Here is an 86,466-nt window from a genome sequence, read left to right as displayed (position 1 = left end):
GGGTGAGGCCGGTGGTTCGAGTCCTCCCAGACCCACCACCCTGACGGAATGAGCGGTAAAACTCTGAATTGCGCACACACATAAAGATTTGAAGCATCGAAGGCGTTGAGGCCTGCGGTGCGTTCTTTGAAAAACTGGAATGTAGCGAGCGTTTTGAGACGGAATGTCCAGACGTGTCGTAGAGGCTAAGGCGAGTGTCGAGAGACACTTTATTAATTGAGTCGTTATATTCGAGTTCGGGCGTTGTACCCCCGAACCCTATGGCTCCGAGGCGACTTGGGGTTATATGGTCAAGCGAATAAGCGCACACGGTGGATGCCTTGGCGGTCAGAGGCGATGAAGGACGTGGCAGCCTGCGAAAAGCGTGGGGGAGCTGGCAACAAGCATTGATCCCGCGATGTCCGAATGGGGAAACCCACCTAGCAATAGGTATCCTGCAGTGAATACATAGCTGCTGGAAGCGAACCCGGAGAACTGAAATATCTAAGTACCCGGAGGAAAAGAAATCAACCGAGATTCCCTAAGTAGTGACGAGCGAACGGGGACTAGCCCTTAAGTTGCATGAGCTTCAGCAAAAGAACCTGGAAAGGTTCGCCGTAGAAGGTGACAGCCCTGTATGCGAAGGGGCTCATGCGATGAAATCGAGTAGGGCGGGGCACGAGAAACCCTGTCTGAACATGGGGGGACCATCCTCCAAGGCTAAATACTCCTGACCGACCGATAGTGAACCAGTACCGTGAGGGAAAGGCGAAAAGAACCCTGGTGAAGGGAGTGAAATAGATCCTGAAACCGTGTGCGTACAAGCAGTAGGAGCCCGCAAGGGTGACTGCGTACCTTTTGTATAATGGGTCAGCGACTTACTGTTCGTGGCAAGCTTAACCGTATAGGGGAGGCGAAGGGAAACCGAGTCTGATAAGGGCGCATAGTCGCGGGCAGTAGACCCGAAACCGGGTGATCTAGTCATGCCCAGGGTGAAGGTTGAGTAACATCAACTGGAGGCCCGAACCCACTCCCGTTGCAAAGGTAGGGGATGAGGTGTGATTAGGAGTGAAAAGCTAATCGAACCCGGAGATAGCTGGTTCTCCTCGAAAGCTATTTAGGTAGCGCCTCGGACGAATACTACTGGGGGTAGAGCACTGTTATGGCTAGGGGGTCATTGCGACTTACCAAACCATGGCAAACTCCGAATACCAGTACGTACTATCCGGGAGACACACGGCGGGTGCTAACGTCCGTCGTGAAAAGGGAAACAACCCAGACCCACAGCTAAGGTCCCAAATTCATCGCTAAGTGGTGAACGATGTGGAAAGGCACAGACAGCCAGGAGGTTGGCTTAGAAGCAGCCACCCTTTAAAGAAAGCGTAATAGCTCACTGGTCGAGTCGGTCTGCGCGGAAGATTTAACGGGGCTAAGCGATGAACCGAAGCTTGGGGTGCATACTTTGTATGCGCGGTAGAGGAGCGTTCCGTAAGCCGATGAAGGTGGATTGAGAAGTCTGCTGGAGGTATCGGAAGTGCGAATGCTGACATGAGTAACGATAATGCGGGTGAAAAGCCCGCACGCCGAAAGCCCAAGGTTTCCTTGCGCAACGTTAATCGACGCAGGGTGAGTCGGCCCCTAAGGCGAGGCAGAAATGCGTAGTCGATGGGAAGCAGGTTAATATTCCTGCACCTCGCGTAAGTGCGATGGAGGGACGGAGAAGGTTAGGCAGGCCAGGCGTTGGTTGTCCTGGTGAGAGAGTTGAGGCGGTCCCCTTAGGCAAATCCGGGGGGGCAACGTTGAGACTAAGGACCGGCCCATTAGGGCTAGGCTGCTGATATCACGCTTCCAGGAAAAGCTCCTAAGCTTCAGCTTACGCAGACCGTACCGTAAACCGACACAGGTGGGCAGGATGAGAATTCTCAGGCGCTTGAGAGAACTCGGGTGAAGGAACTAGGCAAAATAGCACCGTAACTTCGGGAGAAGGTGCGCCCTCCATGGTTAATAGCTGAGGGGGGCCGCAGTGACCAGGCCGCTGCGACTGTTTATCAAAAACACAGCACTCTGCAAACACGAAAGTGGACGTATAGGGTGTGACGCCTGCCCGGTGCTGGAAGGTTAATTGATGGGGTTAGCCGCAAGGCGAAGCTCTTGATCGAAGCCCCAGTAAACGGCGGCCGTAACTATAACGGTCCTAAGGTAGCGAAATTCCTTGTCGGGTAAGTTCCGACCTGCACGAATGGCGTAACGACAGCGGCGCTGTCTCCACCCGAGACTCAGTGAAATTGAAATCGCTGTGAAGATGCAGCGTTCCCGCGGCAAGACGGAAAGACCCCGTGAACCTTTACTATAGCTTTACATTGAACGTTGAGTTCGTCTGTGTAGGATAGGTGGGAGGCTATGAAACTGTGGCGCTAGCTGCAGTGGAGCCATCCTTGAAATACCACCCTGTCGTGCTTGACGTTCTAACCTGGGCCCGTTATCCGGGTCGGGGACCATGTATGGTGGGTAGTTTGACTGGGGCGGTCTCCTCCCAAAGTGTAACGGAGGAGCACGAAGGTACGCTCAGCGCGGTCGGACATCGCGCACTGTGTGCAAAGGCATAAGCGTGCTTGACTGCAAGATCGACGGATCAAGCAGGTACGAAAGTAGGTCTTAGTGATCCGGTGGTTCTGTATGGAAGGGCCATCGCTCAACGGATAAAAGGTACTCCGGGGATAACAGGCTGATACCGCCCAAGAGTTCATATCGACGGCGGTGTTTGGCACCTCGATGTCGGCTCATCACATCCTGGGGCTGTAGTCGGTCCCAAGGGTATGGCTGTTCGCCATTTAAAGTGGTACGCGAGCTGGGTTCAGAACGTCGTGAGACAGTTCGGTCCCTATCTGTCGTGGGCGTTGGAGATTTGAGAGGGGCTGCTCCTAGTACGAGAGGACCGGAGTGGACGAACCTCTGGTGTTCCGGTTGTCACGCCAGTGGCACTGCCGGGTAGCTATGTTCGGAAGCGATAACCGCTGAAAGCATCTAAGCGGGAAGCGCGCCTCAAGATGAGATCTCCCGGGAGCTCGACTCCCCTAAAGGAACCATCAAGACTAGGTGGTTGATAGGCAGGGTGTGTAAGTGCGGCAACGCATTGAGCTAACCTGTACTAATGATCCGTGTGGCTTGACCATATAACCTCAAGTGGCCTTGGACTCGACGACGCGTCGACACTCCAATCCAACACTGACTCGCTACATTCCAATCTATTCGCCGACAACGGGTACCATTCCGTTGAAAGCAAACCCACGTGAGCGTGAGCGCAACTCAATCCATCGAGACCTGCGACCCTCCACCCTCTCCCTGGTGATAATAGCTGTGTGGAACCACCCGATCCCATCCCGAACTCGGAAGTGAAACGCACATGCGCCGATGGTAGTGTGGCTTAAGCCATGCAAGAGTAGGTCATCGCCAGGGGCTTTTCCCAGAAGGCCGGATCCCAAGGATCCGGCCTTCTTCTTTTGCACCACGAAAACATCATCGACGGCTGCGCCCCGAGAGTTTCTGCAGCGCACGCGCCTGTATCGGGCCACGGGGCCGTAGACCGCGTCGCACGTCGACTGCTACCGCAAGCGCTCGATCGCTACAAAAAGAAACGCGGACATTCAGCCGTGCTGCACACTCGGGCCGCCGACTGCGGTTAAACTCGCCGGGCTGCAGGTCACCGGCATCGCGCCGGTCGCAGTTTGCCGGCCATATCGCCCCCGACGGGGCTTGGCCGCGCCGCCGACGCCCGCCGCGCGATGACGCTCCGGGATCGGCTCCGTCGAAAGGAGAGGCGAAAGATGAAGTTCACAATCACCGGCAAGGTCCGTCACCGTTAAGTCGGTGTACCCAGCCCGGGATCCGCTCGTTTCGGATCCGCGCCGGGCTGCGTTTGGCTGACCGCTGTTCGTTCCAGGCCGCTGTGGCCCTGGATCGCTCGCGCACGTCCGCCTCCCACTCCCGTTACTCGTCCGGCGCCCATCGGGCGCCTGTTCGCTCGCATGCGTCGCGCGTCCGCGCCGGTTCCGGCGCGTCGCGGGATCGGCGCTGCGGCGGGAGTCGTTCCAGTTCCAGCGCAGGCCGCGCCCGATCGGCCACGCCTCGCATGGACACGCTCAAACAAGGCACAACGCCATGATGATTTTTCGTTGGTTCGAATCGTTGATCGACCCGTTCCGTCCAGCGCCGGCGCAGATGCCGCCGCGTTCGGTCGCGGGGTTTTATTGGCACTTCATCCGTCAGGCCTGGCCGATCTTCGTGATCCTGACCGTAGTCGGTTTCTTCGTCGCCATCGTCGAGGTGGTGATGTTCGACTACCTCGGCAAAGTGGTCGACCTGGTCAACACCACGCCGGCTCCGGAGCTGTTCGCCCGCCACGGCGACGAGCTGCTGTGGATGGCGCTGGTGATGCTGGTCGCGCGGCCGGTCTGCCTGGGCCTGCACGACCTGTTGCTCAACCAGACCGTGCATCCGAACATGACCAATCTGGTGCGCTGGCAAACCCATCGCTACATGCTGCGGCAGAGCCTGAGTTTCTTCCAGAACGACTTCGCGGGCCGCGTCGCCAACCGGATCATGCAGACCGGTCCGTCGCTGCGCGAATCCACCACCCAGGCCTTCGATGCGATCTGGTACGTGGTCGTGTACTCGGCGTCGGCGATCTACCTGTTCGCCCAGGCCGACGTCTGGCTGGTGGCGCCGCTGGCGGTGTGGATCGTGTTGTTCATCGGTTTGATGCGCTACTTCGTGCCGCGGGTGAAGCTGCGTTCGTGGCGGGCCTCGGACGCGCGTTCCAAGCTGATGGGGCGCATCGTCGACGGCTACACCAATATCGCCACGCTGAAGCTGTTCGCGCACTCGCGGCGCGAGGAGGAATACGTGGCCGAAGCGATGGTCGAGCAGACCCAGCGCTCGCGCGACATGACCCGCATGACCACGTTGATGGGCGTCAGCATCACCACCCTCAACGGCTTGTTGATCGTCGGCACCACCGGCCTCGCGCTGTGGCTGTGGCACAAGGGCTCGATCACGGTCGGCGCGATCGCGCTGGCCACCGGCCTGGTGATCCGCATCCACAACATGTCGGGCTGGATCATGTGGACCGTGAACGGCATCTTCGAGGACATCGGCACGGTGCAGGACGGCATCGAGACGATCTCCAAGCCGTTGACCGTGGTCGATCGAGACGGCGCCAAGCCGCTGCAGGTGACCCAGGGCGAGGTGCGCTTCGAGAACGTGCACTTCCACTACGGCAAGGACGCCGGCCTGATCGCCGACCTCGACTTGCAGGTCAAGCCGGGCGAAAAGATCGGCCTGGTCGGTCCGTCGGGCGCGGGCAAGTCGACGTTGATGAACATCCTGCTGCGCCTGTACGACCTGGAGGGCGGCCGCATCGCGGTCGACGGCCAGGACATCGCCGGCGTCACTCAGGAAAGCCTGCGTTCGCAGATCGGCGTGGTCACTCAGGACACCTCGCTGTTGCACCGTTCGATCCGCGACAACCTGCTGTACGGGCGACCGGGCGCGAGCGACGAGGAGATGCTCGAGGCGGTGCGCAAGGCGCGTGCGGATGAGTTCATTCCGGAACTGGTCGACGGCGAGGGCCGCGTGGGCTACGAGGCCCTGGTGGGCGAGCGCGGGGTGAAACTGTCGGGTGGCCAGCGCCAGCGCGTGGCGATCGCGCGGGTGCTGTTGAAGAACGCGCCGATCCTGATCCTCGACGAGGCGACCTCGGCGCTGGACTCGGAGGCCGAGGCGGCGATCCAGGAAAGCCTGGAAACGCTGATGGCCGGCAAGACGGTGATCGCGATCGCGCATCGGCTCTCGACCATCGCGCGCATGGATCGGCTGGTGGTGATGGACAAAGGCCGCATCATCGAGACCGGGACGCACGAGCAGCTGATCGCGCGCGACGGACTGTATGCGCGACTGTGGAAGCGGCAGACCGGCGGGTTCGTGGGGGTGGAGGCGTAAGCCTCCACCGCGCCAGCGCGGAGTGGGCGCGCCGATCGATTGCAAGCCCTCCTCCCCTTGTGAGAGGAGGGCTTTTTGTTTTGAGCGAGGCGAGCCGCGAGCGCGGCCTCCGGCTTGCGTCGTATGTGCGAGGTCGCGGTCGCGGCTTGCGCCGCTCCTACAGGAGGGCGTCGGTCGGAACTTGGAGCCGGTTGAAACAAGGCTCGGGCGGAATTAAGCCATCGGTCAGGGCGCGGAGTCCGTCAGAGCGGCGAGCGTGTCAGAACGCGGAGCCCATCGGAGCAACCAGTCCATCGGAACCAGCGGCCCGTCAGAACAAGCGGCTCGTCAGAACAAGGAGCCGGTAGTACCGCGGCCGCCATCGTCGGGCGAGCCCTGGCGCTTGCGCACCCAACCGCCGACGCCGGAAGGCTGGTGCGCCGGCGCCGGCGCCGCCGGCCGCGCGGCGCTGCGTTCGCGTTCCTGCCGGTGCGCGTTTCGGCCATCGCCTTGAACTGGCGCTCGCGCTGCAGCCAGAGCTCGTCCAGGCTCGGATCGGCGACCAGGGCGGCGGCGCCGAGGTCGGCTTCGCTGGCTTCGTCGGGAATGTGCTGGAACGGGATGCGCATCGGCGCGGCGCCCTGCGCCAGCGCGTCCTGCATCGCGCCGAAGTACAGGCGGTTGTTGCCGTAGCGCCGGTTGACCTGGTCGAGCACGCGGGTGAGCGCATGGTTGCGCTCGCGTTCGGGAAACAGCGCGGCGCTGTCGCCGGCATTGGGCAGCAGGTCGATCAGCGACACCGCCACCGACAGCGGCGGGAACCGTTCCACCCGCCAGCGCCCGCGGGCGGCGGCGCGCAGCAGCGGTTCCAGCGCATCGGCCATGAGCTTGAGCAAGGTCGGCGAGTCGTCCAGCGGCGCGAACGACAGGTCGCGGCTGTAGCGCTGTTCGCGGCCGACGAAGCGCACGTGCAGGCTCAGCCCGCGCGCCTTGCAGCCCTCCTGGCGCAACCGCATCGCCGCTTTCGCCAGCAGCTTGAACAGCACCGAGCGCATGCCCTCGGCGCTGCGCATCTGCGGGTCGAGCACGTGCGAGTGGCCGACCGAGGCGACCGCGGCGCGTTGCCGCGTCGGCGGTTCGATGCCGCGCAACTGCGCCCAGAAGCGTTCGCCCTCGATACCGCCCCAGATCGCCTTGAGCCGTTCGCGCGGCGCGGCGGTGAGCTGGGCGACGGTGTCGATGCCGGCGCCGTTGAGCCGCTGCAGCATCGACGGGCCGATGCCGCACAGGTCCTGCAACTGCAGTCCATGCAGCGCCTGCGGCAGGTCGGTCGATTCGATCACGGTGAGGCCGTCGACCTTGTCGAGGTCGGACGCGGTCTTGGCCAGGAAGGTGTTCGGCGCGATGCCGACCGAACAGCGGATCGGGTCCAGCCCGCGCTCGATCAGCGTGCGCTTGATCCTGCGCGCGATCGCCACGGCGTTGTCGCGCTCGCGTTCGCGGCCGATCAGGCGGCAGGCGACTTCGTCGATCGACAGCGGCTTGCCGTCGATGGGGATGCAGTCCTGGATCGCGGCGATCAGGCGATGGTGCAGCTCGACGTAGCGCGCCGGCCGCGCCTGCACCAGGACGATGTCGGGACAGCGCTCCAGCGCCTCGCGCACCGGCGTGCCGGTCTTGACGCCGTGGACCTTGGCCTCGCGGCTGGCGGCGATGCAGCAAGTGGTGGCCGCCATCACCGGTACCACGCCGACCGGGCGCCCGCGCAACTCCTCGCGGTCGAACTGCTCGACCGAGGCGAAGTAGGAATTGAAGTCGACGAACAGGCAACGCAGGGTCACGGCGGCGGGGCCATGCTGGGGACGTCAGTATCGCGCTGTGCGGCGGATGGCGCAGCGCGGCGGTTGTTCATCTTCCGCAGCTTCAGTCTCAGGTGACGAGATTCGTTTCCATTTCAACGGGTTGCGGGTTGTACCGCGGTGGATGAATGGCGCGGCGTTGGGTACGGTGCCAGACGCGACCGCGACATCGCGCTTGCGTCGTATGTGCGGCTTCGCGGTCGCGGCTTGCGCCGCTCCTACACGCAGGAAATCGCGGTCAAGCCAGAGGCGGGCGGCCGCGCTGGGCCGCCCGCGAGGGGCTCACTTCAGTCGGTCGACGGCCTGATAGATCGCAGCGAGCGAGTGGCTGCGATTGCCGCTGCCGGCGATCGCGGCGATGGCGGCGTCGGCGTCCAGGCCGCGTTCGCCGGCCAGGCGCCGGATCAGCACCGCGGCTTCGTCGAGCCGCAGTTCGCGCACGTCGACGTGGGCGAAGCAACGGCCTGGCCGCACCAGCGCATCGTCGAGGTCGCCGACATTCGGCAGGTTGGTCGAGAAGACGATCTTGCGGCCCTGCGCGCGCACCACGCCGTCGGCGATGGCGAGGAAGCGGTGCAGGTGCTCGTTGCCTTCGGCGCGCGGGCGCAGCAGGTGGTCGGCGTCCTCGACGACGAAGGCGTGGTCGTCGCCGGTGATGAACTTGACGTAGATCTCGTCGCACTCCAGCGCTTTCTTGTCGCCGGTGTACAGCGCCTGCGCGCTGCCTTCGTTGCGGCGCGAGATCTCGCCGAGGATGGCGCGGATCAACCGGGTCTTGCCGGTGCCGGGCCGGCCCTGCAGCACCAGCACGGTTTCCTTGGCGCGCAGGTAGCGGTCGATGAAGCCGGCGACGTCGCCGATTTCGGGGTAGGCCTCGTCGAGCAGCACGTCGTCGGCGAGCTCTTCGATGCTGGCGCTTTGCAATTCGCCGTTGCCGCTGAGGAAGTTCCAGTCGATGGAGAACATCGGCTCGCGGATCCGCACCGGTTCGATGCGCGCCTGCACGGCTTGCAGGACCGCTTCGGCGCGTTCGACCGAGTCGGCCCAGATGCCGAAATAGAACGAACAATAGTCGGCCTTGCTGCCGGCGCGGGCATCGACGAACACGCCTTCGCCGTCGAGCAGCAGGTTGCGGCCGCTGGGGCGGTGCGCGCTCAGGCCGAGCTGGGTCGCGAGGTCGTCGAACATGGCGTCGACGTGGGTGCGCGCGGCCAGGCGCAGCGAGCGGTGGATCGGGTAGCGGGCGACGCCGCGGTCGAGCGCGGCGGCGAGGCGGGTGTTGAGGATCAGCGAGGACAGGTCCCAGAGCTGATGATTGAAGACAGCGCCGTAAGGCGAGTGGTCGGTACTCATGATGATGTGGGCGAGCCGCCCGGGTTGGGGGCGCGGCGTCCGTTGCCGCGACTGGAACGCGCCGGCCGGAGACGGCGGGCGCGCGCATTGTCCGGCCGCAGGGGGCCGGAGGGAACCGGGTGTCCGTTCGGAAGCGACGAACGGAGCGGGTCGTGCAGCCGGCGGGAGGCGTTCTATCGACGCCGCCTCGACGAGCGGCGCAACGCGCCCGTTTGTCCGGCGTAGGGCGGCGAAACCACACCGGCCATCCGGCCGCGAGCGATGAAACCCGATCGTCAGCCCGGCCGCAGGCGGCCGGGCGCGATCCGATCCGCGGCCGACAGCGGCCGCCGCGGAAACTTACAGCACCACCGGCGGCTCGCCGCCGACGATGACGACGTCCGCCTTGCGTCGCGCGAACAGGCCGACCGCGACCACGCCCGGGATCTGGTTGAGCGCGTTTTCCAGCTTGACCGGCTCGGTGATGGCCAGGTTGTGGATGTCGAGGATGACGTTGCCGTTGTCGGTGACCACGCCGTTGCCGGCCGCATCCTGGCGCCACACCGGCTGGCCGCCGGTGATCGCCACGATCTGGCGCGCGACCAGGCTGCGCGCCATCGGGATCACTTCCACCGGCAGCGGGAACTTGCCGAGCACCTTGACCTGCTTGGACGGGTCGACGATGCAGACGAACTTGGCGCTGGCCTCGGCGATGATTTTCTCGCGGGTCAGCGCGGCGCCGCCGCCCTTGATCAGGCACTTGTTCGGATCGCACTCGTCGGCGCCGTCGACGTACAGCGACAACTGGCCGGCGCTGTTGAGGTCGAGCACCTCGATGCCGAGTTCGCGCAGCAGCGCCGTGCTCTGTTCCGAGCTGGACACCGCGCCCTTGATGCGCTCCTTGATCCGGCCCAGGGCCTGGATGAAATAGGCGACGGTGGAGCCGGTGCCGACGCCGACGATCATGCCGTCTTCGATGTAGTCGATGGCTTTTTCGGCTGCCAGGCGCTTGGTTTCGCTCATGTTCGTCCAGGGTGTGGTGGTTGGGTACGGGAACAGGGAATGGGCAGCAGGGCATCGGGAAACGCGGGAGCCGCTGTCGCGAATCTCCGTTGCCGATGCCCCGCTCCCGGCGACATCACTCCATCGCCAGCAACAGCTTCCATTGCGCCGCCGACACCGGCAGCACCGAGAGTCGGTTGCCGCGGCGGGTCAGGGCGAAATCCTCGCCGAGTTCGTCGGCGCGGGCCTTGATCTCGTCGAGCGCGATGGTGCGCGAGAGCTTGCGTTCGAACGCCACGTCCACCAACAGCCAGCGCGGGTCCTCGCGGGTGCTCTTGGGATCGTGGTAGTCGGACTTGGGATCGAACTGGGTCGGATCCGGATACGCCTCGGCGGCGATGGTGGCGATGCCGACGATGCCGGGCACCGCGGTGTTGGAGTGATAGAACAGAACGCCGTCGCCCACCTTCATGCCGTCGCGCATGTAGTTGCGGGCCTGGTAGTTGCGCACGCCGTTCCATGGCTCGGTGCGTACGCGTTCAAGATCGTCGATGGAGAAGGTGTCCGGTTCGGACTTCATCAGCCAGTAGCGGCGTCGTGCGGTCATGCGGGGGGCTCGCAAGGTTCGGATGCGGGGGCAGTCGCATCGCGGTTGGGGGATATCAGACGTACAGCGCGGAGCGGCAGTCCACGGTGCCGGCTTCGGTGCACACGGCGTCCAGCGCGACATCCCAGTCGGCGGCGTCGAGGCGCTCGACGCGCTGCAGTTCGAAGCCGGCGCCGACCAGCCAGGGCGGGGCGGGGCGGCGTTGGCGGAAGGCGAGGCTGCGATCGTACCAGCCGCCGCCCATGCCGAGCCGGTGGCCGCGGCCGTCGAATCCGACCAGCGGCAGCACGATCAGGCTCATCTGCTCGGGTTCGAGCAGCGATTCGGGCGCCAGCGCCGGCTCGGGGATGCCGAACCGGTTGGCGACCAAGGCGTCGCCCGGGCGCCACGGCGCGAAACGCAGGCGCTGGTCGGCGTGCAGCACCGGCAGGCAGTAGACGCAATCGCGCGGCAGGCGCAGCTGCCAGGCGTGCAGGGCGATTTCGCCGTCCATGGCCCAGTAGCCGGCGACGTAGCCCGACGGCGGCGCGAACGGCAGCGCGAGCAGTTGCGCGGCGAGCGCCTCGGCGCCGCCGATGCGGGCGGCGGCGGGCAGGTTGCGGCGGCGCGCGCGCAGTTCGCGGCGCAGGGTGGTGCGGTCGTCCGTCATGCGGTCGGGGGGCTCGGCATGGTGGGTGCGGGGCGAGGGCGGGCCCGCGTACATAAGGAAACGGGCGCGAAATCACCTGGGGTGACGTCGCGCCCGTTCCGGGAAAAGTAGTCCTCCGCCAATGGCGATGCTTGCGAAACGACCTTGAACCCGGGGTTCAAGTGGGAACGCTTGGACGCCTTCGGGCTTCCCGCTGCGAGGCGGACCTGCACTCCAGGCTTCCGGCGCGTCCCCGGTGTCGTCATTAAGGGACAAGGCGAATGTTTGCGCACGCCGTCGCGCACAGCAGAGGACGTGCGCGCAGTATAGCGCGCGCATGCCGGCAGGCGAATCCGCTCGTCGGCGATGGTTCATGCGTTCGTCGTCGCGCGGCATGAACGGGGCGCGGCGTGACGCGCGTCGCGCCGCGTCGCAGCGTGCGCGCGCGGTTTCCGTTAACGAGAACGATGTCGCGATGTGCGCGTCGTACCGGTTCGCGGCGCGCGATCGGCCGGGCGTCGTCGCCGTCGCGTTGCCGAGACGATGCGGCGGCGGACCGCTTCAGCGCGAGGCCGCGTCGAACAGGCTGTCGAGCTTGCGGTGCAGGTCGTCGAGGGTGCGCGCCAGCTCGCGTTCGCGGCCGCCGCTTTCGCCGCGCAGCTGCTGCAGTTCGTGGGCGAAGTTGAGCGCGGCCAGCACCGCGACGCGGTCGAGCGCGGCCATGCGGTTGCCGCCGCGGATCTCGCGCATCTTGCCGTCGAGCATGCGCGCGGCGGCGAGCAGGTCTTCGCGTTCGTTGGGCTCGCAGCCGACCGTGTACTCGCGGTCGAGCAGGCGGATGCTGACGGCTTCGCTCGTCGTACTCATGCGGGCAGGCTCATGGGCGAGTTCGGGGGACTGCGTGTGCGGCGGGGACGTGCTCAGGTGTGCTGCTCCAGCGACTTGAGCCGGGCGATCATGGCTTCGACGCGGGTGCGCGCCTGTTCGTTCTTGGCCAGCAGGGCCGAACGTTCGCCGACCAGTTGCTCCTGCTGCTGGCGCAGGCTGCGGTTCTCGTCGCTGAGCCGGCGCACGCGGTCGCCGAGTTCATCGACCCGGGCGAGCACGGCTTGCAGTTCGGCGATCAGTTCGGCGCGATCCATCCCGGCACGATGGCAGGAGCGGGCGGGGGTGGTCAAGGCGGACGCGCGGCCGGTTGCGCCGCGGTTGCAGAAGCGGATATCCGGCGCGGCGTGGCGCGCGGCGCAGGGCAGGACCTGTCTGCCTGCCGTATTCAGCGACGATGCGGCTCGTCGCGAGCGGGTTGCGGGAGACGGCCCGCATCCGATCCGCCCCCGCGCCGCGGTTGGCGTAGGGGCGGACCACCGCGCAGCCGGCGTGGCGAGGCCGGCCGCGCGGCGGTCCTGTAACGCGAAGGCGCGTGCCGGGACCGGCCGTGGCCCGCGGCGTCGCGGCCGGGCAGGCTCGGGGCGAGCCCGGCGCAGACCTTACAGGCTCGGGACGGGCGCGCCCGTCCCCGCCCGGCTCAGGGCCGCAGTTCGAACAACGCCGGCAGCGGCGGCCGCTCCGACGGCACTTTGCGGAAACGGCCGAATCCGGCCTCGCTGGCCATGGCGCGGGCGCGCTTCTCGCCCATGAACGCGCCCAGCCCGGCGCCGTCGTGCGACAGCGAGCAGGTCATGCAGTACAGCGTGCTCTGCGGATACATGACCCGGCCGAACAGGTTCATGTTCTCGTGCAGTTCCTCCGACAGGTTGAGCTCGACCATCAGGTAGGTGCCGTCGTCGGCGGTCGCCGCGCGCAGGTCGCGCAGCATCTGCTGCGGGTCGGCGGCGTCGTGGATGACCACGAAGGTGGTCACGAAGTCGAACGTCTGCCCGACCAGGACGTCGGAATCGGCGACTTCGAAACTGACCCGGTCGGCGACGCCGGCCGCTACGGCATTCGCGCGCGCGCGTTCGATCGAAGGCAGGTGGAAGTCGCAGCCGACCACGCGCGACTTGGGATAGGCCAGGGCCATGGTGATCGCGGCCAGGCCGCTGCCGCAGCCGAAGTCCATGACCGTGCCGCCGGCGCGCAGCTTGTCCTCGACCCCGTCGAGCGAGGGAATCCAGCGCTGCACCAGATGGTGCTTGTACCAGGGCATGGTCATGCGCTCCATGCCTTGCCAGGTCTCCAGCGGGTAGGCCTCCTCCGGCGCGCCGCCGCCGTTGCGGAAGGCCTCGGCGATGCGCGGGGCCATGCTCACGAACGGCACGCTGAGCTGCAGGATGCCGCCGGCGAAGTAGGGCGAGTCCTCGTCGGCCAGCACCGGCGCGAACTCGTCGGGCAGGCGGTAGCGCCGCGTCTGCGGCTCGTAGTCGAGGTAGCCGCCGGTGACCATGCTGCCGAGCCACTCGCGCAGGTAGCGCGCGTTGAGGCCGGTGTCGCGCGCCAGTTCCTCCTGGGTCACCGCGCCCAGGCGCCACAGCGCCTTGAACAGGCCGACCTTGTCGCCGATGTAGAGCATCGCCCCGCGCAGGGTGTTGCCGTAGTCCTCCATGATCCGGGCCGAGAATTTCTCGACCTTGTCGGTGTCGATCGCGTTGCCGTCAGCCATTGCCGTGGTCCTCTCGAAGATGGGATCGCTTGAATGAAACGGAAGGCGCCGGCGCGCTCAGCGGCGGTGGCCGACTTCGGCGAGCACGCCGTCGACGATGGCCGCGGCCATGCCCAGGTGCGCCTGCGGTTCGAACAGCCGCGCCAGCCGGCCTTCGCCGACCGCGGCGAGCACGCGCGGATCGGCCTCGACCGCCTCGCGGATCGGCACGCGGTCGCGCTGGCAGGCCTGGGTCAGCTCGAAGATGATTTCGTAGGCGCTGCTCTTGCCGAGCTTGCCGGCCATCTCGAACACGAACGCTTCCATGCAGATCGAGTCGCTGAAGGCGCGCGCGTTGCGCTCCATCGCCGCGGCGTTGACGGTGAGGCCGGCGACGGTGTCGGTGAGCAGGCTGGTCGCCATCAGCGCGTAGTGCGAGACGTCGGCGACCGCGCACCATTCCAGGCGGGTGCCGCGGTAGTCGCGCTCGTGTTCCAGGATCATCGCGTCCAGCGCCAGCGCGACCTGGGCCTTGGCCAGCCGCGCCATCACCACCACCTGCTCGCAGCCCTCGGGATTGCGCTTGTGCGGCATGGTGCTGCTGCCGATCTGGTGCTCGTTCCAGCCGACCTCGACCTCGCCGATCTCCCAGCGGTTGAGGGTGCGGATCTCGTCGGCCGCGCGCGCCAGGGTCGCGGTCATCATCGCCAGGGTGCTGACGAATTCGGCGACGCGGTCGCGCGCCACGTGCCAGCCGGCCAGCGGCACGTCCAGGCCGAGCCGGCGCGCGAACGCTTCCAGCAGCGGCATCGCCTTGGGCCCGAACGCGGCCATGGTGCCGACGCCGCCGAACAGCTGCACCACCAGCACCCGCTGGCGCGCCTGGCGCAGGCGGTCGCGGTGGCGCAGCAGTTCGTCGATCCAGCCGGCGACCTTGAGCCCGAAGGTGGTCGGCAGCGCCGGGATCGAATGGGTGCGCGCGACCATCACCGAGTTGCGGTGGCGGTCGGCCAGCGCCGACAGCCGCAGCAGCAGGCCGTCGAGCGCTTCGTCGAGCGTGTCGAGCACGTCGCGCAGTTCCAGCGATTGCGCGGTGTCCTGGATGTCCTGGGTGGTGGCGCCGTAGTGGACGAACTCGCGCGCGTCGGGGCTGCAGGCGTCCTGCAGCGCGTGCAGCAAAGGCATCAGCGAGTGGCCGGTGCGGGCCACGCCTTCGGCGATGCGTTCCAGGTCCATCGCCGGCAGCACCGCGCGGCGCTGGATTTCCAGCGCGGCCGCGCGCGGGATCATGCCGACGTCGGCCTGGGCCATGGCCAGCGCGGCTTCCACGTCGAGCCAGCGCTGCAGGCGGCAACGGCTGCAGAAGATCGCGCGGGTGGCGGCGTGGGCGTAGCCGCCGCCGTGGGTCTTGGAATCGAGTACGTGGCTGTGCTCGTGCCGGCAATCGGCGAGCGCGTGGGTGTGGCCGTCGGCGCAATGGGCCGAGGCGGTGAACGCCGCGGGCGGCGGCAGCGGGATTTGGACCAGGGTCTGGGGTTCCATCGCATTCCTTCCGTTCTCGGTGGCGGGGTGGAAACGCTTGCGGTTGCGATGTTGCGTTCAGTGCCCGGACGCGGTTGCGCCCGATGTGTCGTGCGCGCCGTCGCCGGCGACCAGGTCGACCATGTCGGCGGCCAGTCCTACGTAGGTCACCGGATCGAGCAGGTCCTCCAGCGCCTGCGCGGCGAACGCGCCGCGGATGCGCGCGTCGCCGAGCAGCGCATCGCGGAACGGCAGGTCGCCGTGGCGCGCGTGCATGGAGGCTTCGTGGACCAGTTCGTGCGCGGTCTGCTTGCCGACCCGCTCGCCCAGCGCCAGCATCACCCGCTCCGACAGCAGCCGGCCGCCGAGCAGGTCGAGGTTGCTGCGCATGCGTTCGACCCGGATCTCCAGGCCGGCCGCGAGCACTTCGTCCATGCGCGCCAGCAGCGCGCCGGCGTAGACGAAGATTTCCGGCAGCGCCGCCCATTCGATCCGCCACGCGGTGCCGTCGCGTTCGTGCTGGTGGAACGCGGCGTCGGTGAGCGCCAGCATCTGCGCGCGGATCATCCGCGACAGCGCGCTGATCAGGTCGATGGTCGAGGGGTTCTGCTTGTGCGGCATGGTGCTGCTGCCGATCTTGCCGGCCGGCGCGCCCTCGCGGACTTCGTCGATCTCGGTGCGCTGCAGGTGGTAGACCTCGTTGGCGATGCGCCCGATCGTGACCGCGACCTGCACCAGCAGCCCGGCGACGTCGAGGATGCGGTCGCGCGCGCAGTGCCAGCTGGTGCGCGGCGCGCCCAGGCCGAGCCGGGCCAGGGTGCGCCGTTGCAGTTCGAAGCCGTGCGCGCCGAACGCGGCCATTGTGCCGACCGCGCCGGTGAGGTTGCCGACCATGACCCGTTCGTGCGTTTCGTCGAAGCGCTGCAGGTGGCGGTCGATCTCGTCGATCCACACCGCGACCTTGTAGCCGAACGTGGTCGGCAGCGCCTGCTGGCCGTGGGTGCGCGCGACCATCGGCGTGCTGCGGTGCGCGCGCGCCAGCGCCAGCAGGTGTTCGCGGATCGAACGCAGCCGCGCCAGGGTCAGCGCCCAGGCCTGCTTGATCTGCAGCATCAGGCCGGTGTCGAGGATGTCCTGGGTGGTCACGCCGTAATGCACGTACTCGCCCCAGCCGCCGCCGCAGCGTTCGGCCAGGGCGCGGATGGTCGGCACCAGGATGTGGCCGGTGCGGCGGTTTTCCTGGCCCAGCGCGACCAGGTCGAACTGTTCGGCGCAGGCGGCGCGGTCGATTTCCCGCGCCGCCTGCGCCGGGATCAGCCCCATCTCGGCCTGGGTCAGCGCCAGCGCGCGCTCGACTTCCAGCCACTGGCGCAGCTGGTTGCGGTCGCAGAACACCGCGGCGAACTCCGGCGCGGAGTAGACGCCGCCGTAGAGGCGCGATTCGGTGACGTGGCTGGGCATGGCGGCGGGCTCGGCTGGCTGGCTTGTAAGGGGCTGGCTCGTGAGAGGCTGGCGGGTGGCGGCGGGCTTACTGCACGGCGCGCATCTCGTCCCAGACCGCGTCGTAGTACGCGCGCTCGACCCGGAAGTGCTGTGCCAGCGAGGTCAGGAACGACTTCTGGAAGGCGTGGTCGGGCAGCCGCTTGGCGATCAGAGACCACTCGCGCTTGGCCCGCGGCGGCACCAGGCTGACGTGGATGCGGTAGTACTCGGCCTCGTCTTCGCTGAGGCCGGCCTTGAGCAGCGCCTTGTACAGCTTCTCGTGGTTGCCCGGCACGACGATCTCGGTGATGTAGAACACCGCCAGGCCCCAGCCCACGTCCGGGTTGCGGAAGCTGCGCACGCGGTTGTTGAGGTAGGCGATCTCTTCCGGCAGGGTGCTGACCGCCTGGAAATCGGCGTCCAGGCCGATCGCGCGCAGCAGCTTGGCGAGCAGGCGCGGGTGCGAGCCTTGTTCGCTCTCTTCGCCGAGTTCGCCGTAGAGATAGCGGCCCAGCGCGGCGGCTTCGTCGACGTCGACCAGGTTGACCAGCAAGTCGGCGGCGTCGCGGTACAGGCGGAAGGTGCGGAACCACTGCCGGCGCAGGAACACCTGCAGCTGCGCGCGGCTGGCGCGGCCTTCGAAGATGTATTCCGACATCGGGTGCTTCTCGCGCGAGCGCGCCGCGACTTCCCGCTCGATGCGGGCGAGGAACTCGGCTTCCGACAGCGCGTGCGGCACGTCGGCCGCGGGGATGTGGCGCTCCTCGACGCGGTAGCCCTCGTTGGACAGCCAGCGCCGGGTCAGCGCGGTGCCGGTGTCGTCGCTGAGCGAGAGGATGTACAGCAGCTTCTGGTATTCGTGGTGCGCGTCGCGGTCGCCCTTGAGCGCGCTTTCGGCCAGTTCCGACAAGGTCTTGCCGGCGGTCTGCAGGTGCGCGTACGGCGCCTCGGGATGCAGGGCGCGGGCCAGGATGCGGGCGCGGTTGCTCTGCAGCGAGTCGAGCTGGGGCAGCGAATGATTCGGGGCGACGCTGGCGGGCATGGTGGCGTTCATGACTGCGTTCATGGCGTGGGCTCAGTGGAAGGAGGGGCCTTGCATCTGGCGCCACAGCAGATCGAAGTAGGCGCGGTTGATGTCGAAGTGGCGGGCCAGCGACTGCATGAAGGTGCGCTGGAAGGTTTCGCTTTGCGCGTACTTGGCGATCAGCTCCCACATCTCCTCGGTGTCGATCTCGTCCTGGGTGCCGTGCAGGCGGTGGAACTCGCTCGGTCCCTCGGGCACGCCCATGCGCTGCAGCAGCTCGTAGATGCGCAGGTGGTTGACGCAGCTGACCGATTCGACCGCGTACAGCAGCGACAGGCCCCAGGCCACGTCGGTGTGGCGCACGCAGCGGATGCGGTTGTTGAGGTAGGCCTTTTCCAGCGGGTGCAGCGCGGCGAAGTCGATCCGCAGCGGGATATCGAAGTGGGTCATCAGGTGCGAGAGCAGCGCCGGATGCGAGCGATCGGGCGTTTCCGCGCCGGCTTCGCCGTAGAGGTTGCGGTAGAACACCGAGGCGTCGCGGATGTCCTCGAAGCGGAACGCCAGCTCGGCCAGCAGGCTGTAGAAGTTGTACGAGCGGATCCAGTGGTGCTCGAGGAAGAAGCGCACGTCCCGCTCGGAGGGTTGGCCCTGGAACAGGTATTGCGACATCGGGTGGCGCACGCGGGTGCGCGATTCGATTTCGGCGTCGATGGCGGCGCGGAACTGTTCCACCGGCACCGGCTGGAAGTCGGGCAGCGCGGGGGCGAATTCGTCTTCGACCCGATAGACCTGGCTGGCGAGCCAGCGCCGGGTCGGCTCGCTGGCCGGATCGGCCGGCAGGTGCAGGTCGAGCAGGATCGACTGGTACTGCGCGTAGGCCGCGGAGTCGCCGGCCAGGCCGCGGCGGGTCAGCGCCAGCAGTTCGTCGGCGGCGAGCGCGAGTTGCGCGTAGGACGCGTCCGGACGCAGTGCCTGGATGAGCGATTCGGGCGCCGCGGCCAGGGCCGAGTGCGGCGCGGACGGCGGTTGCGGTACGGCGGCGTGAGTGTCGTCGAGGATCATGCGGGTGGCGCTCATGTGTTCCCCTTTGGGCTGGCGGATGGATGGTTCGGCTGGCGGATGGAAGGCTGCGCGGCCTGTCGCGGAAACGCAGGCGGACGCGCAGGCGGACGCGCCGCGACCGATGCGGTCGCGACCTGGGCGAGTCTTTGCAACGTCGAAACGGTTGAAGCCCCGAACGGCGCGTCGGCCGCCGCGATGCGGCGCGGCCCCGGCGCTACGGCCGCCCGGCGTGGGCGAGCGGCCGTCCCCTTGTCGCCCGGAGTCTCAGCGCGCGGCCGGCGCGCCGGATTCCAGGAACTGCTGGCGGCATTGCGCCGAGCAGAAGTAGTAGCCCACGCCCGACTGCTCGGCGTGGTGTTGCGTGGTTTCGATGTTCACCTGCATGCCGCAGATCGGATCGACCGCGCTGGCGGCGTCCTGCGTCTCGCAGGTGCGCGCGGCCGAGCAACAGCTGCGCTGCGGGGCTGTGGTGCCATCGGACGGTTTCTCCAATGGATGCGGACCGCTCATGTGCTTCTCTCCCTCCAAGGCGTTGACTATCGGACAACATTCGACCGCACCGCGGCCGGGACACGAATCGAGCAGCATTTGCAGCAGGTCGCGGATGTGCACGAGCTCGGCGAGCTTGGCTTCGACGTCGGCGAGTTTCTGCGTGGTCGCCGCCTTGACCCCGGCCATGTCGCTGCCGCGGCTGCCGAGCAGGGCCAGCAGTTCGCGGATCTCGGCGAGGGTGAAGCCCAGGCTCTTGGCGCGGCGGACGAACTGCAGCCGCGCCACGTCCTTGGTTTCGAAGCGCCGATAGCCCGACAGCTGCCGCATCGGCAGCGGCAGCAGGCCCTGCCGTTCGTAGTAGCGCACGGTGTCGATGCCGACCCCGACGCGTTGCGCGAACTCCCCGATCTTCAACTCCCACCTCCGTGTCGTAAGGCGCCCGGTGCGTCGCCAGTGTTCGGTCTGGACCATAGTCCAGGGTCAAGCCTTTCCGCGGGTGTGAGGTCCGGATGAATATTGACCGGATTGGCTAATCCGAAATGTTCGGTCGATCTGCCGTTGCCGGACGCGAATCCATGGGGGTTGTGCGGCATTGCGCCGCGTTCGCGGCGTGACCGCGGTCGCGTTCGCACATAGACCCTCAGGGAAGGTCGCGGGACGCGCGGCGACGCGGCGCTTGCGGGAGCGCTGTCATGGCAGGGCTGTTGTGGGAGGGCCTTCAGGCCCGATGCCTTCCGGTCAGTTCGCCGCGATATGAAACGAGAGCATCGGGCCTGAAGGCCCTCCCACAAGAGCTAAGACATCGGGCCCGCAGGCCCGCCGCCGAAGGCGCTCAGAACGCGGCGCGCACGTTCTGCGGCGGCTGCCATTGCTTGATGAAGGCCAGGCAGGCGTCGGCTTCCAGCGGCTTGGCCAGCCAGTAGCCCTGGATCTCGTCGCAGCCGTGCGCGCGCAGGAATTCCATCTGCTCTTCGAGTTCGACGCCCTCGGCGACCACGTTCAGGCCCAGCGAGTGGGCCATGGTGATGACGGTGGTGGTGATGGCTTCGTCGTCGGGATCGCGGGTCAGGTCGCTGATGAACTCTTTGTCGATCTTCAATGTGTTGATCGGCAGGCGCTTGAGATACGCGAGCGACGAATAGCCGGTGCCGAAGTCGTCCACCGCCAGCGCCACGCCGAGTTCGCGCAGCGCCTGCATGGTGTTGGAGGTGTGCGCGGCGTTGGACATGACCACGCTTTCGGTCAGTTCCAGCTCCAGCCGCCACGGCGGGATGCCGCTCTCGCTGAGCGCGCGGGCGACCATCTTCGGCAGGTCGCCGCGCAGCAGCTGGATCGCCGAGACGTTGACCGACACCGACAGCTGGTCGAGCCCGTGCTGGCGCCACTGGCGCAGGCGGCTGCAGGCCTCGCGCATCGCCCACTCGCCGATCTCCAGGATCAGCCCGCTTTCCTCGGCCAGCGGGATGAACTGGGTCGGCGGGATGTTGCCGTATTCGGCGCTGTGCCAGCGCAGCAGCGCTTCCACGCCGGTGATGCGCGCTTCCGGCAGCGACAGCCGCGGCTGGAACACCAGCCGCAGTTCGTTGCGGTCGAGCACCTTGCGCAGCGCCGCGGAAATCGTCGCGCGCTGGCGGATCTCGATGTCCATCGCCTCGGTGTAGCGCATGAAGGTGCGCCGGCCGGCGGCCTTGGCCTGGTACATCGCGGTGTCGGCGTGCTTGAGCAGGTCGGTCGGCACCTGCGCATGGTCGGGATAGACGCTGATGCCGATCGACGGCGAGATCGCCACGTCGTGGCGTTCGTCGAAGTCCAGCGGCGCTTCGAACGCCTTGATGATGCGCCGGGCCACGTCCTCGGCCTGCTCGGGCGTGTCCAGGTTCTCCAGCACCACGGTGAACTCGTCGCCGCCCAGGCGCGCCACGGTGTGTTCGGCGCCGACGGTTTCCTGCAGCCGCACCGCGGCCGCGCGCAGGATGCGGTCGCCGGCGGCGTGGCCGAGCGAGTCGTTGATGTCCTTGAACCGGTCCAGGTCGAGGAACAGCAGGGCGATGCGGTGGCCGTGGCGGCGCGCGCGCACGATCGCCCGCGACAGCCGCTCCGACAGCAGCGTGCGGTTGGGCAGGCTGGTGAGGGTGTCGTAGTTGGCCAGGTAGCGCAGTTCCTGCTCGGCGCGTTTCTGGTCGGTGATGTCGGTCAGCACCGCGACGTAGTGGCCGCGCTGGCCGCTGCTGTCGAGCACGATGGACGCCTGCAGCCAGCACAGGAACTCGTTGCCGTCCTTGCGCTGCTGCCAGATCTCGCCGGACCAGCGGCCGCTGCGCTGCAGCTCGTCGCGCATGTCCGAATAGAACTCCGGATCGTGCTGGCGGCTGTCGAGCAGGCCGGTGGTCTGGCCGATGACCTCGCCCTCGGGATAGCCGGTCATGCGCGAGAACGCGGGGTTGATCGAGACGAACACGAAGTCGCGGTCGAACACCGCCACCGCCTCGGCCATCGAGCGCAGCACTTCGCTGGCGATGCGGCGTTCGCGCTCGGCGCTGCGCACCGCGGTGACGTCGCGGCCGGTGCCGGCCACGCGCACCGGATGGCCTTCGCCGTCGCGCTCGACCACCCGGCCGCGCGCCCGCACCCAGCCCCAGTCGCCCTTCGGCGTGCGCATGCGGTGCTCGGACAGGAACAGCGCGGCGTCGCCCTTGAGGTGCTTGCGCAGCAGCTCGGCGACCCGCGGCAGGTCGTCGGGGTGGATCTCGTGATCGTCGGCGATGTCGGCCTGCACGCCGATCTCGGGCGATTGCGCGTTGTGATCGTCCACGCGCATGCGGTGCAGCTCGCGGCGCTTGAGGTCGTAGTCCCAGAACTGTTCGCCGGACGCCCACAGCGCCAGTTTCAGGCGTTCTTCGCGTTCGCGGATCTGGGTGAAGTAGCCGCGTTCGCGCTGGCGCGCGCGGTGCCAGCGCCAGCCGAAGCTCAGCAGCAGGCCGAGCGCGGCCAGCGCCAGGGCGGCGATCGCCAGCGGGTGCCGCCACAGCGGCGGGTCGACGCCGACCGGGATGGTCAGTTCCTGGGTGTTCCAGACCCCGTCGCGGTTGGTCGACTGGGCGCGGAACAGATAGCGTCCCGGCGGCAGGCGGGTGTAGGTGATGTCCTGGCGCGGGCCGTTGTCGATCCAGTCGCGGTCGAACCCGTCCATGCGGTAGCGATAGCGGATGCCGCTGTTGGGGCCGAAGTCGAGCGCGCCGATGCGCAGGCGCAGGATGCCGGCGCCGTCGGGGATTTCGAGCTTGGACGATTGCCACAGCGCGCTGGAGCCGGCGCTGGTGTCCGAGCCGATCCAGGCGCCGAGCAGGCGCACCGGCGGGGTGTAGCGCGAGTCGGCGATGCGCGCCGGATCGAACAGGTTGAGCCCGCGCACGCCGCCGAAGGCCAGGCGCCCGTCGGCCAGCGCGGCGACCGCGCCGGCGTTGAATTCCAGGTCCTGCAGGCCGTCGGCCAGGCCGTAGCGGCGCACCAGCGAGGCGCCCGGGTCGAAGCGCAGGATGCCGGTGTCGGTGCCCAGCCACAGGCGGCCGTCGGGACGCTCGGCGATGGTGAACACCACCGGCACCGGATGGTCGCCGAGCACTTCGGCCAGCGGGTGCTCGAAGCGGATGCGGCCGTCGCCGAATTCCACCACCCGGCTCAGTCCGGCCGGAGTGCCGACCCAGATCGAGCCGTCGGCGGACTGGTGCAGCGCGCGCACCACGTTGCCGGGCAGGCTGTCGGCCTGGTCGGTGACGTGGCGGTAATGGCGCAGGTAGCCGGTCTTGGGATCGAGCAGGTCCAGGCCGTCGCCGGTGCCGAACCAGATGCGTCCGTTGCGGTCCTCCAGGATCGCGTTGACGCGCGGATGGCTCAGGCCCTTGGGATCGCCCTCGCGGTAGGCGTAGCGCACCAGCACGCCGCTGTCGGGCAGGTAATGCAGCGCGCCGATGTCGTCGCTGCCCAGCCACAGGCTGCCGTCGCGGGCGAAGCGCAGGCTGCGCAGGGCGGCGTCCTTGTAGCCGCGCAGGTCGACCGGCTCGATCCGGCCGGTGCCCGGGTCCAGCCGCAACAGGCCGCCGGAGGTGGCCAGCCACAGCCGGCCCGGCGGCACCGGTTTGGGCGCGTCACTGGCGGTCGCCGTGGCCGCGTCGGCATCGGCGGGCCCGGTTTCGGGCTGGCGCGCGATCGCGGTCACTTGGCGTGCGTTCGCCGGCAGCAGCGAGGTCATGTCCTGGAAGCGGTCGCCGGACAGGTCGTAGCGGCGCAGGTGGGCGTTGTCGGTGCCGATCCAGATCGCGCCGCTGTCGTCCTGGGCCAGGGCGCGGATGCTGGCGTCGGCGGCGGCGCGGTCCGGGCGCGCGTCCTCCAGGTCGAGCACATAGCTGAAACGGGTGCCGCGCGGATCGGCCACGGCCACGCCGCGGAAGATGCCGCCGGCCCACAGCAGGCCGCCGTGGTCGATCATCAGCGCATCGACGGTGTCTTCCGGCAGGCTGGCCTCGACTCCGGGCTCGGCGTGGACGCGCTGGCTGTGGCCGGTCTGCGGGTCGTAGCGGTACAGGCCGGTGCCGAAACCGGCGATCCACAGGCGGTGGTCGGGCGCCTCGGCCAGGGCGCGCGCGTCGCGCAGGCCGGCCAGGGCTTCGTCCTCGATCTTGACCAGCACGCCGGTGCGGCCGTCGAGCCGGTACAGGCCGTCGCCGCCGCCGGCCCAGAGCACGCCGCGGTGGTCGATCAGCACGCTGCGCAGCGCGATCGCCGCGCCGATGCGCTCGACCCGGCCGTCGACGCGGATGCGGTGCAGGCCGGCGGCGCTGGCGAACCAGGCGCTGCCGTCGCGGCCCTCGGCCAGGCCCTGCCACGGCGCCGGACGGGTGGCTTCGCCGGGCAGCGCCAACAACAACTCGCGCGTGCCGGTCTGCGGGTCGAGCCGTTCCAGCCCGGCGAGGGTGCCGATCAGCACCTGCTCGCGCCACGGCAGCAGCGACACCACCTGGCGTCCGGCCTGCGACTCGGGCGCGCCGTAGCGGTGGATGCTGCCGCTGGCCAGGTCCAGCCGCGCCAGGTACTCCGAGTGCGTACCGACCCACAGCGCGCGCTGGCCGTCGAGCGCCAGCGCGGTGACGTAGCTGTCGGGCAGGCTGGCCGGGTCGCGCGGATCGTGGCGGTAGGCGAGGTAGCGCTGGCCGTCGTAGCGGTGCAGGCCGCCCTGGGTGCCGACCCAGACGAAGCCGTGCGCGTCCTGGGCGAAGGCGGTGACCGAGTTCTGGCTCAGGCCCAGCTCGCTGCCCAGGCGCGAGAAGTAGAAATCGCGGGTCGCCGCCGCCACGCGCTGCGGCCACGCCGCCGCGCACGACAGCAGGGCGATCAGGACGGCGGTCAACAGGGCGGCGGGGGACGAGGGACGCACGGACACCGTGGCGCAGGCACGCAAGAGCCGCAGTGTAGGCAGGCGCCGATGGCGGCAACAAGCACTTGCGCGCCCCGGTCGCGCTGCGCCGGCGCAACCGCGCGCGAAACCGTGCGCTGGCGCGGCCGCGGCCGGGCCGGTGTGTAGGCCGCGTGAGGGCCGGCGCGGCAAGCCGCGCGCGCGCTAAACTGGCCGCAATCCCCCTGATGGCGTGCCCGTGCCCGCGAATTCTCTTCCCCTGTTGTCCGAGGTCGAGGCCGAAAGCCTGGCCCTGACCCTCAGCACTTCGGCCGCCGAACTGCACGGCGCGCTGTGCGGCTGGCTCGCCGGCGGCGGCGCCGACGTGCGCGAATGGCCGGCGCGCGTGCTCGCCGACCCGTCCGCCGCGACCCCGGCCGCCGGCGGCGCGCTCGACCGCCTGCGCGTGGCCACGGTCGCGCAGATCGGCGACGCCGAGTTCGGCTTCGAACTGCTGCTGCCCGACGCCCAGGCCTCGCTGAGCGAACGCAGCGGCGCGCTGTTCGACTGGTGCCGCGGCTTCCTCGGCGGCTTCGGCCTGGCCGCGGGCGCGGCGCCGAACCTGTCGGAGGAAAGCCGCGAGGCGCTCGGCGACCTGGCCAAGTTCGCCGCCACCGCGCCGCAGGAAGAGGGCGACGAGGAAGACGAGGAAGCGCTGGCGGAACTGGAGGAATTCGTCCGCGTCGCCGCGCTCGGCCTGCACGGCGACGTGGCCCTGGCCGCGCGCCACCGCCAGCGGCTGAACTGAAATGCTGGCGGCGCTGACCATGCCGGCCAAGGCGCACGCGCGCCGGCGCCGGCAGCTGATGGAAATGGCCGGCCCCGACGCGATCGTGATCGTGCCGTCCGCGCACGAACTGATCCGCAGCCGCGACACCCATTACCCGTTCCGCCAGGACTCCGACCTGAGCTACCTCAGCGGTTTCCCCGAGCCCGAGTCGGTGCTGGTGCTGGTGCCCGGCCGCGTCCACGGCGAGGTGCTGCTGTTCTGCCGCGAGCGCGACCGCGAGCGCGAGGCCTGGGACGGGCCGCGCTACGGCCCGGAAGACGCGGTCGAGGCGTTCGGCCTGGACGACGCGTACCCGATCACCGACCTCGACGACATCCTGCCCGGGCTGCTGGAAGGTCGCTCGCGCGTGTACTACCACTTCGGCCGCGACGCCGAGTTCGACCTCAAGCTGATCGGCTGGCTCAACCGGGTGCGGGCGATGGTGCGCCAGGGCGCGCAGCCGCCGCACGAATTCCTGGAGCTCGGGCACCTGCTCGACGAACTGCGGTTGTTCAAGGACCGCGACGAACTGCGCTTCATGCAGCGCGCCGCCGACATCAGCGTGCTCGCCCACGAGGCGGCGATGCGCGCGGCGCGGCCGGGCGTGCACGAGTACGAACTGCAGGCCGAGATCGAATGCGTGTTCCGCCGGCATGAGGCCGAATCCGCTTACGGCAGCATCGTCGGCGCCGGCGCCAACGCCTGCGTGCTGCATTACCGCGCCAACAACGCCCAGGCCCGCGACGGCGACCTGATCCTGATCGACGCCGGCGCCGAGTATCGCGGCTACGCGGCCGACATCACCCGCACCTTCCCGGTCAACGGCCGCTTCAGCGCCGAACAGCGCGCGCTGCACGACCTAGTCGGCGCGGCCCAGGCCGCGGCGCTGGCGCAGGCGCGGCCGGGCGTGGCGTACGAAACCGGGCACTTGGCCGCGGTCGAGACCTTGACCGAAGGCCTGCTGCGGCTGGGCCTGCTCAAGGGCAGCCTGGAGCGCAACCTCGCCGAGGGCGGCTACAAGCGTTTTTACCGGCACAAGACCGGGCATTGGCTGGGCATGGACGTGCACGACGTCGGCGAGTACCGCATCGACGGCGAGTCGCGCCTGCTCGAACCGGGCATGGTGTTCACCATCGAGCCGGGCCTGTACGTCTCGCCCGACGACAGCACCGTGGAGCCGCGCTGGCGCGGCATCGGCATCCGCACCGAGGACGACGTCGCGATCACCAAGGAAGGCCACGAAGTGCTGACCGCGCGGCTGGCGCGCAGCGCGGATGAGATCGAGGCGCTGATGGCGCAGCGGCGGGCGGCGTAGGCCCGAGGCGGCGCGGACGTTCAACGGTCCGCGCGCAGCCCGCCGTCGTCATGCCCGCGGATGCGGGCATCCAGGGCTTCATCGCGACATGGCTCCGAAGTCTTTAGATCCCCGTCTTCGCGGGGATCACCGCTTGAGAGAGCCGCAACGCAGCGACTGTAGGAGCGGCGCAAGCCGCGACCGCGACAACGCAACTGCGACGAAACCTTCGTCGTCAGCGAGGTGGCGCGGTCGCGGCTCGCGCCGCTCCTACCCTCGGACTTCGATCATTCCCGCGGGCCCAACGTCTCCATCACCAGCTCGATGAACCGGCTCAGCTTCGGCAGCGGCTGGCGATCGCGCGGGTACAGCAGGTGCACCGGCCGCGGCGGCGGCAGGTCGTCTTCGAACAGCGGCACCAGCCGGCCGGCGGCGATGTCGTCGGCCAGCAGCACTTCGGGTTGCAACACGATCCCGCAACCGTCCAGCGCCGCGCGCCGCAGCGCTTCGCCGTGGTTGGAAGCGAAACGTCCGTGCAGGCGCAGCGCTTCGCCGCCGAGGCTGGCGAAACGCCAGCCGGCGTTGGGATGCCACAGCAGGTGGTTGAGGCAGCTGTGCCCGATCAGTTCGGCCGGGCTCGCCGGGGTGCCGCGCTCGCGCAGGTAGGACGGCGCCGCGCACACCATCATCCGGTACGGCCGCAGCGGCCGCGCGACGAGGTGGTCGGAATCGGGCAGCGGGCCGATCCGGATCGCGGCGTCGTAGCCCTCGGCGATCAGGTCGGCGGCGCGGTCTTCCAGGGCGAGGTCGAGGCTGACGTCCGGATAAGCGCGCAGGTAGGCGGTCGCCAGCGGCGCGATCGCGACCGTGCCCAGGGTCAGCGGCGCGCTGACCCGCAGATGCCCGCGCGGGCGCGCGCCGTCGCCGAGGCGCTCGGTCACGGTCTCGGCGCGGCGCACCTGCTCCAGCACCTGCCGCGCCTCGGCCAGGAACGCGGCGCCGGCCTCGGTCAGGCGCTGCTTGCGGGTGTCGCGCTGCAGCAGCCGCGCGCCCAGGCGCTCTTCCAACTGGCGCACGTGCTTGCCGACCATCACCGCCGACAGCCGCTGCGCCTGCGCGGCGGCGGCGAAGCTGCCGGTGTCGGCGACCGAGACGAACACCGCCATCGCGCGCAGCAGGTCCATGGCTAACCCAGGGTTAGGGGAGCGCGAAATGCTAGCGCATTCACCGTGCACGCCACGGCGCGCAGACTGCACGCCGGTTTCCCACTCCTGGAACATCCCCATGAAGATCCTGCTCGTCGGCGCCAGCGGCACCCTCGGCCGCGCCATCGCCCAGACCCTGTCCCACCACGAGATCCTCGCCGCTGGCCGCAGCAGCGCGCAGTACCCGGTCGACATCACCGACGACGCCAGCGTCGAGGCGCTGCTGCGCAAGACCGGCAAGCTCGACGCCATCGTCTCCGCCGCCGGCGCGCTGCACTTCGGCCCGCTGAGCGAAATGAAGCCGGCCGACTTCGCCATCGGCCTCAACGACAAGCTGCTCGGCCAGGTGCGGCTGGCGCTGCTGGGCCAGCATCACCTCTCCGATGGCGGCTCGATCACCCTGACCACCGGCATCGTCTCGGCCGAGCCGATCCGCGCGGGCGCCAACGCCAGCGCGGTCAACCGCGCGATCGAGGGTTTCGTCGCCGGCGCCGCCTGCGAACTGCCGCGCGGCCTGCGCATCAACGCGGTCAGCCCGAGCGTGCTGAGCGAATCGATGGACGCCTACGGCGCGTTCTTCCCCGGCTTCGAGCCGGTGCCGGCCGCGCGCGCGGCGCTGGCCTACCGGCGCAGCGTCGAGGGCGTGCAGAGCGGGCGGACGTTCGAGGTCTGGTGAGGCCGGTGGAGGTAAGCAGCGCAGGAAGGCCGCGCGGCCTTCCTGCGCTCGCTCGAACCGAGGGCTCTGAGTCCCGATGCTTCAGCTTTTGTGGAAGGGCCTTCAGGCCCGATGCTTTTCGCTCAGGTCGCGGCGATCTGAAACAAGAGCATCGGGCCTGAAGGCCCTTCCACAAAAGCTGGAGCGTCGGGCCCGAAGGCCCTTCCACGCTCAGTCGGTCCCGTCGCGCTTCAGCATCGCCTTGCCGCTGGCATGGTCGACCGGCGCGGAGGTGTGCTCGTGCACGATCTTCCACCCCTCGCCGCGCCGCGCCAGCGCCGCGCTGATGCGGTTGTCGAGCGAGCGCAGGCGCGAGCCGTCGGCGGCGTACGCGGTGTAGGTCAGCAGGGCGTGGCCGTAGGCCAGTTCCGCGCCGGCCTGGGACTGCGCGTGGGCATGGGTCACCACGACGGTGTCCTCGCCGAGCGAGCCGAACCATTCCTGCGCCATCGCCCGCCACGCCGGCAGGCCGCGCAGTTCCCAGCGGCCCCACAGGTCGAACACGTGCACGTCTTCGTCGTACAGCGCGGCGAAGGCGTCGACATCCTTGGCCTTCACCGCCGCGGCGTAGGCGTCGAGCGCGGCGAGGAAGGGATCGTGGCGGTCGTGCATGGCGGCGCTCCGGTGCGGGCGGCGCTCAGGCCGCGGCGGCGAACTCTTCGCGGGTCAGGTTGACCGGCGCGTCGTCGGTGCAGACCACGTCGTCCTCGATGCGGATGCCGCCGAACGGACGGAACGCGTCGATGCGCGCCCAGTCCACCGCGGCGGCGTGCTCGCCGCGCTTGAGGCCGTCCAGCAGCAGGTCGACGAAGTACAGGCCCGGCTCGATCGTCACCGCCATGCCCGGCTCCAGGGTGCGGGTCAGGCGCAGGTACGGGTGCCCGGCCGGCTTGTCGATGCGGCCGCCGCGGTCGCTGGCGGCGAAGCCGGCGACCTCGTGCACCTGCAGGCCGATGCCGTGGCCGATGCCGTGCGGGAAGAACACGTTGCTGACGCCGTTGGCGACCGCCGCTTCGGGCGAGACCCTGAGCACGCCGAAATCCTTGAGGATGCCGGCCAGCGCCAGGTGCGCGTCCAGATGCAACTGCTTGTAGTCGAAGCCGGCGCGCACCTGCGCGCACATGCGCTGCTGGGCCGCGTCGACCGCGTCGATCAGCGCCTGGAATTCGCCGTTCGCGTCGGCGGCGTAAGTGCGGGTGATGTCGCAGGCGTAGCCGGCATGGCTGGCGCCGGCGTCGATCAGGAAGCTGCGCGACTGCGCCGGCGCTTCGCGGCCGAGTTCCATGTAGTGCAGCACCGCGCCGTTTTCGTTGAGCGCGACGATGTTGCCGTAGGGCAGCTCGTTGGCGTCCTGGCGCGCGGCGGCGCAGTAGGCCAGGTGGATGTCGAACTCGCTGGCGCCGGCGCGGAACGCGGCCTCGGCGGCGCGGTGCGCGCGCACGCCCTTGCGCGTGGCCTCGCGCATCATCGCCACTTCGTACGGCGTCTTGAACGCGCGGTGGTACTCCAGGTAATCGATCACCGGCGGCGGATTATTCGGCGCGAACCCGCCGAGCGCGCTTTGCGGCTCGCCGAGGATCGCGCAGCGTGCCGGGTCCTGGGGCAGGTGCGCCAGCGCGTCGGACGGCTCGCGGATCACGATCACCTCGAAGTGCTCGACCCACGGCCCGCTCGGCGCCTGCGGCACCACGTGCCAGTAATCGAAGGGCTGCAGGTAGACCAGCTTGGGCTTGGCGCCCGGAGTGAACACCAGCCAGCTGCCGGGGTTGCGCACCAGCGGCACCCAGGCCTTGAACTGCGGGTTGACCGCGTAGGGATAGTCGCGATCGTCGAAGACCTGATAGTGCAGGGTGCCGCTGGGCACGACCAGGTGATCGAAACCGCCGCGCTCCAACGCTTGCGCCGCGCGGCGCTGTTGCTCGGCGAAGTGCTGCGCGTAGAGGTCGGCGGGGGAGGCGGCGGGAGCGTTCATGGCGTCGGGCGGATGGCGGGCCACAGGGCCGGGGACCGCCATTTTGCCGCATCCGCGCGCGGCGGGGCTTGCGCGGGCGGGGGATTGGCCGGGGGCGTTCGCGGCGATCCGGCCGAAAAGCGTCGGGCCTGAAGGCCCTCCCACAAAAGCCGCGCCGGCCTCGAGCCAAGGCTTCTGCGGGAAGGGCTTCGGCCCCGATGCTTTGGCTGTTGCGGGAGGGGTTTCAACCCCGATGCTTTGGCTGTTGTGGGAGGGGCTTCAGCCCCGATGCTTTCCGCTCAGGTCGCCGTGCACTCGCCTACTCGAAGCTGCCGCCCGGCGAATCCAGCCACTGCCGCAGCTGCACCATCCCGTCCTCGGGCATGGCGATGAAGCGGAAGCCCGCCCAGGTCTGCCCGGGCATGCTGGCGCGGTCCTGCCACAGCAGGTGCGCGCCGACTTCGATCGGCGCCTGCCGCGGCGCGTCGCGCAGGTCGAAGCGCAGCTGATACAGCGCGTCGTCGGCCAGCGGCATGCTGGCGATCAGCATCATGCCGGTCTCCGACAGGTTGCCCAGGTGGCCGACCACTTGTTCGGTCATGGTGTCGATCACCTGCACGGTTTCGACGATGCGGCGCCGGCGCGCGCGGCGGAACTCGTCGTTCATGCCGGCCGCTCCGGCGGCTCGTCGCGGCCGCGGCCGCCGAAGCCGCGCAACGCGTCCAGCGCGGCGTGCCAGGCGCGGTCGACCAGGCGGTTGCGTTCCTGCTCGACGATCCGCGCCTGCCCGCGCGCCAGCATCCGCGCCAGCGCGTCGAGCGAGTGCTCGGCCACGCGCTGGCCGCGATGATTGACGAACAGGGCGTTGTCGGTGACCGGGCTGAACCACGACAGCCGCCGCCGCACCGCGTCGCCCTGCTGGTTCTGCACGAATTCGAACCAGGTGCCGAACGGCAGCGCGCGCAGGCGTTCGAAGCAGGCCTGCTCGCGTTCGTCGCGCGGCGGCAGCGGCGCGCGCGGCGCGGTCGCGGCGGCGGCCGCGCCGTCCTCGCCCAGGCGGCTGCGCTGGCGCAGTTTCATCGCCAGTTCGGTGCGCGAGGCCGCGTCCTCGCCGGTGGCCGGGCCGACGGTGAGCTGGCGCGCGATCGCGCGGGCGTCGTCGCCGTGGTAGCCGACCAGGGTCAGCGCGTGCTCGATGTCGCCGTCCAGGCCGTGCAGCCGCGCGCCACCGCCGCCCTGGTTGGCGGCCACGATCTGGCCGGTGATCTGCAACTGCCGTTGCCAGGCGTCGGAATCTTCGCCGTGGCGCAGCTGGGTCAGGGTCAGCACGTCGGTCCAGGCCTGGCTCAGCAGGGTCTGGACGAAGCGCGGCAGGCGCTGGCCGGCGCCGGTTCCCTGTTCGACCAGATCGGACAGCGCCTGTTGCGCGCGGCGCTTGGCCAGTTCGAGCTTTTCCTTGCCGCGCGCGGCCTCGACATGGCGGCGCTCGGCCACCTCGGCCTTGCGCGCCAGCGCATGCAGGTGCTCCTGCAGGCGCTGGTTGGCCGAATCGAACGCCTGCGCCGAGCCGCGCTGCTCGACCACGTGCTCGACCGCCTGGCGCAGCGGTTCGTGCAGCTGCGGGTCGGCCTCTTCGGCCGGGGTCCAGCGCGCGCCGGCCTCGGCCACGGTGTTGAGCAGTTGCAGCGCCGGGTGGCCGTCGGCCGCCAGCAGCGAGCGGTCGCGCAAGGCGGCGTGCAGCAACGGCGTCTGCAGGCGGTTGAGCAGGTTGGAGATCACCGCGTCGCCGCGCAGGCGCTGGTCGATCTCGTCGAACAGCAGGCCCAGCAGTTCGAACACGTCGCCGTCCTCGCGCGACAGCGCGGCTTCGGCGCCGGCGGCGCGGCGTTGGGCGAGCAGGGCCTGGCGCAGGTCGGCGATCTTGCGCAGCGGCTGGGCGCCGCGGCCGGCGGCCTCGTCCAGGCCGGCGATGAGTTCGATCAGTTCGCCGGTGGCCAGGGCCGGCGGCGCGGGCGGCGCGTCGGCCTGCGGCGGGCGCGGGCGCAGTTTCTCGACCAGGTCGCGGCGCTCGGACAGCCAGCGCTGCAGGGTGGCGAAGTCGAGCGCGTCGGCGGCCGGCGCGGCGGCCGCCGCGGTCCAGGCGGTGTGCGGACGCGGACCGGCGGCGGGGGCCGGCGCGGCGCCGGGTTCGCGCGCGGTCTCGGCCGCGGGGTCGGCTTCGGCGCGCGGCGCCGGCGCGGGCTTGTCCTGCGCGCTCGGCCGCGCGCGCAGCGGCACGAACGACAGGCTCGGCAGCACGTTGTCGCGCGCCAGCAGCAGGTTCATCGATTCGACCAGGGCGCTGTAGCCCAGCATCACTTGCTGGTCGAACACGCGGTACAGGTCCAGCCGCGATTCCAGCGGGATCTGCAGCGGCTGGCAGGCCTGGGCGAAGCGGCGGATCAGCCGGTGCGGACCGACCGGCAGGCGTTCGCTGTCGAACGCCGGCGCTCCGGCCAGCACGCCGAAGCGCTGGCCCAGCAGCAACAGGCCGAGCCCGGCGCGCGACTCGTGGCGGCTGGCGAGGCTGCGCAGGACGGTGGCTTCGTCGATCTCGCTGTCTTCGACCAACCGAAGCTCGCGAAACTCAGGCGCCGCAGACGCAGCCGGGCGCGACGTCCCTTCCGCCGCCGCCTCCCGCACCCGCGACAGCTCCGCCTCCAGCCCCACCAGATAGCGCGGAATCAGATCCGAGCGCCGCAACCGCACCAGCCGCAGCGTTTCCAGATAGCCCGACTGCAGCCCCGGATTGCGCGCCTGGTCGGCCTGGCGGAACAGTTGTTGCTCGAATTCGGCCAGCATCCGCTCCATCTGCGGCGCGATCTCGTCGCTGACCAGCGCGTAGAGCTGCTCCAACAGCCGGCGCACGCGGCGCGGCAAGGCGGCCGTGGCCAGGGTGGCCCGAGGCGAGGCGTCCAGGGGGTCGAACGTGGCGGGCATGTGCATTCGGTACTGACGACCGGGAAATATAACCACGCCTCCCCGGCGCCCGCCCAGCCCGGCGGAGCGGGCGCGGCGGACCGCCGACAGGAGGCGACCATTGGCACAAACGCGTAGTCCCCGACGCGGCGGCCAGCAGCGAGTCTCAGTGCCGCGATGTGTCTGGGCCGTGATGCCGGCGGCGCGGCTTGCGGCCGGCTCAGGCGGCGACCGTTTCTTCCACGGCCGACGCGTCCAGGGCGGGCGCGCTGAGCGTGGTCGCGCTTAGGGCAAGCCCGCTCAAGTGGGCCTGCTCAGAACCGCCGCGCTCAACGCAGTCGCACTTAAAGCAGCCGCACTCACAGCAATCGCGCCGCGCCCGTGTCGTCCGTGGCGGCATCCTCATCCAGGAACAGCGCCACCACGTCGTTGGTGAAACGCCGGCCCAGCTCGGTCGGCCGGACCCGGTCGCCGTCGCGCTCCAACCAGCCCGCGGCCATGGCCTCGGCCAACTGCGCGGCGATCGCGTCGCGGCCCAGGCCGGTGGAGGCCTCGAAGGAATCCAGCGAGAAGCCCTCGACCAGCCGCAGCGCATTGAGCATGTATTCGAACGGCCGCCGCGCCGGCGCGATCCGCTCGTCGCCGCCGATCGCCGCCGCGGTGCCGGCCTGGGCCAGGTAGGCGGTGGGATGCTTGAGCTTCCAGCGCCGCGCGATCGCCTGTTCGGCGCCGAGGCTGATCTTGCCGTGGGCGCCCGCGCCGATCCCGAGGTAGTCGCCGTAGCGCCAGTAGTTGAGGTTGTGCTTGCACTGCCGCCCGGGCCGGGCGTAGGCGCTGACCTCGTACTGGCCGTAGCCGCGCTGCGCGAGCAGGGCCTGGCAGCGTTCCTGGATGTCCCAGGCGTTGTCCTCGTCGGGAATGTCCTGCGGCGGGCGCGCCGCGAACACGGTGTTGGGCTCCAGGGTCAGCTGGTAATGCGAGATGTGCGCCGGTTCCAGCGCGAACGCGCGCTCCAGGTCGTACTCGGCCATCGCCAGGGTCTGGCCGGGCAGGGCGTACATCAGGTCGAGGTTGAAATTGTCGAAGCCGGCGTCGCGGGCCAGTTTCACCGCCGCCTCGGCCTCGGCGCTGCCGTGGATCCGGCCCAGCCGCTGCAGGCAGCCGTCGTCGAAGCTCTGGATGCCGAAGCTCAACCGGTTGACCCCGGCCGCCTTGTACAGCTCGAAGCGGCCGTGTTCGGCGGTGCCCGGGTTGGTCTCCAGGGTGATCTCGCAGCCCGGGGCGAAGCGCAGGCGCGCGCTGGCCGCCTGCAGGAAGCGGTCGATCGCCTCCGGCGGGAACAGGCTCGGGGTGCCGCCGCCGAAGAACACGCTGTGCACGGTGCGGCCCCAGACCAGCGGCAGGTCGTGCTCGAGGTCGGCGACCAGCGCATCGACATAGGCCGCGAACGGCGGCGCGCCGCGGGCTTCGTGCGAGTTGAAGTCGCAGTACGGGCATTTGCGCACGCACCAGGGCAGGTGCACGTACAGCGACAGCGGCGGGGGAACGAGGGCGACGCTCAAGAGGCGGGCACCGGGCGGCGAAGGCCCGGGAATCGGTCGGGGGAAGGCGCGCAGTTTAGCCCGCCCGGGCAGGGGCGGCGCGGGTAGGGCGGGAAGGCGGGGCGCGAAGGCTGGGCGAGCGCGGCGCGGCGAAGCGGCCGCTACCGGTTCCCTGGCGGTGTCCCCGGCCGGAGGCGGCTCCCCGGCCTCAGCGCTCCAGCGACGACGCCCCGTACCGCCGCGCCGCCAGCAGCGCGCGCAGATTGGTATCCAGGGCCACGTCGGGCCGCACCTGCACCACCTGGCGGATGATCGAAGCCAGCGGCTCGGCGCGGCCGTCGCCGGACATGTCGCCGTCGAACAAGGTCACCGTGGTCCAGCGCCGGTGCGCGGCCGGGGCCAGGCGCAGCTCCAGGGTCGAGGTCAGGCGCAGGCGCCCGTCCTTGGCCCGGTGCAGGGACATGGCCTGCACTTCCTCCGGCGCGAAGCTGCGGCTGCGGTGCAGGCTGGTGATGTTGGCATAGCGGATCGCGCCGTCGCCGGCGGCGCCCAGGCTGACCCGCTGCACCGCCGCCGCGGCGACCAGCCCGACCAGCGCGGCCAGCAGCCACAACGCGAACCGGAACTCGCTGGCGAAATCGGTGGCGCCGGTCTGCAGCCCGTCCTGGCGGATCCACACCGCGATCGGCAGGGCCAGCAGGTACAGCACCGCGACCGTGGCCACGGTGTGGCCGCCGGTGCGGAATGCGCGGCGATGCGGGGCGTCGGCGCGCAGCATCCGGTTCACCGGGCCAGCTCCGGCAAGCGTTCGCGCAGCGCGGCCAGGGCGCGGGCGCGGTGGCTGACCCGGTTCTTGAGCGCGTCGTCGATCTCGCCGGCGGAAATGTTGTGTTCGGTGTCGAGGAACACCGGCTGGTAGCCGAAGCCGCGGCTGCCCTGGCGCCGGTGCAGGATGCGCCCGTTCCAGACGCCCTCGGCGATGATCGGACGCGGGTCGCCGGCGTGGCGCAGGGCCACGATCACCGCATAGAAATGCGCGCCGCGGCGCTTGTCGGGCACGTCCTTGAGCGCGGCCAGCAGCTTGTCGATGTTGCCTTCGTTGTCGCCGTGGCGGCCGCTGTAGCGCGCCGAATACAGGCCCGGGGCGCCGCCGAGCGCGTCCACGCAGATGCCCGAATCGTCGGCCAGCGCCGGCAGGCCCGTGACCGCACTCGCGTGCCGGGCCTTCAGCAGCGCGTTCTCGACGAACGTGCTGCCGGTTTCCTCGATGTCCTCGACCCCCAGGTCCGATTGCGCCACCAGTTCGATGCCGGTGGCGCCGAGCAGGTCGCGCAGCTCCACCAGCTTTCCGGCGTTGCTGCTGGCCAGCACCAGTTTCATGCTTTCAATTCCAGCAAATCCCAGCGATTACCGTACAGATCTTCGAATACGGCGACCGTGCCGTAGGTCTCGACGCGCGGAGATTCCAGGAAGCGCACGCCCTGGGCGCGCATCGCGGCGTGGTCGCGATGGAAGTCGTCGGTGTGCAGGAAGAAGCCGACCCGGCCGCCGGTCTGGTCGCCGATGCGCGCGCGCTGGTTTTCGTCGGCGGCTTGCGCCAGCAGCAGCGCGGTCTGCGCGCCGGCGGCCGGCGCCACCCGCACCCAGCGCTTGCCGCCGCCGAGGTCGATGTCTTCGAGCAGGGCGAAGCCGAGCGCGCGGGTGTAGTAATCGATGGCGCGGTCGTAGTCGTCCACGACCAGGGTGATGCTGCCGATGCTGCGATTCATGCGTAAGCCTTGCGAACAGGGAAAAACGTTGCGGTCGTAGTCGAAGCCGCGCCGGGTCGGGCCGCCGCCCAGGCACACAACGCGCAGGCGGCGCGAACGGGGCTGCCGCGCGCGCGACCGCCGTGCCGATCGCGCCGCGCGCGGGCGCGACGCCGTCGGGGCGATTGAACGCGACCGGCGCCGGAAAGTTCAGCGCCCGACGCGCGAACTGCGATGCAGTGCGCGCAAGCCGGGCGGCGCGGATGCGGAGTTTTGCCGTGGTTGGCGCCAATGCGAACGGGCGGGAGGAAAGAAATAACGAGCGAAGAGGACCGATCCCCCATCGCCCGCCGCGTCTTTCCTGCCCGCCCGCGAGTGGCGCCGTCGATGTCGTTGCGGCGCGCGCGCGCCGCGGCTCAGCCAGTCAGCGCCTGGCGCTGCTTCTCCACCAGTTCGCCGATGCCGGCCTGGGCCAACGCCAGCAGCGCATCGAGTTCCTCGCGCCGGAACGCGTGGCCCTCGGCGGTGCCCTGCAGTTCGATGAAGCCGCCGCCGTCGTTCATGACCACGTTCATGTCGGTGTCGCAGTCGCTGTCCTCGGCGTAGTCCAGGTCCAGCACCGGGGTGCCGCGGTAGATGCCGACCGACACCGCCGCGACCGCGCCGAAGATCGGGTCGCGGTTGATCTCGCGCCGCGCCTGCAGCCAGCGCACCGCGTCGACCAGGGCCACGTAGGCGCCGGTGATCGCCGCGGTGCGGGTGCCGCCGTCGGCCTGCAGCACGTCGCAGTCCAGGGTGATGGTGCGTTCGCCGAGCGCCTTGCGGTCGATGCAGGCGCGCAGGGCGCGGCCGATCAGGCGCTGGATCTCCAGGGTCCGCCCGCCCTGCTTGCCGCGCGCGGCCTCGCGGTCGCTGCGGGTGTGGGTGGCGCGCGGCAGCATGCCGTACTCGGCGGTGACCCAGCCCTCGCCCTTGCCGCGCAGGAATGCCGGCACCTTGTTGTCGACGCTGGCGGTGCACAGCACCCGGGTCTGGCCGAAGCTGACCAGGACCGAGCCCTCGGCGTGGCGGGTGTAGCCGCGCTCGATGGTCACCTCGCGCAACTGGTCGGCCAGGCGGCCGCTGGGACGCGCGACCGGGCCGGATTGGGGGCCGGCCGAGGCCTGGGCGGGGGCGGCGATGGGACCGGTCATGGCGCGGCGTTACCGTTTTGAGGGCCGGCGAGTTTACCATTCACCCCCCGTAAGGCTCGGAAACCTGCGAATGATCCGCAGCATGACCGCCTTCGCCAGCGGCGAACGCGCGACACCCTGGGGCACGCTCGGCTGCGAGCTGCGCTCGGTCAACCACCGCTTCCTCGAGCTGGGCGTGCGCCTGGCCGACGAGCTGCGGGTGCTGGAACCGGCCCTGCGCGAACGCATCGCCGCCCGCGTCGGCCGCGGCAAGCTCGACCTGACCCTGCGCCTGCGCGCGCCGGAAGGCGGCGACGCGCTGCAGCTCAACCCGAGCCGCCTGCGCGAGCTCAGCGACCTGGCCATCGACCTGTCCGCGCGCTTCCCGGCGCTGCGCACCGAGTTCACCGAGCTGCTGCAGTTCCCCGGCGTGCTGCAGGCGCAGGCCACCGATCCCGCCGCGCTGCAGGCCGAAGCGCTGGCGCTGCTGGACGACGTGCTCGACGAATTCGTCGCCTCGCGCGAACGCGAGGGCGGCAAGCTCGCCGCGGCGATCGGCGAGCGCGTGGACGGCATCGAGCGCATCGCCGGCGAAGTCCGCGCGATGATGCCGGCGATCCGCGCCGGCCAGCGCGCCAAGCTGGAAACCCGCCTGGCCGACCTCGCCCAGCCGGCCGACAACGGCCGCCTGGAGCAGGAACTGGTGCTGTGGCTGCAGAAGCTCGACGTCGAGGAAGAGCTCGACCGCCTCAACGCCCACGTCGCCGAGGCCCGCCGCGTGCTCAAGCTGCGAGAAGCGGTCGGCCGCCGCCTGGACTTCCTGCTGCAGGAGTTCAACCGCGAGGCCAACACCCTGGGCTCCAAGTCGGTCGACGCGCGCAGCTCGGCCGCCGCGGTCGAGCTCAAGGTGCTGATCGACCAGGCGCGCGAGCAGATCCAGAACATCGAGTAAAGAGCGAAGAGGAGCGAGGAGCGAGCGCAAGCCGCTTTCGCTCACTTCTCATTCCCCTCTTCTCACTTCTCGCTCTTGCTACATCTCCAAGCGGACATTCCACCGACCCATGCGCGGAACCCTCTACATCGTCGCCGCTCCCTCCGGAGCCGGAAAATCCAGCATCGTCAACGCGGTGCTCGCGCGCGACCCGAACATCCGCCTGTCGATCTCGTTCACTTCGCGCAAGCCGCGTCCGGGCGAGCGCCATGCCGAGCACTACCACTTCGTCAGCGAGCAGGAGTTCGAGGCGATGGTCGCCGAGGGCGACTTCTTCGAGCACGCGCGCGTGCATGGCGACTGGAAAGGCTCGGCGCGGCAGTCGGTGGAACCGTTCCTGGCGGCCGGCAAGGACGTGCTGCTGGAGATCGACTGGCAGGGCGCGCGCCAGGTGCGCAAGAAGGTGCCCGACGCGGTCAGCGTGTTCATCCTGCCGCCGTCGCGGCAGGCGCTGGAATCGCGCATGCGCTCGCGCGGGCAGGACACCGAGGAAGTGATCGGCCAGCGCCTGGCCGCTGCGCGCGATGAGATGTCGCACTACGGCGAGTTCGACTACGTCATCGTCAACGAGATCTTCGACACCGCGGTGGACGAGATGTGCGCGATCTTCACCGCCAGCCGGCTGCGGCGCGAGGCGCAGGTGGCGCGGCATTCGCGCCTGATCACGGCGCTGCTGGTCGACGAGGGCTGAGGCCCGCCCGGTCGCGATGAGGCTGGAAGCCCGCCTGTAGGAGCGACGCGAGTCGCGACCGCGGGGTTCTGGTCTTGCGCCGAATGTGGGGTGTCGCGGTCGCGGCTTGCGCCGCTCCTACAGGGGGTATCGGGTTGATTCGTAAGGGTTAATTGCCCGAAACCTTGCGTTTCGGGGCGCTTGCGCCTAGACTTCCCGGTCCCCATCCGTTTGCAAGACGGCCGACCCGGCCGCAGGAGCCCCATGGCCCGCATCACCGTCGAAGATTGCCTGGAAGTGGTCCCCAACCGCTTCGAACTCGTCATGCTGGCCGCCAAGCGCGCCCGCCAGCTGGCCAACGGCGTCGAGCCGCAGCTCGACAACAGCGAAGCCAACGACAAGCCGACCGTGCTGGCGCTGCGCGAAATCGCCGCGCGCCAGGTCAACCCGGACTACATCGACGCGGTCGAGAAGGCCGAGCGCGAGCGCAAGGAACGCGAAGCCCTGGAATGGGCCGCGGCCGAAGTGGTGGCCGACGACGACCTGTCCAAGGGCGACGACTGAGTCCCCCGGCCCGCCGCCGCGCGGGCCGCCCGCAGCCTCGCCCCGCCGGGCGCAGGCCGCGACCGAGAAACGGCTCCGCTTCGCGGGGCCGTTTTCTTTTTGGGCCCGTCCGTTGTTGGCCCGCTTTCGAACCCGCCCGCCGTTGCCGGCTGCCGCCGGGCTGATGTGGGAGGGGCTTCAGCCCCGGCGCTCTGGTGTCCGATCTCGGCGATTTGAGCGGAAAGCATCGGGGCTGAAGCCCCTTCCACAACAGCGGGCGGCCCCTGCATCCAGCGCGGATCCGGCCGTCGAGCCCACGTTTTCCTGAACGCCGCCGTCGCCCGCCGTCGCGTCCCGCGCCCGATTGCTTGCGCCTCATCTCACCGCCGCCACATCCAGAACATGACGATGCGTTGCCACGTGCCGTACCGCGCGCGTAAATTTCCGTTATGACCCCTGCCGAGCCCGCGCTGAAGACCTATCCCGCCGCTCCCGAAGACACGGAGCTGCCGGACTACGTGCGCGAGCTGGAACTGGCCGCGCACTACCTGCCCGAGCCCCAGCGCCAGCAACTGCGCCGGGCCTGGGCGGTCGGCGCCGCCGCGCACGCCGGGCAGACCCGCAAGTCCGGCGAGCCCTACATCACCCATCCAGTGGCGGTGGCCAAGGTCCTGGCCGAGCAGGGCCTGGACATCGAGACCCTGGTCGCGGCGATCCTGCACGACACCATCGAGGACACCCCGGTCACGCGCGAGTGCCTGGCCACCGAGTTCGGCGCGACCGTGGCCGAACTGGTCGACGGCGTCACCAAGCTCGACAAGCTGCAGTTCCGCGACCGCCAGGAGGCCGCCGCCGAGAGCTTCCGCAAGATGCTGCTGGCGATGGCGCGCGACCTGCGGGTGATCCTGATCAAGCTCGCCGACCGCCTGCACAACATGCGCACCCTCGGCGCGCAGAGCGCCGAGGCGCGACAACGCATCGCCCTGGAAACGCTGGAGATCTACGCCCCGATCGCCCAGCGCCTGGGCATGAACCTGATCAAGGCCGAACTGCAGGACCTCGGCTTCCGCGCCATGCACCCCTGGCGCCACGCGGTGATCGAAAAGCGCATCCGCACCCAGCCGGTGGTGCGGCGCGAATCGCTGGTGCAGATCGAGGCGCACCTGGCCCAGCGGCTGGCGAAAGAGAAGCTGCCGCACCGGCTGATCAGCCGGGTGAAGTCGCCGTGGAGCATCTACACCAAGATGCACAACGAGCATAAGAGCTTCAACCAGGTCATGGACGTGTTCGGCTTCCGCGTCGTGGTCAAGAACGTGCCCGACTGCTACCACGCGCTGGGCGTGGTGCATTCGGCGTACAAGCCGCTGGACGGGCGCTTCCGCGACTTCATCGCGATCCCCAAGGCCAACGGCTACCAGTCGCTGCACACCGTGCTGTTCGGCCCCTACGGCTCGCCGGTGGAAGTGCAGATCCGCACCGAGGACATGGACCTGGTCGCCGAGCGCGGCATCGCCGCGCACTGGTCGTACAAGCACGGCGGCGAAGGCCCCAACAGCGCGCAGTCGCGCGCGCACAGCTGGATCGCCAACCTGGTCGAGTCGCAGCGCGCGACCGGCTCGTCGCTGGAGTTCCTGGAGAACGTCAAGGTCGACCTGTTCCCGGACGAGGTCTACCTGTTCACGCCGAAGGGCGACATTCTTTCGCTGCCGCGCAATTCCACCGCGCTGGACTTCGCCTACGCGGTCCACACCGACGTCGGCAACCGCGCGGTCGCCGCGCGCGTGGACGGCAAGCTGGTGCCGCTGCGGACCAAGCTGGCCAGCGGTCAGCGGGTCGAGATCATCACCGCCAAGTCGTCCTCGCCCAAGCCGCAGTGGCTGGAGTTCGTGGTCTCGGGCAAGGCCCGCACCTCGATCCGCCAGCAGCTCAAGCAGCTCGAACACGAGGACGCGGTGCAGCTCGGCCACCGCATGCTCGACCGCGCGCTGGAATCGTTGGAGACCTCGCTCGACCGCACTCCGGCGCTGCGCCTGGAGGCCTACCTCGGCGAGAACCGCTATCCGCGCCTGGAGGCGTTGCTGGCCGACATCGCGCTGGGCAACCGCATGCCCAACCAGGTCGCGCTGGCGCTGGCGCGCGAGGCGCCGGGCAAGTCGCGCGGGCGCGCCATCGACCGGCCGCGCCTGCCCGAGGACAAGATCCTCATCACCGGCTCCGAGCGCGGCGTGATCAGCTTCGCCAACTGCTGCCTGCCGTTGCCGGGCGACGAGATCATGGGCTACCACACCGCCGGCCGCGGCATCGTGGTGCACCGGCTGGATTGCCCGAACGTCGCCGACTACCGCAAGTCGCCCGACCGCTGGGTGGCGATCGGCTGGGACCGGCAGGTCTCCGGCGACTTCGCCGCCGCGCTGCGGATCGAAGTCGACAACCGCCCCGGCTCGCTGGCCCAGGTCGCGGCGGCGATCGCCGAAGCCGAATCCAATATCGACCGCGTCGAGTACCTGGAACGCGACGCCAATATCGCGGTGATGCGCTTCGCCATCGAAGTGCACGACCGCCGCCACCTCGCCGACGTGATGCGGCGGGTGCGGCGCCTGCCGGTGGTGTTGGGCGTGCAGCGGATGTGAGCCGCCGGCGGCGGCCGTCGGCCGTCGCGGGAATGAAGGACGCGCGCAAAAGCGGACTGGGAGGCGCGTGGGGTTCGCGGTCCCGGCGCGGCGGCATACTGGCGGGCATCGAGCGTCGGCAGGCGGCCTGCTTGCGCCGCGCAACGGTTTGCGGCGCGCGATCCAGCCGCTACGATGCTCGCGTTCCGTGTCGCTATATCCCCTTCATTTCCGGCTGCCAATCCATGTCCCGCGAAATCATCCAGACCGACAAAGCCCCTGCCGCCATCGGCCCGTACTCGCAAGCCGTGCGCGTGGGCGACACCGTCTACCTTTCCGGCCAGATCGCGCTCGACCCGTCGAGCGGGCTGGTGGTGGAGGGCGACATCGAAGCGCAGGCGCACCGCGCGTTCCAGAACCTCAAGGCGGTGTGCGAAGCCGCCGGCGGCTCGCTCGCCGACATCGCCCGACTGGGCCTGTACCTGACCGACCTGGGCGCGTTCGGCAAGGTCAACTCGGTGATGGGCGAGTACTTCAACCCGCCGTATCCGGCGCGTTCGACCGTGGAAGTCTCGGCGCTGCCGCGCGGGGTCGCGTTCGAAGTCGATGCGGTGATGGTGTTGCGCTGAGGTTGTCGCCCAGCCGCGATGCACGCGAAAGGCCGCCCGACCGGGCGGCCTTTCGCATTATTGAATGCGGTTGCACTTGCTTCGTGTAGGAGCGGCGCAAGCCGCGACCGCGACAATTGGACTGCGGTGGACGTTCGCTGCTGTCGAGCGAAAAGCCGAGAACGACACCGGCGCGGGTTGCGGCAGCGTCCGTCGTCATCGCCTGTCGCGGTCGCGGCTTGCGCCGCTCCTACAGGGGCTTCGGCCAGCAATACCGCAGCCGCCCACCGTCATTCCGGCGAAAGCCGGAATCCATTTTGATCTTGCTGTTGCTGTTGCTGTTGCCGGTCGCTCGGACGCAACCCCACGTGAAGCCCATGTTCCGCAGCCCCGGAGGGCGTGCGCATGGATGCGCACGCGCGCCATGGGGCAGGATGCCCCTTATGGCGCGGCCCCGCGCCCCTTTCGAGCCCTAGTGGCTCTTGATCCGAAAAAGAACAGGCCTTTTCTTTGGTTGCTGGTCTCTAACCTCAAGTGCATCACCTCAGTGAGGCACTGTGAATGGGTCAGCAGTATTCGCATCTGAGCGCAGAAGAGCGCGGGGCCATCATGGTCTTGATCGCCCAAGGGGCGAGCGGACGGCAAATCGCCCAGACGTTGGGTCGGGCGCAAAGCACAATTGCTCGCGAGTTGCGCCGTAATGGGTTTCGGTCCCATTCGGGGCCGCCGCTGCGCGGACGCCCTCGTTTCGACCCTGGCTACGATGCGACCCGGGCGGGCCGGCGGGCCCAGCGACTGCGGCGACGGGCGCGGGTGCGCCGCAAGCTGCGACGCGACACCGTGCTGTGGCGACGCGTGCGCTATTGGCTGGAACGGTGCTGGTCGCCGCAACAGATTGCCGACAAACTGCGGGATCTGTACCCGGACCGGCCCTGGCTGCGCGTGTCGCACGAAACGATCTATACCGCGATTTATGCGATGCCGCGCGGCGAATTGCGCCGCCAGGTGACCCGTCTGCTGCGGCAGGGGCGCAAGTCCGGCCGCCGCACGCGCCAGGGAAGCGACGCCCGCGGCCATCTGCCGGATCTGCCCAACATCCGCCTGCGGCCGCCGGCCGCGCATGAGCGCCTGATGCCGGGGCATTGGGAGGGCGACCTGATCGTGGGCGCGCACAACCGCTCGGCGATTGGGGTATTGGTCTGCCGCCGCACCTTGTACGTCAAGCTGGTCAAGCTCGCCGACGCGACCGCGCACACGGTGCTGGAGGCCTTCAGCTCGGCGTTCGAAGGCGTGCCGGAAAGTTTGAAGAAGACCTTGACCTACGACCAGGGCAAGGAAATGGCATCGCATCGGCAGTTGAGCGAACGCACCGGTTTAGCGATCTACTTCGCCGACCCCCATAGCCCGTGGCAACGCGGAACCTGCGAAAACACCAACGGCTTGTTGCGGCAATACTTTCCCAAGGGCACCGATCTGTCGGTGCATTCTGCGCAGCGCCTCAAAGAGGTGGCGTGGGAAATGAACAACCGCCCCCGCCGTAGCCTGGGCAGGCGCTCGCCCGTCGAGGTGCTCTATGAGGAACTCAAAAACCCGCGGGCGCAGGGTGATGCACTTGGACATTGACTCCGCCAACCAAAGAAAAACGCTTGTTTAAGGTCAAAAGCCACTAGGTCCAGCACCTTTCGCGGGGATGCGCCGTAAGGGGCATCCATGCCCCTACGGCGCACGCGCGCATCCATGCGCGCGCCCTCCGGGTCTGCGGGACATGGGCCTCAAGCGAAGTGGCGGGGGCAGCAAGGGCAACAACAACAGCAGCAACAGCAACAACAGCAACAGGTTTCAGATTCAGGCCTTCACCACCCCGGCTAAAAGCTGTGCTTGCGCCGCAGCCGGATTCGCGCGGCCGCAGCTTGCCCAGCGCCTACAGGAACGATGCGCGCCGCCGCGCACCCTACCTGCGCTCGCGCGCCATCTCCGTCCACAACCGCTCGCGCAACGCGCGCGGAGTCTCCCCGGTCAACCGCTTGAACGCGCGCCGGAAATCGCGCGGATCCTTGTAGCCGATCGCCGCGCCGACGCTGGCGATGCTCGGCCCGCGCTCGCGCAGCAGCGCGTAGGCGCGGTCGATGCGCAGGCGGTCGTGGATCTCGTGGAAGCTGGTGCCTTCGCCGGTCAACTGCCGCCGCAGCGTGCGTTCGCTGACGTGCATCTGCGTGGCGATGTCGGTGAGCTTGGGGTCCTGCGGCAACTGCGCGCGCAGCAGGCGCTCGACCGCGGCGGTGGCTTCGCCGGGCACCGCGCCGGACGGCATCTGCGCCTCGCACAGCGCCAGCACCTGTTTCGAGGCGATCGGGTTGTGGGTCGGCAACGGCGCGGCCAGCCAGTCCGCGTCCAGCACCAGCCGGTCCTGCGGCTGGTCGAAGGCCAGCGGGCAGCCGAACACGTCGTCGTACTTGGCCCGGTACTCCGGCTCGGGGTAGCTGAATTCCAGGCGCTGCGGCCGCAGCTTGTCGCCGACCAGGCCGCGCGCCAGGGCCAGGCAGCTGCTGAAGAATTCCTCGGCGACGAAGCGGTGGATCGACGGGAAGGCGATGGTCATCTGCCCGGCCAGCGCCAGGGTGCCGGATTCCGACGCGCTCTCGACGAAGCGCATCAGGCTGCCGACCACCGGAGTGAAGCGCAGGCCGATCTGCAGCGCTTCGCCGAAGGTCGCCGCGGTGGTCATCGCCAGCCCGAGCAGGCCGAAGTTGCCGACGTGCTGGGTCCGGCCGATGTCCAGGCCGATGCTCGGCGGCAGCACCTTGAGCGCGCGCTCGATCACCACCGCGGTCGGGCGGTCGGGCAGGCGCACGCCGGGGTCGCTGACCTGGGCCCGGCTCAGCCCGGTGCCGGCGAACCAGTCGTCGCTGGGCGCGCCGATCCGGTCCGCGGTTTCCAGCAGACCCCACAGCAGGTTCGGCGACATCAGCGCGACGTCGCCCTTGGCATCGCCCTTGTCGATGCCGTCTTGGTCGGATGGCTGGCGCATCGCCCCTCACGATACTCGGCCGCACGGTTGACCGCGAATGCCCCCCTAGTGTGCCGCAATCGCCCTCACGCGCGCTCGCGACTGCGTCGGAGACTCGTCACTTAGCCACCGTCGGCATGCCGCGCCGCAACACGCGCGACGCGGCGCCGCCACCGCCTCGGGGAACCTCATGAAGCCGTCGATGAACCCGCCTTGCCTGCCGCTGCGCGCCTGCCTTCTCGCCGCGGCCGTCGCCGCCGTCGCCGCCTGCGGCCCCGAGCAGGCGCAGCACACGCCGACCCCCGAGGTCGCCGCCGGCGACGCCGCGTTCGCCGAAACCCTGCGCACCAAGCTGATCGACGCCAAGCCCGGCGATGTGATCGAGGTCCCGCCCGGGCGCTACAGCTTCGACCGCAGCCTGACCCTGCGCGTGGACGGGGTGACCCTCCGCGGCGCCGGCCCGGACAAGTCTGTGCTCAGCTTCAAGGGCCAGAAGGCCGGCGCCGAAGGGCTGCTGGTTAACGCCAGCAACTTCTTGATCGAGAACATCGCCATCGAGGACAGCAAGGGCGACGGGCTCAAGGTCAACGAAGGCGAGCACATCACCATCCGCAACGTGCGGGTCGAGTGGACCGGCGGGCCGAGCACCAAGAACGGCGGCTACGGGCTGTACCCGGTCAAGACCCGCAACGTGCTGATCGAGAACTCGGTGGCGATCGGCGCGTCCGACGCCGGCATCTACGTCGGCCAGTCGCGCGACGTGATCGTGCGCAACAGCCGCGCCGAGTTCAACGTCGCCGGCATCGAGATCGAGAACACGGTCAACGCCGACGTCTACGACAACACCGCCACCAACAACACCGGCGGCATCCTGGTGTTCAACATGCCGGCGCTGTCGCAGCAGGGCGGGGCGATCCGGGTCTACAAGAACAAGGTGTTCAAGAACAACACCGCCAACTTCGGTGCCAAGGGCACGCCGGTGGCGAGCGTGCCGGCCGGCAGCGGCGTGGTGGTCAACTCCAACGACGACGTCGAGATCTTCGACAACGACATCAGCGACAACGCCACCACCAACATCATCGTCTCCAGCGTCTATTCCACCGGCTATAAGGACGACAAGGCCTCCAGCGAGTTCGACCCTTATCCCGAGCGCATCAACATCTACGGCAACCGCTTGAAGGGCGGCGGCGATTCGCCCGACGGCTTCGACCTGAAGGCGCTCAAGACCGCGCTGTTCGGCTTGAGCGGCCATCTGCCGGACGTGCTGTGGGACGGCTATGCCAACACTCAGCGCAAGGAAGGGCCGCAGATCTGCATCCGCGACGTGTCCGGCGTGGTCAACGCCGACGGCCCCGGCGGCTACAAGAACCCGAGCCAGGACACCAAACCCTACGCGTGCGAGCTGCCGAAGCTGCCGGCCATCGATCTCAAGCGCGGCTGACCGATGTCCGGATTGTCGATGCGTTGCGTCGTTGCCGTGCTGTTGTCGTTGCTGGTCGCAGGGTGCAGCAAACCGCAGGAGCCGGCGCCGGCCGCCCAAGGCGCAGTGCCCGCCGCGCCCGCGGCGCTCGCCGCCGACGCGCCGTGGGCGCCGGTGCGGTTCTTCGCCGACGGCCAGCCCGAGAACCTGGCCGACTGGAACCTGCTGCGCGTGGCCGGCGGCCGCCTGCAGCTCAACCGCGAGGTGTTGCCCTACGACCTCAACACCGCGCTGTTCTCCGACTACGCGCACAAGCTGCGCACGGTGTGGATGCCGAAGGGGCAAGCCGCGAACTACGCTGCGGACGAAGAGTTCGATTTCCCGGTCGGCACCGTCTTCAGCAAGACCTTCTACTACCCGCGCGGCGAAGGCGAGGCGGTGCTGCGCAGCTACGACGAAGGCCCCGACCTGCGCGGCGGCGGCCTGGAGATGAGCAAGGTGCGGCTGATCGAAACCCGCCTGCTGCTGCGTCGCCAGGACGGCTGGGTGGCGCTGCCGTACGTGTGGAACCGCGAGCAGACCGGCGCGAAGCTGATGCGCGGCGGCGAACTGGTGTCGCTGGAATTGGTCGCCGCCGACGGCGGCCGCGAGAGCGCCGATTACGCCGTGCCCGACCAGAACCAGTGCGCCGGCTGCCACGGCACCGACATGAAGTCCAAGGCGCTGCATCCGATCGGCCCGAAGGCGCGGCATCTCAACCGCGACTTCGCCTACCCCGACGACGGCCTGCAGAACCAGATCGCGCGCTGGACCCGGGCCGGCTACCTGCAAGGCGCGCCCGCGCCGCAACAGGCGCCGCGCGACGCGAACTGGCGCGACCCGGCCGCGCCGCTGGACGCGCGCGCCCGCGCCTATCTCGACATCAACTGCGGCCACTGCCACAGCCCCAAGGGCCCGGGCAACACCTCGGGACTGTGGTTGAACGCGGCGACGCAGGAGCCGCTGCGACTGGGCCGGTGCAAGCTGCCGATCGCGGCCGGCCACGGCACCGGCGACCATCGCTACGGCGTGGTGCCGGGCAAGCCGGACGAATCGATCCTGGTCTACCGCATGCGCAGCGACGATCCCTCTGTGATGATGCCCGAGCTCGGCCGCAGCGTGGTGCACGAAGAGGGAGTGCAGTTGATCCGCGACTGGATCGCCGCGCAACAGGGGCAGTGCGGCTGATCGGGAGCGATAGCAGGAAACGCTGGGAGCAATACCGAAAACACAAGGCGCGTCGGACGAACGCGCCGGCATCAACCGACGAACGCAAGAACGAACGAGAGGGGAGAGCTTTCGATGTCGTTGCGCAAACACCGCCTGGTCATCGCGACCAATACCGTGCTGTCCGCCCTGTGCGGCGGCGTCCTCGCCGTGGCCGCGCCGGCCGCCTTCGCCCAGGAGCCGGCCGCCGCGCCCAAGGAACTGGACAAGATCACCGTCACCGCGCAGAGCCGCGAGCAGGAGCTGCAGGACGTGCCGATCGCCCTGCAGGTGGTCACCAACCAATTGATCGACGAGGTCGCCGCGCAGGACCTGGGCGACCTCGACAGCTTCGTGCCCGGGCTGGTGGTCGACAGCCTGCAGCCGACCCAGCCGGGGTTCGAACTGCGCGGCATCAGCACCGACGACTTCGGCATCGGCACCGACCCGGCCGTGGGCGTGTACGTGGACGGCGTCTACGCCGGCCGCGGCGGCGGCGTGCTGCTGCCGTTCACCGACGTCGAACGCATCGAGGTGCTCAAGGGCCCGCAGGGCACGCTGTTCGGCCGCAACACCGCCGCCGGCGCGATCTCGATCATCACCCGCAAGCCCGACACCCGCGCCACCGAGGTCAAGGCCAAGCTGCGCGTCGGCAACTACGGCAAGCAGTACGTCGACGGCATGCTCAACCTGCCGGTCAGCGAGGACTCGGCGTTCCGCTTCAACGCGCTGGTCAACCACGCCGACGGCTGGATCCAGGACGCCGAAACCGGCCGCGACCTCAACCCGGAGAACAACTGGGCCACCCGCGCCGCGTTCAAGACCCGCTTCGGCGAGCGCACCAGCGCGCTGATCAGCTGGGACCACGAAAGCCTGGACCAGCTCGGCCAGGCCACCACCGGCATCGTCGCGCTGCCGCCGGCGCCGGGCCTGGCGCCGCTGCCGGTGGACGAACGCGCCTACCTCGACCCGCGCAAGATCGGCACCGTCAGCGACGCCGAAGGCAACGAGGAATCGCGCCGCTTCGACGGCGTGACCCTGATCGTCGACCACGGCACCGACTGGGGCGGCTTCACCTCGACCACCTCGTGGCGCGACTACGACTCGGTCAACCGGGTCGAGGAAGACGGCACCAACCGCCGCTACCTCTACGTCGACTCGACCAACACCGAGAGCAACCGCAGCTTCTACCAGGAGTTCAAGTTCAACGGCAGCACCGACAAGCTCGACTGGGTCGCCGGCGCCAGCTATTTCGACGAAAGCGCGCGCCAGACCAGCGAGGTCAACGCGACCACCGACTCGGTCGACACCATCGTCCACAACCTGGGCATGGCGCCGACCCAGTCGGGTTATCTGTTCGGCGAAGTCGATGCCGGCCTGGCCCAGCTCGGCATCCCGATCCGCCTGCTCGGCCACAACTGGAACGAGACCTTCCGCAACACCCTGGACACCCGTGCCTACGCGGTGTTCGGCGACGTGATCTGGCACGTCAGCGACAAGCTCAACCTCACCGTCGGCCTGCGCTACACCCGCGACGAGAAGAAATTCAGCTGGCTCAACAGCCCGCGTTCCTCGCCCGGGCTCGACGCCGCGCTCGACCAGCTCGACGCGCTCGGCGCGTTCCAGGTGATCGGCATCCCGCGCGACTTCTTCGTCTTCGACGTCGCCTTCATCGACCCGCCGGCGATGCTCAACAAGGGCGTCCTGCGCCGCACCTCCAACAGCTGGAGCGACCTGAGCCCGCGCTTCGTCGTCGATTACCACATCAGCGACGAGACCATGGTGTTCGCCTCGCTGGCCAAGGGCTACAAGGCCGGCGGCTTCAACTCCCTGCAAATCGGCAGCAGCTTCGAGAACGAGGACGTCTGGAACTTCGAGACCGGCATCAAGACCGCGTTCCCGCAGCAGCGCATGCAGCTCAACGCCTCGCTGTTCTACTACGTCTACGACAACCGCCAGGCGGTGCGGCTGGACAGCAGCACCGACATTCCGCGCTTCGTCGTCGACACCTCGGATCTGGAAGCCTACGGCCTGGACTTCGACATGCGCTGGCAGGCCACCGACAACTTCGGCCTGGACTTCAACGCCAGCTTCATCGACTCGACCTACAAGAACTACGTCACCTCCGACGGCATCGACGCCAGCGGCGATCCCACCGGCCTGCCGTACTGGTCGGCGGCCGGCGGCCTGCACTACCGCATCCCGATGGAGGCCAACGGCGACATCAACATCGCCTTGCGCCATTCCTATCGCGGCAAGGTGCGTTGCAGCGAGGAGTCGCGCGCGCAGAACCGCTGCGGGGTGAGCCCGGCGCTGGACCTGGGCGAGGCGCAGAACCGCACCGACCTGCGCATCGCCTGGACCTCGCCGCAGGACCGCTGGGGCCTGGCGATCTACGGCAACAACCTGTTCGACAACCAGTACGTCAACTCGCTGGGCACCTACGGCAAGAACGTGCTCGGCACGGTCGGCGCGCGCCTGACCGAGCCGCGCACGTACGGGATGGAGTTCAGCGCGCGCTATTGATCCGGCGCGACGCGAGCGGGCGGGCGCCGCCCGCTCGCTCGCCCGGCCGCCCGCGACCCGGCGGCGCGCCGATGCCGGACGCCGCCGCGGCTGGACATGCGCGCCAGGCTTGGCTATCTATCGTCCCGAACCGGGGACGACGCATGGCCAGGCACTACCGGAAATACGAGCCGCTGAGATCGCGGGCGCGGCGGTTGAGCCGCTACCCGTTCGCCGCGTTGTCGGGCCTGTGCCTGCTGCTGGCGTTGTGGCGGGCCGCCTCGGCGCTGCGGGAGTGGAGCGCCGACTCGCCCGGAAGTTCGATCGGCGAGCTCGTGTTCATCGTCGCGCCGCTGACGGTGCTGGCCGGAATCTTCTTCGTCGGCTGCCGCTGGGCGCGCGGTACGGCCGGCTTCGGCGGCGCGCTTGCGGCGCTGCTCGGCGTCGCGGCGTTGATCGCGTTCTTCGCCGCGGTGTCGTCGATACAGCTGAAAACCTTCTGAGCCGGCCGCGCGTCGCGGCCTCGGCTTTCCCGATCCGCGGCTCCCGCCCTATCCTTACGCCCATGCAGAGCCGTAAGGACGGGCCCACCGTCGATCTCCACACGCAACCGTTGCCGCGCATGCCCGGGGTCGGGCCGGCCGTGGCCGAGAAACTGGCGGCGCGCGGGCTGCTGACCCTGCAGGATTTCTGGCTGCAGTTGCCGCGCCAGTACGAAGACCGCACCCAGCTCACCGCGATCGGCAGCCTGCGGCCCGGCGTGGCGGCGCAGGTGGAAGGGCGGGTCGAGGCGGTCGAGCGCGGATTCCGTTATCGGCCGATGCTGCGGGTCGCGGTCGGCGACGACTCGCGCGGCAACGTGGTGCTGCGTTTCTTCCATTTCCGCGCCGCCCAGGTCGCCCAGTTCCAGGTCGGCGCGCGCGTGCGGCTGTACGGCACGCCCAAGCCTGGCCAGCACGGGCTGGAGATCGTCCATCCCAGCTACCGCATTCTCGACGATGCGGCCGAAGTCGAACTCGGGCAGTCGCTCGATCCGGTCTATCCGGCCATCGAAGGCATCGGCCCGGCGACGCTGCGCAAGCTGATCGGCTACGCGCTCGACCGCCTGCCGGGCGACGACGCGCTGGAACTGCTGCCCGACGAACTGCGCCGTCGCCTGCAACTGCCGACCCTGCGCGAAGCGCTGCTGACCGTGCACCGCCCGCCGGCCGACGCCGACGTCGCCGCGCTGATCGACGGCCGCCATCCGGCGCAACGGCGGCTGGCGCTGGAAGAACTGCTCGCCCACCACCTCAGCCTGCGCCGCCAGCGCATCGCCCAGCAGGCGCACAAGGCGCGGCCGCTGAAGCAGGCGGTACTGGCCGAGAAACTGCGCAAGTCGCTGCCGTTCAAGCTCACCGGCGCGCAGCGGCGGGTGTTCGACGAGATCCGCGCCGACCTCGCCAAGCCCTCGCCGATGCTGCGGCTGGTGCAGGGCGACGTCGGCAGCGGCAAGACCGTGGTCGCCGCATTGGCGGCGATGCTGGCGGTGCAGCATGGCCGCCAGGCCGCGCTGATGGCGCCGACCGAATTGCTGGCCGAGCAGCACCTCAACAATTTGCGTCGCTGGCTGGAGCCGCTCGACATCCGCGTGGCGTGGCTGGCCGGCAAGGTCACCGGCAAGGCGCGCAAGCAGGCGCTGGAAGCGGTCGCCGACGGCAGCGCCCGGGTCGTGGTCGGCACCCATGCGCTGATGCAGGAGGGCGTGGCCTTCCACGACCTCGCCCTGGCCATCGTCGACGAACAGCACCGCTTCGGCGTCCACCAGCGTTTGGCGCTGCGCGACAAGGGCGCCGGCGGCGCGGTCGGCGCCGACGTGATCGTGCCGCACCAGCTGGTGATGACCGCCACGCCGATCCCGCGCACGTTGGCGATGACCGCCTACGCCGACCTCGACGTTTCCGCCATCGACGAACTGCCGCCCGGGCGCACGCCGGTGCAGACCGTCGCGCTCAGCGAAGAGCGCCGGCCGGAACTGGTCCAGCGCATCCGCACCGCCTGCGCCGAGGGCCGCCAGGCCTATTGGGTGTGCACGCTGATCGACGAGTCCGACGAAGTCGTCGCGCAGGCCGCGCAGAGCACGTTCGAGGACCTGTCGAAACAGCTCGCGCCGTTGCGCGTGGGGCTGGTGCACGGGCGGATGAAGGCGAAGGAAAAGCAGGAGACGATGCGCGCGTTCAAGGACGGCGAACTCGACCTGCTGGTCGCCACCACGGTGATCGAAGTCGGCGTCGACGTGCCCAACGCCTCGCTGATGATCATCGAGAACGCCGAGCGGTTGGGCCTGGCGCAGTTGCACCAGCTGCGCGGGCGGGTCGGCCGCGGCAGCGCCGCGTCGAGCTGCGTGCTGCTGTACCGCGCGCCGCTGTCGGGACTGGCGCGGCAGCGCCTGGAAACGATGCGCCAGACCCACGACGGTTTCGTCATCGCGCAGAAGGACCTGGAATTGCGCGGCCCCGGCGAACTGCTCGGCACCCGCCAGACCGGCCTGGCCGGCTTCCGCGTCGCCGACCTGAGCCGCGACGCCGACCTGCTGCCGCTGGTGCAGGAGGTCGGCGAGCGCCTGCTGGCGCAATCGCCGCAACTGGCCGAACGCATCGTCGCGCGCTGGGTCGGCGGCGCGGTGCGCTACGCGTCGGCGTGATCGCGCCGGCCGGGCCGTCGTCCCGGCACGCCATCGCCTTGGCGCGAACGCCCTGAGACATCGAGGCGGCGGCCGCTCACCTTTCGCAGCATCGTCGCGGTCCGGACTCGCTTCGATGCGGCGGCGACCGCGATGCAGGCGTCGCGGCGGTGCCCACGTCGCGACGGCACGGCGTCGCAGCGCCTGCGCCGGCGCCGTGCTGCAATGATCGGGCTTGCGGACGCCACCGATGGCGGCGTGCGCAGGTCCGACCGCCGCGCCATCGATCCGCGTCATCGACAAGGAGTCCGTCATGCCTGTGCTTTCCGATCTCCCGCCCGGCACCGATGCCGCCCGCGCGCCGGTCGCCGAGGTGCGCCGCGGCGCCGATCTCGCGCCCGGCGTCTCCGCGCGCGCGCAACAGGCGCGCTTGCGGCGCGCGGTGCCGAGCCTGTTTTCCGCGTCGCCGCGCGGCTCGGACGCGCCCTCGGCCCGCATCCTCGCCAGCATCGTCGGCAGCTCCGGCGACGACACGCTCTACGGCACCGCGCAGGCCGACACCATCGAAGGCCTGGACGGCAACGATGCGCTCTACGGCCTCGCCGGCGACGACGTGCTCGACAGCGGCGACGGCGACGATGTGCTGACCAGCGGCCCCGGCGACGATGCGCTGTACAGCGGCCAGGGCAATCCGTTCTTCGTGTTCTCCGCCGGCGACGGACACGACCGCGTCTATCACAGCGACCCGTTGGGCCAGTTCATCGCGGTCCTGCAGTTCCAGGCCGATGTCGATCCGGCCACGACTACGGTCGAGCGTTCCGGCGACGATCTGGTCGTGCACTACGGCAATGCCGACAGCGTCACCGTGGTCGACTATTTCCCCGGCGGCGACGACCCGTGGCCGCGCGGCGTCGACGAATTCTGGTTCGCCCAGGGCGCGGTCTGGGACACCGCCGAGATCCTGTCGCGGCTGCCGCCGGGCCAGGGACTGTGAGCTTGCATGTCGGCGCGGTCGCGTCGGCACGCCGCGCGCGGGGCGGGGGCTGCGCGCCCGCCCCGGCGCATTCGCCGGGGCCCGGCCGGCGCAGCCGCCCGAGCCGGCAAAACCCGGCGAATCCGCCGATTCCGGCGATTTCCCCGCCCGCCCGAGTTAGGGCATAGTGTCCCGCCAGCAGGAGAGCCCGACCCGGATGCCGGGAGAGCCCCACAACGCGGCGATCGGATGGTTCGGCCCGGCCTTCGACCGGCTGCACCCCTTGCTGCAGGCGCTGCATCGCGACGGCGGCGCGCTGGCCGGCGAGATCGAGCTGCGCAGCGGCCGCGGCCTCGCCGGCGTTCTCGGCCGGCGCCTGGCGCGCAGGCTCGGCATTCCGCTCGACCGCCCGCGCCGCGGTTTCCGCGTCGATATCGTCCACGAACCCGCGCACATGCTGTGGCTGCGCCGCTTCGACGACGGCAGCGAACTGCGCTCGGTGTTCGAACCGGTCGGGCATTGGCCCGACGGGCATTGGCTCGAAACCACCGGCCCGGTGCGCCTGCGCCTGGGCGTGGACCTCGACGGCGGCGGCTGGCGCTGGCGTTTGCTCGGCCTGAGCGCGCGCGGCCTGCCGCTGCCGCGCTTGCTGTTTCCGCGTACCGATGCGAGCAAGCGCATCGAGCGCATCGACGGCGAAGAACGCTATCGCTTCGCCGTCGTCTTCTCGTGGTTTCCCTTCGGCGAACTGCTGCGCTACCAAGGCGCACTGCACGCTGTCCCGGCCGTTACGGCCCCCTCGGCCGTTCCGGCCGGCGCGGCGAACGTCGCTGCGCACTGTTCCGCACAACGAGTGACTTCATGACCGATCGCATTCCCCTGCTCATCGACACCGACCCCGGCGTGGACGACGCCCTGGCGCTGCTGATGGCGTTCAACGACCCGCACCACCAGATCGTCGGCCTGACCATCGCCGCCGGCAACGTCGGCCTCAAGCACACCGTGGCCAACGCGCTGAAGCTGTGCGAAGTGGCCGGCCAGGACATCCCGGTGTTCGCCGGCGCCGACGCGCCGCTGCTGCATCCTTCGCCCGACGCCGGCTACGTGCACGGCCAGGACGGTTTCGGCGACGTCGGCTATGAGGCGGCCAAGCGCCAGGTCGAAGCCGAGCATGCGGCGCTGGCGATCATCCGCCTCTCGCACCAGCATGCCGGCAAGTTGCTGCTGGTCGCGCTGGGCCCGCTGACCAACGTCGCGCTCGCGCTCAAGCTCGATCCGACCTTGCCGCAGCGCATTGCGCGCCTGGTGGTGATGGGCGGCGCGGTGACCTGCCAGGGCAACATCACCCCGGCGGCGGAGTTCAACATCTACTTCGATCCGGAAGCCGCGCACATCGTGTTCGAGGCGTTCGAGCGCATCGACCTGGCCGATTGGGAAGCGGTGATGGCGCACGGCCTGCACCACGACCGCGTGGTCGGCTGGCTCGCCGCCGGCGCCGAGCGCGGCCGTTTCTACGAGCGCATTTCCGAGAAGACCCGGCTGTGGTCGATCGACCGCCGCGGCGACGAGTGGCATGCGGCCGATGCGTTGGCGATGGCGTTCGCGCTCGAACCCGACGGCGCGCTGGACGTGCAGGACCGGCCGGTGTCGATCGAACTGGACGGCACCCACAGCCGCGGCGCGACCGTGGTCGACTGGCGCCGGCAGGAAGGGCGCGCGGACAAGGTGTCGATCCTGATGAAATACGATCAGGCCCGGTTCGAGCGCTTGATCGCGGCGGCGCTGGCCGCGGGCTGAGGCGGCGCGGGCGAGGCCGGGCCGGAGTTCCGGTCCGGCTGGGTCTGGTCTGGTCTAGTCGTGCCGGGTCGTTCGAACCGGCGGGTTTCGCCGCCGCGGCGCGGCGTCCCGGCCGGGGTAGGGCGAAGCCGGGGTTCTCAATGGCCGCTGCGATCAAATTCTTTGTGCGGCCTGGACTTGCGCGAACCGCCAGGGCCTGTCTATACTGCTCGACTTTCCCGCACACCTTAAGGTTGAGTGCCATGAAGGCAGGCATCCATCCCGAATACCGCGACGTCGTGTTCCAGGACGTCACCACCGATTTCCAGATCCTGACCCGTTCGACCCTGTCGAGCAAGGAAACGATCAAGCTCGACGGCGCCGAGTATCCGCTGATCAAGGTCGATATCTCGTCGGCCTCGCACCCGTTCTACACGGGCAAGCACAAGATCATGGATACCAGCGGTCGCGTCGACAAGTTCCGCAAGCGTTACGGCGCGCAGAAGTAATCGCGTGCCGCGCCGGAGCGATCCGGCCGGAACTTGCAGCAAGCGCTTGGCTGTACGCACAACGGCTGCCCGCAAGGGCGGCCGTTTGCGTTTGCGTCCGGTTTGGCTGCCGACTTGGTCCAGCGCGGATGCTTTTGTGGGAGGGGCTTCAGCCCCGATGCTTTCCGTTCCGGTCGCCGCGACCTGACAGAAAAGCATCGGGGTTGAAGCCCCTCCCACCACAGCGGCCCCTTCCACAAAAGCCATCCCTCGTGTCGGGCGCGTTTGCCGGCGGATACGGCGCGACGAACCGGCCGCTCCGGCAAGCCGTCACACCGCCTGCATACCCGTCGGCCGCCCAGCGGATCGACGTCGCCCCGCGCCGCCCGCTGCCGCCGCGCCCCGCGAATCCAGCCGCCACATCCCGGCAACCGGGCGGTCGAATACTGACCGGTGGCCGCCTCCCGCGGCCGCGCCGACGCAACGATCCGTCGCGCCAAGCCCGCCGCCGCGACCAAAGTCCGAGCTTGGGCTCGGAATGCGTTGTGCGATAATTCACTATCGCAACGTGCTTGCGACCCCCCGTTGCCCTCCTGTCGCGGCCATCCCTGCGGCAGGCAGACTGAGGAGTGTTTCGTGTCCGAAGATTCCAACAAACGCCTGGACCAGGTGAGCGTCACCGCCGGCGATAAGAACTTTGCCCTGCCGGTGCAGCATCCCACCCTCGGCGCCTCCTGCGTCGACATCGGCAAGCTGCCGAAGGAAACCGGGATGTTCACCTACGACCCGGGCTTCACCGCGACGGCGAGCTGCAAGTCGGCCATCACCTACATCGACGGCGACGCCGGCGTGCTGCTGTACCGCGGCTACCCGATCGAGCAGTTGGCCGAGAAGTCGAACTTCCTCGAAGTCGCCTACCTGCTGATGAACGGCGAACTGCCGACCGCGGGCGAATTCTCCAAGTTCGAGCACGAGGTCACGCATCACACGATGATGCACGAGGCCTTCCGCACCTTCCTCTACGGTTTCCGCCACGACGCCCATCCGATGGCGATGCTGGTCGGCATGCTCGGCTCGATGGCGAGCTTCTACCACAACGAACTCGACCTGGAAGATCCGGAGCAGCGCCGCCTGGCCGCGATCCGTCTGATCGCCAAGGTCCCGACCATCGCCGCCGCCTGCCACCGCTATTCGATCGGCTGGCCGATCCGCTATCCCAAGAACAGCCTCGACTACACCACGCGCTTCCTGCACATGCTGTTCGAAGTGCCGAGCGAGCCGCTGGAGCTGAGCCCGGTCGCCGCCAAGGCGATGGACCTGCTGTTCATCCTGCACGCCGACCACGAGCAGAACGCCTCGACCTCGACCGTGCGTCTGGTCGGTTCCACCGGCGCCAACCCGTACGTGAGCGTCGCCTCGGGCGTCGCCGCGTTGTGGGGACCGGCGCACGGCGGCGCCAACGAAGCCGTGCTCAAGATGCTCAACGAGATCGGCCGTCCGGAGAACGTCAAGTCGGCGGTCGAAAAGGCCAAGGACAAGGAATCGGGCTTCCGCCTGATGGGCTTCGGCCACCGCGTCTACAAGAACTACGACCCGCGCGCCGCGCTGGTGCGCAAGATGACCCACGACGTGCTCGGCGAGCTGGGCATCAACGACCCGCTGCTGGACGTGGCGATGAAGCTGGAAGAGGCGGCGCTGAAGGACGACTACTTCGTCCAGCGCAAGCTCTACCCGAACGTCGACTTCTACTCCGGCATCATCTACAAGGCGCTCGGCATTCCGGTCGAGATGTTCACCGTCATGTTCGCCATCGCCCGCACCGCCGGCTGGGTGTCGCATTGGCTGGAACAGCAGAACGATCCGGAAAACAAGATCGGCCGTCCGCGCCAGATCTACACCGGCCACGGCGTGCGCGACTACGTCGCCGCCGACAAGCGCTGAGCCGCGCCGCGATCCGCCTCGCGCGGGTCGCAAGCGCTCGACGCCGGTAAACGCCCCGCTTCGGCGGGGCGTTTTCGTTTGCGGCGTCGGCGCGTGGCTCGGTGCGCGCCGGCCGCGGACGCGCATGGCGGCGATGGATCGCGCGCGGTCGCGGCGGGTGTCGGCGTCGAGGGGCCGCGCCATGCTTCGGCCGGAGGTTTTCGTGCGCAGCGTCGGCGCGCGGCTCAGTCCAACTCGGGGCCGCGGCCGCGCATGGCGGCGATGAAGTGCGCGTAGGCGGCGAGATCGGCCTGGGCGCCGGCGGGCAGGGCATCGCGTTGCCGGCGCGCCTGGCTTGCGGCTTCGCCGGCGCCGAGCGCGCCCTTGAGCACGCCTTCGCGCAACTCGCGCAGGCGTTGCAGGCTCAGGCCGGAGGCGTCGGCGTAGCGGTCGGCCTGGGCGATCAGGAATTCGGCGAGCGCCGGCGGCAGCCGCTGCGAGGGCGCGATGTCGGCGCGGGTGTAGGGATAGATGCGTTTCTGCTTCCACGGATCGAAACCGCGGGTGCCGAAGCTGTCGTTGCGGCCGAGGAAGATCAGCGTGGTCGGCACGACGATGCGCGCTTCGCGCGGCGGGCCGGGGCGGCTCCAGACCGCGACCGTGTGATTGGACGTGGGCCACAGCAGGCCGACGCCGCCGACGCCGCCCAGGCGCGCCAGCACGGCGTAGAACGCCGACAGTTCATCGCATTCGGCGACCGCGGTGGCGCGGTCGGGCGCCGGTGCGCGCACGCTCTGCCATTGCCGCCAGATCGCGTCCGAATTGGGTTCGCGGTCGGTGATCGCCCAGCGCAGGTTCCAATAGCCGCCGTCGCGCGAGGCTTCGAACAGCAACCGCAGCCAGGCGAAGTCGGCGTAGGGCAGCTGTTGCTCGCTCAGGCCCTGCGCGCGCAGCAGGGCGAGGTAATCGGCGCGCACCGCCGGGCTGCGTTGCGAGGCGGCGGCGCGGGCGCGCAGGCGCGCGACGAGGTCGGCGACGGTGGAGGCTGCTGCGCTGGCGCGCGCAGCCGGCGCGGGGCGGGGCTTGGCGGAGGCTGGGTTTGCGGAGGCCGGGCTGGCGGACGCGGCAGGCATCGCGCTGATGTCGGCGCCGGCGACCGACGCCAGCGCCGCAGACGCCATCGCGGCCGCCAGGAGCATGTTGCGGATGAGGCGGCGCGGATGCCGGCCGTCGGCCGCGGGGGCGGTGCGTGGTTGCAGTCCTTGCATGTCGCTTCGATCCGGTCGAGTGAGCCGCTGTCGCGGCCGTTGCGGAACGCCTTCGGCTTTTGTGGGAAGAACTTCAGTCCCGACGCCTTTCGATGCGCTCGCCGCGGTCTGGCACGAAAGCGTCGGGACTGAAGTCCCTCCCACAAGCGCCTCGTACGCATATGCAGGGCGATCGCAGATGCGGAGCGCTGCGCGGGAGCCCGGACGCAGGCGCCGCTGGCGCGCCCGGCTCAGCCGCGTTCGAACAGCGAGATTTCCTCTTCGGCCAGCATCTGCCGCACCTGCGCCGTCGAGGCGCGCTTCATCGGTTTCTCGTCGACGTTGGACAGCGGCGCCTGGCGCAGCACGTCCAGCGGCAGCACGGTCAGGTCGAAGCCCAACTCCTCGGCGCTGAACACCCAGACCGGGAAGTCCTCGGCGCGCTCGCGGTCCAGGCGCAGGCGGCGCTCGCGGGTCTCGGCCGGGATGTGGTGCTGTTCGAGGAAGCGCGGGACCGCTTCGAAATCGTCGCAGTACAGGTGCAGCGCGACCGGGCTGCGCGCGTCGGCGGTGCCCTCGAGCACCGGGCCGACCAGGCGCGGTTCGAAGCCGGCGAAGAACTCCATCGCCCGCAGCGCGGCCTCGCGGCGCTGGCGCAGGCCGTCGGCGTGCTCGCGCTGGAACAGGCGCTGGTACTCGCGCAGCGCGTCCTCGATCTCGCGGTTGGCCGGCAGCGAGGCGTCGTCGAAGATGCCGAGCCGCTCGGCGGCCTTGAGCTTGGCCTGGTGGTAGTCGCGGTAGCCGCTTTCGGCCATCAGCCGGGCCGCCTCGTGGGCGACGCGCCTGCGGCGCTCGCGGGTGCGGGTCTGCGCATGCTGGTGTGCGTGCTGTCGGGCCTGGTGCATCTCGACCTCCGGGCGGGCACGTCACGGCGAGGGCGCTCGCCGCGGCCGGGGTGCACCGGCAGCCCAAAGCTAGCACGTCCGCGCGGCGCGGCAATGTCCGCGCCGGGCCGCGCGGCGAGGCGCCAGATCGGGCAAGCGGGCGGTGTTCAGGCGGTTGCGGGAGGGCCTTCAGGCCGGATGCTCTTGTTTCTGATCGCCGCGACCTGACCGGAAAGCGTCGGGCCTGAAGGCCCTCCCACAACCGCTCGGAGCGTCGGGACTGAAGGCCCTCCCACAACCGCTCGGAGCGTCGGGTCTGAAGGCCTTCCCACAACCGCTCGAAGCATCGGGCCTGAAGTCCCTCCCACAAACGCCGCGGGCTGTCCTGCGAAAGCCGCGGCCCGGGCAGAAAAAAAGCCGCACGCGCGAGGCGTGCGGCTTTCGGTTTCGCGACGAGGCCGCGGTCAGAAGATGTCGAACGACTCTTCCGACGGCGCCTGGTCTTCGCTGCCGTAGTCGGTGTAGGTCTGCATCCGCTCCAGGTCCTCGGCCTTGACCCACTCGACGATGCCGCCGGCGCCGTCGGGAATCAGCGCGCCGCTGGCGCCGACGGAGACCTTGACCATGCCCTCCGGCGGTTCGTTGTCGCGGATCGGCTGGTCCTTGAGCGCCACGCGCATGTAGTCGATCCAGATCGGCAGCGCGGCCTTGCCGCCGTACTCGCGATAGCCCAGCGACTTGTAGTTGTCGCGGCCGACCCAGACGGTGGTGACGTAGGGGCCGCCGAAGCCGGAGAACCAGGCGTCGCGGTGGTCGTTGGTCGAGCCGGTCTTGCCGCCGACGTCGTCGCGGCCGAGCACCTTGGCCGCGGTGCCGGTGCCGCGCTTGACCACGTCGCGCAGCATCGAGACGATCTGGTAGGCGATGCGGTCGTCGATCGCGCGCGGCGCGACCTTGATCTGCGCGATCTCTTCCGGCGTGAGCTTCTTCGCCGGCTCCTCGGGCTTGGCCTTGTCCTTCTTGTCCTTCTTCGGATCGGGCTTCCTGGCGTCGGCGACCGCGCCCGGCGCCGGGCCCAGGTCGAAGCCGTCGACGACGTTGTTGGCCGGCAGCGCCGCGCTGGCGGTGCCGCCGCGGCCGACGCACTGCGGGCAGGCGGTGGCGGGCTTTTCCTTGAACACCACCGCGCCGGCGCGGTCCTTGACCTCGTCGATGAACCACGGATCGATGCGGAAACCGCCGTTGGCGAAGGTGGCGTAGCCGCGCGCGACCGACAGCGGGGTCAGCGAGGCGGTGCCCAGCGACATCGACAGGTTCGGCGGCAGTTGCTCGATGTCGAAGCCGAAGTGGCTGATGTACTTGCGCGCGAAGTCGACGCCGATGGCGTCGAGCAGGCGCACCGAGACCAGGTTGCGCGACTGCACCATCGCCTCGCGCACGCGCATCGGGCCGGCGAAGTTGCCGCCGTCGTTCTGCGGGCGCCACAGGTGGCCGCGGCGGTCCTTGAACACCACCGGGGCGTCGAGCACGATCGAGGCCGGGTTGTAGCCGCGCTCGAACGAGGCGGCGTACACGAACGGCTTGAAGCTCGAACCCGGCTGGCGCCGCGCCTGGGTGGCGCGGTTGAACTTGGCGCCGGCGAAGCTGTAGCCGCCGGACAGCGCGCGCAACGCGCCGTTGCCCGGTTCCAGCGAGACCAGAGCGGCCTGCGCCTGCGGCAACTGATCGAGGCGGTAGCTGATGGTCGGCGGCGCAGTCGGCGCCGCCGCCGGCTGCGCGGCGGTTTCGCCGGGCTTGGCCGCGGGCGCCGGCGCGGCGGTCTCGATCCGCGCCACCCGCACCAGATCGCCGCGCTTGAGCAGGCTGCCCGGGCTGCGGCCGAGGAAGCCTTGTTTCTCGCTCAGCGCGAGTTCGGTGCCGTCGCCGAGCACCACGCTGGCCTGGCCGCCGGCCGTCGACAGCACCACCGCCGGCAACAGGTTGGCCTGGGCCGGGATGCCGCGCAGGCGCACCTTGGCGGCGGTGGCGTCTTCGCTCGGGGCCAGTTCGAAGTGCTGCTCCACGCCGTGCCAGCCGTGGCGGCGGTCGTACACCGACAGGCCGTCGCGGATCGCCTTGTCGGCCGCGGTCTGCAGCTCCGGGTCGATGGTGGTGGTGACGTGGTAGCCCTTGGTCAGCGCTTCGGCGCCGTAACGGGCGACCATTTCCTGGCGCACCATTTCGGCCACGTACGGCGCGTACACCTCGACCGGACGCTCGTGCGGGCTGGCGTGCATCGCCACCGTCTTGGCCGCGTCGGCCTCGGCGCGGGTGACGAAGTTCTGCTCGGCCATGCGGTCGAGGATGTAGTCGCGGCGGATCTTGGCGCGGTCGGGATTGCTCAGCGGATTGCCGCTGGACGGGAACTTCGGGATGCCGGCGAGCGAGGCCATCTCGTCCAGGCTCAGCTCGTTCATCTTCTTGCCGTAGTAGAACTCGGCGGCGGCGCCGACGCCGTAGGCGCGGTTGCCGAAGAAGCTCTTGTTCAAGTACAGCTCGAAGATCTCGTCCTTGCTCAGCTCGCGCTCCATGCGCATCGCCAGCAGCATTTCGCCGAGCTTGCGCTTGTAGCTGTACTCCGAGCTCAGGAAGTACTGGCGCGCGACCTGCTGGGTGATGGTCGAGCCGCCGGGCACGCGCTTGTCGTCGGTGGTGGCCAGCAGCCACACCGCGCGCGCGATGCCTTTGTAGTCGATGCCGTGGTGGGTGTAGAAGCGCGAGTCTTCGATCGCGATGAACGCGTTCTTGAGCCGGTCGGGCACGTCCTCGATCGCCACCGGGTAGCGCCGGGTCTCGCCGAACATCGCCATCAGGCGGCCGTCGCGGGCGTAGACGTACATCGGCTCCTGCAGCTCGATCGTGCGCAGGGTCTCAACGTCCGGCAGCTTGGGCACGATCAGGTAGTACAGCGTGCCGAGCGCGATCGCGCCCAGCAGGGCCGCGCCGATGAACGCGTACAGCGCCCAGCGCAGCCAACGGCGAAGTCGGGACATCTATTGGGCTTCCGGGTGTCTTGGGGTCGTGGCGGGGAAGTATAGATGAGCGCGGAACGCGACCCGGGTCGCGCTTCGCCCGCGGCCGGGGTGACGCGGCGCGGCACCCCGGGGTGGGGCAGGCCGGTCCCGTCCGCGGGCGGCGGCGGGCGGGGCGGACTGGCGGGCGGGTCGCTGCGGGCTCGGCGCCGGGCCACCGCCGGGCCCGCTGGCGCTCACGCAGTCTCACGCGCGGCTGGCACGGCTTGCGCGAGCTGTGAGCGCGCGCGCACTGTGCGGTGGTGGTTCGCGGGCGAATTGCAGGCGCCGGCACGGATCGCGGTGCCGAGCCGGCGGCAGGATCGGGCGAACCCGAGCGCGCAAGCGCGGCGCGGACGCAGCGCATCCGGCCCCGGCCGCGCGAACCGCGCCCTGAATCGCGGTTTCGGGGGCTGCAGCGGTATGTGTCGCCCAGGTGGACTGACCGTGGCGGTCACGTGACGCCAAAGGTCAAAAAAGCACGACTGGGTTGGCAATCGTGAAAGAAGTGGTTGCCAGCCTGTGAAAAGTCCGTTATCTAAGCCGGGGCCACACGAAGTGCGCGTAAGCGCTTGTGGCATGGGGAGATAACTGTGGGACTCATCACAAAAAGCCAGCCGGCTCTCGTCGGCGTGGACATCAGTTCGACCGCGGTAAAGTTGCTGCAACTTTCGCGTGCGGGCAATCGCTACCGCGTTGAGCATTACGCGGTCGAGCCGTTGCCGCCGAACGCGGTGGTGGAAAAGAACATCGTCGAGGTCGAAGCGGTGGGCGAGGCGATCAAACGCGCCGTGGCCCGCTCGGGGACCCGCGCCAAGCACGCCGCCGCGGCGGTCGCCGGTTCCTCGGTGATCACCCGCGTCATCGGCATGCCGGCCGACCTGGACGAGGACGATCTGGAGTCGCAGGTCGAGCTGGAAGCGGCGAACTACGTGCCGTATCCGATCGACGAGGTCAACCACGATTTCGAAGTGCTCGGCCCGATGCCGGGCAGCCCGGACATGATCCAGGTGCTGCTCGCCGCGTCGCGTTCGGAGAACGTGGAAGTGCGCGCCTCGGCGCTGGAGCTCGGCGGCCTGACCCCGCGGGTCATGGACGTGGAAGCCTTCGCGATCGAGAACGCGTTCGCGCTGCTCGCCGACACCCTCAGCGGGCCGCGCGACGGCCTGGTCGCCCTGGTCGACTCGGGCGCGACCATGACCACGCTCAACGTCCTGCGCAACGGCCGCAGCCTCTATCACCGCGAGCAGGTGTTCGGCGGCAAGCAGCTGACCGACGAGGTCATGCGCCGTTACGGCCTGAGCTACGAGGAAGCCGGCCTGGCCAAGCGCCAGGGCGGGCTGCCGGAGAGCTACCAGGCCGAGGTGTTGGAGCCGTTCAAGGAAGCCATGGTCCAGCAGGTCAGCCGCCTGCTGCAGTTCTTCTACGCCGGCAGCGAGTTCAACCGCGTCGACCAGATCGTCCTGGCCGGCGGCGGCGCCTCGATCCCGCGCATCGCCGAGATGGTCGAAGAGCAGCTCGGCATCCCGACCACGGTGGCCAATCCGCTCGCGCACATGACCCTGGGGCCGCGCGTGCAGGCGCACGCGCTGGCGCAGGACGCTCCCGCGCTGATGATCGCCTGCGGCCTGGCCCTGAGGAGCTTCGACTGATGGCACGCATCAACCTGCTCCCGTGGCGCGCCGAGCGCCGCAAGGCACGGCAGAAGGAATTCGGCGCGATGCTGGGCCTGTCGGCCCTGGCCGCGGCGGCGCTGTCGTTCCTGATCGTCTTCTACTACAGCAACGAAATCAGCGGCCAGGAGAAGCGCAACAGCTTCCTCGACGGCCAGATCGCCGAGGTCGACAAGAAGATCGCGGAGATCGAGGAGCTCGACAAGAAGAAGGCCAAGCTGCTCGCGCGCAAGGAAGTGATCGAGAAGCTGCAGTCCAACCGCTCGCAGATGGTGCACCTGTTCGATTCGCTGGTGCGCACCATTCCCGACGGCGCGGTGCTGACCGCGATCAAGCAGGACGCCGAGACCCTGACCCTGGAAGGCCGCGCGCAGTCCAACGCCCGCGTCAGTACCTACATGCGCAACCTCGAGGTCTCCGGCTGGATGAGCAAGCCGGACCTGACCATCATCGAGGCCAAGGACGGCGGCGGTAAGGGCCTGCCGTACGAGTTCAAGCTGACGGTCAAGCTGGCCAATCCGAACGCGCCCAAGGACGAGGACGGCGACGGCATTCCCGACGCGCCGGCCGCTCCGGCCGAAGCCGCCGCGGCCAATGCGCCGGTCGCGGCCGCCGGTCCCGCTCCCGCGGGCGCCGCGCCCGCCGCCGCCGCTCCGGCCGCCAATGCGCCGGCCGCCGCCGGCAGCGCGCCCGCGGCTCCGGCCGCGGCCAAGCCCGGCCAGGCGCCCGCCGCGCCGGCGCAGCCGCCGGCCGCCAAGCCCGCCGCCGCGCCGGCCAAGCCCGCCGCGCCGGCCGCCGCCCCCACCAAGACTGGAGCCGCGTCGTGAGCAAGAAGGCTTCGATGAAGAACTTGGACTTCAACAACATCGGCAGCTGGCCGCGGCAGGCGCAGATCGTGTTCTGCGCCGTGGTCGGGCTGGTGATCGTCGGCCTGGCCTGGTACCTGTTCGTCAGCGACAAGCGCACCCAGCTGGAAAGCCTGGAGGGCAAGGAAACCGAGCTGCGCCAGACCTTCGAGACCAAGCAGGGGCGCGCCGCCAACCTCGAGCCGCTCAAGCAGCAGCTCACCCAGATGGAGCAGCAGTTGCAGCAGATGCTGCGCCAGCTGCCGAGCAAGACCGAGATGCCCGACCTGATCGTCGACATCTCGCAGACCGCGCTGGCCACCGGCATCTCCAACGAACTGTTCCAGCCCGGCGCTGAGGTTCCCAAGGAGTTCTACGCCGAGAAGCCGATCGCGCTGCGCATGGTCGGCACCTACCACCAGTTCGGCGCCTTCGTCAGCGGCGTGGCCTCGCTGCCGCGCGTGGTCATCATGACCATGCACGACATCTCGCTGAAGCCCAAGGGCAACAACAGCAAGGACGCGATGGGCGGGATCACCCCGAACAGCCCGCTGGAGCTGGCGGGCACGGTCAAGACCTATCGCTACCTAGACGAGGAAGAGATGGCCGCACAGAGCCCGCCCGCCGACGGGTCGGACGGCGCCAAGAAGGAGGGCAACTGACATGCGAGCGAGTTCCGTGTCCAAGCCTTCCCGCCTGTTCGCCGCGTGCGCCGTGGTCCTGGCGCTGTCGGCCACCGGCTGCTTCCGCAGCATCACCAGCACGCCCGGCGAAGCGCCCAACCTCGAGAAGTGGGTCGCCGAGGTCAAGGCGCGCCCGGCGCCGCCGCTGGATCCGCTGCCGGTGATGCAGCAGTTCGAAACCTTCGAATACGCCGCGCAGGACCTGCGCGACCCGTTCAGCACCGCCTTCACCGACGAAGACAGCGGCTCCGGCGTGCGTCCGGACAAGGTGCGCCGCAAGCAGCCGCTCGAAGCGTTCCCGCTCGACGGCCTGGACATGGTCGGTACCCTGGGTACGGGCAAGAACATCGTGGCGCTGGTGATGGCGCCCGACAAAGTGACTTATCGTGTTCGACCCGGTGCGTACATGGGGCAGAACGACGGTCGCGTGACCGGCGTGTCTGAGGAGCGCATCGACTTGGTGGAACTGGTGCCGGATGGCGCTGGCGGCTGGTTGGAACGACCGGCTTCCGTGGCGCTGGAAGATCAATAAGGGGATTGCATGATGATCGTATTCAACGCCAACCGCATGCCGTCGGACCGACGCCCCATGGCATCCGGCGCCCGCATGGCCGCGCCCCGTCTGGCCGGGCTCGCGCTCGGCCTGCTCGCCGGCATCAGCGCGGTCAACGCCGCCGAACCGGTCGCCGCCGCGGGCAAGCCCGCGCTCGCGCCGGCCCCGGCGGTCGCGCCGACGCCGAGCAACGACCCCGCCAAGCAGCTGCCGGGCACCATCTCGGTCGCCAACATCGACTTCAAGCGCGGCGACGGCGGCTCCGGCAAGCTGATCGTGCGCTTCAGCGGCGAAGGCGCGCTGCCCGACATGCGCAGCCAGGGCTCGCAGGTCACCATCGACGTCGGCAACGCGCAGTTGCCGGCGGCGCTGCAGCGCCCGCTCAACGTCGCCGACTTCGCCACGCCGGTGCAGCGCATCGACGCGCGCAGCGCCGGCACCGGTTCGCAGCTGGTGCTCAACACCGCCGGCGCGGTCGATACCATGGCCTACCAGACCGGCCGCGACTACATCGTCGAGGTGGTGCCGCGCACCGCCCAGGCCGGCAATCGCGCGGTCGGCGCGGTCGGCGCCAGGCCCGCCGCGACCGCGGCGCCGACGTCCGGCACGATCGGCGGCAGCGCTCCGGTCGCCGCGCGCAGCTACTCCGGCCGCCCGGTGACCTTCAACTTCCAGGACGTGCCGGTGCGCACCGTGCTGCAGTTGGTTGCCGAGGAGTCGAACCTCAACATCGTCGCCGCCGACACGGTCCAGGGCAACGTCACCCTGCGCCTGGTCAACGTGCCGTGGGACCAGGCGCTGGACATCGTCCTGCAGGCCAAGGGCCTGGACAAGCGCCGCAGCGGCAACGTGGTGTGGGTCGCGCCGCAGGCCGAGGTCGCCAAGTACGAGCAGGACCGCGAGGACGCGCGCATCGCGCTCGACAACCGCGTCGATCTGGTCACCGAGTACGTGCAGATCAACTACCACAACGCCGCGCAGATCTATAAGGCGCTGACCGAGGCCAAGGGCATCGGCGGCGCTTCCGGCGGCGCGTCCAACAGCAACAGCAGCAACGAGAACGGCTTCCTGTCTCCGCGCGGGCGGCTGGTGGCGGACGAGCGCACCAACACCCTGATGATCAGCGACATTCCGAAGAAAGTCGCGCAGATGAAGGACCTGATCAAGGTCATCGACCGCCCGGTCGACCAGGTCCTGATCGAGGCCCGCATCGTCATCGCCAGCGAGAGCTTCGCCCGCGACCTGGGCGCGCGCTTCGGCGTGTCGGGCCAGAAGGGCGATGTGATCACCAGCGGCACGCTGGACAGCATCAACAACTATCGCAACATCGCGGCCAAGAACGACTTGATCAGGCAGCAGGCGAGGCAGTTGACCGACGACGCCGACACGTTCCGCGTGTCCGATCCGGCCAAGTACGCCACGTTGAACGACCAGGCCCGCTCGCTGCTGCAGACCCTGACCAACCCGGCGTTCCTGTTCCCGGCCAGCCTCAACACCAACCTGGCCCGGCTCAACCCGGCCGGCGCGATCGCCTTCACCATCCTGGGCAAGTACGTCGACCTGGACATGGAGTTCAGCGCGATGCAGACCGAGGGCCGCGGCGAAGTGGTGTCCAACCCGCGCGTGGTGACCAGCAACCAGCGCGAGGCGGTGATCCGCCAGGGCGAGGAGGTCGGCTACGTGACGATCTCGCCGCAGCAGGGCGGCAACAGCATTCCGATCCCGAACGTGCAGTTCAAGGACGTGCTGATGGAGATGAAGGTCAATCCGACCATCACCAACGACGGCCGCGTGTTCCTGAACCTGGACGTCAAGAAGGACGAGATCAGCCGCTACGTCAACACTTCGATCGGCGAAGTGCCGCAGATCAACAAGCGCAACATCAACACCGCGGTGCTGGTGGAAGACGGCCAGACCGTCGTGATCGGCGGCGTGTACGAGTTCCGCGACCGCAGCGACCTGAGCAAGGTGCCGTTCCTCGCCGACATCCCGTTCCTGGGCAACCTGTTCAAGAAGAAGACCCGCAGCAAGGACAAGGCCGAGCTGCTGATCTTCGTGACCCCCAAGGTGATGAAGGTCGCGCAGCGCTGAACGCGCCGCGGCGCAAGCGAGGAGGGCCTTCGGGCCCTCTTCGCGTTTGTGCGGGCCGGCGGCGCTGAGGCGCGCCGGCGGACGGCCGATGCGCCGTCGCCGCCGGGTTTGCCGTTCCCGGCGAAAACCCGGCGCAAGCGCGCCCCGCGCGGCCGGGCCGGGGTCCGATCGCGTCCGCGGGTTGAACCTGCGCGGCGAACTTCGGTCAGAATCGCCGTGCCGATGCCGTATTGCCCGTTAAAGTAATGCCTTCGTTTGCCCGCTTCGCCGCCATGGATACCGGATGGACAGCGCTACCGATCACGCCCAAACCCCTGTTGCCGCCACTTCTCCCGCCGATGTCGCCCGCCTGCACGACGCGTTCAGGCAATTGCGCGACGCGCTTGCCGTCGAGATCGTCGGCCAGTCCGAACTGATCGAGCGCCTGCTGATCGCCCTGCTCGCCGACGGCCACCTGTTGGTCGAAGGCGCGCCCGGCCTGGCCAAGACCAGCGCGGTGCGCGCGCTGGCCGCGCGCCTGGAAGCCGATTTCGCCCGCGTCCAGTTCACCCCGGACCTGCTGCCGGCCGACCTCACCGGCACCGAGGTGTGGCGTCCGCAGGAAGGCCGGTTCGAGTTCCAGGCCGGGCCGATCTTCCATCCGATCCTGCTCGCCGACGAAATCAACCGCGCCCCGGCCAAGGTGCAGTCGGCGTTGCTGGAAGCGATGGGCGAGCGCCAGGTCACCGTCGGCCGCGCCACCTACGCGCTGCCGCCGCTGTTCCTGGTCATGGCGACCCAGAACCCGATCGAGCAGGAGGGCACCTTCCCGCTGCCCGAGGCCCAGCTCGACCGTTTCCTCATGCACGTGCGCATCGGCTATCCCGAGGCCGCCGCCGAGGCCGAGATCCTGCGGCTGGCGCGCGAGCGCGCCCGCCAGACCCTCAAGCCCGCGCCGGTCGCGGTGCAGCGCATGCCGCTGGCGGACGTGTTCGCCGCGCGCTCGGCGGTGCTGGACCTGCACGTCGCGCCCGCGGTGGAGCGTTACCTGGTCGAGCTGGTGCTGGCCTCGCGCGACGCCGCCCGCTACGACGCCACCCTGGCCCGGCGCATCGCCTGGGGCGCCAGCCCGCGCGGCTCGATCGCGCTGGAGCGCTGCGCGCGCGCCCACGCCTGGCTGGCCGGACGCGACTTCGTCACTCCCGACGACGTGCGCGCGATCGCCCCGGACGTGCTGCGCCACCGCATCCTGCCGAGCTACGAGGCCACCGCCGAAGGCTGGGACGGCGATCGCCTGCTCGGCGAACTGCTCAAGAAGGTGCCGTTGCCTTGAGGCCATGGGGCGGGATCGTGTTTGCGGATCGAGCTTTGGAATCGCAGTGTCGGGATCGGAATTTCGCGATCGCAGCTTCGCGATCCGCGGCGGACGCGCTTGCGCGGACGAGCGCGCCGCGTGCACCCAGGGATCGGAGTGAGAGGACTCGATGAGCGACGGCGTCGTTCCCAGCCTGGCCGAGTTGGTGGCGCTGCGCGCCGCCGTCGCCGGCCGCCGCAGCGCGCGCCAGGGACGCCACGGCGTCAGCGGGCAGGCGTTGTCGCCGCTGCGCGGGCGCGGCATGGAGTACGCCGAGTCGCGCGAATACTCCAACGGCGACGACGCCCGCCACATCGACTGGCGGCTGACCGCGCGCACCGGCCGCGCCCACACCAAATTGTTCCAGGCCGAGCGCGAGCGCCTGAGCCTGATCGTCGCCGACACCTCGCCGGGGCTGTACTTCGGCACCCGGGTGCGCTTCAAGTCGGTGCAGGCCGCGCGCGCCGGCGCGGTCGCGGCCTGGGCCGCGGCGCGCGACGGCGACCGCATCGCCGCGCTGCGCGGCAGCCTGCGCGAGCCGCCGGTGAATCCCGGCAGCGGTCCGCGCGGCGCGCTGCGCGTGCTCGACGCGATGGTGCGCTGGTATGCGCAGCCGCCGGCCGAGGACGCCGGGCTGGAGGTCGCGCTCGACCACGCATCGCGCCTGCTGCGTCCGGGTTCGCGCATGGTGGTGCTGGCCGAGCCCGGCAGCGTCGCGGCGCTGCCGCAGCGGCGCTGGGCGGTGCTGGCCCAGCACCACGAAGTGATCGTGCTGCTGCTGACCGATCCGATCGAAGCCGCGCCGCCGCAGGCCGCGCTGCCGTTCAGCCACGACGGCCAACGCATCGAGCTCGACCTCGGCGCGCCGGCCCAGCGCCAGCGCTGGCACGCCAGCTTCGTCGCGCCGGTGCAGGCCGCGCTGGAAAAACTGCCGGCGCGCGGCGTGCGCGTGCAGGCGCTGTCGACCGACGCGGCCAGCGAATCCTGGCTGCCGCTGCTGGGCCGCACCCGGCCGTTGGTGGCCTGATGGCTTCGCCGAAACAACTGCCGCTGCGCGACGTGCACCTGCCGGGCGCGCCCTCGCTGTGGCCGCTGGCGCCGGGCTGGTGGCTGCTGCTGGCGGCGCTGGCCGCGCTGGCGCTGTCGCTGTGGTGGTGGCAGCGCCGCCGCACCCGCCGCCGGCGCGAGGCCGAGCGCGTGTTCGACGAAGCCCTGGCCGCGGCGACCACGCCGGCCGCGCAGGTCGCGGCGATCTCCGAACTGCTGCGCCGCGCCGGCCGCCGCCGCGACCGCGCCGCCGACACCCTCGACGGCCAGGCCTGGCTGGAATTCCTCGATCGCGGCAGCAAGCGCCGCGATTTCGCCGAAGGTCCCGGCCGGCTGCTGCTGGAAGGCGGCTACCGGCGCCAGGTCGATCCGGCCCAGGCGGCCGCGCTGCGCGAACTGGCGCGGCGGCGGTTCCTGCAATGGATGGGCGTGCGCGCATGATCCGCGTCTTTGCGAGCGCGCCGCGATGACCGGGCTGGGCGGGTTGATCGCCGACTGGCGCGAATTGTTCGCCTGGCCGTGGTGGCTGGCGGCGCTGCCGCTGCCGCTGCTGGCGCGCTGGCTGCTGCCGCCGGCGCGCGACGGTTCGGCGGCATTGAAAGTGCCGTTCGGCGCGCGCCTGGACGCGGTCGCCGCGGCCGGCGGGCGCGGCCTGCGCGGCGGCGGCGCCGGCTGGCTGCTGTGGCTGGCCTGGGCGCTGCTGTGCCTGGCCGCGGCGCGGCCGCAACAGCTCGGCGATCCGATCCGCCCGCCCCAGGTCGGCCGCGGCATGATGCTGGCGTTGGACCTGTCGGGCAGCATGAGCGAACAGGACATGACCCTGGGCCGGCGCAACGTCGACCGCCTGACCGCGGCCAAGGCGGTGCTGGCCGACTTCCTCGACCGCCGCGTCGGCGACCGCGTCGGCCTGGTGGTGTTCGGCAACCGCGCCTATGTGCTGGCGCCGCTGACCCTGGACCGCGACACCGTGCGCGACCAGCTCGGCAACAGCCTGGTCGGCCTGGCCGGGCAGGAGACCGCGATCGGCGAGGCCATCGGCCTGGCGGTGCGGCGCCTGCGCCAACTGCCCGAACGCGAGCGCGTGCTGATCCTGCTGACCGACGGCGTCAACACGCCCGGCACCCCCGATCCGATGCGCGCCGCCCAGATCGCACGCGACGAAGGCGTGCGCGTGCACACCATCGCGTTCGGCGGCGACGGCGTGCTGACCCTGTTCGGCGTGCGCCTGCCGACCAGCGGCGGCGCCGAGGTCGACGAAGCGGCGCTGCGCCGCATCGCCGACCTCACCGGCGGCCGCTTCTTCCGCGCCCGCGACACCGCCGAGCTGGCCGGCATCTACGCCGAGATCGACCGGCTCGAACCGGTGCAGCGCGAAGGCAAGGCGGTGCGCCCGCGGCTGGAGCGCTATCCCTGGCCGCTCGGCGCCGCGCTGGCGCTGGGCCTGCTGGCGTTCGCGTGGCCGCGACGGAGGCCGGCATGAATCCTTCGGCGTGGTTCGAACACCTGGCGCCGCTGACCTTCCTGCGCCCGCAGTGGCTGTGGGCGTTGCTGGCGCTGCCGCTGCTGGGCGCGTGGTGGTGGCGCAGCCGCCGCCAGCGCAACGTCTGGCAGGGCGCGGTCGATGCGCATTTGTTGCCGCATCTGCTCGATGCGGCGCCGGGCCGGCGTTCGCAACTGGCGGCCGGCGCGGCTGCGCTGGGCTATGCGCTGGCGGTCTTGGCGCTGGCCGGGCCCAGTTGGTCGCAGGGCGAGCAGCCGCTGTGGCAGGGCAGCACGCCGATGGTGGTGGCGCTGGACCTGTCCAGCCGCAGCCTCGCCGGCGACCTGCCGCCCAGCCGCCTGGCCCAGGCCCGGGCCAAGCTCGCCGCGTTGCTGCGCGCGCGCGCCGGCGGCGGCCAGATCGCGCTGGTGGTCTACGCCGACGACGCCTTCACCGTGGCGCCGCTGACCGACGACCCGGACAACATCTCGGTGTTCCTGGATTCGCTGGCGCCGGACATCATGCCCGGCGACGGCCAGCGCAGCGACCGCGCCATCGCCTGGTCGGCGCGGCTGCTGCGCCAGGGCGGCTTCAAGCGCGGCCGCATCGTGCTGATCACCGACCGCGGCGACAGCGCCGCCGACCGCGCCGCGGCCAAGGCCGCCGGCGACGGCTACAGCGTGTCGGTGCTGGGCCTGGGCAGCGCCAGCGGCGCCGCGTTCCAGCGCCCCGACGGCCGCATCGTCAAAGTCAGGCTCGACACTTCGTCGCTGCAGGATCTGGTGCGCGCCGGCAACGGCCGCTACGCCGCGCTCAGCGCCGACGACAGCGACCTGCGCGCGCTGCAGATCGGCAACGCCGGCAGCGGCGACGCGCGCGTCGGCGCCGGCGCCGGCGAGAAGCGGCTGGCGCGCGAGGACGACGGTTACTGGCTGTTGCCGCCGTTGCTGCTGCTGGCGCTGTTCGCGTTCCGCCGCCGCGCCGGCGCCGGCGCGCTGGCGTTGCTGCTGTGCCTGGGCCTGCCGCTGGCGACCGCGCCGGCGCGCGCGCAGTCGCTGTGGCAGCGCGCCGACCAGAGCGCGCACGAGCGCATCGTCGAAGGCAACCAGGCCTATCGGTCCGGGCGCTTCGAGCAGGCCGGCGAACTCTACCAGCGCGGCCAGGGCGCCGATGCGCAGTACAACCTCGGCAACGCGCTGGCGCGCCAGGGCCGCTATCCGGAGGCCATCGCCGCCTACGACCGCGCGCTCAAGCAGCAGCCGGGCATGGCCGACGCGCTCGCCAACAAGCGCGCGGTGGAGGCGGCGATGAAGCGGCCGCCGCCGCAGAACCAGAACGGCAAGGGGCAGCAGCAGAAACCGTCTTCGGGTTCCAAGCAGGACGATCCCAAGCTGCAGCCGTCGGATTCGCAGCAAAAGCCCGACGGCAAGCCGCAATCGCCGCCGCCGAAGCCCGACCAGGACGGCAAGCCGCAAGACCGGCCCAAGCCCGCCGACGATCCCGAGCAGCAGCGCCGCGCCGACCAGGAGCAGCGCGAGCGCATGCAGCGCGAGCTCGAGCGCCAGCGCGCGCAACAGCCGCCGCCGGGCGCGCGCGAGCCGGCGCGCACGCCGGCCCAGCGCGAGCGCCAGCAGGCCAACGACGCCTGGCTCAAGCGCGTTCCCGACGACCCGGGCAGCCTGCTGCGGGAACGGTTCAAGATCGAGTACGCGCGCCGGCAGATGTCGGCGCTGGAGGGAGACTGAGGCGATGTCGCGTTACCTGCTCAAATTCGCCCTGTGCCTGCTGCTCGCCGGCTTCAGCGCCGGCGCCGCGGCGCAGGTGCGCGCCTGGCTCGACCGCAGCAGCATCCGCGCCGGCGAGACGGCGACCTTGAACGTCGAGGTCGTCGGCCGGGTCGGCGGCGCGCCGGACTATGCGCCGTTGTCGGCGAACTTCGAACTGGTCGGCACCAGCGTCGACACCCGGATCGAACCGGGCGCGCAGGGCATGGTCGCGCGCAGCCGCTACAGCGCGGTGCTGCGGCCGCTGCGCAGCGGCCGCATGAGCGTGCCGCCGCTGCAAGTCGCCGGCCAGCGCACCGCGCCGGTGGACCTGTACGTCGAACCGACCCCGGCCGCGGCGCCGGAGGAAGCGGTCGGCGCCAGCGACGTGTTCATCGATGCCGCGCCGGACGACAGCAGCCCCTACGTGCAGCAGGCGGTGGGCTGGGTGGTGCGGCTGTACGCGTCCACCCCGGTGCTCGGCGGCAAGATCGACCAGCCGGTGCCCGACGGCGCCTCGCTGACCAAGGTCGGCGACGACCTGCAGTACGAGCGCACCGCCAACGGCCAGCGCTACACCGTGGTCGAGCGCCGCTTCCTGCTGGTGCCCGAGCGCAGCGGCCCGCTGACCATGCCGGCGGCGGTGTTCGAAGGCCGGGTCGGCACGACCCTGATCGAGCAGCTGACCGGCAGCGGCGGCGACGCCCGCCGCGCGGTCAGCCGCGCGCGCACCCTGCAGGTGCGGCCGGTGCCGGCCGACGCGCCGCAGCCGTGGCTGCCGCTGCGCAGCCTGACCCTGAGCTATCGCTCCACGCCGCAGCAATTGCGCGTCGGCAATTCCGCCAGCCTGACCATCGAGGCCAGCGTCGACGGTGCCGGCCTGGCGCAGATGCCGGAGCTGCAACTGCCGCCGATCGACGGCGTGCAGGTGTTCGCCGATCCGGTCCAGGCCGACGAGACCTTCGTCGGCGGGCGGCCGCGGGTGAAGCTGACCCGCAAGTTCTCGCTGGTGCCCTCGCGCGAAGGCGAGGTGCGTCTGGACGGCCTGCGCCTGGACTGGTGGGACGTGAACGCGCGCGCCGCGCGCACCGCCACCCTGCCGCCGCTGAGCTGGACGGTGGGCCAGGGCATCGGCGGCACCCAGGCCGCGCCGACCAATCCGGCCGTGGCCGCCGCGCGCGGCGCGGGCGGCAAGACCGAGGCCGGCGCGGACCCGGCGCCGGCCGCGATCGACGCCGCGGCGACGGGCAGCGGCGGCGCGGTGCACAAGAGCTGGGCGATCGCCGCGGTGCTGTTCGCGCTGCTGTGGCTGGGCACCCTGGTGTGGGCGCTGCAACTGCGCGCGCAGCCGCGCCTGATGGCCGCGGCCGCGCCCAAGGCGGCCGCCGCCGCTACCGGCGCGGCGCCGCCGGCATCGCTGGCGCTGAACCTGCCGGCCTTGCGCGAACTGATCGACCGCGGCGATTTCGAACATATCGCCAGCGTCCTGCGCGGCTTGGCCAAGCCGCCGGCGGCCGACGACGACGAACTGGTCGAACGCCTGGCCGACCCGGCCCAGCGCGACGCCGTGCAGGCCTTGCGCCGCGCGCGCTGGGGCGGAGGCGACGGCGTCGACGCGCGCAACCGCCTGCGCGCCGCGTTCGCGCAAGGGCCGCACTGGCGGCAAGGCGCCGCGCAGCGGCCTTCGCCGCTGCCGCCGCTGTATCCGCCGGGCAAGTAACAGTAGGAGGGACTTCAGTCCTGATGCTTTTGTCGCAGATCGCGGCGACCTGAGCCGAAGGCATCGGGGCTGAAGCCCCTCCCACAAATGCAGCCCGAAGCCGGCGCTTTGCGTTGTCGTAGGAGGGACTTCAGTCCCGACGCTTTCGCTGCAGATCGCGGCGACCTGAGCGGAAGGCGTCGGGGCTGAAGCCCCTCCCACAAATGCAGCCCGCAAATGCAGCCCGAAGCCGACGCTTTGCGCTGTTGTGGGAGGGACTTCAGTCCCGACGCTTTCGTTGCAGATCGCGGCGACTTGAGCCGAAGGCGTCGGGGCTGAAGCCCCTCCCACGCGAGCGGCACGTCGCCGCCACCCCGCGCCGTTTCGCGCGAAACGGCGCGGGGCGCGCATGCTGCGGCGCTTCCAAACCCCACCGTCCGGGCGTTTGCGGACCCCTGGTGTATCCTGCCGATTGTTTTGGCCGGGCGGTAACGAGCGTATCCATGAGCGAAACCCAGAACGCGCGCAAGCAGCTGCCGCTGCACTGGAAGATGGCGATCGGCTTCCTCGCCGGCCTCGGCCTGGGCCTGATCGTCTACGCCGCGGGCGTCGGGGGCATCAGTTGGGCGCAGCTCACCGGTCAGGCCTGCGAGGCCGGCGCCACCGGCTGGCGCTGCGAGTCGCTGCTCAAGCTGTTCACCGAAGTGATCACCGGCCCGGCCGGCGAGATCTTCCTGCGCCTGATCTTCATGCTGGTGATCCCGCTGCTGTTCTCGGCCCTGGTCATGGGCGTGAGCGAGATGGGCGACATCCGCGCGTTCGGCCGGGTCGGCTGGCGCACGCTCGGCCTGACCATCGTGATGTCGGGCCTGGCGGTGGTGCTGGGCCTGGTCATGGTCAACGTGTTCCAACCCGGCGCGGGCATGGACCCGACCCAGGCGCAGCAGTTGATGAGCGAGAACGCCGAGCGCGCGCAGAGCATCGTCAAGGGCAGCGCCGACGCGCCCAAGGGCATCCAGATGCTGGTGTCGATCGTGCCCAGCAACGTGGTCCAGGCCGCGGCCGACGACGCGATCCTGGCGGTGATGTTCTTCGCCCTGATGATCGGCGTGGGCATGGTGCTGACCAAGTCCAAGGCGGTGGACACGCTGCGCGACGGCATCCAGGGCCTGTTCGAAATCTCCATGACCCTGATCGGGCTGGTGATCAAGCTGGCGCCGTACGCGGTGTTCTGCTTCATGTTCAACCTGTCCTCGCAGTTCGGCTGGGACTTGTTGTTCAAGCTGGCCAAGTACGTCGCGGTGGTGGTGGCGGCGCTGGCGATCCACCTGTTCGTGGTCTATTCGCTGGCGATCAAGTTCGTCGGCGGCCGCTCGCCGCTGGCCTTCTTCAAGGGCGCGCAGGAAGCGATGGTGCTGGCGTTCTCCACCGCCTCCAGCAACGCGACCCTGCCGACCGCGCTGCGCGTGGCCGACGAGCTCAAGCTGCCGCGGCGCATCTCGCGCTTCGTGCTGACCGTGGGCGCGACCGCGAACCAGAACGGCACCGCGCTGTTCGAGGGCGTGACGGTGATCTTCCTGGCCCAGTTCTTCGGCGTCGACCTGACCCTGGGCCAGCAGGTCATGGTGATGCTGGTGTGCATCCTCGGCGGCATCGGCACGGCCGGCGTTCCGTCGGGTTCGCTGCCGGTGGTGGCGATGATCTGCGCGATGGTCAAGGTGCCGCCGGAGGGCATCGGCCTGATCCTCGGCGTCAATCATTTCCTCGACATGTGCCGGACCACGCTCAACGTCACCGGCGACATCGCCATCGCGTCGATGGTGTCGCGCGGGGTGGAGGATCCGCCGGCGGAGACGTTGGCGGATTGATCCGCGATCCGCGAAAAGCCCGCCGTCCGGCGGGCTTTTTCTTTGCGGGGGCTTTGTGTAGGAGCGACGCGAGTCGCGACCGCGAAAACGCAGCTATTGCGTGGGTTTCGTCTTAGTTACGTGGCTTGCGACGTGGCTGCAGTCGGATACGAACCGCAACGGCCGTCATTCCGGCGAACGCCGGAATCCAACCGAAGCGATGAAGTCCCGCCGTTACGTCCCGAAGCAACAAATCGCTCCAGGCCGTCATTCCGGCGAACGCCGGAATCCAACCGAAGCGATGAAGTCCCGCCGTTACGTCCCGAAGCAACAGATCGCTCCAGGTCGTCATTCCGGCGAACGCCGGAATCCATTTTGACTTTGCTGTTGCTCCTGCTTTTTGCGCGGCAGCGAGTGACGAAAAGCCGCCATCAAGGGCTTCCGTCCGCAAGCGGCCGGGTCACTTTCTTTGTCCAAAGCAACAAAGAAAGTAACCAAAGAAAGTGCTTTTCCCTGTTCCGAATCAAGAGCCACTAAGGCTCGCAGCGGCGCGGGGCCGCGCCATAAGGGGCATCCTGCCCCATGGCGCGCGTGCGCATCCATGCGCACGCCCTCCGGGGCTGCGGGACGACTGCGTCGTGCTCGGGGGCGGGCACAAGCAACGGCAACATCAACGGCAAGGTCAAAATAGATTCCGGCGTTCGCCGGAATGACGGGGTTTGGATGCGGAACCTCGGCTGCTACGGCAGGGCTGCGATGTTTGGGTGGGACTCGGTTTCCGCCGGAACGACGGTTGGGAGGATTCCCGGCTTCGGGCCAAGACGGCAGCGCCAGTCGGCTTCGATGGGACGCGGCCCACGCGCTCCCGCCGCGGCGTGCCGAATCTGCCGGTTCGGGGCGGGGGGAGGCGCGTCGACGGCTCCAGCGGGCCGCTGAACGGGTTCGGGGCGACACGGCCGCCCCGGGATGGGACAATGGCGGCTCTTCGCCGGCCCCGCCGCCCGAAACGGGCACGCCCCGGGCCGGTTCTCGCTCCGCTTCCCAGCCTCAGCCGCCCGAGCCCCATGACGACGCCCAGCCGCCGCGATCTTGCCAACGCCATCCGTTTCCTCGCCATCGACGCGGTGCAGGCCGCCAACTCCGGCCACCCCGGCATGCCGATGGGCATGGCCGATATCGCCGAAGTGCTGTGGAACGACTTCCTGAGCCATAACCCGGCCGATCCGAAGTGGTTCAACCGCGACCGCTTCATCCTCTCCAACGGCCACGGTTCGATGCTGCAGTACGCGCTGCTGCACCTGGCCGGCTACGACCTGCCGATCGAGGAGCTCAAGCGCTTCCGCCAGCTGCACTCGCGCACCCCGGGCCATCCGGAGAACTTCGAGACCCCGGGCGTGGAGACCACCACCGGTCCGCTCGGTCAGGGCCTGGCCAACGCGGTCGGCATGGCGCTGGCGGAGAAGATCCTGGCCCAGCGCTTCAACCGCGAAGGCCACGACATCGTCGACCACCGCACCTGGGTGTTCATGGGCGACGGCTGCCTGATGGAAGGCATCTCGCACGAAGTCGCGTCGCTGGCCGGCACCTGGGGCCTGGGCAAGCTGGTCGCGTTCTGGGACGACAACAAGATCTCCATCGACGGCAACACCGACGGCTGGTTCACCGACGACACCGCGGCGCGTTTCGAGGCCTACGGCTGGCGCGTGATCCGCAAGGTCAACGGCCACGACCCGGTCGAGATCAAGACCGCGATCGAGACCGCGCTCAAGCACGACGACAAGCCGACCCTGATCTGCTGCCGCACCACGATCGGCTTCGGCTCGCCGGCCAAGGCCGGCAAGGAATCCTCGCACGGCGCGCCGCTGGGCAAGGACGAAGTCGCCGCGACCCGCGCCGCGCTGGAATGGCCGTACGCCGAGTTCGAGATCCCGCAAGACATCTACGCCGGCTGGCGCAACCGCGACCACGCGGGCGCGCAGGCGCAGTGGCAGCAGGCCTTCGACGCCTACGCCGCGCAGTTCCCGGCCGAGGCCGCCGAGCTCAAGCGCCGCATCGCCGGCGAGCTGCCGGCCGACTTCTCCGCCCAGGCCGACGCGTACCTGGCCAAGCTGCAGGCCGACGGCCAGACCATCGCCTCGCGCAAGGCCTCGCAGATGGCGATCGAGACCTTCGCGCCGCTGCTGCCGGAACTGATCGGCGGCTCGGCCGACCTGGCGCACTCCAACCTGACCCTGTGGAAGGCCAGCAAGTCGGTCGCCAGCAACGACCCGAACGCGAACTACGTCTACTACGGCGTGCGCGAGTTCGGCATGAGCGCGATCAGCAACGGCCTCAACCTGCACGGCGGCTTCATCCCGTTCGACGCCACCTTCCTGGTGTTCAGCGATTACGCCCGCAACGCGGTGCGCATGAGCGCGCTGATGGGCGCGCACGTGATCCACGTCTACACCCACGACTCCATCGGCCTGGGCGAAGACGGCCCGACCCACCAGCCGGTCGAGCACCTCGCCAGCCTGCGCTACATCCCGCACAACGACGTGTGGCGCCCTTGCGACGCGGTCGAATCGGCGGCGGCGTGGAAGGCCGCGATCGAGCGCCTGGACGGCCCGAGCTGCCTGGTGTTCTCGCGCCAGAACCTGCCGCACCAGCCGCGCGACGCGCAGCAGGTGGCGCAGATCGCGCGCGGCGGCTACGTGCTGCGCGACAGCGACGGCGCGCCGGAGGTGATCCTGCTGGCGACCGGTTCGGAAATCGGCCTGGCCACCCAGGCCGCCGACGCGCTGAGCGCCGAAGGCGTCAAGGTGCGCGTAGTGTCGATGCCCTCGACCGACGTGTTCGACCGCCAGCCGCTGGATTACCGCGAGTCGGTGCTGCCGAACGCGGTGCGCAAGCGCGTCGCGATCGAAGCCGGCGTCAGCGACTTCTGGCGCAAGTACGTCGGCCTGGACGGCGACGTGGTCGGCATCGACCGCTTCGGCGCCTCGGCCCCGGCCGAAGCGCTGTTCTCGTACTTCGGCTTCACCGTGGATCGGGTGGTGGCTACGGTGAAGAAGCTGGGCTGAGGGCGGCATACCGCGATATCGTCCGCCGCGCGCATGCGCGGCGGCGCCTAGACGGGGACGCATGGCGTCCCCGTCTGCGTTTGCGGCCGTGGGAGGGGCTTCAGCCCCGATGCCTTCCGCTCAGCCCAGATCGCATCCCAGTACGGATAGTCTTCGATCCGCTCTACCAGCCCGGCGCGCTTGGGATTGGCGACGATGTACCGGGCGATGTGTACGACGTCTTCCTCTTCGCGCAATGCATGATCGTGGAAGCCCGGCATCCACACGAACCCCTTGCGGTCGAGCGCGCGGTTCACGGCGCGTGCGGTCCGACCTTTCATCGAGGCCACGACGCTTTCCAGGCGCACTCCGTCGGTGAGGCGAATCAGGCCATGCCAGTGATCGGGCATCAGCACCCAGCACAGCAGTTGCGCGCCGAGCCATTTGTCCGGATGGGTGATGGCCGCTGTCGCGATACGGGCGACATGGTCGCTCGCGAAGATGCGGCGCCGCCGGATACAGGTGGTGGTGACCAGGTAGATGCGTTGCGCTTCGGAGTGGCGGCCTCGGCGCAGCGCTTGGTAGCCGGGGGATTCGGGCGGTCGGTTCATGTCCGCAGCATCGTGGCCGCGGGATAGGGGCGTTATCGGATTGGTTCCGATGCGAGGCTAGGAAAGTTCTGCGCGAGCGGATCGGAAAGCATCGGGCCTGAAGGCCCTCCCACGTCAGGTCTCGCGCAGCGCCAACGCCACCAGTCGCGCTTCGAGCTTCTGCGCGAATCCCGCCGGCCGCTCCAGCCCCATGCGCTGCATCGCTTCGGCATCCGTCGCGCCGCCGGAGAACCACGCCTTGAGCGCGGTGCGCGCCTTGGCGCCGGTCCTGGCGGTGTTCGCCTTCAGCCACGCCAGCGCCTTGACCAGGCGCTGCTCGACGGCGGTGAAGTCGCTGCCGAGTGGGTAGTCGGGCAGCACGCCCTGCGCGCGCAGCGGCGCCAGCGCGGCGCGCAGCCGTTGCGGGGTGTTGCGGTCGCTCGCGCGATGGAGCTTCGGCGCCAGCTTGCCGGCGCCGATCGCGGCCTGCAGCAGCGGCTGCTGGAAGCCGCTGCCGGCGATCGCGGCCATCGCCAGGATGCAGTCTTCGTCGGTCTTGCCGCGCAGGTGGGCGATGCCGTATTCGGTCACGTAGACGTCGCGCAGGTGGCGCGGAATCGTCGCCTGCGGGTAGTTCCAGACCACGTTGGATCGGGTTTCGCCGCCGCCGTCGCGGGTGGCGCGCAACATCAGCACCGAGCGCGCGTTGGGCAGGGCATGGGCCATGGCGACGAAGTTGTACTGGCCGCCGACGCCGGACACCACGCGGCCGTCGTCGAGCGTGTCCGACACCGCCGCGCCGAGCGCGGTGGCCATCATGCAGCTGTTGAAGAAGCGCGCGTCGCGGCGCTGCAGACGTTCCAGGGTCTCGTTGCCGCCGTAGAGCTCGTTGACCTCGCTGATCCGGCGCATGCTGATGCCGCGGCGCTGGGCTTCGGGCATGTCGCGCAACCAGTCGTAGAAATCCTGCGAGCCCAGATAGAAGCCGCCTTGCAGGTACTCGCCCTCGCGTTCGAGCCGTTCCAGGTCGGCGGCGTCGGCGCGGCCCTCGTGCAGCCTGCGCATGAAATCGAGATCGTCGACGACCTTGCGCTTGATCACGCCGACTTCGACCAGGCGGCGGAAGCCTTCGTTGAGCATTTCGCTGCAGCCAAAAAGCCCAACGCTAAAGGGGGCAAGCGGCGCAATTGTCGCCATCGCGTTATGGGTAGTGGACAGGTCAACATCCGACGAAGCGGTGTGTGCAAGCGGCGAGCCTCCCGCACCGCCGGACTCGCCAGCCTTTTCGTACCCCAACGCCTCCAACACCCGCCAATACGCCGCATTGTCCGTATGCCGCAACACCAGCGCATGGCAAAGCGCATCCGCCAACGTCCCGATCCCGATCTGCAAGGTCCCGCCATCGCGCACCAGCGTGCTCGCATGGAAGCCGATCGCGTAGTCCGCATCGCTGACCGGCTGCCGCGGCAGCCCGAACAACTTCGGATACGGCCCCGGCGGCGTCACCACCGCATCGAAGAACGAGGCGTCCACCGCCGCGCTGCCGTCGATCCACGGCAGCAGCGGATCGACTTCGGCGATCAGCAGCGGCCGCGGCAGTCCGCTGGCGACGATCGCATCGATGGCGTCGAAGGTGAGATCGGTATTGCACGACAGCGACAGCCGCCCGCTGCCGGACGGATCGGCTGCGACCTTCTGCACCACCGCATTGACCCCGCGCTCGGCCAGCGCGCGCGCGACGTGGGTGTAGTTGAGGCTGGCGTAGCGGCGCTGCGCCGCCTGCGAGCGCAGCAACGCGCCCGATTGCAGGTAGAACTCCTCCACTTCCATGTGCGCCGGCAGCGCGTTGCGCTTGAGCGCCTGCACATAGGCCAGGCGCGGGTAGTCGTCGCCGAAGTGGCGTTGCAGGAACGGTTGCAGGAACCGCGCCTCCAGGCCCTTGCCGGCCCCGGGCGGGTCCAGCGACAGCGCGGTGTACAGGTGCAGGCGCCGCGCCGGTTCGCGTTCGCTGCGCTCGTATAGCGCGTTGAGCAGGCGATGCGGCTTGCCCAGGCCGAGCGGGGCGCCGACGTGCAGCGGGCCCGGCAGGCGCGCGTAGAGGAAGTCGACGGCGTCGGCGAGGGACTGGAAACGGACGGGCTCGGGGCGCGGGGAAAGGCTCATCGCCGCAGTATCGCACCGGGCCCGTCAACGCGGCGGGGGCTTGCATTGTTCGTTTACGGGTGTAATCTCAATAAAAATTACGGATGTAAACGATGCAGATCAGCGAAGCCGAATCGGTGGTGATGGAAGTGCTGTGGCAGCGCCATCCGCTGGCCGCCGAAGAGGTGGCCGCGGCCTTGGCCGACGCCCAGTCCTGGCAGGAGGCCACGGTCAAGACCCTGCTCAACCGCCTGTTGAACAAGGGCGCGATCCGCGCCGAGAAGGACGGCCGGCGCTATCTGTACGCGCCGGTGCTCAAGCGCGAGGACTGGTTGCTCGACGAGAGCCAGGGCCTGCTGCAGCGGCTGTTCGGCGGCCGCGTCGCGCCGCTGGTCGCGCATTTCAGCCAGCACCGCAAGCTCAGCCGCAAGGACATCGCCGAACTGCGCAAGCTGCTGGAGGAACTCGACGATGACGCTCGCTGAGTGCTGCGCCGCGCTGTTGCCGATGCTGGTCCGCGCCGCTGTCGCCGCCGGCGCGGCGGCGTTGGCGGTGACGATCCTGCGCCGGCCGCTGCGCGCGGCGTTCGGCGCCGGCGCGGCCTATGCGGGTTGGAGTCTGGTGCCGGCGGCGTCGATCGCGACGCTGTTGCCGGCGCCGCAGGCTTACATCGGCGCGTTGCCGGCCCTGACGGTATGGGCGCCGTTGGCCGCGGCGCCGGACGGCCGCGGCGCCGA

68 protein-coding genes, 1 tRNA gene, 2 rRNA genes, 1 other RNA gene and 5 pseudogenes (2 of these 77 only partly in view) are annotated in these 86,466 nt (G+C 69.6%); 40 read left to right on the top strand and 37 right to left on the bottom strand.

Features of this window, described 5'->3' with window-relative positions; all coding sequences use genetic code 11:
- From JHW41_RS20340 to JHW41_RS20325, 4 genes are all read left to right on the top strand, one after another.
- A tRNA-Ile gene (locus JHW41_RS20340) sits at nucleotides 1–38 on the top strand (it extends 39 nt beyond the left edge of the window).
- Between the two features lie 250 nt (nucleotides 39–288).
- Nucleotides 289–3,152 (top strand): 23S ribosomal RNA (locus JHW41_RS20335).
- Between the two features lie 168 nt (nucleotides 3,153–3,320).
- Nucleotides 3,321–3,435 (top strand): 5S ribosomal RNA (gene rrf / locus JHW41_RS20330).
- A 708-nt stretch (nucleotides 3,436–4,143) separates the two neighbouring features.
- Nucleotides 4,144–5,976 carry an ABC transporter ATP-binding protein gene (locus tag JHW41_RS20325; protein ID WP_250451140.1) on the top strand — a complete coding sequence of 611 codons (1,833 nt, stop codon included), beginning with the start codon at nucleotides 4,144–4,146 and terminating at the stop codon, nucleotides 5,974–5,976.
- Between the two features lie 242 nt (nucleotides 5,977–6,218).
- Here the strand turns inward: JHW41_RS20325 and JHW41_RS20320 are convergent, their stop codons facing one another.
- The 15 genes from JHW41_RS20320 to JHW41_RS20245 all read right to left on the bottom strand — a co-directional run bounded on the left by JHW41_RS20320 (nucleotide 6,219) and on the right by JHW41_RS20245 (nucleotide 24,946).
- Nucleotides 6,219–7,796 carry a DNA polymerase Y family protein gene (locus JHW41_RS20320; protein ID WP_250445175.1) on the bottom strand — a complete coding sequence of 526 codons (1,578 nt, stop codon included), beginning with the start codon at nucleotides 7,794–7,796 and terminating at the stop codon, nucleotides 6,219–6,221.
- 300 nt (nucleotides 7,797–8,096) lie between these two features.
- Nucleotides 8,097–9,167: an ATP-binding protein gene (locus JHW41_RS20315; RefSeq protein WP_250445173.1), complete on the bottom strand. Its 1,071-nt coding sequence runs from the start codon at nucleotides 9,165–9,167 to the stop codon at nucleotides 8,097–8,099.
- A 339-nt stretch (nucleotides 9,168–9,506) separates the two neighbouring features.
- A complete protein-coding gene (gene rpiA, locus JHW41_RS20310; protein WP_250445171.1) occupies nucleotides 9,507–10,169 on the bottom strand; it encodes a ribose-5-phosphate isomerase RpiA in 663 nt (220 codons plus the stop codon).
- 115 nt (nucleotides 10,170–10,284) lie between these two features.
- A complete protein-coding gene (locus tag JHW41_RS20305) occupies nucleotides 10,285–10,755 on the bottom strand; it encodes an EVE domain-containing protein (RefSeq protein WP_057946367.1) in 471 nt (156 codons plus the stop codon).
- 55 nt (nucleotides 10,756–10,810) lie between these two features.
- The gene (locus JHW41_RS20300; protein WP_250445162.1) at nucleotides 10,811–11,404 is read right to left on the bottom strand and encodes a 5-formyltetrahydrofolate cyclo-ligase; all 594 of its coding nucleotides are present in this window, start codon (nucleotides 11,402–11,404) and stop codon (nucleotides 10,811–10,813) included.
- Nucleotides 11,405–11,512: 108 nt separating this feature from the next.
- Nucleotides 11,513–11,699: non-coding RNA, 6S RNA (gene ssrS / locus JHW41_RS20295), on the bottom strand.
- 245 nt (nucleotides 11,700–11,944) lie between these two features.
- Nucleotides 11,945–12,250: a cell division protein ZapA gene (locus JHW41_RS20290; protein WP_057946369.1), complete on the bottom strand. Its 306-nt coding sequence runs from the start codon at nucleotides 12,248–12,250 to the stop codon at nucleotides 11,945–11,947.
- A gap of 53 nt (nucleotides 12,251–12,303) precedes the next feature.
- Nucleotides 12,304–12,525, bottom strand: coding sequence for a TIGR02449 family protein (locus JHW41_RS20285; RefSeq protein WP_057946370.1), 222 nt, complete (start codon nucleotides 12,523–12,525; stop codon nucleotides 12,304–12,306).
- A gap of 383 nt (nucleotides 12,526–12,908) precedes the next feature.
- Nucleotides 12,909–13,982 carry a class I SAM-dependent methyltransferase gene (locus JHW41_RS20280; protein ID WP_250445160.1) on the bottom strand — a complete coding sequence of 358 codons (1,074 nt, stop codon included), beginning with the start codon at nucleotides 13,980–13,982 and terminating at the stop codon, nucleotides 12,909–12,911.
- Between the two features lie 57 nt (nucleotides 13,983–14,039).
- Entirely contained in the window at nucleotides 14,040–15,503 is a 1,464-nt protein-coding gene (locus JHW41_RS20275; RefSeq protein WP_250445158.1) for a class-II fumarase/aspartase family protein, read from the bottom strand.
- 57 nt (nucleotides 15,504–15,560) lie between these two features.
- The gene (gene purB / locus JHW41_RS20270; RefSeq protein WP_250445156.1) at nucleotides 15,561–16,943 is read right to left on the bottom strand and encodes an adenylosuccinate lyase; all 1,383 of its coding nucleotides are present in this window, start codon (nucleotides 16,941–16,943) and stop codon (nucleotides 15,561–15,563) included.
- A gap of 67 nt (nucleotides 16,944–17,010) precedes the next feature.
- Nucleotides 17,011–18,030 carry an HOASN domain-containing protein gene (locus JHW41_RS20265; protein ID WP_250445154.1) on the bottom strand — a complete coding sequence of 340 codons (1,020 nt, stop codon included), beginning with the start codon at nucleotides 18,028–18,030 and terminating at the stop codon, nucleotides 17,011–17,013.
- 9 nt (nucleotides 18,031–18,039) lie between these two features.
- A complete protein-coding gene (locus JHW41_RS20260) occupies nucleotides 18,040–19,065 on the bottom strand; it encodes an HOASN domain-containing protein (RefSeq protein WP_250445131.1) in 1,026 nt (341 codons plus the stop codon).
- A gap of 249 nt (nucleotides 19,066–19,314) precedes the next feature.
- Complete coding sequence (locus JHW41_RS26090) at nucleotides 19,315–19,956, bottom strand: MerR family DNA-binding protein (RefSeq protein ID WP_309152306.1); 642 nt, start codon at nucleotides 19,954–19,956, stop codon at nucleotides 19,315–19,317.
- Between the two features lie 418 nt (nucleotides 19,957–20,374).
- Nucleotides 20,375–24,946 carry an EAL domain-containing protein gene (locus JHW41_RS20245; protein WP_250445122.1) on the bottom strand — a complete coding sequence of 1,524 codons (4,572 nt, stop codon included), beginning with the start codon at nucleotides 24,944–24,946 and terminating at the stop codon, nucleotides 20,375–20,377.
- A 244-nt stretch (nucleotides 24,947–25,190) separates the two neighbouring features.
- Here JHW41_RS20245 and JHW41_RS20240 point away from each other — a divergent pair, with 244 nt between their 5' ends.
- Nucleotides 25,191–25,739 (top strand): UPF0149 family protein, encoded by a 549-nt coding sequence (locus tag JHW41_RS20240; protein ID WP_091806116.1) that lies wholly within the window; start codon nucleotides 25,191–25,193, stop codon nucleotides 25,737–25,739.
- A 1-nt stretch (nucleotide 25,740) separates the two neighbouring features.
- A complete protein-coding gene (locus JHW41_RS20235) occupies nucleotides 25,741–27,075 on the top strand; it encodes an aminopeptidase P N-terminal domain-containing protein (RefSeq protein WP_250445120.1) in 1,335 nt (444 codons plus the stop codon).
- A gap of 266 nt (nucleotides 27,076–27,341) precedes the next feature.
- On the opposite strand, the gene JHW41_RS20230 is transcribed toward JHW41_RS20235, so the two are convergent.
- On the bottom strand, nucleotides 27,342–28,238 hold the full coding sequence (locus JHW41_RS20230; RefSeq protein ID WP_057946377.1) for a LysR family transcriptional regulator: 897 nt from the start codon (nucleotides 28,236–28,238) through the stop codon (nucleotides 27,342–27,344).
- A 100-nt stretch (nucleotides 28,239–28,338) separates the two neighbouring features.
- Here JHW41_RS20230 and JHW41_RS20225 point away from each other — a divergent pair, with 100 nt between their 5' ends.
- Nucleotides 28,339–28,935, top strand: a complete 597-nt coding sequence (locus JHW41_RS20225) for a short chain dehydrogenase (protein ID WP_250445118.1) — start codon at nucleotides 28,339–28,341, stop codon at nucleotides 28,933–28,935.
- A gap of 210 nt (nucleotides 28,936–29,145) precedes the next feature.
- Here JHW41_RS20225 and JHW41_RS20220 read toward each other — a convergent pair whose 3' ends face one another.
- Both JHW41_RS20220 and pepQ read right to left on the bottom strand, forming a co-directional pair.
- Complete coding sequence (locus JHW41_RS20220; protein ID WP_250445108.1) at nucleotides 29,146–29,586, bottom strand: YybH family protein; 441 nt, start codon at nucleotides 29,584–29,586, stop codon at nucleotides 29,146–29,148.
- 25 nt (nucleotides 29,587–29,611) lie between these two features.
- Nucleotides 29,612–30,946 carry a Xaa-Pro dipeptidase gene (gene pepQ, locus JHW41_RS20215; RefSeq protein WP_250445106.1) on the bottom strand — a complete coding sequence of 445 codons (1,335 nt, stop codon included), beginning with the start codon at nucleotides 30,944–30,946 and terminating at the stop codon, nucleotides 29,612–29,614.
- Between pepQ and JHW41_RS27545 the strand changes: the two are divergent.
- A pseudogene (locus tag JHW41_RS27545) lies at nucleotides 30,945–31,079 on the top strand (hypothetical protein); the annotation flags it as partial. The gene pepQ and the pseudogene JHW41_RS27545 overlap by 2 nt on opposite strands.
- Before the next feature lie 165 nt (nucleotides 31,080–31,244).
- On the opposite strand, the gene JHW41_RS20210 reads toward JHW41_RS27545, so the two are convergent.
- From JHW41_RS20210 to rph, 7 genes are all read right to left on the bottom strand, one after another.
- Complete coding sequence (locus JHW41_RS20210; protein WP_250445105.1) at nucleotides 31,245–31,592, bottom strand: PilZ domain-containing protein; 348 nt, start codon at nucleotides 31,590–31,592, stop codon at nucleotides 31,245–31,247.
- The gene (locus tag JHW41_RS20205) at nucleotides 31,589–33,904 is read right to left on the bottom strand and encodes a DUF1631 family protein (RefSeq protein WP_250445096.1); all 2,316 of its coding nucleotides are present in this window, start codon (nucleotides 33,902–33,904) and stop codon (nucleotides 31,589–31,591) included. Before JHW41_RS20205 ends, JHW41_RS20210 begins: the two co-directional genes overlap by 4 nt.
- Nucleotides 33,905–34,242: 338 nt before the next feature.
- The gene (gene hemW, locus JHW41_RS20200; RefSeq protein WP_078998407.1) at nucleotides 34,243–35,445 is read right to left on the bottom strand and encodes a radical SAM family heme chaperone HemW; all 1,203 of its coding nucleotides are present in this window, start codon (nucleotides 35,443–35,445) and stop codon (nucleotides 34,243–34,245) included.
- A gap of 187 nt (nucleotides 35,446–35,632) precedes the next feature.
- Nucleotides 35,633–36,211: a hypothetical protein gene (locus tag JHW41_RS20195; RefSeq protein WP_250445094.1), complete on the bottom strand. Its 579-nt coding sequence runs from the start codon at nucleotides 36,209–36,211 to the stop codon at nucleotides 35,633–35,635.
- Nucleotides 36,208–36,804: an RdgB/HAM1 family non-canonical purine NTP pyrophosphatase gene (rdgB, locus tag JHW41_RS20190; protein ID WP_250445092.1), complete on the bottom strand. Its 597-nt coding sequence runs from the start codon at nucleotides 36,802–36,804 to the stop codon at nucleotides 36,208–36,210. Before rdgB ends, JHW41_RS20195 begins: the two co-directional genes overlap by 4 nt.
- Nucleotides 36,801–37,193: a VOC family protein gene (locus tag JHW41_RS20185; protein WP_057946385.1), complete on the bottom strand. Its 393-nt coding sequence runs from the start codon at nucleotides 37,191–37,193 to the stop codon at nucleotides 36,801–36,803. Before JHW41_RS20185 ends, rdgB begins: the two co-directional genes overlap by 4 nt.
- 395 nt (nucleotides 37,194–37,588) lie before the next feature.
- A complete protein-coding gene (gene rph, locus JHW41_RS20180) occupies nucleotides 37,589–38,365 on the bottom strand; it encodes a ribonuclease PH (RefSeq protein WP_250445083.1) in 777 nt (258 codons plus the stop codon).
- Nucleotides 38,366–38,435: 70 nt separating this feature from the next.
- Between rph and JHW41_RS20175 the strand changes: the two genes are divergently transcribed.
- The 3 genes from JHW41_RS20175 to rpoZ all read left to right on the top strand — a co-directional run bounded on the left by JHW41_RS20175 (nucleotide 38,436) and on the right by rpoZ (nucleotide 40,569).
- On the top strand, nucleotides 38,436–39,296 hold the full coding sequence (locus JHW41_RS20175) for a YicC/YloC family endoribonuclease (protein WP_057946387.1): 861 nt from the start codon (nucleotides 38,436–38,438) through the stop codon (nucleotides 39,294–39,296).
- A 109-nt stretch (nucleotides 39,297–39,405) separates the two neighbouring features.
- A complete protein-coding gene (gene gmk / locus JHW41_RS20170) occupies nucleotides 39,406–40,026 on the top strand; it encodes a guanylate kinase (protein ID WP_250445081.1) in 621 nt (206 codons plus the stop codon).
- A 243-nt stretch (nucleotides 40,027–40,269) separates the two neighbouring features.
- Nucleotides 40,270–40,569 (top strand): DNA-directed RNA polymerase subunit omega, encoded by a 300-nt coding sequence (gene rpoZ / locus JHW41_RS20165; protein ID WP_057946389.1) that lies wholly within the window; start codon nucleotides 40,270–40,272, stop codon nucleotides 40,567–40,569.
- Here the strand turns inward: rpoZ and JHW41_RS27540 are convergent.
- The gene (locus JHW41_RS27540; RefSeq protein WP_428995407.1) at nucleotides 40,458–40,796 is read right to left on the bottom strand and encodes a DUF6053 domain-containing protein; all 339 of its coding nucleotides are present in this window, start codon (nucleotides 40,794–40,796) and stop codon (nucleotides 40,458–40,460) included. The genes rpoZ and JHW41_RS27540 overlap by 112 nt on opposite strands.
- 201 nt (nucleotides 40,797–40,997) lie before the next feature.
- On the opposite strand from JHW41_RS27540, the gene JHW41_RS20160 reads away from it, so the two are divergent.
- The 3 genes from JHW41_RS20160 to JHW41_RS20150 all read left to right on the top strand — a co-directional run bounded on the left by JHW41_RS20160 (nucleotide 40,998) and on the right by JHW41_RS20150 (nucleotide 45,388).
- Nucleotides 40,998–43,178, top strand: a complete 2,181-nt coding sequence (locus JHW41_RS20160) for a RelA/SpoT family protein (RefSeq protein WP_057946390.1) — start codon at nucleotides 40,998–41,000, stop codon at nucleotides 43,176–43,178.
- Nucleotides 43,179–43,402: 224 nt separating this feature from the next.
- Nucleotides 43,403–43,786 (top strand): RidA family protein, encoded by a 384-nt coding sequence (locus tag JHW41_RS20155; protein ID WP_057946391.1) that lies wholly within the window; start codon nucleotides 43,403–43,405, stop codon nucleotides 43,784–43,786.
- 540 nt (nucleotides 43,787–44,326) lie between these two features.
- Nucleotides 44,327–45,388, top strand: coding sequence for an IS30 family transposase (locus JHW41_RS20150; protein WP_057945874.1), 1,062 nt, complete (start codon nucleotides 44,327–44,329; stop codon nucleotides 45,386–45,388).
- 328 nt (nucleotides 45,389–45,716) lie between these two features.
- Here JHW41_RS20150 and JHW41_RS20145 read toward each other — a convergent pair whose 3' ends face one another.
- Entirely contained in the window at nucleotides 45,717–46,793 is a 1,077-nt protein-coding gene (locus tag JHW41_RS20145; RefSeq protein ID WP_250445079.1) for an AraC family transcriptional regulator, read from the bottom strand.
- A 181-nt stretch (nucleotides 46,794–46,974) separates the two neighbouring features.
- Between JHW41_RS20145 and JHW41_RS20140 the strand changes: the two genes are divergently transcribed.
- From JHW41_RS20140 to JHW41_RS20100, 9 genes are all read left to right on the top strand, one after another.
- Nucleotides 46,975–48,213 (top strand): parallel beta-helix domain-containing protein, encoded by a 1,239-nt coding sequence (locus JHW41_RS20140; protein ID WP_101944112.1) that lies wholly within the window; start codon nucleotides 46,975–46,977, stop codon nucleotides 48,211–48,213.
- 18 nt (nucleotides 48,214–48,231) lie between these two features.
- Nucleotides 48,232–49,419 (top strand): SO2930 family diheme c-type cytochrome, encoded by a 1,188-nt coding sequence (locus tag JHW41_RS20135; protein WP_250445077.1) that lies wholly within the window; start codon nucleotides 48,232–48,234, stop codon nucleotides 49,417–49,419.
- Between the two features lie 114 nt (nucleotides 49,420–49,533).
- Nucleotides 49,534–51,963, top strand: a complete 2,430-nt coding sequence (locus tag JHW41_RS20130; protein ID WP_250445075.1) for a TonB-dependent receptor — start codon at nucleotides 49,534–49,536, stop codon at nucleotides 51,961–51,963.
- 143 nt (nucleotides 51,964–52,106) lie between these two features.
- Nucleotides 52,107–52,445 carry a hypothetical protein gene (locus tag JHW41_RS20125; RefSeq protein ID WP_250445065.1) on the top strand — a complete coding sequence of 113 codons (339 nt, stop codon included), beginning with the start codon at nucleotides 52,107–52,109 and terminating at the stop codon, nucleotides 52,443–52,445.
- A 62-nt stretch (nucleotides 52,446–52,507) separates the two neighbouring features.
- Nucleotides 52,508–54,625, top strand: coding sequence for an ATP-dependent DNA helicase RecG (recG, locus tag JHW41_RS20120; RefSeq protein WP_250445055.1), 2,118 nt, complete (start codon nucleotides 52,508–52,510; stop codon nucleotides 54,623–54,625).
- 292 nt (nucleotides 54,626–54,917) lie between these two features.
- Nucleotides 54,918–55,598, top strand: coding sequence for a calcium-binding protein (locus JHW41_RS20115; RefSeq protein WP_250445044.1), 681 nt, complete (start codon nucleotides 54,918–54,920; stop codon nucleotides 55,596–55,598).
- Between the two features lie 196 nt (nucleotides 55,599–55,794).
- A complete protein-coding gene (locus tag JHW41_RS20110; RefSeq protein WP_250445042.1) occupies nucleotides 55,795–56,442 on the top strand; it encodes a DUF4166 domain-containing protein in 648 nt (215 codons plus the stop codon).
- Nucleotides 56,439–57,374 carry a nucleoside hydrolase gene (locus JHW41_RS20105; protein WP_250445040.1) on the top strand — a complete coding sequence of 312 codons (936 nt, stop codon included), beginning with the start codon at nucleotides 56,439–56,441 and terminating at the stop codon, nucleotides 57,372–57,374. Before JHW41_RS20110 ends, JHW41_RS20105 begins: the two co-directional genes overlap by 4 nt.
- 242 nt (nucleotides 57,375–57,616) lie before the next feature.
- Nucleotides 57,617–57,862, top strand: a complete 246-nt coding sequence (locus JHW41_RS20100; protein ID WP_057946400.1) for a type B 50S ribosomal protein L31 — start codon at nucleotides 57,617–57,619, stop codon at nucleotides 57,860–57,862.
- 135 nt (nucleotides 57,863–57,997) lie between these two features.
- Here the strand turns inward: JHW41_RS20100 and JHW41_RS27535 are convergent.
- Nucleotides 57,998–58,108: pseudogene (locus JHW41_RS27535) on the bottom strand (DUF6053 domain-containing protein); the annotation flags it as partial.
- Nucleotides 58,109–58,477: 369 nt separating this feature from the next.
- Here JHW41_RS27535 and JHW41_RS20095 point away from each other — a divergent pair.
- Nucleotides 58,478–59,782: a citrate synthase gene (locus JHW41_RS20095; protein WP_250445037.1), complete on the top strand. Its 1,305-nt coding sequence runs from the start codon at nucleotides 58,478–58,480 to the stop codon at nucleotides 59,780–59,782.
- Between the two features lie 224 nt (nucleotides 59,783–60,006).
- Here the strand turns inward: JHW41_RS20095 and JHW41_RS20090 are convergent, their stop codons facing one another.
- The gene (locus tag JHW41_RS20090) at nucleotides 60,007–61,029 is read right to left on the bottom strand and encodes a hypothetical protein (protein WP_250445028.1); all 1,023 of its coding nucleotides are present in this window, start codon (nucleotides 61,027–61,029) and stop codon (nucleotides 60,007–60,009) included.
- On the opposite strand from JHW41_RS20090, the pseudogene JHW41_RS27530 reads away from it, so the two are divergent.
- Nucleotides 60,959–61,141: pseudogene (locus JHW41_RS27530) on the top strand (hypothetical protein); the annotation flags it as partial. The gene JHW41_RS20090 and the pseudogene JHW41_RS27530 sit on opposite strands and share 71 nt — an antisense overlap.
- On the opposite strand, the pseudogene JHW41_RS27525 reads toward JHW41_RS27530, so the two are convergent.
- The 4 genes and pseudogenes from JHW41_RS27525 to JHW41_RS20080 all read right to left on the bottom strand — a co-directional run.
- A pseudogene (locus JHW41_RS27525) lies at nucleotides 61,123–61,173 on the bottom strand (hypothetical protein); the annotation flags it as partial. The pseudogenes JHW41_RS27530 and JHW41_RS27525 sit on opposite strands and share 19 nt — an antisense overlap.
- 86 nt (nucleotides 61,174–61,259) lie before the next feature.
- Nucleotides 61,260–61,913 carry a hypothetical protein gene (locus JHW41_RS20085; RefSeq protein ID WP_078997211.1) on the bottom strand — a complete coding sequence of 218 codons (654 nt, stop codon included), beginning with the start codon at nucleotides 61,911–61,913 and terminating at the stop codon, nucleotides 61,260–61,262.
- Between the two features lie 146 nt (nucleotides 61,914–62,059).
- Nucleotides 62,060–62,239: a DUF6053 domain-containing protein gene (locus tag JHW41_RS27520; protein WP_428995406.1), complete on the bottom strand. Its 180-nt coding sequence runs from the start codon at nucleotides 62,237–62,239 to the stop codon at nucleotides 62,060–62,062.
- Nucleotides 62,240–62,356: 117 nt separating this feature from the next.
- Nucleotides 62,357–64,924, bottom strand: coding sequence for a penicillin-binding protein 1A (locus tag JHW41_RS20080; protein ID WP_250445006.1), 2,568 nt, complete (start codon nucleotides 64,922–64,924; stop codon nucleotides 62,357–62,359).
- Nucleotides 64,925–65,535: 611 nt separating this feature from the next.
- Between JHW41_RS20080 and JHW41_RS20075 the strand changes: the two genes are divergently transcribed.
- From JHW41_RS20075 to JHW41_RS20025, 11 genes are all read left to right on the top strand, one after another.
- Nucleotides 65,536–66,594, top strand: coding sequence for a pilus assembly protein PilM (locus tag JHW41_RS20075; RefSeq protein ID WP_057946404.1), 1,059 nt, complete (start codon nucleotides 65,536–65,538; stop codon nucleotides 66,592–66,594).
- Nucleotides 66,594–67,442, top strand: coding sequence for a PilN domain-containing protein (locus JHW41_RS20070; RefSeq protein WP_250444989.1), 849 nt, complete (start codon nucleotides 66,594–66,596; stop codon nucleotides 67,440–67,442). The genes JHW41_RS20075 and JHW41_RS20070 overlap by 1 nt, the downstream gene beginning before the upstream one ends.
- Nucleotides 67,439–68,122, top strand: coding sequence for a type 4a pilus biogenesis protein PilO (locus JHW41_RS20065; protein ID WP_057946406.1), 684 nt, complete (start codon nucleotides 67,439–67,441; stop codon nucleotides 68,120–68,122). Before JHW41_RS20070 ends, JHW41_RS20065 begins: the two co-directional genes overlap by 4 nt.
- 34 nt (nucleotides 68,123–68,156) lie before the next feature.
- The gene (locus JHW41_RS20060; protein ID WP_428995585.1) at nucleotides 68,157–68,675 is read left to right on the top strand and encodes a pilus assembly protein PilP; all 519 of its coding nucleotides are present in this window, start codon (nucleotides 68,157–68,159) and stop codon (nucleotides 68,673–68,675) included.
- Between the two features lie 12 nt (nucleotides 68,676–68,687).
- Nucleotides 68,688–70,787 (top strand): type IV pilus secretin PilQ, encoded by a 2,100-nt coding sequence (locus JHW41_RS20055; RefSeq protein WP_078997247.1) that lies wholly within the window; start codon nucleotides 68,688–68,690, stop codon nucleotides 70,785–70,787.
- 283 nt (nucleotides 70,788–71,070) lie between these two features.
- Nucleotides 71,071–72,099 (top strand): AAA family ATPase, encoded by a 1,029-nt coding sequence (locus JHW41_RS20050; protein ID WP_057946408.1) that lies wholly within the window; start codon nucleotides 71,071–71,073, stop codon nucleotides 72,097–72,099.
- Between the two features lie 151 nt (nucleotides 72,100–72,250).
- Complete coding sequence (locus tag JHW41_RS20045; RefSeq protein ID WP_250444976.1) at nucleotides 72,251–73,147, top strand: DUF58 domain-containing protein; 897 nt, start codon at nucleotides 72,251–72,253, stop codon at nucleotides 73,145–73,147.
- Nucleotides 73,147–73,608: a DUF4381 family protein gene (locus JHW41_RS20040; protein WP_250444974.1), complete on the top strand. Its 462-nt coding sequence runs from the start codon at nucleotides 73,147–73,149 to the stop codon at nucleotides 73,606–73,608. The genes JHW41_RS20045 and JHW41_RS20040 overlap by 1 nt, the downstream gene beginning before the upstream one ends.
- Nucleotides 73,609–73,633: 25 nt before the next feature.
- Complete coding sequence (locus tag JHW41_RS20035) at nucleotides 73,634–74,647, top strand: vWA domain-containing protein (protein WP_250444972.1); 1,014 nt, start codon at nucleotides 73,634–73,636, stop codon at nucleotides 74,645–74,647.
- Entirely contained in the window at nucleotides 74,644–76,392 is a 1,749-nt protein-coding gene (locus JHW41_RS20030; RefSeq protein ID WP_250444954.1) for a vWA domain-containing protein, read from the top strand. Before JHW41_RS20035 ends, JHW41_RS20030 begins: the two co-directional genes overlap by 4 nt.
- 4 nt (nucleotides 76,393–76,396) lie before the next feature.
- The gene (locus tag JHW41_RS20025; protein ID WP_250444952.1) at nucleotides 76,397–78,130 is read left to right on the top strand and encodes a BatD family protein; all 1,734 of its coding nucleotides are present in this window, start codon (nucleotides 76,397–76,399) and stop codon (nucleotides 78,128–78,130) included.
- A gap of 114 nt (nucleotides 78,131–78,244) precedes the next feature.
- On the opposite strand, the pseudogene JHW41_RS27515 reads toward JHW41_RS20025, so the two are convergent.
- Nucleotides 78,245–78,520: pseudogene (locus JHW41_RS27515) on the bottom strand (DUF6053 domain-containing protein); the annotation flags it as partial.
- 92 nt (nucleotides 78,521–78,612) lie between these two features.
- Here JHW41_RS27515 and JHW41_RS20020 point away from each other — a divergent pair.
- Nucleotides 78,613–79,977, top strand: coding sequence for a dicarboxylate/amino acid:cation symporter (locus JHW41_RS20020; RefSeq protein ID WP_250444950.1), 1,365 nt, complete (start codon nucleotides 78,613–78,615; stop codon nucleotides 79,975–79,977).
- 327 nt (nucleotides 79,978–80,304) lie between these two features.
- Here the strand turns inward: JHW41_RS20020 and JHW41_RS20015 are convergent, their stop codons facing one another.
- Nucleotides 80,305–80,559: a hypothetical protein gene (locus tag JHW41_RS20015; RefSeq protein ID WP_250444948.1), complete on the bottom strand. Its 255-nt coding sequence runs from the start codon at nucleotides 80,557–80,559 to the stop codon at nucleotides 80,305–80,307.
- A gap of 461 nt (nucleotides 80,560–81,020) precedes the next feature.
- On the opposite strand from JHW41_RS20015, the gene tkt reads away from it, so the two are divergent.
- A complete protein-coding gene (tkt, locus tag JHW41_RS20010) occupies nucleotides 81,021–83,018 on the top strand; it encodes a transketolase (protein WP_250444946.1) in 1,998 nt (665 codons plus the stop codon).
- Nucleotides 83,019–83,065: 47 nt separating this feature from the next.
- Here tkt and JHW41_RS20005 read toward each other — a convergent pair whose 3' ends face one another.
- Nucleotides 83,066–83,608, bottom strand: a complete 543-nt coding sequence (locus JHW41_RS20005; RefSeq protein ID WP_250444944.1) for an REP-associated tyrosine transposase — start codon at nucleotides 83,606–83,608, stop codon at nucleotides 83,066–83,068.
- Between the two features lie 114 nt (nucleotides 83,609–83,722).
- Complete coding sequence (locus tag JHW41_RS20000; protein ID WP_250444942.1) at nucleotides 83,723–85,750, bottom strand: acetyl-CoA hydrolase/transferase C-terminal domain-containing protein; 2,028 nt, start codon at nucleotides 85,748–85,750, stop codon at nucleotides 83,723–83,725.
- Between the two features lie 92 nt (nucleotides 85,751–85,842).
- On the opposite strand from JHW41_RS20000, the gene JHW41_RS19995 reads away from it, so the two are divergent.
- Together JHW41_RS19995 and JHW41_RS19990 are read left to right on the top strand one after the other, a co-directional pair.
- The gene (locus tag JHW41_RS19995; protein ID WP_078997218.1) at nucleotides 85,843–86,214 is read left to right on the top strand and encodes a BlaI/MecI/CopY family transcriptional regulator; all 372 of its coding nucleotides are present in this window, start codon (nucleotides 85,843–85,845) and stop codon (nucleotides 86,212–86,214) included.
- Nucleotides 86,201–86,466: the 5' end (the start) of a TonB family protein gene (locus tag JHW41_RS19990; RefSeq protein ID WP_250444940.1), read on the top strand. The gene runs 1,015 nt beyond the window's last position; 266 of the gene's 1,281 nt are visible here — the first part of the coding sequence; it begins with the start codon at nucleotides 86,201–86,203; the stop codon falls past the right edge of the window. Before JHW41_RS19995 ends, JHW41_RS19990 begins: the two co-directional genes overlap by 14 nt.

Origin of the sequence: Lysobacter enzymogenes, assembly GCF_023617245.1 — a bacterium.
GTDB classification, from domain to species: Bacteria; Pseudomonadota; Gammaproteobacteria; order Xanthomonadales; family Xanthomonadaceae; genus Lysobacter; species Lysobacter yananisis.
The sequence above is the reverse complement of the archived record's forward strand: the minus strand, read 5'-3'. Positions and strand labels throughout refer to the sequence as shown.

Bases quoted from the DNA above. Each gene is read 5' to 3' on its own strand.
- JHW41_RS20315 (WP_250445173.1), bottom strand. From the start codon at position 9,167: ATGAGTACCGACCACTCGCCTTACGGCGCTGTCTTCAATCATCAGCTC.
- rpiA (WP_250445171.1), bottom strand. From the start codon at position 10,169: ATGAGCGAAACCAAGCGCCTGGCAGCCGAAAAAGCCATCGACTACATC.
- JHW41_RS20305 (WP_057946367.1), bottom strand. From the start codon at position 10,755: ATGACCGCACGACGCCGCTACTGGCTGATGAAGTCCGAACCGGACACC.
- JHW41_RS20300 (WP_250445162.1), bottom strand. From the start codon at position 11,404: ATGACGGACGACCGCACCACCCTGCGCCGCGAACTGCGCGCGCGCCGC.
- JHW41_RS20290 (WP_057946369.1), bottom strand. From the start codon at position 12,250: ATGAGTACGACGAGCGAAGCCGTCAGCATCCGCCTGCTCGACCGCGAG.
- JHW41_RS20285 (WP_057946370.1), bottom strand. From the start codon at position 12,525: ATGGATCGCGCCGAACTGATCGCCGAACTGCAAGCCGTGCTCGCCCGG.
- JHW41_RS20280 (WP_250445160.1), bottom strand. From the start codon at position 13,982: ATGGCTGACGGCAACGCGATCGACACCGACAAGGTCGAGAAATTCTCG.
- JHW41_RS20275 (WP_250445158.1), bottom strand. From the start codon at position 15,503: ATGGAACCCCAGACCCTGGTCCAAATCCCGCTGCCGCCGCCCGCGGCG.
- purB (WP_250445156.1), bottom strand. From the start codon at position 16,943: ATGCCCAGCCACGTCACCGAATCGCGCCTCTACGGCGGCGTCTACTCC.
- JHW41_RS20265 (WP_250445154.1), bottom strand. From the start codon at position 18,030: ATGAACGCAGTCATGAACGCCACCATGCCCGCCAGCGTCGCCCCGAAT.
- JHW41_RS20260 (WP_250445131.1), bottom strand. From the start codon at position 19,065: ATGAGCGCCACCCGCATGATCCTCGACGACACTCACGCCGCCGTACCG.
- JHW41_RS20235 (WP_250445120.1), top strand. From the start codon at position 25,741: ATGCTGGCGGCGCTGACCATGCCGGCCAAGGCGCACGCGCGCCGGCGC.
- JHW41_RS20230 (WP_057946377.1), bottom strand. From the start codon at position 28,238: ATGGACCTGCTGCGCGCGATGGCGGTGTTCGTCTCGGTCGCCGACACC.
- JHW41_RS20225 (WP_250445118.1), top strand. From the start codon at position 28,339: ATGAAGATCCTGCTCGTCGGCGCCAGCGGCACCCTCGGCCGCGCCATC.
- JHW41_RS20220 (WP_250445108.1), bottom strand. From the start codon at position 29,586: ATGCACGACCGCCACGATCCCTTCCTCGCCGCGCTCGACGCCTACGCC.
- pepQ (WP_250445106.1), bottom strand. From the start codon at position 30,946: ATGAACGCTCCCGCCGCCTCCCCCGCCGACCTCTACGCGCAGCACTTC.
- JHW41_RS20210 (WP_250445105.1), bottom strand. From the start codon at position 31,592: ATGAACGACGAGTTCCGCCGCGCGCGCCGGCGCCGCATCGTCGAAACC.
- JHW41_RS20205 (WP_250445096.1), bottom strand. From the start codon at position 33,904: ATGCCCGCCACGTTCGACCCCCTGGACGCCTCGCCTCGGGCCACCCTG.
- rdgB (WP_250445092.1), bottom strand. From the start codon at position 36,804: ATGAAACTGGTGCTGGCCAGCAGCAACGCCGGAAAGCTGGTGGAGCTG.
- JHW41_RS20185 (WP_057946385.1), bottom strand. From the start codon at position 37,193: ATGAATCGCAGCATCGGCAGCATCACCCTGGTCGTGGACGACTACGAC.
- rph (WP_250445083.1), bottom strand. From the start codon at position 38,365: ATGACCGGTCCCATCGCCGCCCCCGCCCAGGCCTCGGCCGGCCCCCAA.
- JHW41_RS20175 (WP_057946387.1), top strand. From the start codon at position 38,436: ATGATCCGCAGCATGACCGCCTTCGCCAGCGGCGAACGCGCGACACCC.
- gmk (WP_250445081.1), top strand. From the start codon at position 39,406: ATGCGCGGAACCCTCTACATCGTCGCCGCTCCCTCCGGAGCCGGAAAA.
- rpoZ (WP_057946389.1), top strand. From the start codon at position 40,270: ATGGCCCGCATCACCGTCGAAGATTGCCTGGAAGTGGTCCCCAACCGC.
- JHW41_RS27540 (WP_428995407.1), bottom strand. From the start codon at position 40,796: ATGCTTTCCGCTCAAATCGCCGAGATCGGACACCAGAGCGCCGGGGCT.
- JHW41_RS20160 (WP_057946390.1), top strand. From the start codon at position 40,998: ATGACCCCTGCCGAGCCCGCGCTGAAGACCTATCCCGCCGCTCCCGAA.
- JHW41_RS20155 (WP_057946391.1), top strand. From the start codon at position 43,403: ATGTCCCGCGAAATCATCCAGACCGACAAAGCCCCTGCCGCCATCGGC.
- JHW41_RS20150 (WP_057945874.1), top strand. From the start codon at position 44,327: ATGGGTCAGCAGTATTCGCATCTGAGCGCAGAAGAGCGCGGGGCCATC.
- JHW41_RS20145 (WP_250445079.1), bottom strand. From the start codon at position 46,793: ATGCGCCAGCCATCCGACCAAGACGGCATCGACAAGGGCGATGCCAAG.
- JHW41_RS20140 (WP_101944112.1), top strand. From the start codon at position 46,975: ATGAACCCGCCTTGCCTGCCGCTGCGCGCCTGCCTTCTCGCCGCGGCC.
- JHW41_RS20135 (WP_250445077.1), top strand. From the start codon at position 48,232: ATGCGTTGCGTCGTTGCCGTGCTGTTGTCGTTGCTGGTCGCAGGGTGC.
- JHW41_RS20130 (WP_250445075.1), top strand. From the start codon at position 49,534: ATGTCGTTGCGCAAACACCGCCTGGTCATCGCGACCAATACCGTGCTG.
- JHW41_RS20125 (WP_250445065.1), top strand. From the start codon at position 52,107: ATGGCCAGGCACTACCGGAAATACGAGCCGCTGAGATCGCGGGCGCGG.
- recG (WP_250445055.1), top strand. From the start codon at position 52,508: ATGCAGAGCCGTAAGGACGGGCCCACCGTCGATCTCCACACGCAACCG.
- JHW41_RS20115 (WP_250445044.1), top strand. From the start codon at position 54,918: ATGCCTGTGCTTTCCGATCTCCCGCCCGGCACCGATGCCGCCCGCGCG.
- JHW41_RS20110 (WP_250445042.1), top strand. From the start codon at position 55,795: ATGCCGGGAGAGCCCCACAACGCGGCGATCGGATGGTTCGGCCCGGCC.
- JHW41_RS20105 (WP_250445040.1), top strand. From the start codon at position 56,439: ATGACCGATCGCATTCCCCTGCTCATCGACACCGACCCCGGCGTGGAC.
- JHW41_RS20100 (WP_057946400.1), top strand. From the start codon at position 57,617: ATGAAGGCAGGCATCCATCCCGAATACCGCGACGTCGTGTTCCAGGAC.
- JHW41_RS20090 (WP_250445028.1), bottom strand. From the start codon at position 61,029: ATGCAAGGACTGCAACCACGCACCGCCCCCGCGGCCGACGGCCGGCAT.
- JHW41_RS20085 (WP_078997211.1), bottom strand. From the start codon at position 61,913: ATGCACCAGGCCCGACAGCACGCACACCAGCATGCGCAGACCCGCACC.
- JHW41_RS27520 (WP_428995406.1), bottom strand. From the start codon at position 62,239: ATGCTTCGAGCGGTTGTGGGAAGGCCTTCAGACCCGACGCTCCGAGCG.
- JHW41_RS20080 (WP_250445006.1), bottom strand. From the start codon at position 64,924: ATGTCCCGACTTCGCCGTTGGCTGCGCTGGGCGCTGTACGCGTTCATC.
- JHW41_RS20070 (WP_250444989.1), top strand. From the start codon at position 66,594: ATGGCACGCATCAACCTGCTCCCGTGGCGCGCCGAGCGCCGCAAGGCA.
- JHW41_RS20055 (WP_078997247.1), top strand. From the start codon at position 68,688: ATGATCGTATTCAACGCCAACCGCATGCCGTCGGACCGACGCCCCATG.
- JHW41_RS20050 (WP_057946408.1), top strand. From the start codon at position 71,071: ATGGACAGCGCTACCGATCACGCCCAAACCCCTGTTGCCGCCACTTCT.
- JHW41_RS20045 (WP_250444976.1), top strand. From the start codon at position 72,251: ATGAGCGACGGCGTCGTTCCCAGCCTGGCCGAGTTGGTGGCGCTGCGC.
- JHW41_RS20040 (WP_250444974.1), top strand. From the start codon at position 73,147: ATGGCTTCGCCGAAACAACTGCCGCTGCGCGACGTGCACCTGCCGGGC.
- JHW41_RS20035 (WP_250444972.1), top strand. From the start codon at position 73,634: ATGACCGGGCTGGGCGGGTTGATCGCCGACTGGCGCGAATTGTTCGCC.
- JHW41_RS20030 (WP_250444954.1), top strand. From the start codon at position 74,644: ATGAATCCTTCGGCGTGGTTCGAACACCTGGCGCCGCTGACCTTCCTG.
- JHW41_RS20025 (WP_250444952.1), top strand. From the start codon at position 76,397: ATGTCGCGTTACCTGCTCAAATTCGCCCTGTGCCTGCTGCTCGCCGGC.
- JHW41_RS20020 (WP_250444950.1), top strand. From the start codon at position 78,613: ATGAGCGAAACCCAGAACGCGCGCAAGCAGCTGCCGCTGCACTGGAAG.
- JHW41_RS20015 (WP_250444948.1), bottom strand. From the start codon at position 80,559: ATGGATGCGCACGCGCGCCATGGGGCAGGATGCCCCTTATGGCGCGGC.
- tkt (WP_250444946.1), top strand. From the start codon at position 81,021: ATGACGACGCCCAGCCGCCGCGATCTTGCCAACGCCATCCGTTTCCTC.
- JHW41_RS20005 (WP_250444944.1), bottom strand. From the start codon at position 83,608: ATGAACCGACCGCCCGAATCCCCCGGCTACCAAGCGCTGCGCCGAGGC.
- JHW41_RS20000 (WP_250444942.1), bottom strand. From the start codon at position 85,750: ATGAGCCTTTCCCCGCGCCCCGAGCCCGTCCGTTTCCAGTCCCTCGCC.
- JHW41_RS19995 (WP_078997218.1), top strand. From the start codon at position 85,843: ATGCAGATCAGCGAAGCCGAATCGGTGGTGATGGAAGTGCTGTGGCAG.